General features: G+C 41.0%; 116 protein-coding genes, 1 rRNA gene and 20 pseudogenes (2 of these 137 cut by a window edge). 56 read left to right on the top strand and 81 right to left on the bottom strand.

From position 1 onward, the window contains the following. From QNH10_RS03360 to QNH10_RS03340, 5 genes and pseudogenes are all read left to right on the top strand, one after another. Positions 1-602: pseudogene (locus QNH10_RS03360) on the top strand (metal ABC transporter solute-binding protein, Zn/Mn family) (it extends 322 nt beyond the left edge of the window). Beyond that, positions 603-1,330, top strand: a pseudogene (locus QNH10_RS03355) (metal ABC transporter ATP-binding protein). Between the two features lie 5 nt (positions 1,331-1,335). Beyond that, positions 1,336-2,262, top strand: a complete 927-nt coding sequence (locus QNH10_RS03350) for a metal ABC transporter permease (protein ID WP_283733510.1) — start codon at positions 1,336-1,338, stop codon at positions 2,260-2,262. A 1-nt stretch (position 2,263) separates the two neighbouring features. Further along, positions 2,264-3,138: pseudogene (locus QNH10_RS03345) on the top strand (metal ABC transporter permease). A gap of 105 nt (positions 3,139-3,243) precedes the next feature. After that, entirely contained in the window at positions 3,244-3,618 is a 375-nt protein-coding gene (locus QNH10_RS03340; protein ID WP_283733509.1) for a VOC family protein, read from the top strand. Between the two features lie 65 nt (positions 3,619-3,683). Here the strand turns inward: QNH10_RS03340 and QNH10_RS03335 are convergent, their stop codons facing one another. Beyond that, the gene (locus QNH10_RS03335; protein ID WP_283733508.1) at positions 3,684-4,505 is read right to left on the bottom strand and encodes a GNAT family N-acetyltransferase; all 822 of its coding nucleotides are present in this window, start codon (positions 4,503-4,505) and stop codon (positions 3,684-3,686) included. Positions 4,506-4,904: 399 nt separating this feature from the next. On the opposite strand from QNH10_RS03335, the gene QNH10_RS03330 reads away from it, so the two are divergent. Next, positions 4,905-5,114 (top strand): nuclease-related domain-containing protein, encoded by a 210-nt coding sequence (locus QNH10_RS03330; RefSeq protein ID WP_347178039.1) that lies wholly within the window; start codon positions 4,905-4,907, stop codon positions 5,112-5,114. A 465-nt stretch (positions 5,115-5,579) separates the two neighbouring features. Here the strand turns inward: QNH10_RS03330 and QNH10_RS03325 are convergent, their stop codons facing one another. From QNH10_RS03325 to QNH10_RS03295, 9 genes are read right to left on the bottom strand one after another with little or no spacing between them, the layout of a single operon-like run. Beyond that, positions 5,580-5,756: a hypothetical protein gene (locus tag QNH10_RS03325; RefSeq protein WP_283733506.1), complete on the bottom strand. Its 177-nt coding sequence runs from the start codon at positions 5,754-5,756 to the stop codon at positions 5,580-5,582. Between the two features lie 41 nt (positions 5,757-5,797). Then, a complete protein-coding gene (locus QNH10_RS03320) occupies positions 5,798-6,223 on the bottom strand; it encodes a hypothetical protein (RefSeq protein WP_283733505.1) in 426 nt (141 codons plus the stop codon). A 54-nt stretch (positions 6,224-6,277) separates the two neighbouring features. Then, on the bottom strand, positions 6,278-6,928 hold the full coding sequence (locus QNH10_RS20410) for a DEAD/DEAH box helicase (protein ID WP_347177975.1): 651 nt from the start codon (positions 6,926-6,928) through the stop codon (positions 6,278-6,280). Next, positions 6,901-8,007 (bottom strand): SNF2-related protein, encoded by a 1,107-nt coding sequence (locus QNH10_RS20405; protein ID WP_347177974.1) that lies wholly within the window; start codon positions 8,005-8,007, stop codon positions 6,901-6,903. Before QNH10_RS20405 ends, QNH10_RS20410 begins: the two co-directional genes overlap by 28 nt. Then, positions 8,004-9,572, bottom strand: a complete 1,569-nt coding sequence (locus tag QNH10_RS20400) for an SNF2 helicase associated domain-containing protein (protein WP_347177973.1) — start codon at positions 9,570-9,572, stop codon at positions 8,004-8,006. Before QNH10_RS20400 ends, QNH10_RS20405 begins: the two co-directional genes overlap by 4 nt. A 36-nt stretch (positions 9,573-9,608) precedes the next feature. Further along, positions 9,609-11,054 carry a hypothetical protein gene (locus QNH10_RS03310; protein ID WP_283733504.1) on the bottom strand — a complete coding sequence of 482 codons (1,446 nt, stop codon included), beginning with the start codon at positions 11,052-11,054 and terminating at the stop codon, positions 9,609-9,611. Next, positions 11,051-11,308, bottom strand: coding sequence for a hypothetical protein (locus QNH10_RS03305; RefSeq protein ID WP_283733503.1), 258 nt, complete (start codon positions 11,306-11,308; stop codon positions 11,051-11,053). The genes QNH10_RS03310 and QNH10_RS03305 overlap by 4 nt, the downstream gene beginning before the upstream one ends. Then, complete coding sequence (locus tag QNH10_RS03300) at positions 11,301-12,098, bottom strand: ABC transporter ATP-binding protein (RefSeq protein ID WP_283733502.1); 798 nt, start codon at positions 12,096-12,098, stop codon at positions 11,301-11,303. Before QNH10_RS03300 ends, QNH10_RS03305 begins: the two co-directional genes overlap by 8 nt. Further along, the gene (locus QNH10_RS03295; RefSeq protein WP_283733501.1) at positions 12,085-12,330 is read right to left on the bottom strand and encodes a hypothetical protein; all 246 of its coding nucleotides are present in this window, start codon (positions 12,328-12,330) and stop codon (positions 12,085-12,087) included. The genes QNH10_RS03300 and QNH10_RS03295 overlap by 14 nt, the downstream gene beginning before the upstream one ends. A 141-nt stretch (positions 12,331-12,471) precedes the next feature. On the opposite strand from QNH10_RS03295, the gene QNH10_RS03290 reads away from it, so the two are divergent. The 5 genes from QNH10_RS03290 to QNH10_RS03270 all read left to right on the top strand — a co-directional run bounded on the left by QNH10_RS03290 (position 12,472) and on the right by QNH10_RS03270 (position 14,655). Then, positions 12,472-13,023, top strand: a complete 552-nt coding sequence (locus QNH10_RS03290; protein WP_283733500.1) for an RNA polymerase sigma factor — start codon at positions 12,472-12,474, stop codon at positions 13,021-13,023. Continuing rightward, positions 13,013-13,249, top strand: a complete 237-nt coding sequence (locus QNH10_RS03285) for a hypothetical protein (RefSeq protein WP_283733499.1) — start codon at positions 13,013-13,015, stop codon at positions 13,247-13,249. The genes QNH10_RS03290 and QNH10_RS03285 overlap by 11 nt, the downstream gene beginning before the upstream one ends. Positions 13,250-13,296: 47 nt before the next feature. Beyond that, a complete protein-coding gene (locus QNH10_RS03280; RefSeq protein WP_283733498.1) occupies positions 13,297-13,743 on the top strand; it encodes a LolA family protein in 447 nt (148 codons plus the stop codon). Continuing rightward, the gene (locus QNH10_RS03275) at positions 13,713-14,186 is read left to right on the top strand and encodes a hypothetical protein (protein ID WP_283733497.1); all 474 of its coding nucleotides are present in this window, start codon (positions 13,713-13,715) and stop codon (positions 14,184-14,186) included. Before QNH10_RS03280 ends, QNH10_RS03275 begins: the two co-directional genes overlap by 31 nt. A gap of 115 nt (positions 14,187-14,301) precedes the next feature. Beyond that, a complete protein-coding gene (locus QNH10_RS03270) occupies positions 14,302-14,655 on the top strand; it encodes a hypothetical protein (protein ID WP_283733496.1) in 354 nt (117 codons plus the stop codon). 34 nt (positions 14,656-14,689) lie between these two features. Here the strand turns inward: QNH10_RS03270 and QNH10_RS03265 are convergent, their stop codons facing one another. The 3 genes from QNH10_RS03265 to QNH10_RS03255 form a co-directional block, all read right to left on the bottom strand. Then, complete coding sequence (locus QNH10_RS03265) at positions 14,690-14,845, bottom strand: hypothetical protein (protein WP_283733495.1); 156 nt, start codon at positions 14,843-14,845, stop codon at positions 14,690-14,692. Then, positions 14,842-15,534 carry a methyltransferase domain-containing protein gene (locus QNH10_RS03260; RefSeq protein ID WP_283733494.1) on the bottom strand — a complete coding sequence of 231 codons (693 nt, stop codon included), beginning with the start codon at positions 15,532-15,534 and terminating at the stop codon, positions 14,842-14,844. Before QNH10_RS03260 ends, QNH10_RS03265 begins: the two co-directional genes overlap by 4 nt. Positions 15,535-15,629: 95 nt before the next feature. Further along, on the bottom strand, positions 15,630-15,806 hold the full coding sequence (locus QNH10_RS03255; RefSeq protein ID WP_283733493.1) for a hypothetical protein: 177 nt from the start codon (positions 15,804-15,806) through the stop codon (positions 15,630-15,632). A gap of 249 nt (positions 15,807-16,055) precedes the next feature. Here QNH10_RS03255 and guaC point away from each other — a divergent pair, with 249 nt between their 5' ends. The 3 genes from guaC (at position 16,056) to QNH10_RS03240 (ending at position 18,854) form a co-directional block, all read left to right on the top strand. Further along, on the top strand, positions 16,056-17,039 hold the full coding sequence (gene guaC / locus QNH10_RS03250) for a GMP reductase (protein WP_283734559.1): 984 nt from the start codon (positions 16,056-16,058) through the stop codon (positions 17,037-17,039). Positions 17,040-17,172: 133 nt separating this feature from the next. Next, complete coding sequence (locus tag QNH10_RS03245) at positions 17,173-18,480, top strand: ABC1 kinase family protein (RefSeq protein WP_283734558.1); 1,308 nt, start codon at positions 17,173-17,175, stop codon at positions 18,478-18,480. Then, the gene (locus QNH10_RS03240; protein ID WP_283733492.1) at positions 18,447-18,854 is read left to right on the top strand and encodes a hypothetical protein; all 408 of its coding nucleotides are present in this window, start codon (positions 18,447-18,449) and stop codon (positions 18,852-18,854) included. The genes QNH10_RS03245 and QNH10_RS03240 overlap by 34 nt, the downstream gene beginning before the upstream one ends. Positions 18,855-18,870: 16 nt before the next feature. Here QNH10_RS03240 and QNH10_RS03235 read toward each other — a convergent pair whose 3' ends face one another. The 4 genes from QNH10_RS03235 to QNH10_RS03225 are packed head-to-tail and all read right to left on the bottom strand — an operon-like array spanning position 18,871 to position 20,572. Continuing rightward, the gene (locus QNH10_RS03235; RefSeq protein WP_283733491.1) at positions 18,871-19,662 is read right to left on the bottom strand and encodes an NHL repeat-containing protein; all 792 of its coding nucleotides are present in this window, start codon (positions 19,660-19,662) and stop codon (positions 18,871-18,873) included. Further along, positions 19,644-20,057: a hypothetical protein gene (locus QNH10_RS03230; protein ID WP_283733490.1), complete on the bottom strand. Its 414-nt coding sequence runs from the start codon at positions 20,055-20,057 to the stop codon at positions 19,644-19,646. The genes QNH10_RS03235 and QNH10_RS03230 overlap by 19 nt, the downstream gene beginning before the upstream one ends. After that, positions 20,050-20,310: an RNA polymerase sigma factor gene (locus QNH10_RS21030; RefSeq protein ID WP_430541092.1), complete on the bottom strand. Its 261-nt coding sequence runs from the start codon at positions 20,308-20,310 to the stop codon at positions 20,050-20,052. The genes QNH10_RS03230 and QNH10_RS21030 overlap by 8 nt, the downstream gene beginning before the upstream one ends. Further along, positions 20,282-20,572: an RNA polymerase sigma factor gene (locus QNH10_RS03225; protein ID WP_283733489.1), complete on the bottom strand. Its 291-nt coding sequence runs from the start codon at positions 20,570-20,572 to the stop codon at positions 20,282-20,284. The genes QNH10_RS21030 and QNH10_RS03225 overlap by 29 nt, the downstream gene beginning before the upstream one ends. A 177-nt stretch (positions 20,573-20,749) precedes the next feature. Between QNH10_RS03225 and QNH10_RS03220 the strand changes: the two genes are divergently transcribed. Beyond that, positions 20,750-21,121 (top strand): cytochrome-c oxidase, encoded by a 372-nt coding sequence (locus QNH10_RS03220; RefSeq protein WP_283733488.1) that lies wholly within the window; start codon positions 20,750-20,752, stop codon positions 21,119-21,121. Here the strand turns inward: QNH10_RS03220 and QNH10_RS03215 are convergent. Further along, entirely contained in the window at positions 21,068-21,724 is a 657-nt protein-coding gene (locus tag QNH10_RS03215; protein ID WP_347177972.1) for a GNAT family N-acetyltransferase, read from the bottom strand. The two genes, QNH10_RS03220 and QNH10_RS03215, sit on opposite strands and share 54 nt — an antisense overlap. Positions 21,725-21,895: 171 nt before the next feature. Continuing rightward, positions 21,896-22,780, bottom strand: a complete 885-nt coding sequence (locus tag QNH10_RS03210) for a LysR family transcriptional regulator (protein ID WP_283733487.1) — start codon at positions 22,778-22,780, stop codon at positions 21,896-21,898. A gap of 112 nt (positions 22,781-22,892) precedes the next feature. On the opposite strand from QNH10_RS03210, the pseudogene QNH10_RS03205 reads away from it, so the two are divergent. The 4 genes and pseudogenes from QNH10_RS03205 to QNH10_RS03190 all read left to right on the top strand — a co-directional run bounded on the left by QNH10_RS03205 (position 22,893) and on the right by QNH10_RS03190 (position 26,029). Further along, positions 22,893-24,085 (top strand): annotated as a pseudogene (locus QNH10_RS03205) (coenzyme F420-0:L-glutamate ligase). A gap of 297 nt (positions 24,086-24,382) precedes the next feature. Next, positions 24,383-24,925 (top strand): sigma-70 family RNA polymerase sigma factor, encoded by a 543-nt coding sequence (locus tag QNH10_RS03200; protein WP_283733486.1) that lies wholly within the window; start codon positions 24,383-24,385, stop codon positions 24,923-24,925. Next, positions 24,909-25,307 (top strand): DUF4179 domain-containing protein, encoded by a 399-nt coding sequence (locus QNH10_RS03195; RefSeq protein ID WP_283733485.1) that lies wholly within the window; start codon positions 24,909-24,911, stop codon positions 25,305-25,307. The genes QNH10_RS03200 and QNH10_RS03195 overlap by 17 nt, the downstream gene beginning before the upstream one ends. A 74-nt stretch (positions 25,308-25,381) precedes the next feature. Next, the gene (locus tag QNH10_RS03190) at positions 25,382-26,029 is read left to right on the top strand and encodes a DUF5643 domain-containing protein (RefSeq protein ID WP_283733484.1); all 648 of its coding nucleotides are present in this window, start codon (positions 25,382-25,384) and stop codon (positions 26,027-26,029) included. Between the two features lie 21 nt (positions 26,030-26,050). On the opposite strand, the gene QNH10_RS03185 is transcribed toward QNH10_RS03190, so the two are convergent. The 5 genes from QNH10_RS03185 to QNH10_RS03165 all read right to left on the bottom strand — a co-directional run bounded on the left by QNH10_RS03185 (position 26,051) and on the right by QNH10_RS03165 (position 29,916). Further along, the gene (locus QNH10_RS03185) at positions 26,051-26,992 is read right to left on the bottom strand and encodes a Gfo/Idh/MocA family protein (RefSeq protein ID WP_283733483.1); all 942 of its coding nucleotides are present in this window, start codon (positions 26,990-26,992) and stop codon (positions 26,051-26,053) included. A 441-nt stretch (positions 26,993-27,433) separates the two neighbouring features. Then, a complete protein-coding gene (locus QNH10_RS03180; protein WP_283733482.1) occupies positions 27,434-27,622 on the bottom strand; it encodes a GNAT family N-acetyltransferase in 189 nt (62 codons plus the stop codon). Continuing rightward, complete coding sequence (locus QNH10_RS03175) at positions 27,559-28,143, bottom strand: hypothetical protein (RefSeq protein ID WP_283733481.1); 585 nt, start codon at positions 28,141-28,143, stop codon at positions 27,559-27,561. The genes QNH10_RS03180 and QNH10_RS03175 overlap by 64 nt, the downstream gene beginning before the upstream one ends. A gap of 98 nt (positions 28,144-28,241) precedes the next feature. Then, entirely contained in the window at positions 28,242-29,402 is a 1,161-nt protein-coding gene (locus QNH10_RS03170; RefSeq protein WP_283733480.1) for a hypothetical protein, read from the bottom strand. After that, positions 29,395-29,916 carry a sigma-70 family RNA polymerase sigma factor gene (locus QNH10_RS03165; RefSeq protein WP_283733479.1) on the bottom strand — a complete coding sequence of 174 codons (522 nt, stop codon included), beginning with the start codon at positions 29,914-29,916 and terminating at the stop codon, positions 29,395-29,397. Before QNH10_RS03165 ends, QNH10_RS03170 begins: the two co-directional genes overlap by 8 nt. Positions 29,917-30,188: 272 nt before the next feature. On the opposite strand from QNH10_RS03165, the gene QNH10_RS03160 reads away from it, so the two are divergent. Then, positions 30,189-31,589, top strand: a complete 1,401-nt coding sequence (locus QNH10_RS03160; RefSeq protein ID WP_283733478.1) for a purine-cytosine permease family protein — start codon at positions 30,189-30,191, stop codon at positions 31,587-31,589. A gap of 191 nt (positions 31,590-31,780) precedes the next feature. On the opposite strand, the gene QNH10_RS03155 is transcribed toward QNH10_RS03160, so the two are convergent. Further along, positions 31,781-32,002, bottom strand: coding sequence for a DUF378 domain-containing protein (locus QNH10_RS03155; RefSeq protein WP_283734557.1), 222 nt, complete (start codon positions 32,000-32,002; stop codon positions 31,781-31,783). A gap of 144 nt (positions 32,003-32,146) precedes the next feature. Between QNH10_RS03155 and QNH10_RS03150 the strand changes: the two genes are divergently transcribed. The 3 genes from QNH10_RS03150 to QNH10_RS03145 are packed head-to-tail and all read left to right on the top strand — an operon-like array spanning position 32,147 to position 33,402. After that, entirely contained in the window at positions 32,147-32,653 is a 507-nt protein-coding gene (locus QNH10_RS03150) for a DUF1648 domain-containing protein (RefSeq protein WP_283733477.1), read from the top strand. Positions 32,654-32,701: 48 nt separating this feature from the next. Beyond that, positions 32,702-32,986: a YjjG family noncanonical pyrimidine nucleotidase gene (locus QNH10_RS21025; RefSeq protein WP_430541091.1), complete on the top strand. Its 285-nt coding sequence runs from the start codon at positions 32,702-32,704 to the stop codon at positions 32,984-32,986. After that, a complete protein-coding gene (locus QNH10_RS03145; protein ID WP_430541090.1) occupies positions 32,944-33,402 on the top strand; it encodes an HAD-IA family hydrolase in 459 nt (152 codons plus the stop codon). Before QNH10_RS21025 ends, QNH10_RS03145 begins: the two co-directional genes overlap by 43 nt. 27 nt (positions 33,403-33,429) lie before the next feature. Here the strand turns inward: QNH10_RS03145 and QNH10_RS03140 are convergent, their stop codons facing one another. The 4 genes from QNH10_RS03140 to QNH10_RS03125 form a co-directional block, all read right to left on the bottom strand. After that, positions 33,430-33,927, bottom strand: a complete 498-nt coding sequence (locus QNH10_RS03140; RefSeq protein WP_283733476.1) for an SRPBCC family protein — start codon at positions 33,925-33,927, stop codon at positions 33,430-33,432. A 439-nt stretch (positions 33,928-34,366) separates the two neighbouring features. After that, positions 34,367-35,197 carry a MetQ/NlpA family ABC transporter substrate-binding protein gene (locus QNH10_RS03135; protein ID WP_283733475.1) on the bottom strand — a complete coding sequence of 277 codons (831 nt, stop codon included), beginning with the start codon at positions 35,195-35,197 and terminating at the stop codon, positions 34,367-34,369. Between the two features lie 16 nt (positions 35,198-35,213). After that, entirely contained in the window at positions 35,214-35,876 is a 663-nt protein-coding gene (locus QNH10_RS03130; RefSeq protein WP_283734556.1) for a methionine ABC transporter permease, read from the bottom strand. Then, on the bottom strand, positions 35,869-36,618 hold the full coding sequence (locus QNH10_RS03125; protein ID WP_283733474.1) for a methionine ABC transporter ATP-binding protein: 750 nt from the start codon (positions 36,616-36,618) through the stop codon (positions 35,869-35,871). Before QNH10_RS03125 ends, QNH10_RS03130 begins: the two co-directional genes overlap by 8 nt. Before the next feature lie 131 nt (positions 36,619-36,749). Between QNH10_RS03125 and QNH10_RS03120 the strand changes: the two genes are divergently transcribed. Continuing rightward, positions 36,750-37,193, top strand: coding sequence for a GNAT family N-acetyltransferase (locus tag QNH10_RS03120; RefSeq protein ID WP_283733473.1), 444 nt, complete (start codon positions 36,750-36,752; stop codon positions 37,191-37,193). A gap of 339 nt (positions 37,194-37,532) precedes the next feature. On the opposite strand, the pseudogene QNH10_RS03115 reads toward QNH10_RS03120, so the two are convergent. Together QNH10_RS03115 and QNH10_RS03110 are read right to left on the bottom strand one after the other, a co-directional pair. Then, a pseudogene (locus tag QNH10_RS03115) lies at positions 37,533-39,025 on the bottom strand (malate:quinone oxidoreductase); the annotation flags it as partial. A gap of 174 nt (positions 39,026-39,199) precedes the next feature. Next, complete coding sequence (locus tag QNH10_RS03110; protein ID WP_283733472.1) at positions 39,200-39,622, bottom strand: MarR family winged helix-turn-helix transcriptional regulator; 423 nt, start codon at positions 39,620-39,622, stop codon at positions 39,200-39,202. 138 nt (positions 39,623-39,760) lie between these two features. On the opposite strand from QNH10_RS03110, the gene QNH10_RS03105 reads away from it, so the two are divergent. Further along, positions 39,761-40,288 carry a CarD family transcriptional regulator gene (locus QNH10_RS03105; protein WP_283733471.1) on the top strand — a complete coding sequence of 176 codons (528 nt, stop codon included), beginning with the start codon at positions 39,761-39,763 and terminating at the stop codon, positions 40,286-40,288. 60 nt (positions 40,289-40,348) lie between these two features. Here QNH10_RS03105 and QNH10_RS03100 read toward each other — a convergent pair whose 3' ends face one another. Next, complete coding sequence (locus QNH10_RS03100) at positions 40,349-40,936, bottom strand: N-acetylmuramoyl-L-alanine amidase family protein (RefSeq protein WP_283733470.1); 588 nt, start codon at positions 40,934-40,936, stop codon at positions 40,349-40,351. A gap of 166 nt (positions 40,937-41,102) precedes the next feature. On the opposite strand from QNH10_RS03100, the gene QNH10_RS03095 reads away from it, so the two are divergent. The 7 genes and pseudogenes from QNH10_RS03095 (at position 41,103) to QNH10_RS03065 (ending at position 47,574) form a co-directional block, all read left to right on the top strand. Next, positions 41,103-42,002: a DMT family transporter gene (locus QNH10_RS03095; RefSeq protein ID WP_283733469.1), complete on the top strand. Its 900-nt coding sequence runs from the start codon at positions 41,103-41,105 to the stop codon at positions 42,000-42,002. Between the two features lie 123 nt (positions 42,003-42,125). Then, positions 42,126-43,373: a Spo0B domain-containing protein gene (locus QNH10_RS03090; RefSeq protein ID WP_283733468.1), complete on the top strand. Its 1,248-nt coding sequence runs from the start codon at positions 42,126-42,128 to the stop codon at positions 43,371-43,373. Between the two features lie 53 nt (positions 43,374-43,426). After that, positions 43,427-43,789, top strand: a complete 363-nt coding sequence (locus QNH10_RS03085; RefSeq protein WP_283733467.1) for a sensor histidine kinase — start codon at positions 43,427-43,429, stop codon at positions 43,787-43,789. Further along, the gene (locus tag QNH10_RS03080; RefSeq protein WP_283733466.1) at positions 43,782-44,492 is read left to right on the top strand and encodes a response regulator; all 711 of its coding nucleotides are present in this window, start codon (positions 43,782-43,784) and stop codon (positions 44,490-44,492) included. The genes QNH10_RS03085 and QNH10_RS03080 overlap by 8 nt, the downstream gene beginning before the upstream one ends. Before the next feature lie 210 nt (positions 44,493-44,702). After that, positions 44,703-46,034, top strand: a pseudogene (locus QNH10_RS03075) (CitMHS family transporter). A 113-nt stretch (positions 46,035-46,147) separates the two neighbouring features. Beyond that, on the top strand, positions 46,148-46,915 hold the full coding sequence (locus QNH10_RS03070; protein WP_283733465.1) for a MerR family transcriptional regulator: 768 nt from the start codon (positions 46,148-46,150) through the stop codon (positions 46,913-46,915). Beyond that, positions 46,912-47,574 carry a VC0807 family protein gene (locus tag QNH10_RS03065; protein WP_283733464.1) on the top strand — a complete coding sequence of 221 codons (663 nt, stop codon included), beginning with the start codon at positions 46,912-46,914 and terminating at the stop codon, positions 47,572-47,574. Before QNH10_RS03070 ends, QNH10_RS03065 begins: the two co-directional genes overlap by 4 nt. A gap of 253 nt (positions 47,575-47,827) precedes the next feature. Here QNH10_RS03065 and QNH10_RS03060 read toward each other — a convergent pair. Together QNH10_RS03060 and QNH10_RS03055 are read right to left on the bottom strand one after the other, a co-directional pair. Next, positions 47,828-50,194 (bottom strand): annotated as a pseudogene (locus tag QNH10_RS03060) (polyprenyl synthetase family protein). 104 nt (positions 50,195-50,298) lie between these two features. Then, positions 50,299-51,489: a DUF4317 domain-containing protein gene (locus tag QNH10_RS03055; RefSeq protein WP_283733463.1), complete on the bottom strand. Its 1,191-nt coding sequence runs from the start codon at positions 51,487-51,489 to the stop codon at positions 50,299-50,301. A gap of 154 nt (positions 51,490-51,643) precedes the next feature. On the opposite strand from QNH10_RS03055, the gene QNH10_RS03050 reads away from it, so the two are divergent. Next, positions 51,644-51,814 (top strand): hypothetical protein, encoded by a 171-nt coding sequence (locus QNH10_RS03050; RefSeq protein ID WP_283733462.1) that lies wholly within the window; start codon positions 51,644-51,646, stop codon positions 51,812-51,814. Positions 51,815-51,880: 66 nt separating this feature from the next. Here QNH10_RS03050 and QNH10_RS03045 read toward each other — a convergent pair whose 3' ends face one another. The 9 genes and pseudogenes from QNH10_RS03045 to rbsK form a co-directional block, all read right to left on the bottom strand. Beyond that, a complete protein-coding gene (locus QNH10_RS03045) occupies positions 51,881-52,141 on the bottom strand; it encodes a hypothetical protein (protein WP_283733461.1) in 261 nt (86 codons plus the stop codon). A gap of 113 nt (positions 52,142-52,254) precedes the next feature. Further along, positions 52,255-52,536: a DUF2564 family protein gene (locus tag QNH10_RS03040; RefSeq protein WP_283733460.1), complete on the bottom strand. Its 282-nt coding sequence runs from the start codon at positions 52,534-52,536 to the stop codon at positions 52,255-52,257. A gap of 108 nt (positions 52,537-52,644) precedes the next feature. Continuing rightward, positions 52,645-53,450: pseudogene (locus QNH10_RS21020) on the bottom strand (YitT family protein). A 217-nt stretch (positions 53,451-53,667) separates the two neighbouring features. Continuing rightward, positions 53,668-54,066, bottom strand: a complete 399-nt coding sequence (locus QNH10_RS03025; RefSeq protein WP_283733459.1) for a VOC family protein — start codon at positions 54,064-54,066, stop codon at positions 53,668-53,670. Between the two features lie 97 nt (positions 54,067-54,163). Next, a pseudogene (locus QNH10_RS03020) lies at positions 54,164-55,049 on the bottom strand (TIGR01777 family oxidoreductase). Between the two features lie 113 nt (positions 55,050-55,162). Beyond that, entirely contained in the window at positions 55,163-55,465 is a 303-nt protein-coding gene (locus QNH10_RS20395; RefSeq protein ID WP_488199565.1) for an EamA family transporter, read from the bottom strand. Next, complete coding sequence (locus QNH10_RS20390; protein ID WP_347177970.1) at positions 55,456-56,037, bottom strand: DMT family transporter; 582 nt, start codon at positions 56,035-56,037, stop codon at positions 55,456-55,458. Before QNH10_RS20390 ends, QNH10_RS20395 begins: the two co-directional genes overlap by 10 nt. A 121-nt stretch (positions 56,038-56,158) precedes the next feature. Continuing rightward, positions 56,159-57,067: a nucleoside hydrolase gene (locus QNH10_RS03010; RefSeq protein WP_430541089.1), complete on the bottom strand. Its 909-nt coding sequence runs from the start codon at positions 57,065-57,067 to the stop codon at positions 56,159-56,161. 21 nt (positions 57,068-57,088) lie between these two features. Then, positions 57,089-57,992 (bottom strand): annotated as a pseudogene (gene rbsK / locus QNH10_RS03005) (ribokinase). 101 nt (positions 57,993-58,093) lie between these two features. Here rbsK and QNH10_RS03000 point away from each other — a divergent pair. Together QNH10_RS03000 and QNH10_RS02995 are read left to right on the top strand one after the other, a co-directional pair. Beyond that, the gene (locus QNH10_RS03000; RefSeq protein WP_283733458.1) at positions 58,094-59,056 is read left to right on the top strand and encodes an aromatic acid exporter family protein; all 963 of its coding nucleotides are present in this window, start codon (positions 58,094-58,096) and stop codon (positions 59,054-59,056) included. A 74-nt stretch (positions 59,057-59,130) separates the two neighbouring features. Further along, positions 59,131-60,063 (top strand): GNAT family N-acetyltransferase, encoded by a 933-nt coding sequence (locus QNH10_RS02995; protein WP_283733457.1) that lies wholly within the window; start codon positions 59,131-59,133, stop codon positions 60,061-60,063. Between the two features lie 235 nt (positions 60,064-60,298). Here the strand turns inward: QNH10_RS02995 and QNH10_RS02990 are convergent, their stop codons facing one another. Then, on the bottom strand, positions 60,299-60,844 hold the full coding sequence (locus QNH10_RS02990; RefSeq protein ID WP_283733456.1) for a GNAT family N-acetyltransferase: 546 nt from the start codon (positions 60,842-60,844) through the stop codon (positions 60,299-60,301). 145 nt (positions 60,845-60,989) lie between these two features. Here QNH10_RS02990 and QNH10_RS02985 point away from each other — a divergent pair, with 145 nt between their 5' ends. Both QNH10_RS02985 and QNH10_RS20385 read left to right on the top strand, forming a co-directional pair. Continuing rightward, positions 60,990-61,769 (top strand): NAD(P)-dependent alcohol dehydrogenase, encoded by a 780-nt coding sequence (locus QNH10_RS02985; RefSeq protein WP_347177969.1) that lies wholly within the window; start codon positions 60,990-60,992, stop codon positions 61,767-61,769. A gap of 8 nt (positions 61,770-61,777) precedes the next feature. Next, positions 61,778-61,948 (top strand): zinc-binding dehydrogenase, encoded by a 171-nt coding sequence (locus QNH10_RS20385; protein ID WP_347177968.1) that lies wholly within the window; start codon positions 61,778-61,780, stop codon positions 61,946-61,948. Between the two features lie 185 nt (positions 61,949-62,133). On the opposite strand, the gene QNH10_RS02980 is transcribed toward QNH10_RS20385, so the two are convergent. Beyond that, on the bottom strand, positions 62,134-62,649 hold the full coding sequence (locus tag QNH10_RS02980) for a hypothetical protein (RefSeq protein ID WP_283733455.1): 516 nt from the start codon (positions 62,647-62,649) through the stop codon (positions 62,134-62,136). Then, positions 62,646-63,128: an RNA polymerase sigma factor gene (locus QNH10_RS02975; protein WP_283733454.1), complete on the bottom strand. Its 483-nt coding sequence runs from the start codon at positions 63,126-63,128 to the stop codon at positions 62,646-62,648. Before QNH10_RS02975 ends, QNH10_RS02980 begins: the two co-directional genes overlap by 4 nt. Before the next feature lie 113 nt (positions 63,129-63,241). On the opposite strand from QNH10_RS02975, the gene QNH10_RS02970 reads away from it, so the two are divergent. Further along, a complete protein-coding gene (locus tag QNH10_RS02970) occupies positions 63,242-63,700 on the top strand; it encodes a staygreen family protein (protein ID WP_283733453.1) in 459 nt (152 codons plus the stop codon). 175 nt (positions 63,701-63,875) lie between these two features. Here the strand turns inward: QNH10_RS02970 and QNH10_RS02965 are convergent, their stop codons facing one another. Beyond that, a complete protein-coding gene (locus tag QNH10_RS02965) occupies positions 63,876-64,514 on the bottom strand; it encodes an alpha/beta hydrolase (RefSeq protein WP_283733452.1) in 639 nt (212 codons plus the stop codon). Between the two features lie 506 nt (positions 64,515-65,020). Here QNH10_RS02965 and QNH10_RS02960 point away from each other — a divergent pair. Both QNH10_RS02960 and QNH10_RS02955 read left to right on the top strand, forming a co-directional pair. After that, positions 65,021-65,584 (top strand): sigma-70 family RNA polymerase sigma factor, encoded by a 564-nt coding sequence (locus QNH10_RS02960; RefSeq protein ID WP_283733451.1) that lies wholly within the window; start codon positions 65,021-65,023, stop codon positions 65,582-65,584. Next, on the top strand, positions 65,568-66,620 hold the full coding sequence (locus QNH10_RS02955) for a DUF4179 domain-containing protein (RefSeq protein WP_283733450.1): 1,053 nt from the start codon (positions 65,568-65,570) through the stop codon (positions 66,618-66,620). The genes QNH10_RS02960 and QNH10_RS02955 overlap by 17 nt, the downstream gene beginning before the upstream one ends. A gap of 176 nt (positions 66,621-66,796) precedes the next feature. Here the strand turns inward: QNH10_RS02955 and QNH10_RS02950 are convergent, their stop codons facing one another. Next, positions 66,797-67,342, bottom strand: a complete 546-nt coding sequence (locus QNH10_RS02950; RefSeq protein ID WP_283734554.1) for a histidine phosphatase family protein — start codon at positions 67,340-67,342, stop codon at positions 66,797-66,799. Between the two features lie 256 nt (positions 67,343-67,598). On the opposite strand from QNH10_RS02950, the gene QNH10_RS02945 reads away from it, so the two are divergent. The 5 genes from QNH10_RS02945 to QNH10_RS02925 all read left to right on the top strand — a co-directional run bounded on the left by QNH10_RS02945 (position 67,599) and on the right by QNH10_RS02925 (position 72,297). Continuing rightward, a complete protein-coding gene (locus tag QNH10_RS02945; protein WP_283733449.1) occupies positions 67,599-67,739 on the top strand; it encodes a hypothetical protein in 141 nt (46 codons plus the stop codon). A gap of 86 nt (positions 67,740-67,825) precedes the next feature. Continuing rightward, the gene (locus QNH10_RS02940; protein ID WP_283733448.1) at positions 67,826-69,028 is read left to right on the top strand and encodes an AAA family ATPase; all 1,203 of its coding nucleotides are present in this window, start codon (positions 67,826-67,828) and stop codon (positions 69,026-69,028) included. A 59-nt stretch (positions 69,029-69,087) separates the two neighbouring features. Beyond that, complete coding sequence (locus QNH10_RS02935) at positions 69,088-69,981, top strand: AAA family ATPase (protein WP_283733447.1); 894 nt, start codon at positions 69,088-69,090, stop codon at positions 69,979-69,981. A 60-nt stretch (positions 69,982-70,041) separates the two neighbouring features. Beyond that, the gene (locus tag QNH10_RS02930) at positions 70,042-71,313 is read left to right on the top strand and encodes a DUF4145 domain-containing protein (RefSeq protein WP_283733446.1); all 1,272 of its coding nucleotides are present in this window, start codon (positions 70,042-70,044) and stop codon (positions 71,311-71,313) included. Positions 71,314-71,337: 24 nt separating this feature from the next. Further along, positions 71,338-72,297, top strand: a complete 960-nt coding sequence (locus QNH10_RS02925; protein WP_283733445.1) for a hypothetical protein — start codon at positions 71,338-71,340, stop codon at positions 72,295-72,297. Positions 72,298-72,519: 222 nt separating this feature from the next. Here QNH10_RS02925 and rlmH read toward each other — a convergent pair whose 3' ends face one another. The 17 genes and pseudogenes from rlmH to rpsF form a co-directional block, all read right to left on the bottom strand. Then, positions 72,520-72,999, bottom strand: coding sequence for a 23S rRNA (pseudouridine(1915)-N(3))-methyltransferase RlmH (gene rlmH, locus QNH10_RS02920; protein WP_283733444.1), 480 nt, complete (start codon positions 72,997-72,999; stop codon positions 72,520-72,522). A gap of 79 nt (positions 73,000-73,078) precedes the next feature. Beyond that, positions 73,079-73,246, bottom strand: a complete 168-nt coding sequence (locus QNH10_RS02915; protein WP_381426361.1) for a CxxH/CxxC protein — start codon at positions 73,244-73,246, stop codon at positions 73,079-73,081. Positions 73,247-73,438: 192 nt separating this feature from the next. Beyond that, a complete protein-coding gene (locus QNH10_RS02910; protein WP_283733443.1) occupies positions 73,439-74,704 on the bottom strand; it encodes a S1C family serine protease in 1,266 nt (421 codons plus the stop codon). Between the two features lie 306 nt (positions 74,705-75,010). Next, entirely contained in the window at positions 75,011-75,799 is a 789-nt protein-coding gene (locus QNH10_RS02905) for an MBL fold metallo-hydrolase (RefSeq protein WP_283733442.1), read from the bottom strand. Between the two features lie 12 nt (positions 75,800-75,811). Further along, positions 75,812-76,537, bottom strand: coding sequence for a two-component system regulatory protein YycI (locus tag QNH10_RS02900; protein ID WP_283734552.1), 726 nt, complete (start codon positions 76,535-76,537; stop codon positions 75,812-75,814). Between the two features lie 87 nt (positions 76,538-76,624). Beyond that, positions 76,625-77,947, bottom strand: coding sequence for a YycH family regulatory protein (locus QNH10_RS02895; RefSeq protein ID WP_283733441.1), 1,323 nt, complete (start codon positions 77,945-77,947; stop codon positions 76,625-76,627). Next, positions 77,938-79,753, bottom strand: a pseudogene (gene walK / locus QNH10_RS02890) (cell wall metabolism sensor histidine kinase WalK). Before walK ends, QNH10_RS02895 begins: the two are co-directional and overlap by 10 nt. A 5-nt stretch (positions 79,754-79,758) precedes the next feature. Then, entirely contained in the window at positions 79,759-80,469 is a 711-nt protein-coding gene (gene yycF, locus QNH10_RS02885) for a response regulator YycF (protein ID WP_283733440.1), read from the bottom strand. A gap of 242 nt (positions 80,470-80,711) precedes the next feature. Beyond that, a pseudogene (locus tag QNH10_RS21015) lies at positions 80,712-81,421 on the bottom strand (M23 family metallopeptidase). 1,013 nt (positions 81,422-82,434) lie between these two features. Continuing rightward, positions 82,435-83,789: pseudogene (gene dnaB / locus QNH10_RS02875) on the bottom strand (replicative DNA helicase). Between the two features lie 16 nt (positions 83,790-83,805). Beyond that, positions 83,806-84,252: a 50S ribosomal protein L9 gene (rplI, locus tag QNH10_RS02870; protein ID WP_283733438.1), complete on the bottom strand. Its 447-nt coding sequence runs from the start codon at positions 84,250-84,252 to the stop codon at positions 83,806-83,808. Positions 84,253-84,254: 2 nt separating this feature from the next. Beyond that, the gene (locus QNH10_RS02865; protein WP_283733437.1) at positions 84,255-86,225 is read right to left on the bottom strand and encodes a DHH family phosphoesterase; all 1,971 of its coding nucleotides are present in this window, start codon (positions 86,223-86,225) and stop codon (positions 84,255-84,257) included. 12 nt (positions 86,226-86,237) lie between these two features. Continuing rightward, complete coding sequence (locus tag QNH10_RS02860) at positions 86,238-87,176, bottom strand: DUF2232 domain-containing protein (protein WP_283733436.1); 939 nt, start codon at positions 87,174-87,176, stop codon at positions 86,238-86,240. Then, positions 87,151-87,309 (bottom strand): hypothetical protein, encoded by a 159-nt coding sequence (locus QNH10_RS02855; RefSeq protein WP_283733435.1) that lies wholly within the window; start codon positions 87,307-87,309, stop codon positions 87,151-87,153. Before QNH10_RS02855 ends, QNH10_RS02860 begins: the two co-directional genes overlap by 26 nt. 56 nt (positions 87,310-87,365) lie before the next feature. After that, positions 87,366-87,602 (bottom strand): 30S ribosomal protein S18, encoded by a 237-nt coding sequence (rpsR, locus tag QNH10_RS02850; RefSeq protein ID WP_283733434.1) that lies wholly within the window; start codon positions 87,600-87,602, stop codon positions 87,366-87,368. Between the two features lie 44 nt (positions 87,603-87,646). Next, a pseudogene (gene ssb, locus QNH10_RS02845) lies at positions 87,647-88,155 on the bottom strand (single-stranded DNA-binding protein). A gap of 64 nt (positions 88,156-88,219) precedes the next feature. Beyond that, a complete protein-coding gene (gene rpsF, locus QNH10_RS02840; RefSeq protein WP_283733433.1) occupies positions 88,220-88,507 on the bottom strand; it encodes a 30S ribosomal protein S6 in 288 nt (95 codons plus the stop codon). A gap of 425 nt (positions 88,508-88,932) precedes the next feature. Between rpsF and QNH10_RS02835 the strand changes: the two genes are divergently transcribed. Continuing rightward, positions 88,933-89,493 carry a DUF3267 domain-containing protein gene (locus tag QNH10_RS02835; protein WP_283733432.1) on the top strand — a complete coding sequence of 187 codons (561 nt, stop codon included), beginning with the start codon at positions 88,933-88,935 and terminating at the stop codon, positions 89,491-89,493. 43 nt (positions 89,494-89,536) lie between these two features. Here QNH10_RS02835 and ychF read toward each other — a convergent pair whose 3' ends face one another. The 4 genes from ychF to QNH10_RS02815 all read right to left on the bottom strand — a co-directional run bounded on the left by ychF (position 89,537) and on the right by QNH10_RS02815 (position 91,644). Further along, on the bottom strand, positions 89,537-90,637 hold the full coding sequence (gene ychF, locus QNH10_RS02830) for a redox-regulated ATPase YchF (RefSeq protein ID WP_283733431.1): 1,101 nt from the start codon (positions 90,635-90,637) through the stop codon (positions 89,537-89,539). An 85-nt stretch (positions 90,638-90,722) separates the two neighbouring features. Continuing rightward, positions 90,723-90,926: a DUF951 domain-containing protein gene (locus QNH10_RS02825; RefSeq protein WP_283733430.1), complete on the bottom strand. Its 204-nt coding sequence runs from the start codon at positions 90,924-90,926 to the stop codon at positions 90,723-90,725. Positions 90,927-90,949: 23 nt separating this feature from the next. Further along, complete coding sequence (locus QNH10_RS02820) at positions 90,950-91,081, bottom strand: hypothetical protein (RefSeq protein ID WP_283733429.1); 132 nt, start codon at positions 91,079-91,081, stop codon at positions 90,950-90,952. Positions 91,082-91,233: 152 nt separating this feature from the next. Then, entirely contained in the window at positions 91,234-91,644 is a 411-nt protein-coding gene (locus tag QNH10_RS02815) for a mechanosensitive ion channel family protein (protein ID WP_283733428.1), read from the bottom strand. Between the two features lie 293 nt (positions 91,645-91,937). Between QNH10_RS02815 and yyaC the strand changes: the two genes are divergently transcribed. Continuing rightward, the gene (gene yyaC / locus QNH10_RS02810; protein ID WP_283733427.1) at positions 91,938-92,510 is read left to right on the top strand and encodes a spore protease YyaC; all 573 of its coding nucleotides are present in this window, start codon (positions 91,938-91,940) and stop codon (positions 92,508-92,510) included. Here yyaC and QNH10_RS02805 read toward each other — a convergent pair. The 12 genes and pseudogenes from QNH10_RS02805 to QNH10_RS02750 form a co-directional block, all read right to left on the bottom strand. After that, complete coding sequence (locus QNH10_RS02805) at positions 92,485-93,192, bottom strand: DUF554 domain-containing protein (protein ID WP_283733426.1); 708 nt, start codon at positions 93,190-93,192, stop codon at positions 92,485-92,487. The two genes, yyaC and QNH10_RS02805, sit on opposite strands and share 26 nt — an antisense overlap. 65 nt (positions 93,193-93,257) lie before the next feature. Beyond that, positions 93,258-94,094: a ParB/RepB/Spo0J family partition protein gene (locus tag QNH10_RS02800; protein WP_283733425.1), complete on the bottom strand. Its 837-nt coding sequence runs from the start codon at positions 94,092-94,094 to the stop codon at positions 93,258-93,260. Beyond that, positions 94,087-94,848 carry a ParA family protein gene (locus QNH10_RS02795; RefSeq protein WP_283733424.1) on the bottom strand — a complete coding sequence of 254 codons (762 nt, stop codon included), beginning with the start codon at positions 94,846-94,848 and terminating at the stop codon, positions 94,087-94,089. The genes QNH10_RS02800 and QNH10_RS02795 overlap by 8 nt, the downstream gene beginning before the upstream one ends. Positions 94,849-95,037: 189 nt before the next feature. Then, positions 95,038-95,897: pseudogene (noc, locus tag QNH10_RS02790) on the bottom strand (nucleoid occlusion protein). A gap of 159 nt (positions 95,898-96,056) precedes the next feature. Next, complete coding sequence (rsmG, locus tag QNH10_RS02785) at positions 96,057-96,773, bottom strand: 16S rRNA (guanine(527)-N(7))-methyltransferase RsmG (RefSeq protein WP_283733423.1); 717 nt, start codon at positions 96,771-96,773, stop codon at positions 96,057-96,059. 61 nt (positions 96,774-96,834) lie between these two features. Further along, a pseudogene (gene mnmG, locus QNH10_RS02780) lies at positions 96,835-98,721 on the bottom strand (tRNA uridine-5-carboxymethylaminomethyl(34) synthesis enzyme MnmG). Positions 98,722-99,008: 287 nt separating this feature from the next. Next, the gene (gene mnmE, locus QNH10_RS02775; RefSeq protein WP_283733422.1) at positions 99,009-100,394 is read right to left on the bottom strand and encodes a tRNA uridine-5-carboxymethylaminomethyl(34) synthesis GTPase MnmE; all 1,386 of its coding nucleotides are present in this window, start codon (positions 100,392-100,394) and stop codon (positions 99,009-99,011) included. Between the two features lie 230 nt (positions 100,395-100,624). Continuing rightward, the gene (gene jag / locus QNH10_RS02770) at positions 100,625-101,419 is read right to left on the bottom strand and encodes an RNA-binding cell elongation regulator Jag/EloR (protein ID WP_283733421.1); all 795 of its coding nucleotides are present in this window, start codon (positions 101,417-101,419) and stop codon (positions 100,625-100,627) included. Beyond that, on the bottom strand, positions 101,416-102,189 hold the full coding sequence (gene yidC, locus QNH10_RS02765) for a membrane protein insertase YidC (RefSeq protein WP_283733420.1): 774 nt from the start codon (positions 102,187-102,189) through the stop codon (positions 101,416-101,418). Before yidC ends, jag begins: the two co-directional genes overlap by 4 nt. Before the next feature lie 68 nt (positions 102,190-102,257). Continuing rightward, positions 102,258-102,602, bottom strand: a complete 345-nt coding sequence (gene rnpA / locus QNH10_RS02760; RefSeq protein WP_283733419.1) for a ribonuclease P protein component — start codon at positions 102,600-102,602, stop codon at positions 102,258-102,260. A gap of 827 nt (positions 102,603-103,429) precedes the next feature. Then, positions 103,430-103,564 carry a 50S ribosomal protein L34 gene (rpmH, locus tag QNH10_RS02755; protein WP_147060480.1) on the bottom strand — a complete coding sequence of 45 codons (135 nt, stop codon included), beginning with the start codon at positions 103,562-103,564 and terminating at the stop codon, positions 103,430-103,432. Between the two features lie 261 nt (positions 103,565-103,825). Further along, positions 103,826-104,032 carry a hypothetical protein gene (locus QNH10_RS02750; protein ID WP_283733418.1) on the bottom strand — a complete coding sequence of 69 codons (207 nt, stop codon included), beginning with the start codon at positions 104,030-104,032 and terminating at the stop codon, positions 103,826-103,828. Positions 104,033-104,100: 68 nt separating this feature from the next. Here QNH10_RS02750 and dnaA point away from each other — a divergent pair. From dnaA to QNH10_RS02705, 9 genes and pseudogenes are all read left to right on the top strand, one after another. Next, positions 104,101-105,449, top strand: a pseudogene (gene dnaA, locus QNH10_RS02745) (chromosomal replication initiator protein DnaA). A 172-nt stretch (positions 105,450-105,621) separates the two neighbouring features. Then, positions 105,622-106,757, top strand: a pseudogene (gene dnaN / locus QNH10_RS02740) (DNA polymerase III subunit beta). A 147-nt stretch (positions 106,758-106,904) separates the two neighbouring features. Next, positions 106,905-107,144 (top strand): S4 domain-containing protein YaaA, encoded by a 240-nt coding sequence (gene yaaA / locus QNH10_RS02735; protein ID WP_283733417.1) that lies wholly within the window; start codon positions 106,905-106,907, stop codon positions 107,142-107,144. Continuing rightward, entirely contained in the window at positions 107,134-108,264 is a 1,131-nt protein-coding gene (recF, locus tag QNH10_RS02730) for a DNA replication/repair protein RecF (RefSeq protein WP_283733416.1), read from the top strand. Before yaaA ends, recF begins: the two co-directional genes overlap by 11 nt. A gap of 93 nt (positions 108,265-108,357) precedes the next feature. Continuing rightward, positions 108,358-110,279, top strand: a pseudogene (gene gyrB / locus QNH10_RS02725) (DNA topoisomerase (ATP-hydrolyzing) subunit B). Positions 110,280-110,375: 96 nt separating this feature from the next. Continuing rightward, positions 110,376-112,903: pseudogene (gyrA, locus tag QNH10_RS02720) on the top strand (DNA gyrase subunit A). A gap of 126 nt (positions 112,904-113,029) precedes the next feature. Then, positions 113,030-113,242: a hypothetical protein gene (locus QNH10_RS02715; RefSeq protein WP_283733415.1), complete on the top strand. Its 213-nt coding sequence runs from the start codon at positions 113,030-113,032 to the stop codon at positions 113,240-113,242. Then, the gene (locus QNH10_RS02710) at positions 113,211-114,107 is read left to right on the top strand and encodes an HD-GYP domain-containing protein (protein WP_283734551.1); all 897 of its coding nucleotides are present in this window, start codon (positions 113,211-113,213) and stop codon (positions 114,105-114,107) included. Before QNH10_RS02715 ends, QNH10_RS02710 begins: the two co-directional genes overlap by 32 nt. 362 nt (positions 114,108-114,469) lie before the next feature. Next, positions 114,470-115,343: ribosomal RNA gene (locus QNH10_RS02705) — 16S ribosomal RNA — on the top strand (it continues 675 nt past the right edge of the window).

Raw genomic sequence — 115,343 nt, 5'->3', positions numbered from 1 at the left:
GGTATTGCTGATTCCATTGCACAAGAAAGTCTACTAAAAGACGAGAATGGAGCAGTTGACCCGCATGTCTGGTTTGACATTGATTTGTGGAAAATCGCTCTCGGGACTGCAACAGATGAATTAATGAAATTTGCTCCAGAACATGCAGATGAATTTAATGCGAACAAGGAATCCTATTTTAAAGAACTTGATGCACTTCTTGCGGAATCAAAAGATAAACTCAGCCAAATTCCTAAAGAAAAGCGTGTATTGGTTACAGCCCATGACGCATTCGGTTATTTCGGCGCGCTTTCGATATTGAAGTGGTCGGTTTACAAGGGTTAAGTACGGAAGATGAAATTGGAATTTCCGATATCGATGATACGATTGCCATACTGACGGAGTATAAGATTCCTGCAGTATTTGTGGAAAGCAGTATTAACCAAAGCTCGATAAAAGCTGTGATTGAAGGAGCTGGAAAACAAGGGCTGGATGTGAAGTTAGGCGGCGAACTGTTTTCTGACGCAATGGGAGATGCTGGTACTACAGAAGGAACGTATATCGGAATGTATAAGCATAACGTGAATACAATACACGATGCACTCTTAGGGGAGGGGAACTAAATGTCTGTACTTAAGGTTGAAAACCTTTCCGCATCTTATAGGAAAAACAAAGTGCTTTATGACGTGAATTTTGACGTTCAACCTGGGTCCTTGACGGGTATCGTTGGACCTAACGGCGCTGGGAAGTCCACTTTGATAAAAGTGATACTTGGATTACACCCATCATTGTCTGGAAACGTGTCGTTTTTCGATTCGACTCTTGCTAAGACAAAATCAAGAGTCGGGTACGTTCCCCAAAGAGGATCAGTTGATTGGGATTTTCCTACAAACGCTTTGGATGTCGTACTAATGGGGCTTTACGGTAAAGTCGGATGGTTTAAATGGCCATCCAAGCAGGACAAAGAACTCGCGATGGAATCGCTCGCTCAATGGGAATGGCGGATTATGCCGATCGACAAATCAGCCAATTATCAGGAGGTCAGCAACAGCGGGTATTCTTGGCACGAGCGCTTGTCCAAAATGCAGATCTCTATTTCATGGATGAGCCGCTCGTCGGCGTAGACGCAGCTACTGAAACGGCCATCATGACAACATTGAAGCATTTAAAATCCGCCGGCAAGACGGTAATGGTGGTCCATCATGATTTATTGACGGTGGAAGATTACTTCGACCATGTCATGCTTTTGAATAAAACCATTGTTGGATATGGGAAAACGAAGGATATCTTCACAAAGGAGAATGTACAAAGAACATACGGCGGGACATTACGCTGGATGAAGGAGGCCTGATCACTATGTTAGATGTATTTTTATCTCCTAACGCGCAGTGGGTTCTGCTCAGCACATTGATATTAGGGACAGCTTCCGGAATGATTGGCTGTCTGGCCTATTGGAAGCGACAAAGCCTGATGAGTGATGCATTATCACACGCTGCATTGCCGGGTGTCGTGATCGCTTTCTCCATTATCGGGTACAAAAATTTACCTTTTATGATTTTAGGAGCTGCTGTCAGTTCATTCCTTGGTGCATGTTTTATCCACTGGATCCGCTCGTCCAGCCGGGTGAAGGAAGATGCTGCGATGGGAATTATCCTATCCGTTTTCTTTGGGCTCGGCGTCATGCTTATGACGGTCGTCAGCCGCACTGGCGGTGGCAATCAAGCCGGTCTCGATAGTTTCATTTTCGGTCAGGCGGCATCAATGGTTCGAACAGATGTCTATACAATGCTGATTGTCGCTATTATCGTCATTTCGGTCATCATTATCGCATACAAGGAATGGAAGCTTTTCTTGTTCGACGCAAACTTTGCAAAGGGCCTCGGACTTTCAACTTCGCTTATGAATGGCGTCTATCTAACGATGCTCGTGCTTGTCATCGTCATTGGCATCCAAGCGGTTGGTGTTATTTTAATGGCGGCATTAATGATCATTCCAGCTGTCAGCGCTCATTACTGGACCCATTCATTCAAGCAGATGCTGTTCCTTTCAGCCATTTTCGGCGGGGGATCCGGCATGATTGGAACGCTAATCAGTACAATGGGCAAAGGGTTGCCGACTGGACCATTTATCGTCATCGCTTCCGCTACCATCTTCACCATTTCGCTTGTGTTCGGAGCACAACGCGGATTGTTGGTTCGTGCAATCCAACTAAGGATGCAACGGAAACATCATAATGTGGGGATTCATTCCATTTCTCGCCAAACTGTGAAGGAGGGCGAATAAATTGAGTTACGAAGGTTGGATTTTACTTACCGCCTCATTAGTCGGGCTCTCTTGTGGGATCATTGGCGTCTTCCTCATTCTTAGAAAGATGGCGATGATGGCCGATGCCATCAGTCATACAGTCCTGTTAGGAATCGTATCCGCTTATTTAATCACTCGAGAGTTAAACGGCATGCCTATGCTGATTGGCGCAATCATTGCAGGTTTGCTGACAGCCGTTTTAGTACAATGGCTCCATTCACTCGGCGTCCAGCAAGACGCCTCTATCGGTGTTGTGTTCACAACACTGTTTGCAATTGGCGTTATTTTAATTGCAACGAAGACAGGTAATGTCCATTTAGATGTGCAGCATGCTTTAATGGGAGAAATCACATTCGTTCCATGGCATACAATGGGTGTCCCGTTGCTTGGTGAAATTCCTCAAGCTACATTCATCTTGCTTATTGTATTTGCGATTGTGCTCATTATGATCTTTGCCTTCTATAAGGAGTGGAAAATTACAACATTCGATGCCGCATTAGCGGCAAGCCTCGGCATTCCTGTCCTGCTCATGCATTATGTATTCATGACACTTGTGTCAATTACGACCGTCGCTTCATTTGATGCAGTCGGCGCCATCATGGTGGTGGCTATGCTCATCACACCGGCATCAGCAGCCTATCTATGGACTGACCGACTGTCTGTCATGTTAGGTCTGAGTGCCCTGTTGGTATCACATCCGCAATAGGTGGGTATTATATCGCCGTCTGGATCGATACATCGATATCAGGGTCCATGGCATTTGCTACCGGGATTATCTTTTTAATCAGCTTTATCGGGTCACCAAAACACGGCTACATCTCACGGTTCATCCGTCCCGAAACATTGCCTGAATAAGCCTCAATTTGATAAAACTCTTCCCAATTGTCTAAAAAAGTGATGCAAAGCCCAATGGCAATCGTGTATGATGAAATAAACAGACAAAAGGGGAGAGGTTTTTTTATGGGAACAATTACGAAAATTGGGCAAATTGGGGTACCGGCAAAAGATATCGAACGGGCAACAGCATTTTATAAAGACCAATTAGGTTTGCAACTATTATTCAACACGGATACGATGGCATTCTTTGATTGCGACGGCGTACGCTTACTCGTCAGCCTACCTGAAAAAGAGGAATTCGCACACGCAAGCTCCGTCCTGTACTTTCACGTGGAGAACATTCAACAGGCGTATGAAAACTACAGGGAAAAAGGGGTTGTTTTCATCGATGAACCGCATATGGTCGCGAAGATAGGACAAACCGAAACGTGGATGGTGTTTTTTAGGGATACCGAGGATAATATGCATGGGTTGATGAGTGAGGTTGTGGTAGGGTAAATAAAGAATGGGGCTGTCTTGAAGGTCAGTAAAAACTGACTGTTCTTGACAGCCCATTTTTTTATTTATTCATCCCAAAGATAATAATCCTGACCTTGTACTGTTTGGAATCCGATTGACTCATAGAGGCGGAGGGCATTGCGATTTTTCGCTTCTACTTCAAGTCTAATCGGGTTGCCAGAAGGTTGTTCCAAATGGACGACCGCTTGCAGGGCTTTGCGACCGTATCCCTTTCCTTGAAAGTCGGGATGAATGACAAATCCATAAATATAGGATTCGCCATCATTTCTGCTCACTCGTATCTTGCCGAGCCTTTTGCCATCTGCTTCAATAATGAAATGCGCGTCATTCGGATAATTTTTCACTTCTTGTTGATGAATGGTGGCATCTTCCAACGACATGCCGAAGCCTAACACATCCAATTCGATTTCAAACGGGACATCTTCCTCGGTAGATTGCCTTAATAGGACGCCACTGCCTTCTTCCAAAGACTGCCGTTTCCACACCATTTGGTACTCAGAAAAGTCGTAGGTACATGGCTGTTTCTCAAGCCACTCTTTTGCAGACTGGGAAGTGGAAGGTGCATTCAAAAGGATCTTTTTATATCCTTTTTCTTTGATGACCAGCAGCGCTTGATGCCATAAATTTGTAAAGTGGTTCTGGTTTCGATGGGCGGGCTTCACCATACCGCAGATTTCAACGGTTGAGCCAAAGCCGTAAAGGGCCAAATACGCAACGAGCTCGCCATCCACGTAATGAAAGAAATCCATCGCTTGATCTTCACGTTGGCGAAGCATATCCCAGTTTAATTTCAATAAATTCCCGTCGTTTGTTTCGCATTCTTTTTGCAAGTTTGCAATTGATTGTAGTTGTTCAGTTGTTAACATTGTGTTCCTCCTCATATTCCTTAAGCTAATTATAAAGGGAGATGGATTAATTAACTATATGTTTCGAAATCAATGAAGTTATCTAATTAGTGTGATAGAGTGGTTTTAAAGGAGGAGAAGTTTGATTGATCATAAAGGAAAAAATAAGTTCATTAAAAGCGGTTGGGTTAGAAGCATTATTGCGACGGTTGCCAAAGAGTCATGCTGATATGCAGATATTGAGAATGAACTAAGGATAACCAGGGCTGGTGATAACGGTGAGAGAATACTGGCAGATGTTTTCAATAAATATCAGTTCCCTTTCGAGCATTACATCTTTCACGATTTGAATCTCCAATCTACTGGGAAATTCCAAATCGACACGCTTTTCCCTGTCAGCAAGGCGCCGTAATCTTGGAAATGAAAAATATTGCTGGCCAGATCAATTTCCGTGAAGAATATAATCAACTGACGCGTACCCTTGAGAATGGACAAGTCGACGCATTTGAATGTCCGTCCGTTCAACTGGAGCGAAATAAAATGCTCCTTGAAGATTGGTTTCATGCACATCAGCTTTCCATTTCCATTCATCATGCAGCGGTTTTCCCCGGCCGCAACAGCAATTTGTGAACCATCGTAAAGATTTGCAGCTTCTCTTCCCCTTTGAAATCCCTATTTTTCTTCGTAGACTTCATTCATTTCACAATGTTACCAGTTCGCTTCCTCTCAAGAAAATCGCGAATATGCTGCATAGTGCCCATCGCGAGTATGATCCTTTTCCTTTGGCATCAAGATATGGAATTCAGCCGTCTGAACTTATTTCGGGAGTTTGTTGTGTCCAATGTGGCTTTCAAGGAATGACTTCAATATACAACGGATGGGGCTGTCAACAATGCGGTCATGTTGATGAGATAGCCCATGTTCAAGCGATAGTGGATTACTTTATGTTGATTGGTTATCGTATTTCCAATAAAGAATGCCGGCATTTTTTACGTCTGGACAACATCCAAAAAGTGAAACGGCTATTAGGGCAACTCAGAATTCCCTTTGAAGGGGAAAAAAGGGGAAGATTCTATATAGCAAACCTTAAAGTGATTAGAGAGCTCCATGATTCGAAGGGGCCAAAGGTAACAAAATGACAATAACTCCTGGGAAATGATCGATAACTATCGGGAAATAATCGATAACTCGTCTGAAATGATCGATAACCCTTGGGAAATGATCGATATCTTCCGGGAAATGATCAATAAAATTATTGCAAGCAACTTTCACAGCGAAAAACCGCTCCAGTCACCTACGACTGAAGCGGTTTTTCATTTAAACAACTCTTTGTACGCCAACGCTTTCAATGCAAGCATCTCTTCTTCCGTCAGCTTGCTTTGAATCTTAGTCAACAGCTCTTGTTGCTCGGATGCCGACATGCCTTGACGCACTTTAACTTGAATATCATTGATTTCGGCAAGGTCGAATTTCTTGAGCAGGACGCGGGTGGCTTCCTCTTTCGTTTTGAAAGGCAACTTAGAGCTATCCGCGTTCTTCCCCTCTTCAATGAACGTACGCAACTCCGGATTATTTTGGATTTCCTTTTTCAAATTGTCCAACTGACCACTCGTCTCTAACTCCGCGGCAACTTGACCCATCACTTCATCTGCAATGAATTTCGTGCCAAAATGATAGACGCCAAATGCAATAAGGGCAAGGACCGCGACTGTTCCTATCAAAAATTTAAATGCTTTCAACTAATTCACCTCAACTTCAGTATCTTCGTTTCCGGCAACACTTAAACAGCGGCACTAAATCTCCAACAAATCCTTTATATCTTCCTCCGTCAGTAACGAACCCATTTCCGCGTCAATGACTTCACCTATTAAATCCCTTTTCCTATCTTGCAACTCATTCATTTTATCCTCAACTGTTCCACGTGCAACAAGTTTGATGACGTGGACGACGTTCTGCTGGCCGATCCGATGTGCACGGTCCGCCGCTTGTTCCTCGACCGCCGGGTTCCACCATAGGTCGTATAATATGACGGTGTCCGCCCCCGTAAGGTTCAATCCCGTTCCGCCTGCTTTCAATGAAATCAAGAACAGATCACGCTCACCCGCGTTGAATCGGTCGCATAGTTCAAGTCGTTCCTCTGAAGGCGTTGAGCCATCTAAATAAAAGAATGGCGTCCCTTCCATTGCCAAATCCCTGCCGATGATTCCAAGCATTTTCGTGAACTGCGAGAAGATCAACACCCGCCTTCCCGCACGCTTCGATTCTTCGATCAATTGCTTTAACTGCTCGTATTTCGAGGAGGTTCCTTCATAACCATCGACGAAAAGACCGGGATGACAACAGATTTGACGCAACCTTGTTAGTCCTGCTAATATCCTAATTTTATTCTTCCGCAAGGTATCCTTATCTAAATGCCTTAATGTATCATGTCGCAGCTTTGCCAAATAAGCAGCGTAGAGCTCCTTTGTTCCGGCAGCAATTCCGACGACTCGATTGACTCAACCTTATCAGGCAACTCCTCAAGGACATCCTCTTTCATCCGCCGGAGTAAAAATGGACGGATGCGTCGTGCGACCGTTTTCCGCGAAAGCTCACTGAATTCCCGCAAGCCCATGAACAGTTCGGGAAAAACGACATGGAAGATTGACCATAACTCTTCCAATGAATTTTCGATAGGCGTTCCCGTCAACGCAAACCGATGGGTCGCCTGTAACTTCTTAACCGCTCTTGCAGTCTGGGTGAACGGATTTTTAAACGCTTGCGCTTCGTCAAAAAACACCGTATGGAATTTCTGCTTTTCGTACCATACAATATCCCGTCGTATTAACGGATAGGAGGTGATCAGGACATCTTTGTCATGAGCATTAGCTTGTCGCTCAGCCCTCTCCTTTTTATTCCCATCCAACACGATTGCGTCAATTTCCGGCGCAAACTTCTTTAGCTCACTCAACCAGTTATAGACAAGCGAAGACGGGCAAATGATAAGTACCTGCCGCTTTTCATCCCGGATTTTAGGCAATTCGGACTCGATGAACGCAATGCTTTGCAATGTTTTTCCGAGCCCCATGTCATCCGCAAGCACACCACCGACCCCGAATTCAGCGACCGTTTTCATCCATTTAAAACCGTTTTTTTGATAATCGCGTAAGATAGTTTCCAATGACGATGGTATGTCCCACGCGGAATTTTCCGGATGCAAAAGCTGACCAAGAAACTGACGGGCTGATTCCTCAACAGCAAGTATTTCATTGTTGCCGACAGAGTCCAGAAAACGAAGCCCCCTGGTAATCGGCATATTCAAACCCTTTTCCAGTTCATCTAACTCGCCGGGTACTTCATTCATAAAGCGACGAATCTCTTCAAACTCCCTCGTTTCAAGTGAAAGAAGGGCACCGCTACGTAATCGGTAGTATTTCCGCTTTTCCTCAAGTGCTTCAAGAATCCCGCGAATCTGCTTGTCCGGAATGCCATCCATGCTGAATTTGAATTCAAGCCAGTTAGTTTTTTCTTCAAATGCTTTCACGCGAATACGTGGTTTGGCGCTTCCCTGAAAATCCGGATCCGAATTGCAGTAGTCGCATAGACGCGTACAAGCTTCTCTAGCTTCGGAAGGACATTGTATAGGAACTCATATTCCAATTCCTCGTTATGCAATAAATAACCCTCATCTGTCTGAGCGAATGAGCTTTCCTCCATTATCCGTAGGATCTCCTCTTCCTTTTCCAAGTCGCGGACTAAAACGGAGCTTGCTGGCAATTCCCTTTCAATTAAAGGGTTGATGGCCATATGATCGTATTGGAATTCAAGGCTCGCAAGCAATCGGTTGTTCACTCGGTCAAGATACAGTTTTGCATTCAATGGGGATTTCACAAGCTGGTCCAAAACTGTTTCATCGAGTTGGACTTCGCCAATCCTACGCAAACCAGGAACTACTTTTTCGATGAAAAAGCCAATTTGTTCATTGGAAATCGGGAGACGATGCGTTCCCGACGTTTCCACCATCTGTTTCAAATCTGCAAGCCGCTTGCAATCCTCGCCTGATAATCGAAACAATTGCATATCACTAAGGACAAGATTATAAGGTTGTAGCATAAGAACATGATCCAACCCGTCAATTTTCAAGAAATGTCCCTTCTCCGGTCTTTTCCCGAAGTGAAATTTGACTGGTAAGCCCGTTTCACGGATACGTAAACGTGTTGCCGGCTTGCCGTAGATTTCCAAGTCAACTTCCTGTGCTTCATTCAAATCCGGAAGAAGCTTTTCCCAAGCGGGTGGGGGTATGACCAACGTTCGCGGAGTACCTCCACGGTAATTGTATGCCCCATTGTTAATCTCAATCAGCCTCTGTAAGACCGCGTCCGCTTCCCGTTTGAAACAATGGAGATTAACGTCAAACGTGAAGGTAGAATTCAATGAACTTGCCCGTCCTTCATTCACATCCTCCAAAAACTGCCGAATATCTTCTACTGGTACTCCTTCCACTTGCAAATTAATGCCTAACATAAAGGCTTTTTTAGTCGGAACCGGTGACAAAGTAAAGGTTAGGTCCAACACTTCCCTATCTTCAAAATGAAGCTGATGCCCGCTGGACCTCGGCTTGCTATCGAAAATGGAAAGTAAGCCTTCCGTTAATGAACTTTCAGTTGGTACTTCACGTTCATTCATGGTAATCAAAACAGCCGCCACATGCTGGCATTTGTATCTATAAAAAGGTAAAGTCGGACAACTACATTCCGTCCGAATTTCACCATCGTTCTCAACGTTGATTGTCACATGGAAATTTTCCTTCCCCTCCACAACCGCTTTGCAATAATCATCATGACATTGTTCAATAACCACTTTCCCTGCACGAGAATACATTTCGCCCCGTTTGAACGAAACAGAGCCACATAAATCCATAATTTTGTTTTGAGTTAAATGAATCCCCATTTGTTCATCTCCTTCCGAGACAATCACCCGTACAGGCGCTTGCTTATATATTACCATTTGAAGAGGCAGTTCAGAAATCTTTAACGGCCGCCTAAAATCGCCTTCATCAATCCAAAAACGCAAAAACTCCCCAATAAGCTCATAAATCCCCGCAATCACGCATATAACGCCCCAAAACCTTATAAACTCTATCAATCACGCATAAATCACTAAAAAGACGCATAAACGCAAAAAGGATGCACCCCACATGCATCCTTTTTGCATTCTATCTAACTTCCCCACTCTCCATAGGAAACACCTTACGCCAACCGAAAACACCGCAATCAGCAATAACACGATATACACATAAATCCCGCCAACCACTGCATTCGCAATTAAATGCGCGATAACGAAAAGCCCTGCTCCGAGGCTGATCAAAAACATCTTTGCGGACCCTTGTGATTGTGCAAACTCAAATGTTTGCGTGAATGGAAATTCATCAGCATTCATCCATTTATATGTTAGCAATGTATGGAGGATTGCACCTAATAATACCGCGAACAAGTCCGGTAAAATTCTTATCGAGAAAATGGAAATAAACGCAATTGACAGCATCAGGAAAACCGGTACATACAACTTTATGAAAAATGCTTTCAACGTCCCACTATATGCTGCCGTTGGTTGCTGGATCGGCGATGCCTTAAATAGCCAACTTCCTTTATAATTATCGGAAAACTGAAGCGTGTGAATGATTGTCGGAATCATCATGTTCCCGAAATAGATGAGCAAAAACATGCTACCGGTTGAGATTTCTGCAAGAGTTCTCATCTGCAATTCCGTAAAAATGAAAATGAATGGGAAGATGAAGGCGAATCCAAGGGATGGATACACTCTAAGCTTAAAATTCCTTTCCTGTTTCATCATCAACGACGCAAAACGGAAGAACATCCTCTCTTCCCGATTTCGGCAACAGACCCTTGCCCAGAAATCCGTCATGCGCCCGGACCTTTTCCTGCTTTTCGACTCACTCATTAACTTATCCATGTTTTTTTCGAATGAAGGCATTAGCTTCACATAAATATAAATGGAAATGATCGGGATTATCAAAGCAAGCACCGATAGTAGAATGAGTGTAGTTGAAAAGTCTTGATTCAACAACAATTCGAAGGCAGCTCCGAACCACATCGGCGGTAAAAACACATGCCACCAGTTGAATGTATACATCAATTCTAAGTCTGCGAAATTGAATGCACGAATGACGACTTGATACCCAATGATAACACCTACGGACAGTATGATTTGCACATAATTAATAATATCCTTCAGTCTTTCGCCGTCGAAAAAGCGTAGGACTACAAAATACATAAGAGAAGTGAAAACAACTATGAAAAGCATCGTTAATATCAATGCTGCAAGAAAGACAAGTGTGAATGCAATCCCGTTTTTGAACAACCCTATAATAAGCGGTATTGCGATGAAAGCTCCTGTTATGAAAAACATGTAGATCAATATATGGATAATCTTCGCCGTATTAATCGTCCTGCTGCTTACGGGTTTCGTCTGCAATACCGTTTTATCCCGAATATCAAGCAACACGGTGGAGAAATCGGATACCATCGTCGTTGCCAAAATGAACATCATGATACCGAATACGATACTCATCTGGAAGATATAATGGCCGTCCCGAATAACATGAACGGGATAATCATTAATCCGTATAGCCCATAGATCCATAAAGACTTCAGGAATTGATTGCCTTCCTTCTTCTTTTGTCCATTGAAAATAGTCGGCGTCCGTCTGCCATCCATTGTCAGTTTCATGCGCAATATCGTTTCCATCGCGCGATAGTCAATTCCTATCTTCACAAAAATCCATTTGAATTTTGAAAGGAGTGCAAGCGCACGGAACTCATTCATTGTTAGCTCCGCCTTCTACAATCGAGATGAACCGCTCCGCCCTGCTTGCATGATCCGTGAAACCAGTCAGCTGATTGAAGATGCCCGACAGTGATCCTTCTTCACTTCTCTCCTGCAATTCCTCGAAGCTGCCATCCGCCACGACAACTCCATTGACAAGCAGCACAATTCGATTGCTGATCTTCTCGACGATATCCATGATATGTGAGGAATAAAATATCGTCTTTCCTTGAGCTGCCAATTGTGAAAGCATCTCTCGGATGACCATCATGCTATTCGCATCAAGTCCGCTCAATGGTTCATCAAAAAACAATAGATCCGGATTATGGAGCAGGCTCGAAATGATAAGCACTTTCTGTTTCATCCCTTTTGAGAAGGAAGAAATCCTCGAATGCATCACATGACCTAACTCAAATTCCTCCATAAGCTTCTGCGCTTTCTCCTCGGCGAATTTTCTATCAAGCCCGTATAACTCCCCAGTGAATGCCAAATATTCCATAGCCGTCAAATTATCGTACAGTTCCGCCTGCTCCGGCACGTAACCAATCCGCTTCTTGTAAGATGGGTCCCCAGAAGCAATATCCTGCCCAAAGATTTCCACATGACCTTTATAATCTTCTATTAAACCAAGCATGATTTTCACAGTTGTACTTTTCCCGGCACCGTTAGGACCGATATAGCCTATGATCTGTCCCCGTTCCACTTCCAAGTTCACGCCATTCAATACGGTCTTTATCCCATATGTCATTGTGACGTCACGTAAAGATAACACCTTATTAGATGAATTCATCACAACACCCCATTTTTATCAGTTTACTACATTTACCCAATAGAAGTTTGAAAATATCATCTTTTTGAGACCATTCTTGACGAGTCAAAGGTCCTGAAGTGACCATATATCCCGGGAAATAATCGATATATGACGGGAAATGAATAATAACTTCTTCGAATTGATCGATATATGTTAGGAAATGATTGATATACTTCGGGAAATGATCAATAAATTTTCCGGAAGAGAACATTCAACTTTTTTCCGCTGAATTACATATGTATGCCACTAAACTTGTATGATTCGTTTTCTCTTCGCACAATCAAATTAACTTGTAACGATTCAACCACAAAAGTCGTTTTAGTATATAGAGCAACTTGGAAGAGGTGAACGTATGCCGATGAAACACGATGAGTTAGGTCCAAACAATACCCCAATTGAGGAGATTTGCCGCACTACATGGGAGCCGCTCTACCGATTCATCTACTATAAAGTGCAAAATCGGGAGGAGGCCCAAGAAATTACGCAAGAAACGTACATCAAAGCGATTCCCTATTTTCGAAAGGGACGGATAGAATCCGCTAAGTATCTGAGTTTCTTAAAAACCATCGCCCTTAACCTGATTCGTGATTCATGGCGAAAGAAGCAACGACGGGGCACAACAATTGAACTTGATGCCATTCAACCTTTAGAAGCGGCGGTTGATGATGAAACCAGTTTGAGTGACCAACGTTTTCTTATTGAAAAAGCACTCGGTCAATTGAATGAAGAACAAAGGACCGTCATCGAACTACGAATATTGAAAGGCTATTCGACTGCGGAAACCGCAAAAATCATGGATAAAAACGATGGTAATATCCGTGTCATGCAACACCGTGCATTACAGGCGCTTGCATCAATTTTAAAAAAGATGAATGAGAATGGAGGTATGAGGAATGAAAGATGAAGAACAAAGATTATCCGAGTTCATCGACCGACTGAATGAAGAAAAGAAGCCGGATGATGTTCATGGGGACAGTGGGGAATTAAAGGAACTTTATTCAACAGTCAAGCTTGTCCGTGCTCTTAAGGAACCTGAAATGCCCGCGTCTGACTTCTGGGAGAAGTTAGCCAACTCCCTGGGCACATCAACGAAAAGGAAATCAAGAAACGAAATTTATTTACCGGTTTAATTGGTATCGCCGCCGCTTGCCTTCTTGTATTTGCAGTGTTAATCCCGTTGACCCGCACTTCAATTGTAGCGGCAATGGAAAAGGCATTCAGCGAAGTGCAGGCGTATCATGGATCGATTGAAATACAATCGACAAATGAAGAAGGAGAGACGACCATCCAAGCAAAAATGGAAGTTTGGGCGGATCAAAAAGGGCGTTATTACGTGAAAGGAAACGAGGGCTTCAATAGTGGAGTCATTACGGTCAATAATGGGGATAAAAAGTGGCAGTTGAACCCCGAGAGTCAGCAAATCCACATACTTCCTACTTTCCCGGATACCTATCCTTTCACCTTTGAACTTGGCAATGAAATCAATGACATAACAGCTGCCCTATCGACTGAAATCATTGGAGAAGACATGATTGCAGGTAGATCGGCGACTATCCTTGAAGTTTCACCAAAGGGCGGCGAACCGTACAAGGTTTGGATAGATATGAAACGAATTTGCCGTTAAAAAAACAGACGGCATGGCAAAACGCCTTACAATACACTGTCCAATACTCCGAAATTGAAATGATGGATGTAATACCGGAAGAAGTACTATCCTTCATTACGCCAGAAGGTTATGAAGTAATTCAAACAAACCCTGAAAAAATCGTAAGCGATTTGCAGGAGGCTAAAGCTATTGCCGGATTCATCCCAACCCTACCAAATGAGGAAACCACAGGCTCTTCTTTAAAGCATATTGCAGTCGGTTTGGAAGAAATTAATGTGAAGAGCTATTACCGTTTTGCCGATGACGGTGAAATTGTCCTTTCTCAAAAGAAAGCAGACGAGGCATTAAAGCCTGATTATAAGTCGATTATCGGATTGGTAAATGGCCAACCTGCGGAAATACAACAATCCGTACAGGAAGATGCAGGATTATTTGGAACCAGGGAAAATCTGCCGGAATGAAAGCAATCCACTCTGTCCGTTGGCAAGAAGATGGCTATGAGTTCAGTATTGTCGGGAATACCCATGGAAAGATATTGAATCATTTGCGAAGGAGCTAACGGGTGGGGCAATTGAATTGCCGGAATCAAATAAAATTAGCGATACCTCTCCCGAAATCGATGTGCCTTATGATCTTACCGTTGTAGAAAACACGCAAAAGAGCGTCGATGCTGGGCATTCGCCATGGAATTTGGATCCTGTCTTCGTTGCACAAGTTTTCGCGAGCCTGCAACTTTCACCGGGAGGAATCGTTGGTGATTATCCAATTGCATACGAAGAGTTGAGAGTGTTGCAACAAACTAATTCGGATGCAGTTGTTGAAGTGAATAGTGACAAATCATCCATTTCCAAAATCTATTTGAAACGATTGGTTCGCCAAGATAACACGGGGATTTGGACGGTCGTTGGGTATGATTTGAAGCATGAATGAGAAATACCGGAAGCTTTTGTCTTCCGGTATTTTTTTATTCAGCGACAAACGCAAACACCGATAATGGTTCAATGACTACTTTTTCCTTCGCAGCCTTCAACAACTCCACTTCCGAATGAAGCAGTGATCTTAATTTATCCGGTACTACTTCAAGACGATTGATTTCCCCTTCATATTCCTTTAAAGTCATTGCAACTTCCCATTGTCCATCCTGCAAATCCGGCGATTGAATGATTTGCTCCCGTGCAACCGTCCAACCCGCGTCCTTTGCAATGCGCAGACAATCGGCAGGTGTGAACAATGTCCGCACATTTGCGAGACTGCTTTCCTTGAAGCATTCATAATGTGCTTGAATGAGAACAGCTTGGAGATGTGGATATTGCTCGAGCCTTTGAATCCGCGTATCCCATTCCGCAAAGCAAAGCTGCTTCCCCATTTTTGTACCTTGCTTAAAATGACGGTAAGCTCTTCCTCCGACCTTAAATAAAATGCACAATGTGAAAAGACAATATAGTCAAAGGACATTGGGGGAAAATCAATTTCATCCGATAAAACGTCCACACCGAATTCAATCTTCATTCTATCGCCCATATCGGAATCCAATAATTGATTGCGTGCTTCTCCCAACGTAATTGGCCCGCCATAGTCGGCTTGCGCAATATCGATGCCATGGACGAATCCTTGATTTCCAACCTTGTACGCTAATGCCGCAGTCGTATCACCTTGGCCACAGCCGATTTCAAGCACGCGATCGCCTTTTCGTATATTCCAAAATTCAACAAGCTTGAGCCGATGCCCCGTTTGAATACGTTGAATTTCTTTTTCTCCGTTATAGGTCGCCATGCAACCTACTATATATTCTATTGAGCCTCGATCCATAATCCATCTCCTCGCTTTTTAACTATCGTATCACTTTTAAGCTTCAAAAAAATAGAACGGCAACGCATTTTCTGCGCTGCCGTTCTCTATATTTATCACAACTCCTGATAATCCTTCATGAACCTTCCGCTTTCCTTCACTTCAGCATGATACAACGCCTTCAATGCGAAACTCTTCTCTAATTCGTGCTCCTTCATAATATCTTTGAGCCTCTTCGTCAATTCCGCATTGTTTTTCACAAGCAGTTCCATCTTCGACTTCGAATATTGCATGATTTTATCCTCCTTGTGCTTTTATTTAACCAGTGTAGCATATTCATCTTCTATTTCGCTTCCTATAAAAATAAAGCAAGTATAATTTAATTTCAAGAAGCAAAGCCTATTACAACGAGAATGGTTCTGACTTTTAAGCCTACTACTAATAGTAAGCAGTTGACGAATGGAATAAAATGATGTAAATTACAAAAGTACGAACGATGAACTAAATAATATAAATAATATTCGTATTTGGGAGTGTATATGATGGATACAGTATTTGATTATGAAGATATTCAATTAGTTCCTAATAAATGTATAGTAAATAGCCGTTCAGAGTGTGATACTTCGGTCACATTAGGTAAACATAAATTCGTCTTGCCGGTCGTTCCTGCAAATATGCAGACAATCATTGATGAAAAGATTGCTGTCCAGTTAGCTGAAGGTGGTTATTTTTATATCATGCACCGTTTCAATCCGGAAACACGTGCAGAATTCATTAAGGATATGCATGCCCGAGGATTGATTGCTTCCATTAGTGTCGGCGTTAAGGAAGATGAGTATGGATTCGTGGAGCAACTATCTGCAGATGGACTCGTTCCGGATTATGTGACGATTGATATCGCGCATGGCCATTCGAATGCAGTCATCCGTATGATTCAACATTTGAAAAAGCATTTGCCCGAGACTTTTGTCATCGCTGGTAATGTTGGTACTCCGGAAGCTGTCCGCGAGCTTGAAAATGCGGGCGCTGACGCTACTAAGGTCGGTATTGGACCAGGGAAAGTTTGTATCACGAAAATCAAGACAGGTTTCGGAACAGGCGGCTGGCAATTGGCGGCACTTCGCTGGTGTGCAAAAGCTGCGACGAAGCCGATTATCGCGGATGGCGGCATCCGTACACACGGTGATATCGCGAAATCCGTACGTTTCGGTGCGTCCATGGTTATGATAGGGTCACTTTTCGCAGGTCACGAAGAATCCCCTGGGGAAACAATTGAAGTGGATGGCAAGCTGTATAAGGAATACTTCGGTTCTGCGTCGGAATTCCAAAAAGGCGAAAAGAAGAACGTTGAAGGAAAGAAAATGCATGTTGAGTATAGAGGGAAGTTGCAGGACACGTTGACGGAAATGCAGCAGGATCTCCAGTCTTCTATCTCTTATGCTGGCGGAAATAAATTGGATGCAATTCGCACAGTTGACTATGTTATTGTGAAGAATTCTATTTTTAATGGCGACAAGGTTTATTGATTAACGGAAGGGTTGGCTAAATGCCAGCCCTTTTTTCATTTTAAAACCGACCTCTAAAACAAATGGATAACCCGACCCCCAAACGGGTATATCTGTCATACAGCCATAAAAAACTGGAGGAGTTTTTTTGAAAATGAAAATTCGCCATACGAAACGCTTTAAAGAAATTATCCATGCCTTTTTACGGAATGGACTTAGCCGTTTCCTACTCCGTTTAGGCCTAATAACTCGTAATGAATCAAAGCATGACACGTCCGATATGAATATGCAGGAAATCGGTGAAAAACTCCGGCAGGCATTACAGGAGCTTGGACCGACTTTCATTAAGCTTGGGCAAATTGCAAGTTCGAGGCGTGATCTTGTTCCTCCGATGATTGCGTTTGAGCTTGAGAAGCTGTTAGATCATGTTACGCCCGTTCCTTTTGAACAAATTCAAGAAATTGTCCAGTTTGAATTGGATGGACCGCTTGAGGAGTTTTTTAGCGAGTTTTCAGAGGAGCCCTTGGCGACTGCTTCAATTGGCCAAGTCCATGTATCAAGATTGCATTCGGGTGAACAAGTAGCAGTTAAGGTGCAGCGCCCCGACATAAGGCCAACGATGGAGACTGACCTTGCCATACTTGACGATTTTGCCAAGTTTTTAGTGAAAAGGGCGGATTGGGCAAAAACCTACCGCCTTCGCGATATGATCGTTGAATTCTCAAAGTCATTGCATAACGAGCTTGATTACCGTTTGGAAGGGCGGAACTGTGAACGCATTGCGAAACAATTTGAAAAGCAGCCAAACGTCTCCATCCCAAAGGTTCATTGGAATTTTTCAACGGATAAAGTATTGACGATGGACAAGATTGAAGGGATTAAAGCGAATGATTTGGAAAAACTCGACCAATACGGGTACGATCGCAAATTGATCGCTCGGAGGATTTTCGATTCGATGCTCCACCAAATTTTAGATGAAGGGTTTTTCCACGGGGATCCACATCCGGGGAATATTTTCATATTGCCTGATAACGTCGTGTCTTACTTAGACTTCGGAATGGTCGGACGGCTTGACAATAAACTAAAAGAGCAATTCGCCCCCCTTATCCTCCATATGCGTAATCGAAACACGGAAGGAATGGTAAGTCTTTTTTACGAAATGGGCATCATTTCCGATGAAACGGATTTACGGGCATTTACAAGGGACGTCGATGAACTACAAAACAAATACTATGATATCTCGTTAGATGAAATAAGCCTGGGTACTATTTTCATTGAGCTGTTCCAAGTCGCTTACCGACATAATATTATGATACCTACGGAAATCGCTGTGCTGGGGAAATCCATTCTAACATTGGAAGGTGTAATTTCAAAGTTGGATCCATCGTTGAACATGATGACGGCTGTTGAACCTTTCGGAAGAAGCTCATGTGGAAACGCTATAATCCAAAGAAGGTTTTAGAAAACTCATGGGTTGAGATTATCGGAAGTTTGGGTATCCTTTACCGTTTCCCGAAGGAATTAAAAGCGATTGCAACGACTATCCGTAAGGGAAAACTCAGTTTGGATGTTAATCCCCAACAACTAAAAATGATTTTAGGTAAACTTGATCAAATCAGCAATCGTCTGTCATTTAGCATCATGCTGTTTTCCCTTAGTATTCTCTTGGCAGGCTTGTTCATCGGTTCAGCCATCGTTGGACGCTCAAGTTTCCTTTGGCAATATCCGACAATCGAGGCTCTCTTCGTCATATTTTTGCTAATGTTCGTCTACCTAATCCATACCATCGGCCATCCCGACGGAAATAAAAGGTGCCTGCCACTGGTGAAATCTTAGCGGGCAGGCATCTTTTTTATTCATTCAAAAACTCATCAATCCGGTCCTGCAGTTTTTTCTCAAACCGTTCCCCAGGGATCAATTCATAGATAGCTACTGAATCAGCACCTGCTGATAGATAAAAGATCTTATCCCCTTGCATTCGCAATGAATGGGTTGAATAATAGGCCGATTGCTCATGGGGCTCTCTAACTGCACCTAAAACATTCCCCTCCTTATTGATGACATACACATGAAATTCCGCCATTATTTTATGCGTATCGGCCACTTCCGTTTTTTCGAAGATGAGTTGATTGGATCGGATGTCTAAAATACGGATGCCGCCAGTTGTATGATCGAATGGAACGGTAATCTTTTGTTCAATATCAGCCTCTTTGATATTGATGATTTCTGTTTGCTCGTCTTTACGGATTATTTGGGCGGTGACGGAATCATGTTCATAGGTTTTTAGGGGTCTTGAGATTTCCCCTGTCATCAGATTTTCCATGAGCGGTCGTACATCGTGGACAATTATTTCATTTTGCTCATTTACAACAACTGCATTTGGATCCATCATGTCCGCCTTGATTGGAAATACTTCCAACAGCTCACCCTCCGGACTGAATTTACTAACTCCCTTATAATAAGATGAATCAAGTACATATATATTGTTGTCTTCATCCACAAAGATATCTCGATACCATTTACCATCCTCCGAATCATCCAATTGGATGGTGAAAAGATGACCTTCCAGCGTTGTAACCATCACCTTCCGGGCTGCATTGTCCAATAGATAAAAGACGCCATCTTTTACAAAAAAGCTCTCCACTGCACGATCACTGCCTCCTGGCCGTTTTGCGGCATTCCCGGTTGATTAATTCCTTCACCATAAGGCAATTCCAGAATCACTTTGGCTTGTTCCTTTTCGGCAATCAGCATCCCATCTTGAGGAGTATTTTCAATGGCTTCCTTTTTGTCTATAGGTTCCTCCAATACAAGTGGAACCCCGTTTGGAGGTTGATTGAGAAAGAGGAAAGTCACTGCAAGAAAAGTTATGAATGCCAGTGAAGTGACTGCAATCGGGATGAATTTAGGCCCATTTTTAGTTGAAGGTTGAATAAGTTGTCTTTGTAGACGGCTAACGAATTCTTTATCCGGATCCTTATCCGGTCGATTTCGAAGACTTTGTAAGAACTCTATCTCTTTTTCAGTAGGTTCATTCATAGCTCTCCCACCCTTCTTTGAGGTTAGTGTCCTTCTTCAATTCTTGAAGTGCTCGGTGAAAATCCACCCGCACCTTCCCCTCACTGCATCGCAACGCCTCGGCAGTTTCTTTTATACTAAGCTCGTTCAATCCCCTTAAAATTATGACACTACGATAATGCGGTTTCAGTTTAACGAGCGCACGTTGAAGGTCTTGCCAGTTTTCTTCCCCAATTATATGTCGGCTATTTACGTTCTTCTTCGTAAGTAACATCAGATATTGTTCTCGGAAACAGGCTTCTTAACTTTTGCTTTCGAATCCAATCGACTGCCGTAAATCGCGTAATAGATAATATCCATGTCTTCACTTTTTGTGGGTCCTTCAATTGATGCAGGTTTTTCATCGCCTTAAGAAACGTTTCCTGCGTTATATCCTCAGCATCCTGTTTATTGTTCGTGAAATACAGAGCGAAATGATACACATCCTTATGAAACTGGTTAAACAGTTCCGAGATATGCAGTGATTTTTCATTCAAAAAGGCCGGCCCCCTTTCAGCTGTACCAATAAGTCGATTCAGATTATGTTTTGTTACAAGAGTTTGTATAATCGGAAAAATATCTTTTGAATTTCATTCAAACACCCTCATTCCTATGTTGATACAAATCATAGAATACTATGAACGATTTAAATGTAGGAAGGAGGTGTAATGAAGATGGCGAAAACTTTGATGAAGATTTCAGTGGTGTATTTCATGATTGGTATTTCTTTCGGTTTATACATGTCTTTCACGCATGTCTTTAACTTAACGTCTGTGCATGTCCACTTGAACTTGGTCGGATGGGTGTCTTTGGCCTTGGTCGGGCTATTTTATCATCTGTATCCAAACCTGGAGCAATCCGGGTTGGCAAAAGCGCATTTCTGGCTTCATAATATCGGATTGCCAATTATGATGATCAGCATCGCAACTGCTATTTTAGGAGGACCGGAGATATTCTTCCTGTTCGCAACATTAGGCGGAGTAATGACCGTTTTAGGTGTACTTTGCTTTGGATTCAACGTACTGACTCGTTTGGAAAAGAATTAGATGGTAGACGAACAGGCGAAGGAATGTATTTTTCATTCCTTCGCCTGTTACATTTTTTCTTACCGATTCCTCCAGTCCTCTTTCACCATTCCAAAGACAAAATGATCGAAACTTGTTATAAAGCCACTCTGCTTGTTTTATATGACCTTCCTGCTGGAATCCAAGTCTGTTCGGGATCGCCATACTCTTTTTATTTTCAGTCGCAGTTCGTATTTCAATCCGATTCAATCCCAATTCTGTGAAGCAATATTCGATAATCGCCTCACATGCTTGTGTCATCAATCCATGCCCCTCGTGGTCTTTCCCGAGCCAATAGCCGATGGATGTCGATTTGTTTGACCAATTGATGCCGTGCAAACCGATGACACCAGCAAGTTCCCCTTTATGCCAGATCCCCGCTTGAAACCCATCGTTGCGGCTAAACTGCTGCATCGTTCCAAGGATAAAGCCCCTTGAATCTTCCACCGTCTTTGTGAAGTCGATCCACGGAAGCCATTCACGCAAACTATCACGTGATTTGTCGGTTAGATTGAATAATTGTTCCGCATGTCGCACTTCCAATAGACGCAATTCAATTTCATCGTTAATTTGATACGTAAACATTTTAGTCGTCCCCCTTTTATTATCTCTGTTGCTAAAAAAGCATAAACCCCGATATACACGCATAAATCCGCTTATTTACGCATAATATCGGCTAAAAACGCATAAATGTTATTAAAAGTCCATAAACGCCACCAAAAAAGCATAAACCGAAATAATCCCGCATAACTGACTTCACTCCGGTACTAATAACTCCAAAAACCTCGTCGAAGCCGGTGATAGCGGCACACTTTTCAAAGAACAAACCCCGATACTGCGATGCGGAATCTGCTCCTTCAACTGCACTTCCTGAAGCATGCCACTTTCGAGATAATCCTCCGTGAATTCTCTTGTCACACATGCAATCCCCATATTGATCCGTGCAAATTCAACGACAAGATCATGAGATCCCAATTCGAACTCCGGTGAAATCTTCACGCCCTTTGACAATAGAAAGTCTTCGACGTACTTTCTTGAATTCGAACTCGGCTCAAGGAAAATTAGAGGTAGTTTCACAAGCTCCTGAAATCCGATTGGCCTTGCAAGCAGTTTCCGATATTTGTCTCCATATACAAATGTATCATGGATATCCATGCACGATCTCACGTTCAATGCATCATCGTCAACAGGCAAATTGCATACGACAATATCGACTTCCCCGGACTTCAGCAATGAAATGAGCGTATCCGTCGTTCCATTTTCGATTTTTAATTTAAGACTTGGGTATCGATTACGGAAGGCCTCAAGTTGCGGAAGGAGAAAGTATTTGGAAATCGTATCGCCAACGCCGATCCGCAGTTCTCCGATTGTGAGATTTTTGAACTCTGCAATCTTTTCTTCCCCGATCTCGATTAAATTGATAGCAGAATTAACATACTCCAACAGAAGGCTTCCCTCATTTGTCGGCGTGACACCTTTAGGAGTTCGATTGAAAAGGCGTGTATCTAACTCCTTCTCCAGCTGCATGATGGATTGGCTGATGGCTGGCTGGGTCATGAAAAGTTCCTTCGCGGCCCCGGAAAAGCTTTCATTTCTACCTACAACACAAAAAATACGATACAAATCTAATTTACTAACCATATAACCACCCCTTATATCCATTATTAGATATATTAATTTTACTTATACCACCAATTGGTAGTATCATACAAGTAGATCGTCAGTTAAGTTACACCGATAAGGAGCGATAACATTGGAAAGAGTAGTTGGAACGGTTGTCAGAGGACTTCGATGCCCAATCATTAATAAAGGGGACAATATCGAGGAAATCGTTGTAGATAGCGTATTGAAAGCGGCGGAAGTAGAAAAATTAACGATCAATGACAGAGATATCGTTACAATCACGGAATCCATCGTAGCTCGCGCGCAAGACAATTACGCGACAGTCGATCATATTGCGAAAGACGTTCAATCGAAATTCGGCGACGACACAATCGGCGTCATCTTCCCAATTCTGAGCCGTAACCGCTTTGCCATCTGTCTAAGAGGGATTGCAAAAGGTGCTGCGAAGAAAATCGTCTTGATGCTAGCTATCCATCTGATGAAGTCGGCAATCACCTTGTCGATCTTGACACACTTGATGAAAAGGGCGTCAACCCTTGGACGGACGTTTTGAATGAAGAAGAATTCCGTGGCCATTTCGGCTACAATAAACATACATTTACAGGTATTGATTATATTGATTACTATAAATCGATCGTTGAAGAATACGGCGTAGAATGCGAAGTCATCTTCTCGAATAATGCGAAGACGATTCTTGATTACACAAAAAACGTACTTACTTGCGACATCCATTCACGTTTCAGAACAAAACGCATCTTGAACGCGAACGGCGTTGAAAAGGTTTATAGCCTGGACGATATTCTTTCTGAATCCGTTGACGGCAGCGGCTATAACGAAACATACGGGCTTTTAGGTTCCAATAAAGCGACAGAAGACAGCGTCAAGCTCTTCCCACGCAACTGCCAACCAGTTGTTGACACGATTCAGGCTATGCTGAAAGAGAAAACAGGTAAAACGGTTGAAGTCATGGTGTACGGCGACGGCGCGTTCAAAGACCCGGTCGGTAAGATTTGGGAACTTGCAGACCCAGTCGTTTCCCCTGCATATACAGCAGGCCTCGACGGAACACCGAATGAAATTAAATTGAAATACCTCGCAGACAACAACTTCGCCGATCTGCGCGGCGATGAATTGAAAAAAGCAATCAATGAATTCATTGAGAATAAAGATGACGATCTCGTCGGCTCAATGGAATCCCAAGGGACAACCCCTCGTAAGCTGACTGACCTGATCGGGTCTTTGTCCGATTTGACTTCAGGTAGCGGGGATAAAGGGACACCGATTGTGTTCATTCAAGGATATTTTGATAACTTTACGAAGTAAGATACTGCCCTCGGTCTTTGACTGAGGGTTTTTTCATGTTGTTTTATGGTGGGCGCGGAGTCTGTGGTAGTTTTTTGGATATCGATCACTTGTGGTGAGTTATCGGTCACTTACGTAGAGTTATCGGTCAATTGCGAGGAGTTATCGTCGTTTAAGGACTTAGGAACTGTACGTTTACTTGCTTCATTATAAACAGACCGCCATCATTTAAAAGAAATTAACAACCTCGCGAGATTCATCAGCTAACTTTCGTTATATAGGGTGTAAAGGCCTTTACCAAAAACAAAGGAGAAAACTATGAGGACACATGAAAACAATTTCATCAAACGTCTGCAGTCCGGGAAGGAAGATGCTTTGGACTTCATCGTTGACCGTTATTTACCGCTTATTAAAAGTGTTGTTCGACAAGTTCTTGGACCCGTCAGACAAGAGGAATTGATTGGTGAATGCGTCAATGATATTTTCCATGCGATTTGGCAGAACGCAAAGAAGTTTCGCGGTCGAAACCCGGATGAATTTAAAAACTGGATTTGTGCCGTGGCGAAATATAAAGCAATCGATTATTACCGAAAAGAAGCAAAGAACATTGAAGTAGCCTCTGAATTTATTGAAATCCCTGTAGAAGTCTCAAAGGTTGCGGAAGATCGAGTGAAAGAGTTGCTGAACGAACTGGAGCCGATGGACCAGAAGATTTTTATCATGCGGTATTTGCTTGGTTTTTCATCCGAAGAGACCGCCGAAAAGTTAGGATTGAGTATATCGGCAATCGACAACCGGGTGTACAGGGGTAAAAAAAGATTACGGCAAAACGGGAGGTTTTCGTATGAAGGACATATATGATCACTTGAACGATATTAATATGGACGCCAGCCAATTTGAAGAAGAGGAAGTTAGTGCAGCGGAAAAAGCAAAAGTGATGATGGATTTGAAAAGAAAAATTATCAAAAGGCCGAAGCCTGTTAGATGGAGAAAGATGGCCGTAGCAGCATCAATCTCAATTGGATTATCTTCAGCTGCACTATTCGGACTGTCGTTCACTTCATTCGCGCAAGAAATACCGATCATCGGGCAAGTTTTCAAGTGGTTTAACGACGATGGTTTTTTTGAAAACTATAGTGAACATGCCAATACGCTCTCGATGACTCAGGAGGATAATGGCATTAGCATCACTTTGAATGAGGCAGTGTTTGATGGAAAACGCTTTACGTCACATATGAACTGACATCGGAGATAGATTTAGGAGACGATCTATCACTCAAAGGCACGCTTAACATTCTCAATCACGTCGGAGGTCATATGGGAACGGGTAGCGGCGACATAAAAAAGGTGGATGATTTCCGTTATGTAGGTGTTTCAACAGCCAAAATGTATCCGGAAAATCGAGTGGAGGAAGGTAGTTTTGAATTCGACATCACTGGGATTTTTCTCGAAACGTCAAAATTCGATATAAGTAGGATGATATCCGATCCGACATACAGCGAGAAAGAAATCGCAGGGAATTGGAAATTCCAATTCGATCTGCATGCGACAGACAATGTGGAGCAATCTGTTGGATTGTCCTCTGCGGGGAATGATGTGACGGTATCGGTCAATAAAGTCGCTTATACCCCGATGTCGTTCATCCTCTTCTATCAGGAATTCATCACACAAGAGCTATATGCGAAATGGGATTTCATTTCTGTTGGAGTGGTCGTTAAGGATGATTTGGGTCATACGTACGCAACTGGAGGTAGTAGCGGTGGGGGCCTTATTTTACGTCTTTCCCATACAGAAACATTTGAAAAACTTAATCCCAAAGCAAAAAAGTTAATTGTCACCCCAAGAGTTGTGCTTTCACAAAGGGATGGCACATATGAAAACGGGGCCTATTACCGCAATGAAAGCAGTACTGCACCGATGGAAACGTTTGAGTTGGATGAAATAATTATTGATATAGAGAAGTAGAGGGGGCACACCCCTCTATCTTTATTTTCTTAATGCCTCTAATATATTCTGTGCTTGGTAGCCGACTTCAAAGTCATAAAGATCCGCTTCTTGCCCATTCACTGCTTTTACAATCTCATCAATCAACCTGCGCGATTCCACTCCTTCGAGGGAAATCAGTTGTAGGCCATGGCCTGTTTTTCCGCCACTTAATTGGCCCCAATTTTCCAATGTCAGAACACCTTCTGATCCAAATGCGGTAAATCCAATATGCTCTTTCCCAGCTTGTCCGCTCATCCCTTCAATCAAGACAGGCGTGCCGTCAGCAAGTTCTGCGGTGGCGATGATGCCAGTCTCGCATAGCACCCTGTCTTCAGGGAATTCCAAACGAGTTTTGATATTGTGAAGCTCGCCGAATACTTTCAATGTCTGTTGGATGAAATGAACGCCGACTTCAAGAACAAAGCCTCCCTGCTCTCGCTCGCCAACCCAGTCATTTTTCTGCCAAGCACGCGGCCATTCCGGGAAGTGCATTGAGAGCTGGAGACGGCGCAACTTGCCAACGTAGTTTTCTTGGATTAACTCAGCAAATTTCGTTGCCGCTTGGCCATAATTGAGCGGGAAGTTCATGGCATGCACAATGTTAGCATCTTTCGCAGCATCCGCCATTTCCCTTGCCTCTTCCAATGAGTTCGCCAACGGTTTTTCACATAGGACATGCTTCTTCGCCAGAATGGCATCCATCACGATGGCGTGGTGAAATTTTGGTGGTACTGCCACATAGACAAGATCCACCTGCTTGTTAGATAGCAACTGCTTATGATCGGTATAAGCTTGAACGTCACCAAGTTTGTCAGCCGTTTCGTGTGCCAGCGCTTCCGCTCTGTCGCACACAGCCGTTATTGTGACCTCATCGTTTTGTTTGAATTGGTTGATCAACCGCTGACCAATGGCTCCGAGGCCAATGATTCCAATATGTATCATGAAAATTCCCCCTTTCCCTATCGTACAATAGGCGGGGCGTGCTGTCATTTGTTTATTGCGGGGAGGAGAATTGACCTTTGTGAGAAAGAATGGACCTTGCCGCGTAAAGAATGGACCCTGGTGTGAAAGAATGGACCTTGACATGAAAAGAATGGGCCCTTGCGTGAAAGAATGGACCTTGACATGAAAAGAATGGACCCTTGTGAAAAAGATTGGACCTTGACATGAAATGAATGGACCCTGACGTGTAAACCATGGATCTTCGCCTTATGGAATGTGGAGATAGAGAACTCCTGAAACTTTAACGAGAAGTTCGTACGGTTTAATGAGAACTTCCAAGGAATAAACGAGAACTCTTGTCGCCGTAATGAGAACTTCCAAGGAATAAACGAGAACTCCCGATGCCTGAACGAGAAGTTCCAATGAGTAAACGAGAACTTATCAACTATCTATCCGGTAAATCCCTTTCCGATCCCTCAACACACAGCCATTTCGCTCGAATATGCCGATCATATGTCGATTTGCTTCATCCGTACTGCCAACGTATGTCGTTGCACCAATTCCCTTCAGCAAATGAAGTGAACTCCAATGAAGCGCAGCCCCATATCCTTTTCCTCGCCATTTCGGCATGACGCCGAAATAAACAGGCGCCCCTCATCGACAGTTCCTTGTTCGATAACCGGTATACTCAAGCCGATTGGCTCGCCCAGTTTCGTGAAGATGAAACAAGATGCTCTCCATTCGGGACCAATTTCATTTTCAAGCGATTCCATGACTTGTTCGATTGTAAACAACTTGTTTTTATTTGCAGACCCGCTGCGGCATTGTTCATACAGCTCCGCAAATTCCAAGTCTGCCATTTCACTATCTTCAAGCGCCTCCACTGCGATCTCGGGATCTACCGTAAAAAGTTCATCCAACGCTCTAGTATACTCCACAATCGTTGAAACCTTACGAAAACCCTGATCCAACAACCATTGCTCATACCTTGCATCCATTAATAGAGACAAATACCCGATTTGTTTTTCCCGCCATTCATCTAACAAACTACTAAAAGCTTCTATATATTCCTGATCGAGCACACTTTCATCTTTCACTTGGTCAACAAGCCAATACTCCCGGTCCTTCTTTATCGTATTAAATAAATCCACATTATCAGTCCTTTCAATTGAATCCAGTACTTAATTCAACAAAAACAGAGTGATTCCTTCTTTTATTAAAGGACGGCTGCCTTCCCGGCTGCCATCCCTCAATCCAACTTATTTGCGTCCACCACATACATCGAATAAAAACCGGCATTCTCCACGTTAACGACCAGTATTCCTTCAGGTGTAAACCGTGGTCTGACAAGGCGTTCCTGTATATGTGCTAACACCGGTAGTGCATGCGTTTTATTATTTTTGATTTTAAAAAGCTCAACGGTATTAGAGCTCGTTTCAGGTGTACTTAGCGCCAGCACATCCCGATACACTGCATACGTCACAAAATCCGGCGTCTCCACTGTGTAGAGCTTTCCATCAGTTAAATCTACATAACCGAGGGTGGCCATCTCATCCCCTTCATTATAAAGTTCCGCAAACACCCTGTTTTCGGAAACAGTAAGGTTATACACACTCTCATATGGAAAGACAAAGGAACCGATTTTTTGATTTGTTTGGAGATCATATACAGAAAACGGTACTTGGTTAGGGTCGTTTTCAGTATAAGGATCCCCAAGAACAAGTTTTCCTTCGCCAAAAGCGTATTGCCCATACATTTTTTGCAACTTGTCGTAGAGTCGGGTCTGTTCAAGCGTCGTCAAATCAAGCCGAGTGAGCCATACATCACCCCAACTCACAGACGTATAGATTAGCTGATCCCCTTCAATCCGCATTCCATGCAATTCATCAGGAATGTTTCGAATTTCTCCGTTTAAACGATTCAAAACGAAATAGCCCTCAACATCTTCCTGCTTCCAAACAATCCAACTCTCATTTGCCGCGACTTCATATCCCGATATATTCTCGTCGCCATCAACGAGAATCTCTTTTGTACTTGATTCGGTGTCAAAAGCGTAAATTCTCTTCCCGTCCGAATAAATCATTTCCTTCGTTTCATCCACATAAATCGCGTTAATTAACGTCGTAAGATTCTCGCCAGGTATGGAAACCTTTTGCAAGGCATCAGCATGGGCCAATTCTTCAATAGCTTGTTCACCTATTTCATTCTGAATGTACGGTACACCTAAAAACACGGCAAGACCGACAACAGCAACTGTGGCAATTAGCGGTTTCAATGTAGGCTTCCTTGAAGGCGATTCATTTTCCAACCGACGATGGGCTTCCGCAACAATCGCTCGTTTTTGCTCGTCCTTTAACCTAACTTGTTCAGGAATCGATTGATCCAAGCTTTTTCGCAAATGCTCATGCATAATCATTCCCCTCCTCCAGTGCTATTCGTGCCAGTTTTCTTCCCCTTGCAAGCCGTGTTTTGACAGTGTTTACGGGACAATTCAGCACATCTGAAATCTCCGTGACGGTCAACTCTGAAAAATAATGCAGCCAAATTACTTCCCGATACTTGAGCGGTAGTCCTTCTATCATTTTCGCAACATTATCATCCGACTCTTTTTGGAGTATCTCTATTTCAGGCGTATCCTTGTTAACTAACAAATGACCAAATAGATTGGAAATCTCCATTTTCCTAAACGCCCAGCTTTTATAATAGTTATGGCACTCATTAACGGCAATCCTGTATAAATACGTTTTAACGGACGAGCGGCCTTCGAATTTTTCAAGGCTTAAATAATATCGAATGAATACTTCCTGTACGATATCTTCGGCTTTCTTTTCATCTTTGACAATTGCATATATGAGCCGCAATAAATAATCCCCGTAGGAATCCATCGCAGTTAAAAGTAATCGATCTCGTTCAAGCTTTTCCACCCCTCCGCCTCCCTTCCTTATATGTTAGACAAAGCAAATGATGAAACGGTTTCACGTTAAATAATTATTATGTTTTAGTAGTTTTTTAACAAAGTCCATGCCGATTTTAAATTGATACTTATCTATTAACACAGATCTCTTCCAATCTAATTTATAAGACTTTTTCATTACTTTTTGGTAAAATAGTGGAGTGCGCATTTTTACAAGAAGTTTGAGCAAAATACTATTTAGGGCAGAAGGAGTGAGCGATTCACAATAAGGAGCTGAAATATATGTCAACAGAACATACTAATTTACAACAAGACACAGAAGAAGAGGTCGTCCGAGATTATTCATTGGACCGGGTACCTCGTGAGGAACGAAAGGCTGGATGGCTTAGCATTACGAATATTACGTTTGGTATCGCTACAGCTATTTTTTACTTCCAGATGGGAAGTGTGATGGCTCTTCAATTCGGGGCTCCTAATGCACTTATTTCTGCAGGCTATGCAATCATCGTAGCAGGCTTGCTTGGTACAGTCATCGTCTATTTATCAGCTAAATCGGGAATGAACGTAAACCTATTATCCCGGGGCGGCGGTTTTGGCTATATTGGAGCATCTTTGACTTCACTCATTTACGCATCGAATTTTATTATGTATTGTGCATTTGAAGGCTTGATTCTCATATCGGCCGTTCATCATTTTCTCCCTTCCTTTCCGAGATGGGTTTTAATTCTCGTATTCGGACTCATTGTTATTCCTCTAAATTGGTTTGGAATTAAACAATTAGATAAGCTGCAAAAATGGTCATTACCGATTTTCGTCTTCTTTTTGATCACTGCAATTGTCGTTTCATTTATCAAACCTGCCGTTTATACGGGTCCTGTTTTCTCTTATATGCCGGAAGGGGTTCAACTTGGCGGAACCGCCCTGCTGCTCTGTATCGGTATGCATAATGGGATTATGGGCTTAACTGCTCTTCTCGCTTCAGATTATGCCCGTTTTTTACGCCCTAAAGATATTAAAGTAGGATCTTTAGCAATCGGGTTCATTCCTCAAATTTTTTGTTATGGCGTTATGGGAGGATTAGGTATCTGGTTCGGCGTCCGTTATTTGGAGTCGGATCCAGGCGTTTATATTGTACTGCTGCTTGGAATTGGCGGTGCGTTATTTACGATGTTGACACAATTGCGTATTAATGTCACAAATATTTATAGTAGTTCACTCTCCTTATCAAACTTCTTTGAAAATATCTTCCGTTTCACCCCAGGTCGGCGATTTTGGGTTGTCGTCTCCGCATTGACAGCGATTGCTTTAATGTTAGGCAACATTGTAGATCATCTCGCTACGGTCATGACATTCCAGGGTGTATTCCTGTTCTCATGGGCGTCTATCTTGGTTACGGATGCACTGGTCATTAAAAAATGGTTGAAAATCGGACCCAATTATTATGTTGCCACACAAGATTATTTATATAAATGGAATCCTGTCGGCGTAGTGTCACTTCTTGTCGCAAGCGTACTTGGAACTATTGCAGCACTTGGCTATTTGGGAGTGTTCCTCCAATCGACAGCAGCATTTTTTGCAGCAGTGTTAGCTGCAATTTTGACGGTCATCATTGCAATTTTGACGAAAGGCGCATTTTATTTGCAACACGAACCTTCTCATTCAGTAGAAGAGGATAGATTGTAACGATGAATGATAAAAAAACCATGCCTGCTTGATAATAGCGGGCATGGTTTTTCAATATAGAAACATTAAAGCTGACAAGCAACCCAAGCAATTTTAAGTGCCCGTCACCGTATTATTTCTTCCGTTCATCCTTGAAGTCTGGTTCTTCTCCGAATTCGGTGTTCAGGTCTGGGTTTTTAAAGTGTTGTCGTCTAAGTGTGATCCACTCTCTCTATTTCCTCATCTGGTTTGAATAAAATCCCTAAACAAATCAACCCTCCAATTGCTACAAGAGCATAAACTACTCTCGAAAGAAATGCATTCTGTCCACCGAATATAGAAGCTACCAAGTCAAATTGAAAAAATGCGATCAATCCCCAATTCAATGCTCCTATAATGACTAAAGCCAAAGCAATGCGCCGAACTGCTCCCATCATGAATTCCTCCTTCATTATACTTTCCATATTATCTTTTGCTAAAAACGATTTTTAATACATTCGTGCAAGTGTCAAAATCGCATGAAACTTTTTCCAAGTTTGCTACGTAAAGAAGGCAGCAGAGGAGTGTTTAAAAGCAAAATGGATAAGTACAGTTACAATAAACCGAAATTGGATATTCCGAAGTCTGCATTGCAGAGGCTTTTTGACGTCGTTTCGATCATCGCGTTTATGGCAGGAACCGTTTATTTAATTTCTGTATGGAATCAACTGCCTGACCAAGTTCCAGCACATTATAACGCTGCCGGCGAGGTCAATCGTTGGGGTTCCAAATGGGAGCTCGTCATTCTTCCCATCATCGCTGTTCTAATGGCCGTCTTCTTTACGTTTTTAGAGAAACACCCGGAATGGCATAATTATATGAACCTAAATAGAAATAATATTGAATTCCAGTACAAAAATTCAATATTATTTCTAAACGTAATTAAAAATGAATGTGTCTTACTGTTTGTTTATTTGAGTTTTAATATTGCACAAGTAGCGTTGGGAAAAGCCGAATCCCTTGGAATTCTATTCTTGCCTATTTTCCTTGTCATCATGTTCGGCTCTATAGCCTTCTTCATTATCCGATCGATAAAACATAAATAATGGTGATATACTAAATACACAGCTTTAAGTCAGTCAGGAGATGTAGGAATGAAATACGATGTGTTTTTATTCGACTTGGATGATACATTAATGGATTTCGGAGAGACCGAAAAAAATGCGTTTACAAATGTGTTCACAACACATGGATTTCCGAATGCACTAGGAGATTACAGAGGGACATATCGGGCGGTCAGCACGGTGCTTTGGGAGGATTTGGAGCAAGGCAGGACGACATTGGCCGATTTGAAAACGGAGCGTTTCAGAAGGGTATTCCTCGAGCACGGCCTTAAATGGATGCCGAAACGTTCGGCCAAATGTACCTCGATTATTTAGGGAAAGAAGTCCATTTAATAGATGGAGTGACGACGATGCTTCAGTCCCTTAAAGGCAAAAGGATAGCAGTTTTGACCAATGGTTTTAAAGATGTTCAGTTGGCAAGAATCGCTGCTTCCGGCCTTACCGAGACATTCGAAGCAATCTTCACATCTGAGGAGATCGGTTTCCAGAAACCACAACCGGAGATTTTCGAGCATGTATTCAAGCAATTGGCTATTAAAGACAAATCACGCGTCCTAATGGTAGGGGACTCGCTTTCGTCGGACATCCGCGGCGGCAACAATTTTGGCATTGATACATGTTGGTATAATCCGAAACGAAAAGAGAATAGTGGCTTAGCAAAGCCTACATATGAAATTCATGATTGGGAAGAGTTTCAGTCGATAATCACACAAACAACCGCGTCCAGTTAATGAATGCGGTTGTTTTTACAAATTATCTTAAAGCGCCGGATACGTAATTTTCCCAGTCTCCATCAATTGTTTCAGACCTTCGAACATATAACCCCAGCCTTGTTCAGTTTGATCATGAAATTCCTTCATCGCTTTTTCAATGTCCTCTTCGGTCCATTCCGGTTCATGCGGAACGACAATCCCCTGTACAAAAGTCATTTCGCAGCCTTTTTCCAAGTCCTTTATCTCCACTGAAATTTCGTCTTGCAAATCGTTGAATTGAGGCATTTTGAATGTAAAGACAAGCTTGTTAGGCCGATCAATTATAAGGTACTCGCCGATTGCCCGATAATCCTTGCCACCCCTGTGGTCGACAATTTCCCATGATCCGCCTACACGGAGATCATTCGTTGCAACTTTATTCGTCGGCTCCATTGTAAAGAACCATTTTTTCATCAATTCAGGTGTTGTCCATGCTTCAAAAACATTTTCTGCTGTGCAATTAAATGTACGGTGCATTGTCAATGTAGTGGTTGATGTGCTCATTTTTCAATATCCTCCTTATGTTTCGTAGTTAATGAGAGTCTTATAGGTAACTTGAATTCCTGTTTATCATACACCAGTAATTATCGAAAAAGCTATTCCAGTTGCGCGGAGTTTTGGGAGGTTATCACCGACTCTCTGGGTGTTACCACCGACTTGAAGCACTTTACCACCGACTCACCAGATTTAAGGATGTCTTGCCGAGAAAAAGGATAAAACACGGAGGGTCCAAAGTCCCGAAATGACAATATATCCTGGGAAATGATCGATATATGTTGGGAAATAATCGATAACTGCTCTAAATTAATCGATATATGTCGGGAAATGATTGATAATCCCCGGGAAATAACCAATATTTTTTTGCCGACACACTCGGTAAGGAATTTCACATAAAAAAGCCATTCAAGTTGAACAAAACAACTTGAATGGCGATCATACTATTTTATTCAAACGCTGGAATTGCAGTTTCGTCGTAGTTCTCTTGCAAGAACTTTTTGACTTCTGGGCTTGTCATTGCTTTTGCCAATTTTCGAATCGGCTCCCAGTCTTTATTGTCTTCACGAGCGATTAATGTAATCGCGAATTCATTGTCAATGCCTTCCGTTAACAGTGCATCGCTTTTCGGAGTCAAGCCAAGCGGTGCTGCGTAAGCAGGTGTCATAACGACCGCATCCGCGTCATCATACATACGCGCAAGCATCAGTAAATCGACTTCTTCGAACTTGAAGTTTTTCGGATTGTCGACAATATTTGCTTTTGTATAGTACGTATCTGTTTTTTCACCTAACTCGATGACTCCATGTTGTGCCAGTAATGACAATGAGCGGTCGATGTTGGATACATCATTTGCCATTGCAATTACAGCACCTTCAGGCATTTCATCGATTGATTTATAGTCTTTCGAGTATACTCCGTAGTTTGCGAAATAGATTGGAGTGATCGGAACTAAATTTGCATTGTTATTCGCATTGAATTGCTCCATGTATGGAACGTGTTGGAAGAAGTTCGCGTCCACTTCTTTTGCGGCAAGCGCAGTATTCGGCTGTACGTTATCGCCTAATACAACCATTTCCAGTTCGATCCCTTCTTCAGCAAGCTTCGGTTTTACAAGCTCAAGAATTTCCGTCATCGGTGGAATTAGGGAAGCGACTTTCAACGTCACTTTTTCCTCTTCTTTTTGTACATTTGCAGGTTTTTCTGCTTCCTTATCCTTGCTGCCACAACCCGCTAATAGGACAAGTAACATTGCCGTTAGCACAAGTAGTTTCTTCATGTTGTTCCTCCCACTATTATCTTTTATCTATCATTCTTGATACAGTTGTCCCCGTAAATTGGATGAGCTGTACCAGTATGACCATAATGATTATCATGTACATCATTAAATCATCTTTGAATTGTTGGTAACCGTACCGAATGGCAAAGTCCCCAATACCACCGCCTCCGACAACACCCATGATTGTCGAATAGGATATAAAACTGATAATCGACGTTGTCAATCCAAGGACGAGGCCAGATCTGGCTTCGACGTACAAGAATTTAAAAATGATTTGCCTTACTGAAGCACCCATTGAAACAGCCGCCTCCATGACGCCTCTCGGTACATCCAATAAGGATTGTTCGACTAAGCGCGAATAATGAGCGATGGCGATGATGGATAGTGGCACCGTCGCAGCGGCTGTACCAATAGCTGTCCCGATGACCATTCTCGTAAACGGGAGTAAAAAAACAACCAACAATAAAAACGGAAATGAACGGGTGACGTTCACCAATAAATTCAATATAGAAAAGATGAACCGATTCTCATAAAGTTGTCCCTTCCTACAAAGGTAAAGCAACGTACCTACAGGAAGACCAACAAGGATTGCAGCTAAGATTGAAACCCCTACCATAATAAAGGTTTCCCCAATGGACTGCCATATTTCAGCTTCATATTGAATCAAAATCTCAGGCATGGCCAATTTCACCATCCTTCGTCAATTGCTCCACAAAATTCTGAGGATTGCTGTCTATGACACGAATCCCTTTTGGCTCTATCGAAACAGTGTTGTAAACTTCACCATCAGACATGACGGTTACGCGATTGCAAATGCTTTTGATCACGTCCATCTCATGACTGACAATTACAATTGTGACACCAAGACTTTTATTCACATTTTCCAAGACACTCAGGACTTCAGCAGTCGTATTTGGATCAAGTGACGACGTTGGTTCATCACATAATAATACTTGAGGGTTATTCGCGAGTGCCCTTGCGATTGCTACACGCTGTTTTTGTCCCCCACTCAGTTGTGCGGGATACTTGTCCATGAAACGTTCCAGCCCAACAAACTGCAGACACTCCATCACACGATTCTTACGTTCTCGCCTTGGAAACTTCGACAACTTCAACGGCATCGCTACATTTTCATATACCGTTTTATTTGCGACCAAATTAAAATGTTGAAAGATCATCCCAATCGACTTTCGTGCTTGCCGAAGATCCTTACCACGCATTCTTGTTAATTTTTTACCGTTTATATCCACGTCGCCTGCATCCGGGATTTCCAGTAAATTCATGAGTCGTAGCAAAGTTGACTTCCCGGCTCCACTTGCTCCGATGATGCCATGAATCTCACCATTTTTAACCGACAAAGAAACAGATTTAACGGCTTTAAACTGCCCAAAATTCTTGCTGACATTATGTAATATAATCATAAAAAAATCCCTTTCTATAATTTGAAGGGTGATTGCGACGTTAACTATTATAACATTAATAATTATTTTTTACAGGTCTATCCACGTCTATATTTCTCTTTGTATAATTTACCTCAAGGGAGAGATGAATTATGTTGCATCTACAGGCGATAACAAAAGAAAATTGGTATAAGGCTACTTCACTCCGTGTTCGGGAGGATCAAGTAAATTTCGTGGCGTCAAACGTTGTATCGTTGGCCCAGTTGAATTTTCTTGAAAATTTTACAGCGAAGGGAATTTATCATGGTGAGGAAATGGTCGGCTTTGCACTATATGGAATAGACGATGATGATCATGAATACTGGATTTATCGGATGATGATTGACCAAAACCACCAAGGCAGAGGGTACGGGAAAAAAGCGATTCAACTTGTTATTGATGATATTCAGGAAAGAAAAGAGGACTGTCACCAAACCATTACGCTATCGTACGAACCGGCTAATGAACATGCAAAACGGATTTATGAAAAAATGGGATTCCATGAAGTTGACGGGTTCATAATTGACGGAGAGCAAGTCGCCCGGTATACGTTTTAGAAACAAAAGCGCAGGGCGCCTGCTTAGCCCCGACAAGCGCTGGAAGACTTGAACAAAAGGTGCTTTTTGCCTTTTGCTTCAAGTCTGAAGCGTCTCGAGGGGCTAGCGCCCCCGTAGCCTAGACGAACAAAAAGCTGACGGAGCAAGAGCCCGTCAGCTTTTAACATTCATTTAATCTTCTTTCTTTGGATCTTCTTCCACTACCAAGTTGGCATCCACATTCGGAACTTCTCTATCTACTCCCAATGTCTCGTCGTTCTCCGTGTCTCCCGTATCAACAATTAGCGAATCCTCTTCAGCAGTCGCCTCTGGTTCAACAACGTCCACAGACTCTTCCTCTACCGGCTGTTCAGTTACTAGACCAAGCGCCTGTGCAGTTGAAGTATGGATTTCTTGGAGTAATTCAGGATTTTCCACAAGCGAAACGCCATAGGAAGGAATCATTTCTTTAACTTTCGGTTCCCATTCTTTCATTTGCTGCGGGAAACATCTATTCAAAATTTCAAGCATTACGTGAACGGCAGTTGAAGCTCCAGGCGAAGCACCTAATAGTGCAGCGATTGAACCACTGGCTCCAGTTACAACTTCCGTTCCGAATTGGAGTGTACCTTTGCCGCCAGCCTCAGTATCTTTAATAACTTGTACACGTTGACCGGCGACTACCATATCCCAATCTTCGCTCTTCGCTTCAGGAACAAAATCACGTAATTCTTCCATACGCTGTTCTTTCGATAACATCAGCTGCTGAATGAGGTATTTAGTCAATGACATTTCTTTTGCACCCGCGGCTAACATTGTGAATACGTTATACGGCTTAACGGATGTGATCAAATCCAAATTCGAACCCGTTTTTAGGAACTTCGGAGAGAAGCCTGCGAACGGACCAAAAAGCAATGATTTTTTATTGTCGATATATCTCGTATCCAAATGCGGAACTGACATAGGTGGTGCACCAACCGATGCTTTCCCGTATACTTTCGCATGATGCTGCTCAACCACTTCAGGGTTTTTACAGACCATGAATAATCCGCTAACCGGGAAGCCGCCAATATGTTTTCCTTCTGGAATACCGGATTTTTGCAATAAATGCAAACTACCGCCGCCAGCACCGATAAAGACAAATTTCGCTTTATGGACTTCCACTGCACCACTATTTAGATTCTTAATTTTTAATTCCCATAGACCATCGCTTGTACGTTTTATGGTAGTTACATTGTGTTGGTAATGAATTTCAACGTTGTTGCCCTTCAAATGGTCGATAGCATACGCGTTAAAGCACCAAAGTTGACGTCTGTTCCGGAATCGATTTTTGTTGCCGCAATCGGTTCCTTTACATTCCGCCCCTTCATCATTAACGGAAGCCACTCTTTAAGAGTCTCAGGGTCTTCAGAGTATTCCATCCCTTTGAATAAGGGGTTATTGGATAGTGCATCATGACGTTTTTTCAAGAATTTCACATTCTCTTCCCCACGTACATAACTCATATGGGGCAATGGCATGATGAATTCCTCAGGATTGTTTATCAAATTATTATTTACAAGATAAGACCAAAATTGTCTTGAAAGTTGAAACTGTTCATTGACCTTTATCGCCTTACTGATGTCAAGGGATCCATCGGATTTCTCAACGGTATAGTTCAGCTCACATAATGCAGCGTGGCCCGTGCCCGCGTTATTCCACTCGTTTGAGCTTTCCTCGCCTGCATTTGAGAGTTTCTCAAACACTTTAATCTTCCAATCTGGTGTTAGTTCTTTCAACAAAGTCCCCAAAGTTGCACTCATGATTCCGGCGCCAATTAAGATAACGTCTGTAGTATTTTGTCTGTTACTCATATTTACCTTCCTTTATGCCTTGAGATTTGAGAAAGGATGTACGCGCTCCCATAATGCATCGGCAAGCCAAGGCGAGACCTAGGAACACACCTTTTCCGATTCAATCTTAACCCTGTATATTGTAACACAACTAAGAATAAATCAAAACGACTATAGATTCATATTTGGATAGCATCATATCCACTCTCTGTCCAATAGATCTATTAGTCGTTGGAAATTATCCTTGCCTAACCTCTCAGATATTTGTAGATCTATCTTATTTTTCAAAACAACTGTCTCCGTATAGCAATCTATACCTAACTCAGTTAAGCTAATAACCTTCTTTCCCTTACGCTCTGTACTTAATGTTGATGATACAATGCCCTTCCCCTCTAACCCTTTAATAAACTTGTGAGCAGCTTGTCTCGACATATCATATTTTGAACAGATCTTTGTAATTGTGTCGTTTCCGTCCTGTATGGAAGATAATATATACCACTCCGAAATCGTGATAGGAATGTCTTTTTCATCCCCCCAGAGTTGCTCCGCTAATGATCGTAATGCCGTGTAATGCACTCTCATCAGATCCAAGACATTCTTAGTTGAATTATTACTCATTTCATTACCTCCGTGAAATATATACCCGTACTATAATAAATGTTTACCTAAACGTCAACTAAGTTGACAATTTTAATGATTTGGCATATACTTATTGTAAACCTGGTTGACAATTACCTTAGACAGGAGGAAATACTATTGTATGAAGTCGGTGATTTAGTCACATATGGCCCGCATGGTGTTTGTAAGATAAAGGACATGTCTGAAGAGACATTCGGTGAAATAACGAAATCCTATTATATTTTGCATCCTGTTAATCAGCCTACATTAACAATTTATTGCCCAGTAGACAGCGATCTTTCCACTTTGAAGGACATTGTCTCTAAGGAACAAGCAAAGATCATATTGGAGTGTTTCACAAAACCAACTGGAGATTGGATAGAACGTCCAACAACAAGATACCAGGCCTTCAACTCAATTTTAAAAACAAGTAACCCCTTGAAGATTGCCGCTATGGCAAACACATTGACCCGTAAAGAAATGGAATTAGAAAGTGAAGGGAAAAAGTTAGGCTCAAGGGACATAGAAATATTAATGGATATACGGCAAGTCTTGTTTAAAGAGTTGGCATTGGCATTGGATACAACACCCGATGAGGTTTCCAAGCATGTTGAACAACTCATTTCCGGCACGATTGGCGATTCAACTATGCCGATAGCAGAGTAGAACATTTATAAAATATATTAAAAATAAAGGAGGCGCATATTTAGTGCGCCTCCTTCCTTTTTAAATGAACTTTTTCTCTAACTTCGGTTGGAGTTTGAGATAAACCGCAAGTACCTCAGCCAACGTCTCTCCTTGTTTCTTCAGTTTCTCTTTTGAACGCAGTGCTTTGATATCGATTAGAGAATCCATGAATCCGCCCTCCGTCAGTATGGCAGGCATTTTCGTTTCGCGTAGCACATGAAAGTTTGCCCTTTTCACCCCACGATCCTTCAATCCCATCGCTTTTGCAATCTGCGGACCAACAAGCCGCGCAAGTTTTAAAGATGTAGATCCAACTGTTGGTGAATCCATTACATATGTTTCCACGCCTGTCCAACTTCCCCACTTACCCGTATTTGCATTATGATGTACTGCGACATAGATATCGGCATTCCATCTATTAGCCAGATCCGTTCGTTTCCTAAGTGACACATCTGTTTTTCCGGTCGGATCATCTACGCGCATCACTTGTACATTTTCATATGTAGCAAGCTTCTCAGTACATGCATTGATCACTTCGTTGTTGAAGCACCATTCCCTTTCCCCGTCAGGTGACCGCTTCCCCGGCGTATTTAGCCCATGTCCCGCATCCAATACAATTTTCACCATACTTATGCCCCTTTCAAAATGTCTTCCTCACTATATATATAGGTTGGATTTTGGTTAAGGGATAGAAGGGTCTATAAATTTATAGATTTTTGTGATATACGTAATAGAGTATCATGTATATAATGAATTTGTATAAAGCCGTTTCACTGAACATAAGGAGTAGAATATGAAATCCAAATTCCAGTTTATATTATCAATGATCATCTTCGGTACGATTGGTGTATTTGTAAAGTATATAGATTTATCTTCAAGTGAAATAGCCTTAGTACGCGGTTTAATTGGCAGCTTATTCTTAACAACGGTCATAATCATAATGAAAAAGAAAATTCCATGGGCATTCGTGAAAGTGAATGCTGTTCTTTTGATAGCTTCAAGTATTGCATTAAGTGTAAACTGGATTTTCTTTTTTGAAGCATTCAAGCATACAACTATATCGAACGCTGTCCTTAGCTACTACTTTGCGCCAGTATTTGTCACGATCCTATCTCCGATTGTTCTGAAGGAAAAACTGTCGGCAAAGAAAATAATCTGCATTGCGATTGCCATGCTTGGGATGTTATTTATCGTTGGAAACGGGAAAGTTAGTGCATCTGGAGTAGAGGATCTTATTGGCATTGGGTATGGTTTGGTCGCTGCGGCATTTTACGCCTCATTAATGCTTATAAATAAGTTCATCAAAAACATGGATGGGCTTGAAACGACATTAATACAACTTGGAATCGCAACGACACTTCTCATGCCATATGTATTTTTCACTGAGGGATTTGGTGTTTTGGATGTCTCCGGTTCTTCAATTCCGTTTATCATCATCATAGGGGTTGTACATACAGGTTTTGCTTACTTGTTTTTCTTTTCCGGCATAAGAAAGTTAAAAGGCCAAAGTATCGCCGCCTTAAGTTATGCAGATCCCATTACATCATTAGTGATTTCCGCCGTCATCCTGCATGAACAAACGACAGTTGTTCAATTGCTTGGAGGCGCTTTGCTATTAGGCTCCACATTTGTCAGCGAGAACAATTCAATGAAATTATCAAGACGTAAAAAAATTGGATATATGCAAGAATAAGTGGGAGGCATTCGCTTCTCATTTTTTTATGTACATATATTTTGAATTTCTTTTTCCAGCAAATGTGTTGTATAGTCGGAATAGTTCGGTGCGCAGGCACCTGAAATATAAGGAGCCGACGAAATGATGAATAGACAGAAAAGAAGGGTCGAAAACCCACATCTTCAACCAACTTTCATTATTAACTTCAAAATGAGAATGATCTTATTAGTAGGTGTCCTTGTCATTGCGATAATTACAGGAATCGGAATTTATATCGGCCATTTCATATCCAACACGATGGAAGAGCAGGTTGGCAATCGTGCACTTGGTGTAGCGGAAAGTGTGGCACTTATCCCGGAATTAGCTGAAGCGTTTAAGCATAATGACCCCGCATCCATTATTAATCCCCTTGTATCGCCTATTCAAAAAGCAACAAAGGCTGAGTTTATAGTCGTCGGTAATACCTCGGAAATTCGGTACGCACATCCGCTTCCCGAAAAAATCGGAAAGAAAATGGTAGGGGAAGATAATGAGAGGGCGCTGATTTTTGGTGAATCGTATGTCTCAAAAGCTGTTGGATCATTAGGCAGCTCAGTACGCGCAAAAGTCCCTGTGTACTTGGATGGGCAAATTGTGGGCGTCGTATCGGTCGGATTTTTAGTGAATGATATCCAATCAATTATAAAGTCTTATAATATCCATCTATGGATTGTCTTATTAAACACCGCCATTGTTGCTATAATTGGTGCCATTCTTATAGCATCGTATATTAAAAAAGTATTATTCGGCCTGGAACCTGAAGAAATTGCACATTTGCTAATTCAAAAAGACGCGATTCTTCAATCCACTCATGAAGGCATTATCGCTGTAAATCAAAACGGCATGATTACGATGATCAATTTTGCTGCCCAACGGTTACTTTTCAATCAGGTCATTCATTCAAAAAACTACGAAGGTATGTCGATCAACGACCTATCAGCTGCAAAGCATTTACTTAATTTCCTTCGAGATAATAATGATCAAATCGATCAGGAAATATTGATTGGCAACACAATTGTTTTTGCCAATAAAATGCCCATCTATGACAATAACTCATTGTCCGGGACAGTATTCACATTCCGCAATAAGACTGAAATTGATTTATTAACAAAGGAATTACGGTCGATTAAACAATATACAAATGCATTACGGGCACAAACACATGAATTCTCAAACAAACTCTATACGATTCTTGGTCTATTGCAACTTGATAAAAAAGAAGAAGCAATTTCCTATATTCAGCAGGAAAGCATGGTTCAAAAAAACTGGATCCGCTTAGTCATTCAAAAAGTGTCAGACCCGAAGGTGAGCGGGCTATTACTTGGAAAATCAATCAGGCAAGCGAATTAGGGATAGAACTTACAATTCAAGAAGATAGTATACTGGAAACTTATTTAAATGAAATGCAGAGTGAAGCATTACTGACTGCTATCGGAAATTTAATCGATAATGCGATGGATGCTGTAAAAAAGGTTCCACCGACTCAACGTAAAATAGCTATTTTTTTTACGGATATCGGAAATGATATTATTTTTGAAATCGACGATTCCGGTGCAGGTGTTCCTCCACAGTATATGAACAGGATTTTTGAACAAGGCTTTACCTCAAAAGAAGGCGAACATGGTGGTTTTGGGTTATCACTAACAAAACAACTTGTAGAAAGATTAGATGGGGAACTATATTTGGAAGAAGGGGACCTCGGTGGTGCAAGCTTCGTGCTTTCAATGCCGAAAGAAGTGGATGAAAGGAGGAAACAAGATGCTTGAGTCGATTCAGGTTTTAATTATTGAAGATGACTTTCGAATTGCGGAGATTAACCGTGAATTCGTCAATCGTGTGGAAGGATTCATTGTAGAGCATGTTGTAAAGACAGGTGAAGAAGCACTTACTTATTTGCGCAGCACAAGAAGATTGCCACAACTGATTCTGTTGGATGTCTATATACCAGACGTTCAAGGATTGAATTTATTCTGGACATTGCGGAATGAGTTTACTGAGATTGATGTCATTATGATCACTGCAGCAAAAGAAGTAGAGACAATCGCCGAAGCGCTTCGTGGTGGGATTTTTGATTATATTGTAAAACCGGTCGATTTTGACCGCTTTGAACGTACATTATTGAGCTTCCGAAACCAAAAGTTTATTTTTACGACAAAGTCGGAGTTGCAGCAAGAGGAGATAGACCGCTTGACGGGCCACCAAGTAACTACAACATCAAAAATCGAAGATGTTGAGGAAGGATTACCGAAAGGAATCGATCAACTAACGTTGGAAAAGGTAAAAAAGATCTTACAAGAAAGCGATGAATCCGGCATCACTGCGTTGGATGCCGGAAGCAAAGTAGGTGTAAGTCGCTCGACCGCACGACGCTATTTAGAATACTTAGTGTCCGTAAAAGAAGCGGATGCCAAGTTAAAATACGGAGACATCGGCCGTCCTGAACGAAAATACACACCGTGGACAAAATGAACAAAACAATCAAAACATCCTTTAGTGATTTTAGTTACATAAACTTATACATTTAACCTCTTTATGATAAATTTCTAACTATAGAATATTTTGAAATAGAGATGGTTATTTTTTTGTGCGGATACTTGTTTTTTTAGTTAAGTATGTATCCGCTTACACAAACCTTTCTTTTTCATGAGTGGACTTCGGTTTGCTAGGAAGGAGACATATATGCTAAGTATTATTGGTTTAATTACTATTGTCATCATTGTTGCGTTGCTAATTAGCGGGAAAGTTTCTCCTATCGTTGGACTTGTATTAGTTCCAGTTGCCGGGGCATTTGCTGCCGGTTTTGGTTTCGATGAAATTGGTGTGTTTTTCACAGAAGGTACAACCAAAGTTGCAAGCGTTGCCATTATGTTCATCTTTGCCATTCTATTTTTTGGAATCATGCAAGACGTTGGGTTATTCGATCCACTTATTAACAAAATGATTGCAATTTCTCGCGGAAATGTCATCGCAGTTGCAGTTGCAACCGTAATCATTGCTGCAATCGCTCACTTGGACGGTTCTGGTGCATCGACTTTCCTAATTACAATCCCTGCACTACTTCCATTATACAAACGGTTGAAGATGAATCCGTATTTACTATTAATGCTTGTTGGAACTGCTGCTTCGATTATGAATATGGTTCCCTGGGCTGGTCCGCTTGGAAGAACGGCTTCTGTGTTGGATATAGATGTAACGGAGCTTTGGAGACCACTTATTCAAATTCAGGTTATTGGTATAATTTTATTAATCATTATTGCTGTTACTTTAGGTTATCGTGAAAAACGGTTGATCGCGAAAAAAGGCTGCCGGAGAAACGTATGGAGATAATATTTCCGACTCAACGATTGCTGAAGCACAATTGGCGGCTACTGTTGCTGAAGAAGATGACTTAAAGCGTCCAAAACTTCTGTGGATCAACGCCATTCTTGCAGTTGCTGTGATTGGTGTCCTTGTATGGGGAGTTATCCCGGCAGGTTTTGCATTTATGATTGGTGTAAGTCTCGCTTTGCCAATCAACTTCCCGAAAGTTAAAGACCAAATGGAGCGTATTAAAGAGCATGCTCCGGCGGAATTATGATGGCAACAATTATTTTGGCAGCTGGATCTTTCTTAGGTATCTTAAACGGTACAAATATGCTCACTTCGATTGCGACAGATCTTGTAACCATTTTACCAGAATTCGTCGCTCCGTATTTACATATCATTATCGGTGTGTTTGGAGTACCTTTCGATTTGCTCCTAAGCACAGATGCTTATTATTTTGCCCTGTTGCCAATTATTGACCAGGTTGCCCTTACTTTCGGCATCCCATCACTCTCTACTGCATACGCAATGATCATCGGTAACATTATCGGTACATTTGTTAGCCCATTGTCGCCAGCACTTTGGTTGGCACTCGGACTTGCAGGACTTGAAATGGGTAAGCATATTCGTTATTCATTTATGATGATGTGGGGACTAAGTATTCTTCTATTAATCATTGCAGTTTTACTTGGTGTAATTATTATTTGATGACTTAAAGATATTACCGCTATCGGAAGTTCTCCGGTGTGGTAATGTCTTTTTATTTTTCAAAAAACACTTGCCCCTTACGTAACGGAAGGTCCTATAATGAAGGTAACGTGATGGGGGTGGAGAAAACTTTGTATTCAATTGGGAAACTTGCAGAGCTTAGCAATATATCAGTGCGCACATTGCGCTATTATGATGAAATTGGATTATTGCTTCCAACTAAAAGGACTGTGCACGGTCATCGGTTTTATTCCGAAGAGGACGTGTCGAAGCTTCATTATATATTAACGTTACGGAACATAGGCTTGCCGCTTGAGACTATCCAAGATGCAATGAACGACAAACAATTGAATAGTAAAGACCTGTTGGAAATGCGGTTGAAGATAATCCAGGAGGAACAGGAGCAACTAAAAAGAATGGAAAGCTCCATTAAGTCTTTATTATATTTAGCAGAATTTGAAGGAACTACAGACTGGAAATCAATATTTGAGACGTTCTACTCTTCTCCAAACAATAAAAAGGCTTTGAAAAAAATTTGGAATCAATATTTTTCTGAGGAGGAGCAAGCCCTTTTAAAACAATTTCCGAGTCTTGGTGCCGACGGTGAATTGGCGAGTGAAGCTACGGCATTATTCCGGGAGGTCAAAGCCAATGTCAGTGAAAGTCCGACCAGTGAAATTGCCCAGCAATTGGCGAAACGTTGGATCTCTCTTGTGCATGTCATGTACAAAGGAAATCTTGAGCTTGCGAATAAAGTATGGCATTTGAGCAAGCAGCAGGAGGTCACCGGATTTTTGTATTTTCACGATGACCTTGTCACATTTATTGAACAAGCCATTCAATATTATAATGAAACGAATGGCGAGGAAACATCGTCATGAAGAAGCTGATGGCGCTCGATCTCGTTTTTTACATGGCTCTTCCTTTTATAGTGTGGAATTATGGGCGCGAACCATTCGGCGATTACTACGCGTTGTTGCTATCAACTGTCCCGGGATTAATTTATACGATTTATCGCTTCGTTCGTGAAAAGCAATTTAATATTAGTGGTCTCTTTATCATTCTCTCCCTATTCTTAGGTACGGCCGTAAATCTGCTGTCGGGGAATGCGGAAAACCTATTGTGGAATCAAGTCTATCTCGGTTACATGTATTCGAGCGTTTACTTGTTGTCTGTTTTATTCCGAAGACCGCTTGCGCTCTATTTCGCGGTAGATTTCGCCTACTTGCAGGGCCACCCGCGTGAAGAGAGCAAAGCGTTGTTTTCAACCAAAGGCATTTTCAAATGGTACCAGATGGTGACTGGATTATTTGTCTTCAAAGGCCTATTTCAATCGTCTTTAAAAGCCTATCTTATTTATTCTTACGGAGTCGACGGGTATGGGCAGGTGCTAATTTACAGGCAGATCAGTGGCTGGATTTTCAGTGGTTTGATTGCAATCGGGTATTTCTATATCGTTTCGCAAGTAAGGCGGTATATTAAGGAGCAGTACGGCGAAGATTCGATCTCCCCGGCAGAACAAGCCGATGGCGCATCTTGATGCATCATCGGCTTGCTGTAAATTCAGCGAGCGAGTCAAAGGTCCCGAATTGACCATATATCCCGGGAAATGATCGATATAAGCCGGAAATAATCGATATCAATCTCCAATTGATCGATAAATGCTGGGAAATGATCAATAAACCCTGGGAAATGATCGATAACCTATAATCAGGGTAGTATCCAATCCTCATTGCGACTTGTATTGCACAACAAACGTCCAAAGCTCAAAGCTTTGGACGTTTAATGGCATCTTAATAATCCCGGTTTATAGTGTAGTCCAGTATTTGTTTCAAATAGGTTGTTTTATAATGGAGCTCTTGAAGTGCTTCCATAGCGTGGCAGTAATGGTTCCACATTGCCTTTCGTGCACCTTCACTACCGAGGATGGATACGAAATTCGAATTATTGTTTTCAACGTCTTGACCGACTGGCTTTCCAAGCAATTCGAGATCACCTTCGACATCAAGTAAATCATCCTTGATCTGAAAAGCGATGCCTGCGTGGTAAGCAAATGTTTTCAATGCCTCTATTTCCTCTTCCTGCCTTCCCGCTAAAATTGCAGGCATGACAAGAGAAGCCTCGAAGGCAATACCTGTTTTATAAAAGCAAATCGTATTTAATTGGTCTAACGTCAATTCTTTGCCTTTAGAATTCAAATCCATCGCCTGACCTCTGCACATCTCCGTTGTCTTTCCTGCTGAATACCGGATCAGACGGAGGACAACCTGCGGATCAAAGCGAAGAGAGGCTTGTTCAACAACTGCTTCCTGGGTTAGATAGAGGCCGGTTAATTCCGCCACGGCTGTATTATACGCCTTGTGTACGGTAGGACGCCCCCGTCGGAATGACGAGTCGTCCTGAGCTGGTAGATCATCAAAGATTAAGGACGCCGTATGCATATACTCCAATGATTTAAGAAGCGGTTCAATAGTTGACTCATCCAATCCGTATTCATGGACACCCATAACCCAAGTCATGATTGGTCGAAGCCGCTTTCCATCGCCCAACAGACTGTAATTTGCGGCATCAATGATTGACTCATCCATTGAAGAAGCAATTCCGTTTTTAGGGATATGTAGTATGGTGTTTATCTGATTCCGCACAGTCTTGGCCATGTTTACAAAGTCTTCACGCTCTTTGCTTTCATTTTTAAAGTTTGCAATGATTTGATCCCTAACTAACTTATCAAGGAAGTCTACATCATTAGATTTCCTTACCATCTTTTGTATAAGTCCATCGAATTTCGGATTTCCTGTAGCGAATATCCCCATCAATTCTTTGTATTTCTTGTCTCCTACTTTTTCTTTGAATCGCTTCTGGCCATTCAGCGCACGGCTCAACATAACATTACGTGTCTTCGTGTCCGAGTGATACACGTTATGGATCAAATTGAAAATGACCGTCCAGTATAATTCAAAAGGGTTGATCAAATCCTGGCGAACCCTATGATATTTCAAATAATACGTGTAGGGAGTAACCGCACCGGCCTCTATATCATCAAACATGTCAGCGAAATCATCGGCAAGTTGGTTGTAAATCCCATAGAAGAAAGTCCGATTGTCGAATTCCTTATCCTCTTTAACAGTAAGCACCGAACGGGCAATCAAACGTGAAGAAGCGGATTTCAAAATAACCGGTATATAAAGTTCTTCATTGGTGTAATTTGCATTTGATAAGTCCTTTTCACGATCCACTTCCTGAGAGTGAAAAAACACAAAGGATTGTTCGAAGAAATCTTCTTTTCCCTTGCGCTCTAACTGCGACTGAATATATGTAAAGGCTTCACGGAGCTCTGAATGAATATATTGAATTAGTTCCCGGTTGGTTCGTCCATGATTTTAAATCAGGCACGGATCCTGTGATGAGGGTCGATCTTATCAAACGTGAATATTGTTTTTTCTCTGCATCGGTCAGGACTTCTGAATCCAAAAGATCATCGATAAACGGATAGGTTAGGCCATAGGAATAGCCTAACCTAATTGCTTCATCCAATTTCCCGACGCGCTCTTCGGGCGAAAGATGATCGCCCATCTCCTCAATCTGGTGAATGACGACCCAGCAATGATTTTAATCAGTTTTCGCTTAGCCTCTTCACGATTCATCCCTTCCGGAAGATTAGAGGACACCGTTTTTAGTTTGTCTAAGACCCAAATCATTGACGATTCAATGCCTTCCTTCTGGGCCCAACGGTATAACGTATGCATGCTGAACATTTCCCCGCGGTCAGTTGCAGTTGAATGAAGTAGATCTATTTTTAAATCGTCAACGACATGTTGAATTCTGTATAGTGTATCGGGTGAGCTCAAGTCTTTCCCCAAATCCCGCATAAAAATATATGAAATGCTTCGATCCAAGTAACTATCCAGTTTTCCGGCATTATCCAACCATTGGATGTATTGATGGTACTTATGGGAATCCGGTTTTCCTTTCCCACGTGTAAAACTTTGTAGTAGCGAATGGCCCAAATAATCCTGTTTCCATAGTTGTATGTCTCTTGTCAATGTAGCGACGTAGGTATTATTTTCGAGTTGAACTGACAGCGATTTAAAGTAATCTACAGCCTTCTCCTCAGCCCGTCGATAACAATCTTCCGCATCTTTTCGTAACTCTTCATTCATACTGCATACCTCGACTTCTCAATTTTTGTTTGCTAACTATAACATAAAAAGTCCTTTTAAAATGATCTTGTCTACTATATGCAGTCGTCATGCATTTTCTGAATCTATTTCAATAACTCTTCCGAAATTATTGTAAATCCTTCAATGACCGTGTCTTCCTCTACCTCTATCAATATACAACGTTTACCATCGACCTCTACTTGCCTTACATACCTTAAGTCTTGCGGGCTGATAGCAATATTCGCAACCTTTGTTTCAATCTTGATCGATTTCGATGTATAGCTTGGAACGATATGGCTCGCTTTCAGCTCATATGTTTCGTCGTCAATTACACTTCGGAAGGCCCGTTCCACCTTTTCCGTGTCCACATCTTCCACGCCACTTGCCTTCAGAACGCGGGTCACCTCTTTTGTGTCCAAGGTTGGAACGCTTTCTTCTTCATCTTGCTCTTCGTCGACTTCCATCATGCGCTGGATTTCATCATAAACACTTGCAAGAGTTCTTGTATTTATTTCATTTCCGGTGACCGATCTAACAATTTCTTCAAAAACAATTTTATCTTCATCGGCAGTCATGATTTCCTCGCCGTCAAGAACGTTTTCGATGAAATGGTAGTTGGGCTTATTCGCTTTCCCTGCAGAATAAAGAATATGGTTAACATCTGCAGCATTGTCAGTGAACGTTGGGAATAAAAACCCACCGATCGGAGATGTAAGGTTAATGATAGGATCCGCTACAAAACTGGACTTGAACTCCTTTTCATTGAAATCGAACACAAGTGATCGCTTCGGTTCAACTGTCTGGTTCATGCTGCAAAGTATAAATGGATTCTTATACACTTCATCCCGGGCCGCAATTTCCGCTTCTTCACTTCCCCGTTTCGTCGGTTTGTAGTAGTTCCCGCGAATGAAAGTGATGACAATGTCCTTTTCATATTGAACATCCTGCACCATTTTTTGCGCAATGCGTTGCATACCTTCCTTCCAATCCGCCACTTCGTCCGCATGAAGAGCATCATATAAGAGCTTTTGCGTATGATCTTCTTGCTCCTCAGCTTGAGGGCGAAATTTCACTTCAAACAGTTTCGCGTCCAATTTCCCGCCTAACACTTTTTTAAAGTTATCCAAAAATAGCTCCTGTTGTTCCCGATCTAACATGGCAAACGGCTGGCTTACTTCGTGATAAATTTCATTGCCTTCTTGTCTAATGTAGACATTATAAATATTAGTAATCTTCAATAGGTCTGTATCCAATTTAAAACGCTTGCGGATGTCCGCAATTGCCTTTTTGTTCATCTATTCATCCAACTCCCTTGAAAATATGAAAAGAGAGTCCGAAACTTGGCTCGGACACTCTTAATTATAGCAATAATTATTAGGTTAACAGGAATAATACGCGTAAAGTAAATTTATCCTATAATGAAAGTAAAGAAATATGGGAGTGAGTTACATGATGTGCGGGTCCAAATGCTTTATCGTAACAATGGAGCAGAATGGGACAAAAGAAATCAAGCAAGTTAATGCAAGAACTCCCATCGGCGCAAGGAAGGTGATTCGAGGTGAATATGGAGCCAAAGTGGAGATCTTATCTGTGAAGGAAAAGAAATGGAATCAAAAATAATTGCCCCATTCATAACAAAAAAGAAATGAATTAAAACCTAAAGTTCATACTAACGAAAAGTGGTGTTTATTGTTTTTGTTGTGAAAGCTCAAGAAATTTTTCTTCATGGTGCGCTACTTTACCCAATAAGAAATTAGTGGTTTTCTGTGTATCCGTTAAATCTAAACGTATTCCGTCAACCTTCATTTCCAATCGATCAAATCGCTTATCAATTTGTTCAAACCGCTGTTCAAAACGCTTGTCCATCTCTTCAAATCGCTTGTCTATGTGTTCGGCATGAAGTTTGAAGGCACTTAATATTTCTTTCAGCATAGTTTCCTGTTCCATGTTTTCCACCTCCTTATCTATATTATAAAGGACTATCAATATATCACAAGTGAATTAAGCGTATAGTGAATCACCCCTATAAGCTCCGCAAAGCCCATGGGGTGATTCTTTTCTTATTCTTCTTCCAATATCTCTTGCACTTCATCCAATTGTCGCTTCATCATGTCTAACTGTTCTTTGTTTTGCTGAACTGTATCCATATGCTCGTTGTGCTCCTCTGCATTCATGTATGCATTTTCAGCAGTTTCAATGGAATTAAAAGCGTGCTCAACAGCCATTTCCTCAGGATGCGACATTGCCTGTTTAACAGAACGATCTGCCTTTTGCACAGAGTTACCTAACTTGGTACTTGGATGGTTCTTTTTCCAACTCGGACCCGAATCTTTAGTAGCCATTTTATCTTCCCTCCTGCAAATTAGATATTTTACGGCGTGCTTAGTATTGTAAAATATCCTAAAACTATGCGCGGATTGGGATTAACGGGGCATACTAACTAGGTAAATCTAATTTTTTGCAAACTGACCATCGACTTCAATCGTTTCAAATATATTAATGAAGGCATTTTTATCATACTTGCGGACAATTTTTTTAATCTGCATCGTCTCGTAACGTGTCACCACCATCATTAGGATATGTTTTGTTTCCTGTGTATACCCGCCATAACCTTCAGTGATCGTAATGCCCCGATAGACGGAATCCAGCAATTCTTTCCGTATGGACTCTCCTTTTGTCGTCACAATCTGCATCGTTAATTTAATGTGATCAGTATGGAGTGTATCAATCATTTTACCTGTCAAATAAATGGACAGTAGTGTATATAAAGCAATATTCCAATCGAAGAAAGCTCCGGAAATAAGGACGATGACACCATTCATCCCAGTAAGGAGAAGACCAACGCTTACATTACTTGTTCGGGAAAGGATGATTGCAATAATATCCAATCCGCCAGACGTGCCTGAGTACTTTAAAATCAGCCCGACACCAATACCGCCTATGATACCCCCAAAAATAGCTGAGAGAAGGATATTATCTGTAATAGGAACAGCAGGTAAAAGATATAAAAAAGCTGAAAGGGAAGCTACGCAAACAGTGTGTTAATCGTTATTGTTCGGCCAAGTTTAATGTATCCTAAAATGAGTAACGGTAAATTGAGCAAGAGATTCATTAGCCCAATATCAAATGGAGTAACAAGGCCAATTAAAATGGCAAGCCCGCTTATTCCGCTGCTTAAAATTCCATACGGCACCAAAAAGAAATTGAATCCAAATGCAACAATGAGCGAACCAACAATGACAACCAAGTTTTTCAATTTAGTAAACCTCCCTTTCCTGAAAGAAGACAACTTATGAAACTAAAAATAAAAAACCCGTCCCGCAACAGGGACGAGTTCTTACTCGCGATACCACCCAAATTACTTTTTCACGTCTTAGATTTTCTTATATTAGAAGTAATCTACCAGAAGGAAAACAGGGTTGTCAACATGCTTTATTGATATAACATTATTGATAATATTTACAATTTTTATTTCAAAAAGGAAGATCCATTTGCCACGAAACTCCGAAGCGATCGTTTACCCAACCAAACTTCTTACTGAACCCGTAATTATCTATTGGCATCAGTGCCTGACCGCCTTCAAGCAGTTTCTCGTATAGTTCAGTGAGTTCTTCTTCAGAATCACAAGTGATATAGATAGAGAAAGAAGGTGTAAATGTAAACTGATGCTTCACATTACTGTCAATACACATGAATTCCTGCCCTTTTAAAGAGAATCTGGCTTGCATCACTGTGCCTTCATCTCCTGGTCCTTCTGCTCCGTAACGGACAATGCTCAGTATCTCTGAATCCTTAACGAGTGAAGTGTAAAAGTTCATCGCTTCTTCTGCATTACCCTCTTGGAACATTAAAAAAGGTAAAACTTTTCCCATGGTAAATCGTCTCCTTGTCTAATTGCAAATTTTGCTATCCTTATTAAAGTATATCTATCCTTTAATAAATAAACCAATTTATTATAGGCTTTTTCCACTACTTCAAAATCTGCTGAAGTGCCTTTTCAATCGTTTCAAATTTGAAATGAAAACCCTCATTCTTTAGGCGTTCAGGCACAACCCACCGGCTCTTCAATATCAATTCGGTTTCCGTACCTATAAAAACGGCCCCCATTTCAAGCATCCATTTCGGAGAGGAGAGACCAAATTTCCGATTCATCCTTTTGCGAAACTGCGCCATTAGCTCCCGGTTTGTAATTGGAGTTGGCGCTGCACAATTGAACACACCTTCAAGCTGCTCATTCTCTTTTATAAAGAGGACTATACGATATAAGTCTTCAATATGGATCCAGCTAAACATTTGGTTGCCCGGACCCTGAACGCCACCAAGTCCGAAACGGACAAGATTCACGTAGGGTTCCATGACCCCGCCATCCTTGCCTAAGACAATGGCGATACGAAGGGCAACCTGTCTTGTTTTTGGGAGGTCAAATTCAAAAAGAGATGCTTCCCAGGCTTTTGCTACTTCAACGGAAAATCCGCTACCGATTTCCCCGTCCGCTTCAGTCATCGGTCGATCTTCCGCGTGACGATAAATGGTTGCAGTGCTTGAATTAATCCATAGCGGAGGAGGGTTGTCACAATTGGCGATTGTCTGCCCAAGAATTTCGGTTGTCTCTGTTCTTGATTGCATGATTTCTTTCTTGTTTTTATCGTTATAACGGCAATTGACAGTTTTTCCTGCAAGATTGATGAGCATTTCCGCTCCGTCCAACGCTTCCATAATACGTTTTTGATCCGTCCAAGAAATATGCTCAGGACGTCTCGAAATATGGACAACTTCATACCCCGATTCAATAAATTGCTTCTCAAGAAACTGCCGATGAATCCAGTGCCCCCGCCAGCACAACCTTCTTCTTCATCTCATCCACTCTTTCCATTTATTCATTACTTTGTAGGACGAAGATGTGCAAGAGATGTTACAGAATTTACCGTTTAATTAACTGTCCCTTTTCCTCTTTCACCTTTCCTCCCGCTATCGATAACCCTGTGACACCAATGAGCATGATAATTGCGCCAACAAGTTGCCATTTACCAAGTACACTACCGACCAGATGACGGATATGATCATCGCTGTCAGCGGTTCGAAGCTTGAAAGAAGACTTGTTTCGACGGGTGAAATGTACTTCATGCTACCTAAAAATAAAAGGAAGGCAACCGTACCGACGATGATGGCAAGTGAAAGAATCAAGGTAATTTTCCAATCACCGAGGGTTACAAAACCAGCCTGCATTTTCGTAACACTTGTGAGGAACAATGCCCCGCCGCCTATGAGCATCCCCAGCCTACAGATAAGAGGACACCCCATTCTTTCATTAACCTTGTGGGATAAAGCGTGTAAAATGTAAACGCGAAACCAACAGAAATTCCCCAGGCGACTGCCCCTGCACTAAGTGCAAATCCGGACAGCGAACCATTCGTCAAAAGATAAAAAAGGCCTACCATCGTCACAATCATTCCGACCACTTGCGCGGCAGGCGGCAATACCTTATGCCGAACTGAAACGAAAAGAATAATATAAATGGGTGCTAAAAACTGAAATAATGTCGCAATGACCGCATTACTTGCGTTAATGGACCCGACAAACGCAAGCTGTACACCAAGCATGCCGAACACCCCGAAAATGATCATTTGCTGTAGCCAGACTTTATGCCGCAACGGTTGGTAAATATCCCTACCATTCATTTTTAAAAACAGTAAAACAAAAAAGCCCGCAACTATCAAGCGGACAGTCAGCATGAAGGAGATGGTCATATCGCTCGTCGCAAGGATCCATTCCATCATCGGACCCGTTGCCCCCCACATCATTGCTCCCGTTATGATCATTAAAATACCTTTAAGTCGATTCATTCGCCACTCCCGCCGTTGTTGTGAAGTCTTTTACTAGTCGTTCAACTGTATCGTATCATAAAAAAAAAACAGTGTCACACCCAATAAAAACCGGGAGTGACACTGTTTCTTATTTTAGCGTTTATAAAATACGGCCAAGAAAATGGTCTAAAAACTGTTCCGCCTTCACTTCAGTGCAAACTTGAACTTTTGGTTCGCCTTCAGCGGATGCCACTGTTCTTCCGGTCTCTTCTCCATCCAGGACAACCTTTACATTCCATTCTTCCCTTTTAACAAAATCAGGATCTATAGCGACACCTACAGCTAATGGGTCATGCAGGGCGCATCCCCCAAATCCCGGTTCAAATGTTTCGTATGCCTGTATATAAAAGTCTGTCATATCTGCATAAAAACGGGACTCGTCTGTTCCTATAGCCCGCCATTCATCTGTCGTTGCCGCTGGTAAGATTGTCTTCATCGTAACGTCAAGACCGACAATAGTTACTGGAAGCCCTGAGGAAAACACATAATCCGCGGCTTCCGGATCTGCCAATATATTTGCCTCGCTATAAGGTGTTACATTACCAGGGGCAACACTGCACCACCCATAATGATCACTTCGTTGAAAAGAGGGATTATCTCCGGTGCTTTTATAATAGCCTGGGCAAGATTCGTTAACGGCCCGACTGGAATTAGTGTAATTTCGTGTGGACGCTTTTACTTGGCTGATAATGAAATCTACCGCACTTTCAGCCTCCGCTTCCCTGACAGGATTTTCTGAGAAGTTGTTACCCAAGCCATCCTCCCCGTGAACATTAAGTGGGAATTTAGTTATCCCACGTTTCAGCGGTTTATCTGCACCCATGTAGACGGGCACAGTCTTCCTAAGTCTCTCTAAAATCACGAGTGTACTACGGGTTGTATTCTCAAGTGAGTTATTTCCAAAGCATGTCGTTAAACCGATTACATCCAACTCAGGGGATTTTAAAGCATATGTAATTGCTAATGCATCATCAATGCCGGTATCCACATCTACTATTACTGGTTTCATTAGTGATCTCTCCGTTTCAGTTCAATTTAACTTATTGGCCTGTAAAAATTCATCAACTTCTTTTATAGACGGCATACCAGTTTGTGCGCCAAGTTTCGTGACTGAAATTGCCCCAACAACATTGGCAAACCGGCAGCCATCTTCAATTTTAGTACCTGCACATAAAAAAGGCCAACGCCCCATTAAACGAATCGCCTGCACCTGTTGTATCAACGGCTTCAACCTGAATGCTTGGAATCTCTAAACAATCGCCGTTATGGTAAAGCATAACCCCTTTGGAACCTTTCGTTACAATGCACTTTTCTTTTAACATCTCTACTTCTTTTTCAGTGCCACCCGTTGAACCGAACAGCAGCGTTTGCTCATGTTCATTAGGCGTTAAATAATCCACCATTTCCAGTAACTCCATAGGGAGCTTTCTAATGGGAGCAGGATTTAATATCGTGAGGGTGTTATGCTTTTTCGCTAACTGTACAGCCCTTATCACACTTTCAAGCGGAATTTCCAATTGTAATAATAGAATATCGCTATTTTTAATCTTATCTTCGTTTTGCTCAATGATATCTAAAGTTATATGGTCATTTGCACCAGGTACAACAATAATGCTATTATCCCTGTCCGATACTGTAATAGAGGCAATACCAGTTGAGCAATCCTTAATCCTAATAATATCTTCAGTGTTTATCCCATGACTTGTTAAATTATTCACTACCGTTTCACCAAAGGAGTCATCACCTACAGCTCCGATCATGGTCACTTCCGCACCAAGCCGAGCCGCAGCCACAGCCTGATTAGCGCCTTTTCCTCCGGGAATGGTATGAAACGAATCACCAAGCAATGTTTCGCCCACTTTAGGGATTCGGCTGGTGCTCGTCACTAAATCCATGTTAATACTTCCAATCACCGTTATTTTACTTTTAGCCATATGACCACCAACTCCTTTCTCTTTTCATGAAACAGTTACTACTATCAGTTTTTTCCTGAACTTGGGTATAATAAAATATAGAAAATAAGAGGGTGATACTTATGATCGGAATGGGTTATCGGACAATTAAAACTGCAATAGGTGCCGGGTTGGCAATTTGGATTGCAAGTTTATTCGACTTGGAGTTTGCGTCATTTGCAGCCATTATCGTCATAATGTGTATAGAGAAGACAAAGAAAAAGACGTTGCATTCCATTCAAAAGAAGTTTTTTGCATCGCTATTATCTCTAATTTTAGGTTCCATCTTTTTTGAGTTATTAGGGTACCATCCTATCACATTGACTCTTTTCATCTTATTTTTCGTCCCTGTACTTGTAAAAACGCGTACTCAAGAAGGATTTATTACAAGCATAGTTGTTGTTTTGCATATTTATACAGTTAAGGAAGCTAACCTCGAAAACTTATTGAATGAGCTCTATATTATTTTCATAGGTATAGGAATCGCCTTACTCGTAAACAGCATTATGCCAAGTTTCAAGAAAGAAATCGAACAATATAAAAAGGATATCGAAAATAAATTCAGCACAATTCTATATCAATTCTCTACATTTTTAAAGGATAGTGAGCAAGAGTGGGATGGAAAAGAGATAGTCGAAGTTGAAAATATCCTTAATCAGGCTAAAAACCTCACTATACAAGATGTAGAAAATCATTTGTTACGAAAAGAAAATAAAGATTATTATTATCTTGAAATGCGAGAGGATCAACTCGAAATCCTAAAACAAATGGTAGCCATCATAGGCATTGTTTCTTCATCGAAGTTGGAAGTCAAACAAAGAGGGATGCTTGCGAGTATCTTTCTGAATATCAGTCAGCATGTGGATTCAGGGGACACAACCATTGCATTAAAGCTATTAGAGGAATACGAAGAATCCATTCGTGAAACAGAATTGCCGAAGACGAGGGAAGAATTTGAAATAAGAGCAAATCTTTTTTATTTAAACTTTGAGATCAAGAACTACTTGATTATTAAGAAGAACATTTTTAACAGAACTAATGTTTAACTTACTTGGTGCGGCTAATAGTTTGGTGAAAGCCATAATAAAATTATTTATTAGCATTAGGGGGAGTACGATAAATGGATACAGGGGAACAGAAGGTTATTATTAAAAATCCAACAGTAGAAGATGCTCAAGTGATTACAGATTTGATATCAGCATGTGATATCGAGGAGATTGGTGAACCGGATATTACATTGTCAGATGTACTGGATATATGGAATTCCGTTCAAATTGAAACAGATGCATGGATTGCCCTTGCTTCAACTAATGAAATAATTGGGTATAGTTTTGTTGAGGTAACAGGAGCTAACAGAATGGATACTTGTGTATTTGTCCACCCGCAGTATAAAAATCAAGGGATTGGTTCACTTCTACTAAACAAAGTGGAGGAACGAGCCAATATTCTAGCTAAAGGGAAAGATGGAGTGCAAACTTTAATGAACCAAGTTCCTTTTAACAATATTGCTGCTCGAAATCTTGTTGAAAATCGTGGATATCAATTTAGTAGGTTGTATGAACGAATGAAAATCGAGTTAAAATCCCCACCAAACGTGCCTTATTTACATGAGGGAATGACGTTACGATCATTTCGGCCTAATCATGACGAAGACACTCTATTCTCGATATACGACGAAACATTCCGGGATGCATGGGGTTATACAAAAAAGGATGGTTCAACATGGATTTCTCAAAAAAAAGCTGACGACTATGATCCCAGCCTATGGTTTATTGTATGGAAGGATTCTGAACCAGTAGGATTCCTCATGAGTAGATTGCAAGATGATGGAGTATTTATTGATTTATTGGGTGTGAAACGGGAATATAGAAAACAAGGATTAGGCAAGGCAATGCTGCTTCATACATTTGGTTTAGCATATAAACGTAAACAAAAAACGATTCTTTTGTATGTAGACAGCGATAGCCTAACAAATGCAAACCGTTTATATCAACAAGTGGGAATGAGCCCCCATTCACAAACAACCGTTTATTCGAAGCAACTAACAATTTGAATAATCCTGAATATCAGCCTGCATGTGGATTCAGGGGACACATCCATTGCATTAAAGCTATTGGAGGAATACGAGGAGTCCATTCGATATTTTTAACAGATGTAAACGTTAACTCCACAATGCCCACGGGGACAGGTTCCTTGGCTTGTTAGGCCAAGGAACCTGTCCTCGTTGCTATTCGATGTTTGTCATATACCGTCTAACGTTTATTTATAAAAGCGCTTGAAATCATCCTCTAAAGATCTTTTAGTCTATAGCCCATTTCAATACGCACTTCATTTTTCTTTACATCTTCATTCGAATAAGATATTGAATTAAATCCAATCAATTCAAAACCATTTTTCAAATAAAACTGGATAGCTGGATAATTAGATGTTTGTGTTTCCAATATGATAGATCTGACGCATAATTCAGTTGCTCTTTTCTTAGCCACTTCCATTAAAATTCTCCCAATACCATTCTTCTTATATCGATCGTCAACATATAAATCATGAATTAATAATGTATTATTCCACTCCATTTGTTGGACTACCATAATAGCAACCTCTTCATCATGAAGCTTTGCCAAATAATATTCCGAACCCTCTTTATACGGTTCGAAAATTTCTTCTTGAATTTCTTTTACAAAAGGGCATGCAAATCTTTCTTCTGTTAAAGAGAAGTTCCAACCATTATCGTTTCTATCTATATGGATATTATAATATTTCTCCGACGTATATTTATAAAATACTTTTTTCCCGTTTGGATAATCTTTTTGATAGATTTGTCGAACAGTTAGCATTCTAATTTCTCCTTGATCAATATTTGAAAATCTGTATTCTATTCAATTAAAACATTATATATTTGCGGAAGTAAATATAGGAGTTAAAGTTTGTCATCTTGAATAGACTGTAAGGACCTGAAATATGTTAATAGGAGGATAGATTTTGAAAGCTTACGTTACAAACAAGTATGGCTCACCCGATGTTTTAGAACTGTTAGATATTGAAAAACCGATTTGTAATGACAATCAAGTCCTAGTAAAAGTACACGCAACATCTATAAACTATGGTAACATTGTGCTTTTGCGTGGAAAGCCTTTTGTTGCGCGTTTTGCATTTGGCATTACGAAGCCTAAATTTAGGATTCCTGGCGGGGATATTGCAGGTACCATTGAAGCTGTCGGGAAAAATGTCAAACACTTTATAGTTGGGGATGAAGTTTTCGGAGATTTATCGAGTAGTGGCTGGAGTGGATATGCAGAATATGTTGCTGTACCAGAAAATTCAATTGCCATGAAACCTAAAAACATTTCCTTTGAAGAGGCAGCTGCATTACCAATGGCTGCATCCACAGCCCTTCAAGCACTTCGAAATAAGGGAAATATCCAAGAAGGACAAGACGTTTTAATTTATGGTGCTTCTGGTGGTGTTGGCACCTTCGCAGTTCAAATTGCAAAAGCATTAGGTGCGAACGTGACAGCTGTTTGTAGTACACGAAATGTTGACATCATAAAATCTTTAGATATAGATCATGTAATAGATTACAAGAAAGAGACTATTTTCGATAAAAATAATACTTATGACTTAATTCTTGGGGTAAATGGGTATCAACCAATATCAGAATACTTAAAAGCACTGAAATCGAGTGGAAAGTTTATACTTGTTGGTGGTTCTCCAAAACAAATGCCTCAAGCAATGTTTGTTCCATTGGAAACAAAAAGATAAACATTTTCATGCAAACTCATAAACAAGAAGATTTAAATTTCATTAAGGAACTCGCAGAAAATAATCAATTAACTGCTGTTATTGATCGACGATTTTCATTTAACGAATTACCTAATGCCTTTAAGTATTTCGAAGAGGGTCATGCACAAGGTAAAGTTGTTGTTACGATTTCTTCATAAAAAGCCCATTGTGTCCCTAATTTGAGACCCGAAGATGGTGGCACTTTTTGAATGACAACCGCATATGTACAAATTTTCACAGAGATTTGCGATAAAAAGTAGGGGTGTCATGAAAGCTTGACTTTTCAAGATACCCCTTTATTAATTGAGTATATTAAACCCTATTACTTATGATACCGGGCACCTTATCCAATAGGATCTTCGAAGTTCCAGTTAGTATAAATTACTGCTGCAGTAACTGGATCTGTCGACGTGTCTTCCGTAAAACCGCCTATTAGATTGCCCACTCTAAATGTAGGTTCAAATAACTGTTCTTCCTTAGGTGCTGCTGTTGGACCATCTATTCCCAATTCTGTATTATCTGTTACCACTACTTGCATACCGTTATCCAACGTGAAGCTCAGACCATCTTCGCCGACTTCTGTTATCACTCCATCAATATTAACCACTGCACTTGCAGCAGGACCTAAATGATCCACTACAATTCTCTCCGTCAAATCTAACGCTACACCGTTGTTTATATTTGTTAAAGCAACCACAGCGATTACAGCACAAGCAACTAAACTACCAACTACAAGCTTCGTATTTTTCATATAGGCCCTCTTTTCTTTTTTCCCATATTCCATCATCTCTTCTTGCATTTTACTCTTAAATTCTTCGGAAGCCTGAATCTGTTTCATTACTTTCTTATAAGCGCTCATCGCACTTTACTCCCTTCTTCTAAAAAAGTTTTTAGCTTCATTCGTCCCCTTCTCAGCTTCGAGCCTACTGTGTTTACATTCATATCCAATATGTCGGCAATTTCCGCAGTTGTGTAGCCCTCGTAATAATGTAAATAAACAATGACTCTCTCTTTTTGATCAAGTTCGAAAATTTCAGGAAGAACATTCTGTTCTTCTTTTGCAGTAAATGTCATCTCTTCTGTTATCGGTAACGTTTTCCTGACACGGGAAGACTTAAAGTAATCGTTGCATTTATTAAAAGTTACTTTGATGAGCCAAGCCTTTAAATGTGTTTCATTTTCAAAGGTTTTTTTCTGTCTCATGAGTGTCAAATAGACCTCTTGAACAATATCCTCAGCCTCAGACATAATTTTTGTCTGCTGTACAGCAATTCGTATTAAGGTGTCACTATAAGTTTGAACAATTTCATGAACACGTAAGCCGGCGAACGTTTTCATTACTCAACCTCCTTCACTTTATAATACGATTCATTTTCGTTTATTCGTGCAACAGATAGTTTTTAAACGTTTATATTGGCATATGGATACAAAAACGAAATGGAGATGATTGCTTGAGCAAGTTCAATCCAGAAAAGCTATCCGTTCAATATAGAAATGGGTTCAATGCGATGCAACCTGTTATTCCAAGGCGATACACACTTACTCACTCAGATGAGACTGGAGATTTATTTTTAACGATTGGAAATGAATATGCTTGGGATAAAGTTAACCCTCAGATGAGAGATGAAGTGTTAGGTGAATGGTGGATGAATAGGGGCTGTTTATATTTCTATGTTTCTTTATATATAGACCAAGGAGAATACAATCAAAATACATCTGCAAAACGCTTTGAAATATTTAAACGTGAGTTACCACTTGCACTAAGAGCTATACGATACGGTGATAACCTTTTATTCAGTAATTACCCTAACCTAGATAATGCAATTATTGTAGTAAATTTTATTTCTACTTATCCTCAGTTCGCTATTCAAGAGAATTGGGGCACTTTCAGCAGTTTGTCCACAACATGATCTTCTTTATTAATGAGTAAAGTACAAATTTAATATCTAATAGGAAGTTTTAAAGCATAACACGATTAAAGAGTACCATCCTTAAGCAGTTTTCCCAAAATAGAGCACTTCAGTAATCTTTACTGAAGTGCTCTATTTTTAAATCAATAAATAAAACTCCTAAAAGTTATTTTGTTTATAGCTGCTGATCGAGCCATTCCCGGAAATCATTGTAGTTTTCTAACGAAATTGTGTGTCCTGCTGGATAAGCATGATAGGTTACAGCAGCACCTAATTTATTGAAATAATCCCGATTCGCTTCGCCCCATGCAAGTGGAAAAACTGGATCCTTTTCACCATGAGAAATAAATATCTGTAGATTGCTTGTTTGCTGTTTCGAGTACTCTTCTCTTACAAAGAGTGGAATGTAACCGCTAAAGGCCATCACTCCCTTTATTCTTCCCCTCATCGTTAAACCGAGAGTCATCGAGAGAATGGCTCCTTGGCTAAAACCGCCTAAGAATACCTTTTCCGGGTCTATTGCATATGTATTTAAGGCATTTTCAATAAATTCCTCCAACTTCCGAACCGTATCAGCAAATACTGAACGATGAGGTTTTCCAAATCCTTCAATCGTGAAGTACGCAAATCCAGGTGGCTGTTCAATCGGACCTCGAATACCAAATATGTAGGCATCCTTTTCAAGCCCACTTACTAAAGTCAAAATATCCTGTTCATTACTTCCCATTCCATGCATTAGGAATATTGCAGGATAAGTTCTTCCTAATTCTTCTGTTGCCGGCTTACGCATTTCGTAAATAAAAGTATTACCCATTGGTATCATCCTTATCTGTAAGCTTTAATGGTACGGTTCTCCGTACTATCTCTATATGCAGTTTTTATTTATCCTTAATTCCACATATTCTACCATATATCCCTACGTTTTATTTAACTCTTCTAATGTTGAACTATATAGCTTTCATCTAGTTGAAAAGAAAAATTTAACCGGTTTTCTATACTAGAATATTCTTGAAAATATCCATTCATATTAATTTAGCCAACACGCATAAAAATCATTCCAAAAGAAACATCTTGTTTTCTCAACTATTTAAGCATCATAAAAATTCATCAAACTGCCCCTGCTACAACTCTTCTAAATTCTTTAATTTTGAGGTACTCGATTACATTAGTATATGAAGGGGATTTTCATCATAACGAGAATGAATGAAGTAATCGATCTCTATTTTAAAAACATTTTTTTATTTGCGAAAACTGTCTGCCACTTAACGTTATATATAGTGTAAAAGCTTTTACAAAATCGTTTTAGGAAAGGAGATTCGGATGAAAATTAACGAGCAAAATTTTATAGCCCTTCTTCAAGCCGGCGAAGAAGAAGCTCTTGATTATGTGATTGATCATTATTTACCGCTTATTAAAGGGGTGGTCGTAAAAACATTAGGACCACTTAATAAAAATGATCTGTCTAAGGAATGCTGTAACGAAATTTTATTGTCGATTTGGAAAAATGCCAAAAAGTTTATGGGTGAGCCTACGGATTTTCAAAAATGGGTTTGTGTCATTGCAAAATATAAGGCAGTCGATTATATCCGTACCGAAATGCGAAAAAAAGAGAGCCTTTCTCTTAATTTAGACTTCACAGCAGACGAATTAACGTACCAAAAAAATATGCTACTCGAAGAGCAGCAAAATATTTACGTCATTATCTCAAAATTAAAACCAGTTAATCAAAAAATATTTATTATGAAATACTTACTAGACTATGACACAGAGGAAATCGCACGTCAGCTTCAAATGACAAAGTCTGCTATCGATAATCGACTTTATCACGGAAAAAAGAAGCTTAAAAAATCATTAGGAGGTATTCAAATTGAAGAAACAATTTAATCATTTTAATGAAATTGATATAAATGTCCATGAATTTGAAGAGGTGGAGGTACCAGAGTTTGAAAAGGCACAATTTAAAAAGGATTTGCGAAAACAAATCAAAAAAAATAGCTCTCAAAAATGGACGAAAGGAATTGCAGCTGCATGCCTAGCTATTGGTATTGGTGCCACTTCATTGGTTGGACTTTCATACACAACATTTGCACAGGAAATTCCGTTCGTAAATAGTATTTTTAAGCTGTTCTCTGAAAAAGATCATGGCACAACATTAGTTGGCTATGACAAATTTGCAGAAGCTGAAAATATGACGGTTGAAAGTAATGGCACGACAATTACAATTACCGAAACATTATTAGACAGTAAAAAGCTTTTCGTTAGCTACTCAATTGAAACAGACAAAGATTTAGGTCCAATTGCCTTAATCGATGGTAGTTTCACATTAAATGGTGGGCAAAACTCCTTGTTCCATGCAGAGCATGACATTTATAAAATCGCTCACAAAAAATATGCAGGTATGACAACCGTTATTTTACCTTTATCACATTCTATTGATGAAGGTACGTTCCAATTCAATATCCGTGAATTATCTAATCCTGAAAACGGTGACATCGTTCAAGGCGAATGGGATTTCGAAATTTATGCAGTGGCCTCTGATACAATTGTTCAAACAGTTGAAGTTCCTAAATCAGAAAAGAACGATCTAAACGTAGAAATCAACAAAATTACGTATACACCATACTCATCCATCGTTAATTACAAAGAAGGCATACACAATGAAATGCTAAATAATAAATATAACGTAATTTATTCAGAATTACTGTTAAAGGATGACTTAGGAAATACGTATAAATCCAAGTTTAACGGTGGATATGGGAATTCTGGTGTAACAGATTATATGATTACATTTGGACAGCTGCACCCAGATGCTAAAACGTTAATATTCACACCTATATTCCACTTTAAAAACTTAGATAACATTTATGAGTCGGTTGAAACAATGCAACTAGACGATATCATTTTAGATGTTGAGCGATAAAAAATACAAATGCTTAATGATGAAATGAGCACAAAATCGACCATAGTATAATATTCGTTCAAAAGAGGATACGATAAAACCACTCAAAGCATAAAAATACTTTGAGTGGTTTATTAATTATTCTTTATTACTTATGGTACGGTTCGCCTATGCTTTTCTGATAAAGCAACTTTCCTCTAACTACATAAAGCACTCAAATCTGCTAAAGATAATTGACTAACTACATCATAACCATTTCCTTCCCCTTTAGGCTTAACAATAACTGTCCCCATATAAGGTATTTGACCTAAACCTATCCCTTCTGGGAAACTGTGAGCAACAATCACTTTATTTCTTCCCTCTGCTGGTACCATTTCCAAAACAGACTTAAAATTATTTAAAATTCGTTGTCTATCACTGCTAGCTAAATTTCCATCCAACCTATATATCTCAAACCAAAAGGGATTGACTTGAACATTGCAACTTCCAAATGCTAACTGTGCTGTTTCAATCGTCCTGCAAAAAGGACTTGCGGAAATAGGATATTGAAACGGTATTTGTAAGTATCGGAGAATTTCTCCATAGTAAATAGCCTGACGACGTCCCGTCTCAGAAAGATTTCTTTGGGTTAAACAATTTCGAAAGTTTATATTGGCTAAATCACTTCCAACAGTTGCTTCCCCATGCCTTGCATAAAATATAAATCCCCCAGTTCTAAGGGCGTTAAGTAACAATTTATTCAGTGCATTTTTCTCCTTTCATATAAACATTCTTTTACTGTTAGTGTATGACATGGGTTATTAATCAGTTAAAAAAACAAACAGGAATTATTAATACCTTATATCTCATTCCATTCCACTGTTTCTCAATTTCACAATGTGGTAATATTTATCTATGTTTATGGATGAGTAGAAAATATCTGTTCGGGAGGGTCTATTTTTAGTGAAGGCTCTGAGAATGATAGGCGAATAGTTTCACAGAGAAAGAGAGGTACTGTCAGTGGGGATTTTTAGTCGAAAAATAAAGACGATGGAAGAAGTAGAGGAAGAGCCAAAAGAAATCGAAGTAGGCTTAGAGTTCGACAAACCGACCAAGGTTTTTTCGGTGTTTATCAAGCGCAAACAGGGGACGAACTTTTAATCACGGAAACAAAAGAAAAGGCTGAAAGGGCACAAGGTCGACTTGAAAATTTAATTAACTGGAATAGACCGGAAGACATTTATTTAATGATTCTCAGCGGTGAAACGGATTATGAAATATTTACGGAAATGAACAAAATCGTTGATTATTATGACATGAGAACGGAAGAAGACAGCATGAATGAGTGGCTTACTTACTCTAAAAGAAACGATGGTATTTACTATAATGTCGAGGATGATAATGACCGACAATATACAGTTTCAGGAGAATTGATTATTGACGGTTTAGCCATTCATCAGGAGAAAAGTGGAATTTGGACGATTGACCACATCCCTACAGCCGTTATGATGACAAATATGCCCAGCTATGAAACAGCAAGAAATCTTGCAGAATACATGTCCAAATTAATTCGTTGGGGAGAAAGAGAAGTTGTTGATTTATTCTGTGAAACAACGGATTTCAAAGAACATTTAAGCATGGCAAAGAAGGCAGTATTGAATAAGCAGACTATTCCAGAAGTTCCAGAAAGGCTTTCTTACAAGTTGGAATTTTTCTATATCCAAAATGAAAAAACAGACTTTCATCGATTCAATAAGGCCATTGACCAATTAATGGGGATGACCGGTTTGGATGTTTTTAAAAGACAAGTGTTAAAAATGATCTATTCATTGGTGGGTAGGGAGAAAAATTCAGATAATATTAGACAAAATAAACCCAATATTCATATGGCATTTATGGGTCCCGCTGGAACAGGAAAGACGGAGATGGCTCGCATTATGAGTGATATCTTTGCCTCATTGGGGTATTTGGATAAAGGGCATTTAGTAGAAGTTGATCGATCTCAGCTTGTTGCAGAACATATTGGGAAAACAGCTCCCAAAGTTAAAAAAGCTGTGAGTAAAGCACTGGGCGGAACATTATTCATCGATGAAGCCTATTCACTAGTAGGGGATGAACAGGATTTTGGACCTGAGGCGATCGCTACATTGATCAAAGAAATGGAAGATCATAAAGGAGAATTTATGGTCATTCTAGCGGGTTATCAAGCAGACATGGAGAAATTAATTAATTCTAATGAAGGATTTCGTTCCCGGATTAAACAACATTTTCACTTCTATGATTATACACCGGAACAAGTAGCGGTCATTATCCAAAATATCTTAGTAGATAAGGGATATATCTGTCCTGACGATGTAAAAAAGGAAATTACACGAGCAATCAAAGGACAAGCAAAACAAGGGAAAGTGGACGGAAATGCAAGAATGGCCCAAATATTGCAGAAGAGATAGAAGAGGAATTAAATATCCGCGTAGGAAAAGATCGTGAACAGAAGATCAAAAATACACGAATGATTACCGTTGAAGATGTAAAACGTGCGACAGATAAGCAAGCAAATAATCAAAATCGCCAAGAATTAGAGTCGATCAAACAATCAGCAATAAATAAATTGCAGAGCTTAATCGGATTACAGGATATAAAAACGGAAGCACAGAGAATTTTGAACACGATTGTGATTGATAACTTGCGCTTTCAAAATGGGTTAAGTCCGGAGAAAACGAAAATGCACATGGTTTTTTACGGCCCTCCAGGTACTGGTAAAACAACGGTAGCAAGAGTAATGGGTGAATTTTTAAAAGGGGCAGGCATTCTGTCGAATGGGCATTTTATTGAAGCATCAAGAAGTGACCTTGTGGCCGGATATGTCGGTCAGACCGCTTTAAAAACAAAAGACATTATTTCAAAAGCAATGGGCGGCATTTTATTTATTGATGAAGCCTATTCTTTGGCCTCTGATGATACATCTGGATTTGGAAAAGAAGCCTTAGATACACTCATTAAAGAAATGGAAGATCATGCGGATAATTTAGTGGTTATTTTGGCTGGGTACCGCAAAGATATGGAGAAACTGATGGACCTCAATGAAGGTCTGCGTTCACGGATTCCTTACCATTTTGATTTCCCTCATTATTCAGCGGAGGAATTATACCAAATGGCGCTTCTTCAATTAAAACAAAAGGATGGCTTGATTCTTAGTGAGGAAGCCAGCAAGTGGCTACAGGTTTATATTAACCAAAAAGTAAAGGAAAACAACGGATTTATTGATGGCGATGGCCGCTGGATCAGAAACTTGACGCAAGAGATAAGGAACAATCAAGCAGATCGGTTAACTTTATTAGATCAAGAGGCAATCACCTTTGAATTATTACAGGAAATTGAAATAACAGATATCCCAAAGGACTAAACATTTCTTTTGTCTGATTGGTCATTTTATCGTATTTGTTTGAAAAGGCGGAGAGAGAATATGGAAAATAACATTGATGAATGGAGCCCCATGCGTTCTTTAGATAAAATACTGTTTTGGATGGGGATGCCTTTTATATTAGTGATGTTGATGGCTCTGTTTGTAGATTGGGATCAATTTGCACAGAATACTTTGTTTCTATTTTTAGGGCACTCCTTTCTTTTATTGTTCATGATAGGCGAAAAAAAATTGAGACTTGAAAATGAGAGAAGTCAAACGTTAATTTTCTTTGCTTGGCTCCTATTCGGATTTGGATTAGCCTGTTTCTTATGGAACGTGGTTATTGGTGCGATTGCCGGATTGATTGTAGCCATTTTAGCAATTAAGTGGAAATTAACGACAAATTCCATATCATTCCTACTATGGATTGGATGGATTTTGAATATGTACGCCAGTTTTACCTCTCCGGTTGGATTTATGGATAAATTGATTTTCTTATTTTCTCCAAACGTTTGGCAAGCGAATGTGTTGAAACTTGGACTTGTCACTTTAGTTAGTATTTTGATTTTGGCTGTTGCTTCAATTACAGGGGCAAAGAACCAACAAGAACAAAAGAAAACAAGTTCAAACAACATGATAGATCCGGAATTAAAGGAGAATCCACATCGGGTATCCCTTATTTCTGATCGAGAGGCGATTAAAAAAATTCATAAAGGGTTAGAGGAGGTTGCACAAAGATTAAATATGAATTTAACCTCAGATGCTACCACCAGGCTTCGCCTTGTCTCAGAAGAGTTTACGAAGCAAATATCTATTCACAATAACTTATCATTAGAAAAAATTGAACAATATAGACGCATAAAATATTTATATGATAAGGAATATATTTCCAATGAATTGTATCATCTTCTATCTACGATTAGAACACTTGGAAATAAAGCCGCCCATGAACTTGGCGATGATGATCGTTTTAATAAAAATGGATTGCTTAAACTGCGCCACCAGTTTTTAGAACATCTGAATGAATGGGTAATACACGATCAAAACGAAGTGGCTGCAGCCCCAGAGGATGACTTTGCTTCGGACAGTGAATTTGAACAAATGTTTGATTATGAAGCTGATAAGTATGAATCCCTATATGATGAGGTTAAGTATAAGAAAGGAGATGAAGTAATTGATGAGGATGAGGATGATGAAGATGATGAGTGTAGAGATGATTATTTTGACCAGGATGACTACGCTGGGATAAAAGAAGAAGATGAAAAAATCCCACAGCGATCTTCGAACCCTATAGTACTTCCAAAAGAAATAAGAGAAAAAATGAAGTTCTAAAACGAGACTAAAGGGGGAGCATCTTTGGGAAATCTACTAAAATTCTTTATTATCGTGGGGATCCTTTTTATTTTTATTGGTTATGGTACAGATAAACTATTGCAAACATTCACTGGTGTGACCTATTTGCAGGGAGATACCATTGATAATGACGTTGTTTCCTTAAGAACCGGGATTACTGTGATTGAATATGACGATCATCTCTTAGTTAAGCAAAGCCCAGGCTATATTCGATTGTTCACAGCATTTAGTTACATAGATGATAAAGTGTCTGGTGGTCTTATTCTGGATTTCTTATCAAAGTTTCTTGAAATAGATATAAATTCGGATATTAGCACTTTTGATTTCTTGGCAATGTTATTAATCGCTTTAGTTCTCCCAGTTTTACTCGGTGCTATTTTCATATGGATATTAAAGTTAGTCGGGAAAAAAGTATTTAGAAGCTGGTTCTTTATCAGCACTTCTTTTGCCCTTCTGGCGTTATTTTTTGTTACATACAAGCCTATTATTGATCATTTAGCGACTGGTCGGATGCTGTTTGCTTATAATCATGCCGCAAGCGAAGCAACAATGGAAATCGTACAGAGTGCCATTGATAAAAAAACGGAAAATGGAAAACAGGAATTTTCCCTCTTATCCACTATTTTTCCAGCTAAACAGGAACAGAATGAGATCCGCCTTTATTTAGGCGATCAACTGAAAGCAATTGACAGCAGCCCAGAAAATGCAGCACCACCTAATTTGGTAAACATCTACCAGTCAGAACAATACCAAAAGGCGGATAAACTAGAACAGAAAAAGCTAGCGAAAGAGCAAATAAAACAAAATGCAAACGAAATAAGGAAACTCCTATTTTGGGTCTATTCCGGCGTAGACATGGGAAAAGGCAACTCCAACACTGAATTTAGCGCTTATTCCCAGGAACTGGTAAACTTATACTACAACAGGGACGGTGGATCCGTTCCCAACTCTGATCTTAAGTAAAAAACAGATAATATAATGGCCTTGTCCCTAACACGCTGCTCATTTGCGACAACGGCTATGTGGGGCCTGTCCTCCCTATACAGGGGAGGGACCAGGCGTCGCAATCCTACGGCTATACCCTGTCAACATTATAGAGTTTCCAGATTGTTTTTTGAAACAAAGCTCCATAAACAATCCTCCCTGGCTTCATCACGAGCATATTTGCAAAGGAAAAAACCGCATTTACTTATGATACGGTTCTCCCCGCATAATTCGAAACCCTCGATAAACCTGCTCCAACAGTACTAATTTCATCAACTGATGCGGAAATGTCATTCTTGAAAATGATAATAACTCATCTGCCCGTTTCAGTACATCTTCATGTAGGCCAAGCGATCCGCCAATGACAAATACGACTTTACTACGGCCATATGTCATCAATGATTCCATCCCTGCAGCTAATTCCTCGCCAGTTTTCATCTTACCCTCGATTGCCAATGCAATTACGTAAGCGTCAGGACTGATCTTTGCAAGAATCCTATCGGCTTCCTTCTTCTTCACGATTTCCATATCTGCATCGCTCAGAGACTCAGGTGCTTTTTCATCTGCCACTTCGATGAGGTCGATTTTTGCATATGCACCGAGTCGTTTTGCATATTCATCGATTCCCATTTTTAAGTATTTTTCTTTTAGTTTACCAACTGACACAATTGTAATATTCACAGGGTTTTCCACCTTCTTTTAAATGTTATCCACATTACTTATGCACATATCCACACTTAAACCTATATGTTGTGCCCGATTATTCGTTCGCCACAATATACGTTGCGGGCGTGTCGCAGTAATCGCATTTTGTGGATAACTTTTCTTCTTCTTCGATTTTCTCCATTATCGGAAACGTTTCCTCTTGAGCAACAAACACATCAAGTGCATGGTTTATATGGGTTTCACAGCTATTTATTTTCATCATATACACTTCCTTCTTTCAATATTTTACAGACAAAGTTATGCACGGTTTTCTTTTCTTATCCACATGTGCAAAAACCATGCAGAAAAAAAAGGCAGTATAGCCGCTATTCAGCTATGCTGCCTGTTGTGGATAAGAAATATTACATCCCTGTCAAAATTGTAACATTCTCTGTCCGCTTTTTCGACATCTTAATCAGAATGTGTTACCATCTTTTAATTCCATTTCAATTTCTATTAGGTTTCCGGCACGGTACACTTTCATCTTCATCAGATCGCCAACTTCCTTGTCATTGTAAAGATGCTTCCTTAGCCCGACCATGTCATCTATTTTCTTTCCATCCATTTCAACAATCACATCATACTGCTTGACGCCTGCAACCTCAGCTGGTGTATTCCGCAATACTTGAGTAACGATCACACCATCCGTAACATCCTTAGGCAACTTCAAAACTTGTTCTTGCTGTGATGAAGGGACGTCCCTCAAATTCATGAGGCTGACACCCATTGTTGGTCGGTTGACTGTTCCTGTCATTTCAAGGTCCTTAATGATCGGAACAGCGATATTAATCGGGATTGCGAGGCCGATGCCTTCCACTGTTTCTTGGGTGATTTTCATCGAGTTAATGCCTACGAGCTGACCCGCCAGGTTGATAAGCGCACCGCCAGAGTTTCCGGGGTTGATGGCTGCGTCTGTTTGAAGGACATCAGCCTGCCAGTCAACAGTTCCGTTTTTATCAAAATCAATCGGAATTGATCTATCCTTTCCGGACACAATTCCCATCGTAACAGATCCCGCAAAACCGAGGCCGAGCGGATTTCCGATGGCAATGACTGTTTCGCCACGTTTCAATGCGTCCGAATCACCAAATTGAATGACCGTGTTCACTTGTGAACCGTCGATTTCAACTACTGCCAAATCTGTCCACATATCACTTCCGATCAGCCTTCCTTCCACTTTTGTTCCGTTATCAAATGTAATTTCAAGCCCTTCTGCATTTTCAACGACATGATGGTTCGTGACGATATATGCTTTGCCGCCTTCTTTTTTATAGATGACACCAGATCCACTGCCGGTCTCCCTTCTCGTTTCAGTGGAAGACCAGAAATTACGTACGGTTTGCAGGTTTGTAATTCCTACGACCGTGTCGGCCATTTGCCCGACGATATCCGTGACATCCGTATTGATGTCGACAGAGACCCTTTCACTTGTCAGATTGTCCACACCCGATTGCTCACGTTCGACTAATGGCGTGCCTTTGTCGTTCCCAGTTGTTGTATTCATTAAAAACCAGACAAGGAGTCCCCCGAGAATGGCTCCAAAAAGGGCGGGAAGAAATCCACCTCGTTGTTTCGGTTTTGGTGAACGGTTAGTGTAGCGCAATGGCTCCTCGCGCTCTTCAGGTTCATGAATAATCGGTTTTTCCTCTTCATTACGAGGACCTTGATTGAATTCGTCCATTCTCCTCTCCCTTTCTATATACAGTTACACTCACTCTACCCCATTATTTGTATTTAGAATCAAATGTATGAAGAACTTTTATTGAATTTGCGGGCTTTTTGGACGTGGGACCCGCATACTTGAGCGCGGGACCTGCTTACTTGAGCGCAACGCCCGCATACTTGAGCGCAGCATCTGCTTACTTGAGCGCGGAACCCGCTTACATGAGTGCGGAACCTGCTTACTTGAGCGCGACGACTGCTTACTTGAGCACGGTATCACCGTTAACAAAAAAACCTCACCCGAAGGCGAGGTTTTCAACATTTATTAAACAGTGACAAGCTCTGTCGGTTTTTCCGCATCGGTATCATACAAATGCACGAATTCACCTGTGCGGATCCCGCATGCTTCCAATGTTTGCGAAACACTCATCCTTGCGAGATCTTTCATATTATTATCCTTGCTAAGATGTGACAAGTAGATTCTTGTCTCTTTCTCAGCTACAACTTCACTCATCGCAATCGCGGCATCTTCATTGGAAACATGCCCGACGTCACTCAATATACGACGTTTAATGGACCATGGATATCTGCCCATTTGCAGCATGCTGACGTCATGATTACTTTCAAAAACGTATGCATCCGATGCTGCGATATGCCCTTTCATCCGTTCACTGACATATCCCGTATCCGTAATGACTGCAAGCTTCCGATTATTTTCATGAAATACATAGAACATCGGATCCGTTGCATCATGTGAAACGGCGAATGACTGAATATCAAGTGTCCCAAAGGTCATGGAGGTTTCCATATTGAAATGGAAACGTTGCTCCAACGGAATCTCGCCAACGAGACCATTCATGGCATTCCATGTTTTTTCATTGGCATAGATAGGAACCTTATGCCTTCGTGCCAACACGCCAATCCCTTTAATATGGTCGCTATGCTCATGGGTAACGAATATCCCGTCAACATTGGACATCGAACGACCGATGCTTTCAAGCTGTTGCTCCATCCTCTTTGCACTCAATCCAGCATCTACTAAAAATGCATGTTTATCAGTTTCAACATATATAGAATTGCCCGTACTACCACTACAGAGCACACTAAAACGCATGATAAAAACTCCTTATTCTTCTTCTTCCATAGGTTCTTTCGCTTCGGTTTTATCCAATTGGAACTCTATCACTTTACCTTCAATTGCATTGATAAAATAATCCTCAATTTTACCGTCCTTTAATTCTACACGAATATTCCAGGTTGGGGCAAATACTTGGGTTTCCGTTAACTGCATAAGTGATGAGTATCCTGCTGTCACACTTAACACTTTAGAATCCTGCTTCAAATACCCCCGCGTTGCCAAAGATCCGACTGCCTCGTCCTGTGTCAGTAAATCCTTCTTACGGTTATAGCTAATGAATTCCTTAAGCATTCGCTGTTCATACCGGGTAACCTCATAATCATCATCCCAATAAACGGTCAGCATGGCATTGGGGCTATAGAATATCGGTTCTCCGTCCACCTTTTGAAAGAAAATAGCCCTCTTTTCTTCCTTGTTCACTTCCCATAGTTCATAGTCCATTCCATTCAATACATATTTCGTAAGGAACTCCGGAAAATGATAATCCCCTTTTGAATTGCGGATGGATATCGGAGTGCTCATCTCGGAAGTGATCCGTGTATTATCAGTGATTACAATGGACTGGCTTTTCAATGATTCCAATTCCTCTATTGTAAACATTTTAATATTGGCAGAGACATAGTAGAAATCATTTTTTGTCTCTTGCGAGAGATTGTAAGTGATATTCTCCTGTTTCATTATCTCTTCAATCGATGTTTTCCCGACTACTTGCACATTCAATGCATCGGTGTGCTGTTTTAGATATAAGGAATAAAGGAAAACGTTTAATATCGAAAAGACGACAATGAAAATGGTTTTCGTTTATTCCAATCCAATCTGCTCACCTCCACTTTGATCAGGCAAATAGCGTATCCATTTCCCTTTCATCAAATAAAACCAGGCAGGCTCCATGATTAACGCCCGTTTTTCCAAGTCATGCCTCATCATATAGCCCAAAGTTATATCCTCAATTGATCCGAAGTCGTACTTATCGGACTTGCTCAGTGCATTAGCAATTTCCGTACCTGCAGGGAGAACCACTTCTTCATCCATTATTTTTACATCAAGGGTATAGTACGGCCTGATATAACGGAAAATCCGATTTTTACCATAATACTGAGCGATTTCCGTTGTCCCATTTTCGCTGTAAACTGGATAGCCATAATTGTACAGTTGGAACCTAACGATATGGGAAAAGGCATTGATGTATGAAAATCTGAATGTATCCGTCCACCCTCCATGCTCATTAATGGAATCGATAACGTCAAATAATAAGTCCGCGGGTGAAGTAGGTTCTCTACTCTCGGCAGCGGGATGGACGAAATTCAACATTTTCGACTCTGTATTAACAACTAACCGTGCATGATCATCCCCAAATTCCTCATGTGTCGCATCCACTTGGCTGCGTCTAACCGCATTCGGGTCGTTGAACAAGGCATCACGGAAGCGGGTAGGGCTAAGTTCTTCCTGGTAATACGTGCTTCGGTCCATATGAATCGGATCAACAGGAACGGCAATATAGGTCGGTTCCGGAACGTTCACTTCCGCGTACCTACTAAAATTCTCTCCTCCAAGGACAATTTCACGATAGGAATCCATCGGATCTCCAGGTGTAACTTTTCCTGAATAACGTAGTCCTGACGCACGGTTAATGAAATGAATTTCAAATGCAATCTCTTTTGGATTCCATTTCACGACCATTCGGTCAAAACTAAATGGAGGAATGTAACTATCCTCAATAGGTAAAATATCATCATATACTTGAAGGGGAACATCCCCTTGAAAATACATTGTAAATTGGTTCGTTTGCTGGAAAAAGGACTTCATCTGTTCCTTATTCATCTCGGTTGAATGATAGACCAACTGGGAAACTTTCCAACTGCTCATTTCATTCAACACGCCTTCAATATCGTCCGAGTCGGTTGTACCTCTGAGCATCTCATCATACTTTATCAAAAATTTATACGGCTTAATGAGATCCTTCACTTTCTTTCGCTCTCCAATGGAGATGTCCACTGTCGGGGAAGGTTCAATCGGATCTAACCTTGGTGTATACGTCCAAATTGAGAAGGTGAAGGTGGCACTCAATAGAACGAGCAATAGTAATATGATCGATTTAATCGGTTCAATATACTTCAATCCCATTCACCATCCTCTTGTTGTTCAAAAGGCAACGTAAAGAATATGGTTGTCCCTTTCCCTTCTTCACTTTCAGCCCATATTTCCCCGCCATGTGCAACAATCATTTCCCTGGCGATGGCAAGTCCCAAGCCTGTTCCGCCCATTGCCCGAGATCTTGCCCGGTCTGCACGGTAAAATCTTTCAAAGATGCGATTGACGTTTGCTTTCGGGATTCCCATTCCGTCATCAGAGACCATCACTTTAATAAATGTCCCCGAAGTTGTCACTCCGAAACGGACATCTCCTCCATCAGGGGAGTATTTAAGTGCATTGGAAATGATATTGTCGATGACTTGTGTCATTTTATCGGTATCAATTTCAACAAACATATCAGTCGTAGACAATAATCGCTTGAATTCCACCTTTTGCGACTTAGAGAATTCAAAACGCTCGATAATCGAGTTGAAGAAATGATTGAACTCTACCCATTCGGTGTTCAATTCGTATTCTTTACTATCCATTCTTGAAAGTTTCAATAGGTCATTGACAAGTCGGATCATTCGCTCCGTTTCGGTTTGTGTCACTCGAAGGAATGATGGAGCAATCTCTTCATTCTTCCAAGCACCTTCTGCAAGAGCATCCAAATAGCTGCGCATCGTAGTTAATGGGGTACGAAGTTCATGGGAAACATTCGATACGAATTCCCGTCTTTCCATATCAATTTTTTCCTGTTCCGTATTATCATGAAGGACTACGATGAGGCCATTTACGAAACCGGTTTCCCGCTGTGTCACTGAAAATGTTGCCGAAGTATATAGGGTGTTTTTTCAGTACTGAAATCGAGCGCAATGGAATCTTTCATCTGAATGAGATCTTCAAATGTGTAGTCTTGCTCCAAGCCTAAAATGGTTGCAATAGGACGGTTCAATACGAGATCACGTGTCATGCGCAACATCAATAGGGCTGAGTCGTTTATAAGGCTGACACGGCCTTTTCGATCCGTAGAAATGACACCATCAGTCATATTTTCAAGCACCGATGCCAATTTCCTCTGTTCACTTTCGGTTGTCGATTGCGACTCTTGAAGTTGGTTCGTCAAATGGTTAAAGGCAATTGCCAGTTGCCCCATTTCATCATTTCCATAAACATGTACCTTCCTCGAGAAATTCCCCTGTGCCATCGCTTGTGCTTGGCGTCTCATATCTGAAATGGGTCTTGTGAAGGTCTGCGCTATGAAAATACCAACGATGATTGTGATGGTTAGCGAAACCGCTACCCCACCCGCAAGTATTTGGTTAATCTCATCAATTTGCTTAAACACTTTTTCAATATTAGCCGTTACATAGAGTGCCCCAACCACTTCTTTATTGTTCATGATTGGAGTTACACGCACCATGACACGTTTTCCCATGTCGAGATTAATCATATCCGAGATAGATTCAGAGGAAATTGACCGTCTTACACTATCCTCCATAGAACGCTGGCCGACTAATGATTGATTGTCCAGCACTGATGTTGCACGAATCCGGTACTTTGAATCGATGACGCGGATTTCGTTTATATCTTCCGAGTTGAATCCCGAAAGGACAGCACGGAGACTTTGTTCAATTGTTGGATCATCAGGTGAACGGTCCTTTATCAATTCCTCACGCACACTGAATTCAACAAGGTTCATCCTGTCGACAACGGAATTCGTAAAGTTTGCCTTTAATGTGGTTTCAAGTTCCCTCGCGAAATAAAGCCCGATAATCTGCATTGCTACAATAATCAGCATGATATAGATTAGTATGAATTTAACGTGGATGGATCGAAAAAACCGACTTTCTGCATTTCATTTACTCCTGTTCTGGGTCACGCAAATAATAACCGACACCACGTCTTGTTACAATCCAAGTTGGGTGACTTGGTGTGTCCTCAATCTTTTCGCGCAAGCGTCGTATCGTGACATCGACAGTTCGCACATCGCCGAAGTAATCGTAGCCCCATACTGTTTGCAATAGATGCTCTCTTGTCATCACTTGTCCGATATGCTTAGCCAAATAATGGAGTAATTCGAATTCGCGGTGCGTCAACTCAATCGACTCTCCACGCTTTTGTACTAAGTAAGCGTCAGGTTGAATGACAAGGCTACCAACTGTGATTTCATTAGTTGCCTCTTCCTGCTCCTCCGATATTGTTTTTGAATGTCTGCGCAGATTCGCCTTTACCCTTGCGATCAATTCACGTGTACCGAAAGGCTTTGTCACATAATCATCCGCACCTAATTCCAACCCCAATACCTTATCGATTTCCGAATCCTTTGCTGTCAGCATGATGATTGGAAAATCATACTTCTTCCTTACTTCTCTGCAGACCTCCATACCGTCTCGCTTCGGAAGCATAATATCCAAGAGCATAATATCGGGCTGCACTTCTTCCACCTTTTCAAGCGCCTCTTCCCCATCATAAGCACAATAAACGGTAAAGCCTTCTTTCTTTAAATTAAACTCTAATATATCTGCGATTGGCTTTTCATCATCTACTACAAGAATTGTTTTGTTTTGCATAATCCATTTCCTTTCTCGCCCGGTTGCGTCCTTTTTGTTCTATCACTTTATCATTTCTTATACAATTAAGCATTTAAATTGCTACAATACTACATTTGGCCCTCTATCTATATTCTATGCAAACCTTCATATTACCTTCTAAATATTTCCCGCCTTTTAATCATTATTTCCCGGGAAAACAAATGTTGATAAAAAGGAAAAAGAGACGGTACAGAATACTGTAGCGTCTCCATCCCTATTCATTATCTTAACACAGATAACGGATTGATATTGGAACCGTTCTTATACACTTCGAAATGAAGATGCATACCCGTTGAACGTCCTGTGGACCCCATAACACCAATTTTTGTTCCTTTAGGAACAGTTTGTCCACTTTTACATCCATTTTAGCCAAGTGGGCGTATAACGTCTTATACCCATTATTATGTGTAATGATAATCCTGTTTCCGTAGGTACCGTGTCTACCGACATTCGTAACTACTCCATTATCCGCTGCAAAAATTGAGCGAGAGGATGGGCGTGCAATATCGATGCCTTGATGAACCCTTCCCCATCTTTTACCCATCTGACTGGATACATATCCTCCGTCAGCAGGCCACATGAATTTCCCGGTTCCACGAGATGGAATAACTTTCGTTCCGACTAATGTTATTTCAGGGACCGATTCAACTAAAACATCCTCTTCAACAACAGATCTGCCGATTACATTCCCATTTCTCATTCGGGTTAATTGTGTGACCGATTTTTTACCGTCCGATCCCTTTTGTTTTAACTTTTTCTCACCTTTAAACTGGGATTCGTCCTTTTCGGTCAACTTACTAAATTTAATTGTTTCTACTTTCTTGGATTCATAATGTGCTTCAACTTCGACGAGAGGCTCAAGTACAGTTACATTAAGTTCCTGACCAATTTGTAATAATGAATTTTCAGTAACTCCTGGATTTTGCTCCATTAGTTTAGCGGTAGTCATATTATGAGCACTCGCTATTTTCCCCAATACGTCCCCTGCTTGAACTTCATACTTCTTATCTTCCAATGTTCCTTTGTTTAGAAGAGTTACAATCTCTTGTACACTTCTTACACTCTCAGGTTCCACTTGCCCTTTCACTGGTTGTAAGTCTGCACTGAAGTGGATTTTTACAAGTCGTGTTTCATCTTCTTTCAAAGGTGGTATAGGTTCAGTAGATTGGTTGCGGGCTTCGAATTCTGCAAGTTCCTCTTGAGAGACTGTTTGCAGTGTAAGCGTCTGGATCACTTCATCGTACTCGGCCATATCTTTGACGTAGAGTGATGTTTCTTCATCAATTTTAATGCCAATTGCTTCTGCTTCAACAGTTAGCATGTTTTGAAGTTTGCCAAGAACTTGTTTGTCATCTGTTTCCACTGTGAATACATTTTCTGGGACAACAGACAGCTCAGTCCCTATTGTTAAGGGAAGACCATCAAAATCTTCGGCCGCTTTCTGAAGCTTATTTTCCGTAAGTTGTTCTATTTGCTTCTCGTCAGATAGCATTCCAACATACTTGCCATCTGAATAGACATGATATACCGTATGTATGGATGCATCTTCAGCTTTTTCGAATGCAAACCCCGATCCAATTCCAATCGTTGCAAATAAAGTGGCTGTGATAATACCTACCTTTTGCAATCTTCTATATATGAAATTACTACTTTTATCTTCCTTCTTTTCTTTCCTGTTGAAAAACATCGTTTAAGACTCCTTCCGATTAGGTGTCAATAAAGCACCCATCATACTGAAAGTTTTCACGCTTCTCTAATTTAACACATTCGCAAGCTTGCTTGGCAAAATCCGACACTTTGTAATGAAACTGTGATATTGTATCCAAATATTCTTAGTATTTTCCAAATATTAGGTTGAAATATGTAATATTTTGCTTGATCATAAAGTCCCAAAATAATTAAAAGCCTTGATTTACCTGACACACAGGAAAATCAAGGCTTCTATCATTGATAGGACGACATTTCATGCTGACTCCAATCGATATTCAAGAATTTATTATATTCCTTCGCGAAAGCAAGAGTTACAGTACCTGTTGGGCCATTACGTTGTTTTGCAATGATGATTTCAATCATATTCTGATTCTCTGTTTCTTTATCATAGTAATCTTCCCGGTAAAGGAAAGATACAATATCCGCGTCCTGCTCAATACTTCCTGATTCCCGCAAGTCAGACATCATCGGGCGTTTATCCTGACGTTGTTCGACACCACGGGAAAGCTGGGAAAGTGCAATGACAGGTATTTTCAATTCCCGCGCTAACGCCTTCAAGGACCGTGAGATTTCAGATACTTCCTGCTGACGGTTCTCGCCCGAACGACCACTTCCCATAATAAGCTGAAGATAATCGATCATAATCATGCCAAGACCATGTTCCTGTTGAAGCCGTCTGCATTTCGAACGGATTTCATTAATACGGATACCGGGTGAATCATCTATAAAGATTCCAGCATTAGAAAGTGACCCCATCGCCATCGTCAATTTTCGCCAATCTTCGGCCTCCAAATTACCCGTACGCAACACCTGAGCATCAATATTCCCTTCGGCACAAAGCATACGCATGACGAGCTGTTCCGCACCCATCTCCAAACTGAAGATCGCAACGTTTTCATCCGTCTTTGTTGCCACGTTTTGTGCCACATTTAATGCGAATGCCGTTTTACCGACGGAAGGTCGGCAGCTACAATAATAAGGTCATTACGCTGGAAGCCAGCAGTAATCTTGTCCAAATCCCTGAAGCCCGTCGGAATACCTGTGACATCCCCTTTTCTTGTATGGAGAAGTTCGATATTATCGTATGTCTCTACAAGCACATCTTTTATATGTTTAAAGTCTCCGGCATTCTTTCGGTTGGAGACTTCCATGATCCTTTTCTCGGCTTCTGAAAGGACCGCTTCTACTTCATCCTCTTTCGTGAAGCCTTCTTCGACAATATTTGTTGCAACCCGTATAAGACGTCTTAAGATGGCTTTCTCTTCAACGATTTTCGCGTAATACTCAATATTTGCTGCTGTTGGCACCGCGTTAGCGATTTCAGTCAAATACGAGATCCCGCCGACGTCCTCCAATTCCTTCTTAGCAGAAAGTTCTTCAGTGACAGTAACTACATCAATCGCTTGTCCTTTATCACTTAAAACAAGCATTGTATTGAAGATTTTTTCATGCGCCGTCCGGTAAAAGTCATCTGGTTGAAGAAGTTCGGAGGCCGTAATTAGTGCCTCCGGTTGTAAAAAGATTGCACCTATGACTGACTGCTCTGCCTCATTGTTATGCGGGGGAACGCGATCATACATCTGATCCATCAATTATCGCTCCCTATCACTCTTCTGTTACATGGACCTTTAGCGTAGCTGTAACTTCTGAGTGCAATTTAATCGGCACATTTGTATACCCAAGTGACCGAATTGCATCAGGCAGTTCCATCTTACGACGATCCACCTTGATTTTATGATTTTTTTCTAAAGCATCAGCGATTTGTTTAGTTGTGATGGATCCGAAAAGACGACCGCCTTCTCCGGATTTTGCTTTCATTTCAACTGTTTTTTCATCAATAAGTTCTTTCAACTTTTTCGCTTCTGCCAATTCCTGTGCTGCATCTTTTTCAGCACGTTTTTTCTGGCCATCAAGCTGACTTAGATTTGCAGGTGTTGCTTCAATTGCCAACTTGTTTTTCAATAGAAAGTTTTGTGCATATCCTACTGAAACTTCTTTTACCTCACCTTTTTTACCTTGCCCTTTAACATCTTTCAATAAAATTACTTTCATCGTCATTTTCCCCTTTCCAATTTATCTTCTATAGCGGCTTTCAATATATCCTCCGCTTCTTTTACCGTTTCCACATCAAACTGGCAGGCCGCATTAGTCAAATGACCCCCACCGCCAAGTTCTTCCATAACGAGTTGGACGTTAAGTTCCCCAAGTGACCTTGCGCTGATGCCAATTTTCCCATCTGCACGTGGTGCAATCACGAAAGAGGCGACTACCCCTTTCATCGTCAAAAGAATATCAGCTGTCTGTGCAATTAGAACAGAACCATATGCCACTCCATCCTGGCCTTTGGCAATTGCAATACCTGACGGTGACAGCTCAACTGTTTCTATAATCTTGGAGCGCTCAATATACGTATCAATGTCCTCCTTCAGAAGACGTTGCACAAGTACCGTGTCAGCCCCATATGTCCGTAAATAAGATGCAGCCTCAAAGGTTCTGGATCCTGTCCGTAACGTGAAGCTCTTCGTATCGACTACAATCCCTGCGAGCAAGGTAGTTGCCTCTAACTTCGTTAACTTTTCATGTTTCGGCTGGTATTCAAGTAATTCTGTAACAAGCTCCGCAGTAGATGACGCGTAAGGTTCCATGTAAACTAGCATCGTGTTGTTGATGAATTCCTCTCCCCGTCTATGATGATCGATGACAACGACCTTTTCTGCCTTGCCGATCAACCGGTCATCAATGACCATGCTTGGCTTATGCGTGTCAACGATCACAAGAAGCGATTTTTCTGTCAACATCGATAATGCAGTTTCAGGGTCAATGAATTGTTCAAACAACTCATCATTCTCCTTTATCTCATCCATCAATCGAGTTACACTGCCATCTAACTCCTCGAAATTGAGGACGACATACCCTTTGACATTGTTCATCCGGGCCATCTTCTGTACACCGATTGACGCCCCTATTGCATCCATGTCCGGCATTTTATGACCCATGACTAATACCTTATCGCTGCCCTGGATCAAATCCCGCAATGCATGTGAGATGACCCTCGCACGTACACGAGTCCTTTTTTCCACCGGGTTGGTCTTGCCTCCGTAGAACTTCAGCTTTCCATCGGTGCGCTTGATCGCCACTTGATCTCCGCCACGGCCCAATACAAGATCCAGGCTGGACTGGGCAAGCTCTCCTAACTCGGTAAGTGAAGCGGATCCTGTCCCGACTCCAATACTTAACGTCAAGCCTGCATTCTGCTTTGCCGTCTTTTCCCTAATATCATCAAGTATCGTGAATTTTGCAGTTTCCAATTTAGATAAAATACCCTCGTTGAATACTGCCATAAAACGATCTGAAGCAATCCTTTTCACGAATATCCCGTTCTCGGTTGCCCAGTCATTCACAAGGGATGTAACGAGAGAATTCAGATGGCTCCTTGTGGAGTCATCCATCGTTTGGGAAAGTTCATCGTAATTGTCGATAAGCATAATTCCAAGTACTGTCCGATCTTTATAATAAAGAGATTCCATACTTACTTTATCAGTAATGTCAAACAGGTAGAGAAGTTTTTCTTCTGGCCTGTAGACGACCTTAAAGGTTGAATCACCAACCTTTAGTGGTGGTGTATCTTGTTCTTCATTCTTTAAGATTGAATGGAATGTTTCAGAGAGATGGAACAATTCATCCCCTATCAGTGTCTCTTTTTTGAAGATAGCAGCAGCGAAAGGGTTCGCCCACTCGACGAGATACTTTTCATTGAAAAGGATAATTGCAATCGGCAGTTCAAGGAGCGCTTCCTCCCCAACCTTCTTCATCCGATAGGAAAGTGATTCAATATGCTTTTCCGTCTCGATATAAGTTTGCTCCTCAAGCTTCCAAGCGAACCCTATTGCCAATATAAAAGGGATTGTAAATAAAAGGCCGGCCCAGAAGTTCAATAAGAATATAAGGACAGCGGCTATCAATCCAAGGAGAGAAATGATAATCAATGGATATCGGATAGCCCTTCTTCTAAAAAACGACTTCATTTTCTCATCCCCTTACTTCGAGTTGTCCTTCTTGATCCAAGCTCGGATATTCACGCCTATATCAAGTATGCCAAGAAGTATAGTAATTGGATTAAATAACAAGGCTAAAATTATTGAGAAAAACGTAACAATCCCCGGCAGCTTCATCCTGTACATAAAATAAAGGACCAATGATAGACCTTGTAATAATAACAATACCCTTAAAATTATCGTCGCATTAATATAAAGCAAATATGTCGAAGAGTCCGGTGTCATTTTCATCACAAAGGGTAAGAGAATAAACAACCCATAAATAAAAATGGTGATCACAGGTAATTTCATTTGATGAAATGGTGGGAACTTCGGTACGTTATGACCAAGTCTTCTGAGCAACATGAGATTAGGGATTACCATAATGAATGCGAATGCATACACGGATAATATAAAGACAGCCGGAATTGAGGATCGGTATAACATGAATGCCTCGGCAACAACATTTTCGTATCCTTCCGGTAATGCGCCGAATTCATTTAATGAAGCCTTGAATTGGTTCTCTGACTCCTTCAACACTGCCATCAAACTATCCATGATATTGACCTCAAAGAACAAAGCCAACATGAGATAGGTTAAAATTCCAACGATGATCAAAACAAGACCGGAACTCATAAAGATATATAATTTGGATTTCCCAAGTAATAGAGACTCAGCAATAAGAAAGCCAAGAATCCCAAAAACGAGGGCAAAAGGCAGCAGTATAGGGCCTCCTAAAAGTAAAGCAAGTAGACCTGCCGATAAAACAACATATGATGTCGTTTTTCTATCTTCCCGTAATCGATAAAGAATAATCGGTAGAGGAAGGAAAAACATGACTATCAGTCCAATTAACGGGATAAAAAAAACCCCCGCCAAAAGTATGGTGAATAATGCAAGCATCATTGCACCGTATTTAATTTTCTTTGAATGGTCTTGCATCAGTCTTTTCCTCCGTCCAACAACTGACTACTATCTCATCTTCGTCTGTCGTCTTATTGAATGTGAGTTCCTTTAATTGTATCATGATTGGAACCATTAAACCAAAGACTGTATATGCGCATCTTTTGGCCAATAAAAAACCGCCTTTGGACCGGGAAAACCCGTTTCACAAGGCGGTTAAAGTGTTTTTTATCTTTCTTCCGCTACGAACGGAAGAAGTGCCATAATACGAGCACGTTTAATAGCAGTCGTTAATTTACGTTGATATTTTGCGCTTGTACCAGTTACACGGCGAGGCAAGATTTTCCCACGTTCAGAAACGAATTTCTTAAGTAGATCAGTATCTTTATAATCGATACGTGTAATGTTATTTGATGTAAAATAGCAGACTTTACGGCGTCTTTTACCTCCACGGCGTGGTGCCATATCGCTTTCCCTCCTTACTTGATTACGTCAATGGCAATGCCTGATCAGAACGGCAAGTCGTCATCCGATACTTCTATCGGACCGCTGCCCGCTGCGAACGGGTCATTGTCAGTGCGTGTATAATTTTGTTGACTTGGTTGTTGATATTGTTGATTTGGCTGCTGGTTCTGATAATAAGGTTGTTCGTTTCGTGGTGCACTACCATAAGCAGCTCCAGATTTTTCAGAGTTCGCACTACGCGGCTCAAGGAACTGTACGCTATCTGCTACAACTTCCGTCATAAAGACACGTTTACCATCTTGTCCATCGAAACTACTCGTTTGAATACGACCTTCGATTCCGGCAAGACTTCCTTTGCGCAAAAAGTTTGCAGTGTTCTCTGCCTGTTTCCTCCATGTGACACAGTTGATGAAATCAGCTTCACGCTCTCCCTGTTGGTTCGAGAATGTTCGATTTACCGCAAGTGTGAAGCGTGTTACTGCTACACCGCCCTGTGTGTACTTGAGTTCAGGATCTTTGTCAATCGGCCAACTAAAACGACACGGTTAATCATCAGATTCCAACCTCCCTCATCAATTTCAAGTAATACTTTTTACAGCTTTTTCGTTCTTTATAGATTAGTTGTCAAGACGAACAGCCATATAACGAATGATATCTTCATTAATGTTCGCAAGACGATTGAATTCATCGATTGCTTCAGTACCTGCGTTAGCTGTTACCAATTGGTAGAAGCCTTCACGTAGGTCGTCGATTTCGTATGCAAGACGACGCTTGCCCCACTCTTTCGACTCGATGATTTCCGCTCCGTTTGAAGTTAGGATGTCATCGAAACGAGTGATCAACGCTTTTTTAGCTTCATCTTCTACTGTTGGACGGATGATGTACATGATTTCGTACTTTCTCATCTTTAGTCACCTCCTTATGGACTTTGGCCCACTTATGACGGCGGGCAAGGAGTAAGTAATGTTATTACTCACATCATCATATTTTAGCATGATATGTTTGGATATTCAACTATTAAATAAAAATGAAGTTTCTTTAATCACTGATTTCCGTTCCAGGCGGACGCTTTCCGTGGGGCGCGGGTGAGCCAATCGAACAGCGAAGGGTTCGATTTGCCGTATTTCTGCGTTCTTTGCAGAAATTAAGGCATCCGTTTCGGCATTCCTGCTCGTAACGCTTCGCTTTTACTCGCAAAAGCCGTTCTTCGTAACGGCTTTCGCTTAATCCCACAGGAGTCGCCGCCTTTCACTCCAATCCTCGGCGAGTACTGATTAATTTTAATTTCAACTTATCCGAATCGTGTATACTGAAAATACGAGGTGATTTTATGGGGAGTTTTGGTGAACCGGATAAGGTTATTGAGATAGATTTGCCTAAGGTGGCTAAGGGAGGGATGTGGATTTCTTTCTTTACACTTATTGGGCTACTTGTTATGAGAATGCTTATTGAGGGTGGGCTTTCTTATTCGATTACGATCTGGACTTTTTTGTATTTTGTAGGTGGTTATATACTTTTAATTGTTCTTCATGAACTTTTTCACTTGCTTGGTTTCAGGGTTTTCGGTGGGGTTCCTTGGAAGAAGATGGTTGTTGGCGTGAATCTTAAGTTAGGCATTGCCTATGCGACAACAGACGTCCCTATGACGAATAAGGCTATTCGTATGGCCTTACTGCTTCCTTTTTGGACGACCGGGGTATTGCCAGCAATCATTGGTCTTGTTATCGGAAATGGGGTTTTGATCACTCTTGCCGCCTTTCTGATTGGTGGAGCAGCCGGTGACTTTGCGATGCATAAAGAGTTGAAAAAACTTCCTGATGATTGGCTTGTTAAAGATGACCCCCAGTTGCCGAGGTTATACTTATTTGAACCAGGAAAACATATACAATGAAAACAACCGGCAAGGATAATTATCCTTTGCCGGTTGTTTTATATTACACGTTAAAACGGAACAACATTACATCGCCGTCTTGAACGATATACTCTTTTCCTTCCAAACGAACCTTACCTGCTTCTTTTGCAGCTGTCATTGACCCCGCATTAACAAGAGCATCGTATGCTACTGTTTCCGCACGGATGAAGCCACGTTCGAAGTCGGTATGAATAATGCCGGCACATTGTGGTGCTTTCATTCCTTTACGGAACGTCCATGCACGTACTTCCTGAACGCCTGCTGTGAAGTAAGTAGCCAATCCTAATAAGTGATAAGCCGCTTTGATCAGCTGATCGAGGCCTGATTCTTTAATGCCTAACTCTTCCAGGAACATTTCTTTCTCTTCCTCGTCTAATTCAGCCATTTCTTCCTCGATTTTCGCACAAACGACGATCACTTCTGCATTGTCCTGCTTCGCAAATTCACGAACCGTATTCACATACTCATTCGAATCTGCTTCAGCAATTTCATCTTCAGACACATTCGCAACATATAGCATTGGCTTGATTGTTAATAAATGCATTCCTTTAATCAGTTGGAACTCTTCAGGAGTCAATTCCACTGAGCGGGCAGGCTTTTCATTCTCAAAAGCCTCTTTCAGTTTTATCAACACAGGCTCTTCAGCCATTGAATCCTTGTCTTTCTGTTTCGCCATCTTGGATACACGTGTCAATCGCTTGTCCACGCTTTCCATATCAGCGAGGATTAGTTCAAGGTTGATGACCTCTATATCGTCAATTGGATTTACTTTACCCGACACATGGGTGATATTTTCATCATTGAAGCAACGGACTACCTGGCAAATCGCATCTACTTCACGAATATGAGATAGGAATTTGTTTCCTAACCCTTCCCCTTTACTTGCACCTTCAACGATTCCGGCAATATCCGTAAACTCAAAAGCGGTTGGTACTGTCTTTTTAGGTACAACTAACTCTGTCAATTTTTGAAGTCGCTCATCAGGTACTTCCACTATTCCAACGTTCGGATCGATTGTACAGAACGGGTAATTTGCAGCCTCTGCTCCAGCCTTCGTAATTGCGTTGAATAATGTCGATTTCCCGACGTTTGGTAAACCAACGATTCCTGCTGTTAACGCCATTTATTTCCCAACCTTTCATATAGGTCAATTTCATTATACTCATTACAACTCTTCTATTATAAGAATTGTTTGGGTCTCTGTCTAATTAATGTTCAACTTCGCCTTTAATAAGCACCTTTTTCATCTTTTTTGCAAACTCATTTCGAGGAATCATGACGCTATGTCCGCATCCTTCACATTTGATACGGATATCCGCGCCCATTCTAATGATTTTCCAAGCATTCTTACCACATGGATGCGGTTTTTTCATCTCAACCACGTCATTCAATTGAAAAATTTTATCCGCCATATGCTCAACCTCCCCTTTCATCCCTATTGGTTATCAAATGACTTTGTTACAAGTGTTGGATATGGGATTTCGATTCCTTGCTCTCCTAAATACTTCTTCAACCCAATTCCTATATTTCTTGCTGTATCAAAATGACGCATCGGTTTTGTTTCCACAATGATTCGTTCAATTACGGAGTTTTCAGTAAAATCATTCGCACCTATTAATTTAGGTTTTCCGAGTAAATCTGGATTATCCTTATTGAATGATTGTAGGAATTCATTAATGGATTTTTCAACTTTCTCTATGCCTAATTCAAATGGAATCGTTACATGACAATTGCCAATGAATTTTTCATGGAATAGTTGACTACTTGTGAAATTGTACCGTTTGGCAAAATGAAAATTTCACCCGTGAAGTTTTTCAATTTTGTAGTTCGTAGTCCAATCTCTTCTACCATACCTTCTGCCGTACCAATTTTCACATAATCCCCTACAGAAAACTGATCTTCAAATAAAATGAAAAAACCTGAAATAACATCTTTCACAAGGCTCTGGGCTCCAAATCCTACTGCGAGGCCCAACACCCCCGCCCCTGCAACAAGTCCTTTCACATCTATATTGAACTCTTGTAGGATGGCTAAAATCGCAGAAAAGTAGACGACGTAGCTAAGAGTATTCTCCAGTAACTTTAGTAAAGTCCTCTCACGTCTTTCTTCTCTACGTATCGGACCTCTCAACTTAATCCTGAATAACCGTCTAATGATGAATTTTCCGGCATGTACAACGATGAAGGCAATGGCGATGATAAAAGCAATCCTAACAGCAACTAAGAGAAGGCCAATCCAAACCTGTTCATTAAAAAAGAATTTACTTACTTTTTCAGTGTCATCACTAAAAAAAAAACTCGATTAACTTCTCCATATTCTCCTTCGTCACTTACAAACTTCCTTTCAGTATAAAACTCATCATAGTCGCGTATACTGCTAAACAATCAATCATTTTGACTACAATACAAGAATGGAGTTTTGTCATGCACTCAACACTTTCTACGGATTATGATTTCCGGATACATTATGATGCCACAGGCGCTGTTTGGAATCTTAGTTCATTTTTTCTCAAGCATATTCCCTTCCAAAACGATTCAATTTCATTCTTCTGCATTGGAACTGATCGATCTACGGGAGACGCACTGGGTCCCCTGACAGGTTCTCATTTATCAGAATCTTTACTGTTTCCGTTTTCCGTAATAGGAACACTGGAGAAACCCTTACATGCACTTAATCTACAAAAACATTTGGATGAAACATTCGAACAGGATCCTTCAACGTTCATTGTAGCGATCGACGCATGTTTAGGAAAAAACGACTCGATTGGACAACTATTATTGCATAATGGACCTCTTTACCCAGGAAAAGCTGTTGGAAAGGCTTTGCCGCCTGTCGGTAATTTATCCATTAAAGGGGTTGTTAACATATCTGGATTTATGGAGCAGGCAGTCCTTCAAAGCACTCGACTACACCTTCCCTTTGAAATGAGCAGAGTTATTTCCCGTGCGTTGCAACTTGCATACGGGAGATTCAAAACAGATAATGGACAATTGTAACGACGATTCCTACAACAAAGATTCCGGGTATAAAATTAGCAACGCGCATTTTTGTAATACCTATCAAATTCAATCCAATTCCAACAATCATTAGGCCGCCTGTTGCCGTCATTTCAGAAATGAAAAACTGCAATAATTCGTCCGGCACGTAGCGGCTTATTTGTGTTGAAAGTAATGTTATAATTGTTTGATAAATAAAAACAGGCACTGCCGAAAATGCCACACCTATTCCCAAGGTCGAACTTAAAATGATGGAAGTGAATCCATCAAGTACACCTTTCATGATTAATACATCATGATCGTTACGAAGTCCACTATCGATAGCCCCTATAATCGCCATTGAGCCTACAACAAAGATCAACGTTGCTGTTACAAATCCCTGCGCAATACCGGGACCTTCTTGTTTTGACGGTAATTTACTTTCGAGATACTGACCTAACTGATTTATCTTGCCGTCAAGATCCATCCATTCACCAATAATAGCCCCAATTACAATACTTATTATGACAATTAATATTTGTGTGCTTTCAAACGTCATTTGTATTCCGATTGCTGCTACAGCCAATCCAATTCCATACATCACAGTTTCTTTCATGCGTTCCGGAATATTGTTTAAAAAACGTCCAATTAACGCGCCCAAAATGATTAACACAACATTTACAATCGAACCAAACAATACCATGGTTTTTCACTTCCGCCTATTAAAAATAATACCTATTTTGCAGTATGAGCAAAATAGGTACATGCTTAATCATTCAATAAATCTAATATTCTTTCAAGGTCTTCTTCAGTGAAAAACTCAATTTCTATTTTACCTTTATTTTTCGACTTCTTAATGGTAACATTGGTGCCGAAATATTCCCGTAAGTTAGACTCTCGTTCTTCAAGGAAGATGTTTTTCTCTTTTGGCTTTGTTTCACGTGGAACATTTTCGTTCAATCTTTGAACTAATTTTTCCAACTGTCTGACGTTTAAACCTTCACTAATAGTTTTCTCTGCAGTCAATAAAATTTGCTCTTTTTTTCGAAGTCCAAGCAATGTCCTTCCGTGACCCATTGATAGCTTGCCAACTGTAATCAGGCTACGCACCTTCTCAGGTAGACTTAATAATCGAATATGATTGGCAATATGCGGACGACTTTTTCCAAGTCTAAAAGCAAGTTGTTCTTGCGTCAGGCTTAAATTATCCATTAGTTTTTGGTAAGCTTCAGCTTCTTCAATAGGCGTTAGGTCTTCACGCTGCAGATTTTCAAGAATAGCCAATTCCATAGATTCTTCGTCTGTCAATTGACGGACTACTGCTGGAATCTCTTTTAGCCCCGCAATCTTAGCTGCACGGAAGCGCCTTTCCCCTACTACTATTTCATACATAGTTCCGACTTTCCGGACGATAATCGGCTGTAAAATACCATGTTCTTTAATCGATTCACTTAATTCTTGAATTGCATTCTCATCAAATATTTTTCTTGGCTGATATGGATTCACTTTTATACTTTTCAATCGGATGTTCTCAATTGATTCGGCTTTCGTTAAAGACTCATCGGGAAACAAAGCGTTTAAACCTTTTCCAAGACCCTTAGCCATTGTGTACCACTTCCTTTGCCAGCTCTAGATATACTTCAGCGCCCCTCGATCTTGAATCATACATGATGATTGGTTCTCCATGACTTGGTGCTTCACTCAACCGAACATTCCTTGGAATAATTGTTCCGTAGACCTTATCCTGAAAGTATTTCTTCACTTCTTCAATGACTTGAATGCCTAAATTAGTTCTCGCATCAAACATCGTTAATAAAACACCATCTATCATTAGTGCTTCATTTAAATGCTTTTGTACAAGCCTAATTGTACTTAATAATTGGCTTAAACCTTCCAACGCATAATATTCGCATTGAACTGGAATGATGACTGAATCAGCAGCAGTCAATGAATTAATGGTTAATAACCCTAAAGAAGGCGGACAGTCGATGATAATATAATCATACGAGTTCTTCGCATTCTGAATCGCATGTTTCATCCTAACTTCCCTTGAAATCGTTGACACTAATTCAATTTCAGCACCCGCCAGGGAAATGGTTGCTGGAACGATATCTAAGTTTTCCATTTTAGTATGATGAATAACATCCTTGATATCAACATCATCTATTAACATATCATAAATGCATTGATGCACATCACCTTTGTTAACCCCTACCCCACTTGTTGCATTCCCTTGGGGATCGGAGTCAATTAATAAAACCTTTTTGCCAATATGTGCAAGGCAAGCACTTAAGTTAACTGAGGTGGTTGTCTTTCCAACTCCTCCTTTTTGATTAGCGATTGCAATAATTTTACCCACACTTGCACCTGCTTTCTCACTATCATACTAAAACTATAATACTTTTTTATATTGACTGACGACTTTTATTATATTTCTTTCAATCTATTATAGTTTATCAAAAAAACGATGTCTGTGGTAATGTATCGCATAAAAAAACTCCTGCTTTTAATAAGCAAGAGCAATTACTCTTATAATTTATTTGTTTTCTTATTTCTTTTTAGGAATTTTAACAGTTATTGTATAAAAATCATCCGTATCCTCTTCTTCAGTCTTTACATTTATGCCGCTTTTCGTTACAAGGGCCAGTGACTGTCTAATTGTATTTAGTGCAATTCGGACATCTTTACTTACGGATTTTCGTTTAACTGGTTTTTTCTTTACTTTCTCTTCTTCAACTGGATTCAATGCAAGATGGATTCTTTCCTCCAATTGCTTTACATTGAGTTGTTCATCAATTGCTTCGTTGAAAAGTTTATGTTGCAAATCGGCATCCTTAACAGAGATTAATGCTCTTGCATGCCTTTCGGATAATTCTTTTGTAAGAATTTTATCCTTTATTTCTTTTGGAAGTTTTAAAAGGCGAAGCTTATTGGCAATAGTGGACTGTCCTTTTCCCAATCGCTGTGCCAGTGCCTCCTGAGTTAAAGAATGCAACTCCAATAATTTCTCGTATGCGTATGCCTCTTCTATAGCTGTTAATTCTTCACGTTGTAAGTTTTCAATCAATGCAATGGAAGCTGTCTCTCTATCATCAAGATTTCGAATAATTGCAGGTACTTCTTCCCAACCTAATTTTTTCATTGCTCGGTATCTACGCTCACCTGCAATAATTTCATATCCATCATTACTTTTTCGGATAACAATGGGTTGGATAACGCCGTGCGTATGAATCGTCCTAGCTAACTCTTCATTTTCTCCTCGGAAAAAATTGTTCTTGGCTGATACTTATTTGGCTTAATCAAATCTATTTTCACTTGTTCAACTTTTTCGGATGGAGTGTTCTCGATTTGTTGAATCTCAGGTTCTTTTTCTACACTACCAAAAAACCGTGAAAACGTATTTTTCATCCCGGCACCACCTTTATAAACTGCTCATCTTTAATTGTATATTCGCTATATCTATTATATATCCTCTTTGGTACTTATTAAAGTGTAGATTGATAGATTGTAGTTAGAACCTACCAATCTACATAATAGGGTATAAAAGAAATGTTTCACGTGGAACAATTAAGCAATTGGTGTTTTATTTGGAACTCCTGGTTTACGAGGATATCTTTTAGGAGTTTTCTTAACCTTCTTGAAAATGAATATGTTTCTTTCGCTTTCCTCAACAGGTAAATTGAAAGAATGTTTATCAAGCATTTCAGCTCCAAGTAAAGTAAGTGCCTTCTTAGCATCCATCAATTCCTCCTCGGCTGCAGCACCTTTCATAGAAATAAACACTCCACCCTCTTTAACAAGGGGAACGCATAGTTCTGAAAGAACCGATAAACGTGCTACGGCACGAGCAGTTACGATGTCAAATTGTTCACGGTATTTTGGATTTTGACCAAAGTCTTCAGCCCGGGAATGGACAAATTCAACATTACTCAATTTTAGCTCTTTAGCAAGCTCATGAAGGAATGTAATTCTTTTATTCAATGAATCAACAATTGTTACCGATAGATCAGGGTAACAGATCTTCAATGGAATACTTGGAAACCCTGCCCCTGCCCCTACATCACAAATGGACTTACTTCCTGATAAATCCATATGAAATGCCGCCGTTATAGAATCATAAAAGTGTTTAAGATAAACGGATGGTGCGTCTGTTATAGCTGTTAAATTCATTTTTTCATTCCACTCAACCAACAAACGGAAATACGTATTAAATTGTTGCATTTGAACTTCTGTTAAACTGATGCCCTGACTTTTCAATGCATCTAAAAATTGTTCTTCGTTCACTCGGATCCTCCTTTTAAAAAAGGACTGATGCGGACTTATACTCCACATCAGTCTCATGATGTTAACCTGATATTTTTGCGATTTTGCCTTGCTCAATATATACAAGAAGAATAGAAATATCGGCGGGATTTACGCCTGAAATCCTTGATGCTTGCGCAATCGACAGGGGTCTTACTGCTGTAAGATTTGCTTTCGCCTCTTTGCAATTCCATTGATTGCATAGTAATCAATGTTTTCGGGGATTCTCTTGTTCTCCATTTTCTTCATTCGTTCAACTTGTTGCATCGATTTTTCAATATAGCCTTCGTATTTGATGAAAATCTCAACTTGTTCGGCTACTTCAGGAGTTATTTCTTCCTCAGGTGGAACAACCGTTATGATTTGTTCATACTTCATTTCTGGTCGTTTTAACAGGTCAGCTGCTTTCATTGGCTCACGAAGCTCTGTTCCCCTGATTGATGGATAATTCTTGAACAGCCTCGCTCGGTTTAATCGTTACTTTACGAAGTCTTTCAATTTCCTCTTCGATTTGTTGCTTTTTCTCAAGGAATTTCTCATGACGTTCTTCACTTATCATTCCAAGTTGGTATCCAATTTCTGTAAGACGTATGTCTGCGTTGTCATGACGAAGCAAAAGTCTGTATTCGGCTCTTGATGTAAGAAGACGGTATGGTTCACTTGTTCCTTTAGTCACAAGATCGTCGATAAGTACACCGATATAGGCATCTGATCTTCCGAGGATGACTTCCTCTTTACCAAGTGCTTTTCTTGCAGCATTGATTCCAGCCATGATGCCTTGTGCAGCTGCTTCTTCGTAACCGGAAGTTCCGTTAATTTGGCCAGCTGTGTATAAGTTTTTGATTTTCTTCGTTTCAAGTGTCGGCCATAGCTGTGTTGCGATAATGGAATCATACTCAATCGCATAGCCTGCGCGCATCATTTCCGCCTTTTCCAATCCCGGTACACTTTCGATCAACCTACGTTGGACATGTTCAGGCAAACTTGTTGAAAGACCTTGTACGTAATACTCCTTTGTATTTCGACCTTCCGGCTCAAGGAAAATCTGATGACGAGATTTATCCGCAAAACGGACGATTTTGTCTTCGATTGAAGGGCAATAGCTTGGCCCCTTCCCTTTTATCATCCCTGAATACATCGGGGAAAGATGAAGGTTTTCATTGATAATTTCATGTGTTCTCGGCGTTGTATACGTTAACCAGCAAGGCAATTGATCCATTATGAATTCCGTTGTTTCATAGCTGAATGAACGCGGAACTTCATCACCTGGTTGAATTTCCGTTTTGCTGTAATCAATTGTATTGCCGTTAATACGCGGAGGTGTTCCGGTTTTGAAACGTACTGTTTCCAATCCGAGTTCCTGCAGATTTTCAGCAAGCTTGATCGCAGGCATTTGGTTATTCGGGCCACTTGAATATTTCAAATCGCCGATAATGACTTCCCCGCGAAGGAAAGTTCCTGTTGTGATAATTATTGTTTTTGCCCGATAAACTGCACCAATTTGAGTGATGAGTCCTTTCACTTCGTTGTCTTCGACAATTAATTCTTCGACGACTCCTTGGTGAAGTGTTAGGTTTTCTTGTTCTTCAAGAACGCGTTTCATTTCTTGTTGGTATAGGACTTTGTCTGCTTGCGCACGAAGTGCACGTACGGCAGGTCCCTTACCTGTGTTTAACATGCGCATTTGGATATGCGTTTTATCAATAACTTTCCCCATTGCTCCGCCTAGTGCATCAATCTCTCTTACGACGATCCCTTTTGCGGGACCTCCGAGTGATGGATTGCATGGCATGAAAGCAATCATGTCAAGGTTCATGGTAAGCACCAATGTCGATGCACCCATCTTCGCTGAGGCTAATGCTGCTTCGACGCCGGCATGCCCTGCTCCGATGACTATACAATCGAACGTGCCTGCTTCAAATTGTGGCATGTTCGTTCATCCTTCCTATTTATAAATTGTATTGCTGTATATATTAGTAATCACAAAATCGGATTTCCGCTACAGGCGGACGCTTTCCAAGCGAACCACGAAGAGTTCGATTTGCCGTATTTCTGCGCCTTTTGCAGAAATAAAGGCAGTGGCTAACTACTCCCTTAGGTTCGCAATAAACATTGCTCGTAACGCTGCGCTTTTACTCGCAAAAGTCGTTCTACGTAACGACTTTCGCTGGAGTCGCCGCCTTTCGCTTCAATCCTTGGTGTCTAATGTTAAAATAACTATTTCCCTAAACAAAACTGGGAGAACAATTGGTTGATGAGGCTGTCTTGGACTGTGTCGCCGACGATTTCGCCTAAGAGCTCCCACGTACGTGTTACATCGATTTGAATCATGTCGACCGGTACGTTTGCCTCTGCTGCGGAAATAGCGTCCTGGATTGTCTTATGTGCTTTGTGGAGCAATGCAATGTGTCGGGCGTTGGATACATAGGTGAGGTCGCTGGCTTCAAGTGCTCCTTCAAAGAAGAGTTTTGCAATTGCTTCTTCAAGTTCATCAATGCCCTCTTCCTTAAGGATCGATGTCGTGACTACAGTTCCTTTTCCGGCTAATTCATATACTTTTTGCATATCTATTTTCTGAGGGAGATCTGTTTTATTAATGACGACGATTAGATCCATCTCAGCTGTAGCTTCAAACAGACGGATATCTTCTTCCGATAACTCCTCGGAACTATTTAGGACAAGTAGAATAAGATCTGCTTCCTTTAGTACTTGGCGAGACCGTTCTACACCAATCCGTTCGACGATATCTTCAGTTTCGCGAATGCCTGCTGTATCGACGAGTCGAAGCGGTACTCCGCGGACATTGACATATTCCTCGATTATATCACGGGTTGTTCCTGCAATTTCGGTGACAATCGCCTTGTTCTCCTGGACGAGGCTATTCAATAAAGAAGATTTACCGACGTTCGGCCTTCCTATGATGACGGTAGATAATCCTTCACGCAGGATTTTACCTTGTGAAGATGTTCGGAGTAGTTTCTCAATCTCCTGTTTTACCCATGTCCCCTTCTCAATCATTAGTGGAATGGTCACTTCTTCAACGTCATCGTATTCCGGATAGTCGATATTCACCTCTACCTGCGCCAGCGTTTCAAGGAGAGCTTGTCTTAATTCTCCGATCAATTTGGAAAGCTTCCCTTCCATTTGGTTCAAGGCAACATTCATCGCACGATCAGTTTTTGCACGGATCAAGTCCATGACAGCCTCTGCTTGGGATAAATCGATCCGTCCATTTAGAAATGCACGCTTTGAAAACTCGCCTGGTTCTGCAAGGCGAGCTCCTTCTTTCAACACGAGGTTGAGGACTCGGTTCACTGCCACTACACCGCCATGGCAATTTACTTCGACGACATCTTCACGGGTGAAAGTTTTTGGTGCCCTCATAATGGATACCATCACTTCCTCGACAACTTCACTTGTAGATGGGTCTACCAAGTGTCCATAATGAATTGTATGTGATTGTTCTTCCGCCAGTTTTTTACCGGACGGAGAACGGAAAATTTTATCTGAAATGTCGATAGCTTCGTCTCCACTAAGCCGGACGATGGCGATAGCCCCTTCCCCCATTGGAGTAGATATGGCAGCTATTGTATCAAATTGCATATTCATCACCTTCCTGACTCGTTACCCACATGTGGATAACTGTTTTGACATGACTATCTGACATAATATACTATCACAAATTCACACTTTCTCATAGTCAGTGAACCAAAAAAATGTGGATAAGTTTGAACGAGAACCCTTCTTGTATTTTTTTAAGGAGTGAATGATTATGACTAACAATATTTCGTCATTAAAAAACCCCGTGAAGTTCACGGGGTTTTGATTAATATTCAATTAATTGGTTCAATTACAAGGTAACGATGCGGATCTGTTCCTTCCGAATAGGTTTCGATATCCAAGCGATTCGATAAAGCATTATGGATGACTTTTCTTTCATAAGAAGGCATTGGTTCCAACTTTACTTTCCTTCCGTTGCGAACGGCTTGATCAGCCATACGCTCTGCAAATTGTTCCAAAGATTGTTCGCGTCTATCACGATAGTCACCTACATCTAAACGTACAACTTTGAATTGGCCAGCATATTTATTTGTAACGAGCTGGGCCAATTGCTGTAATGCATTCAACGTTTGTCCTCTTTTACCAATTAGGAATGCAGCCTTTTTACTTTCCAATTGGAATGTAATGTACTTTCCATCCATTTCATGATTGATAATAAGGTCATCAATTCCCATTGCTTCGGCAATTGCCTTCACATACGCAGTCGTTTCACTAATTGCTTGTTGATCGGATGCATTAGAATCCTCGATTTTCACCTCTACAATTTCCTTCGTCGGTTCAATCGGCTGTACAACGGTTTCTTCTTCTCGTACCGGCCCGGAAGTCATTTTCAAGGTAGGTTCTTGGATTTTTTCAACCTTTTCTTCTATAGAGGAGGTGGTTTGTTGAACTTCTGTCTTTCTGATGCTAACAATGACTTCCGCTTCTCTAACTCCAAATCCCAAAAATCCTTTTTTCCCAGGGTCGACTATTTCAACATCCACTTCATCACGCGTCATATTGAGCTGTTGCAATGCTGCTGAAACCGCAGCCTCCACTGTCGCTCCCTTTCGCGTTATCCTATTCATTTCTTTTTCCCTCCCGCTTTTACAGGTGCCACTTCTTCTTTTTTCTTGAATGGTTTGTAAATGAAGATATTCTGGATAATTGAAATGATATTACCGATAACCCAATATAATGCAAGTGCTGCTGGTAGGAATGTACCGAAAATCATGATCATGAAAGGCATGATATACATCATTACCTTCATTTGCGGGTTGTCCATCGCTGGACCTGTACGCAATACGGCAAATTGCATTAACCCTGCAATAATTGCGAGCGTTACGCTTGGTGCACCAAGTTCAAACCAAAGGAATTTACCGATCTCGATTTCCGGCGTCGCATTCATCCTGCTGATTGCATGATAGAGCCCAATGACGATTGGCATTTGGATAAGTACAGGTAGACACCCTGCTGCCGGGTTGATCTTCTGCTCTGCCATTACCCGTTGCATTTCTTCACGATATTTCTGTTGCGTTACAGCGTCTTTTGATTTGTATTTCTCTTTCAATCCGTTTAGGATCGGTTGCATTGCCTGCATACGCTTTGAACTTTGCGCTTGTTTAATCATAAGCGGCAATAAAATCAGGCGGATGATGATGGTTACGGCAATGATTCCAAAACCATACGTACCTAATAGTTCTTTAAAGGTTACGATTAAAGATACAATCGGCCAGACGATGTATTTATTCCAAAATCCTTCGCTCGTTTCATATATCGGCTGATTGAATTCCGAACAACCTGCAAGGAATACCGATAAAACGGTGAGCATAAGTATTAACGCGGTTCTTTTTTTCAACTTGTTTCCCCAAATCTATTCCTAAAATCTATTGTTGATTTCAGTTTATCATGAACATTTATAACGTTCTACTTCTTATTGAATGCCTTGGCAATCTTCAGTACGTGTTGAAGGCTTTTTTTTGTTTCATGGAAGTCTAAATTGGCCGCCTGGTGTCTGGCGATAATAACATAATCCCTGTCATTTTTCAGTTCTTCTTTCATTTCAAGGAAGGCTTGACGGATGTATCGCTTTATACGGTTACGGGTTACTGCATTTCCTAATTTTTTTCCGACGGAGAGGCCAATCCTGAATTCTGGCTGCTCTTCCTTTATATAAGAATAGATGACGAATTGCCGATTCGCGACGGATTTACCTTTTTTAAATACTTTTTGAAAGTCTTCGTTTTTTTTGACGCGTTGACGTTTTTTCAAGCCTTTCACCTCCCTCATACTATTTACATACTATTTCTTTTTCAGACGGACGCTTTTTCAATCCAGCTTTGGCGGCCAGATGCTCGGGGTCATAAGTCAAAGCTACTGCGTGGCAAAGAACGCCACTCCGTATCTTCGCCTTATGCCTGTCGCATCTATGCTGGCCGCCTCCGCTTTTTATTCAATCCAGCTTTGGCGGCCAGATGCTCGGGGTCATAAGTCAAAGCTACTGCGTGGCAAAGAACGCCACTCCGTATCTTCGCCTTATGCCTGTCGCATCTATGCTGGCCGCCTCCGCTTTTTATTCAATCCAGCTTTGGCGGCCAGATGCTCGGGTCATAAGTCAAAGCTACTGCGTGGCAAAGAACGCCACTCCGTATCTTCGTCTTATGCCTGTCGCATCTATGCAGGCCGCCTCCGCTTTTTATTCAATCCAGCTTTGGCGGCCAGATGCTCGGGGTCATAAGTCAAAGCTACTGCGTGGCAAAGAACGCCACTCCGTATCTTCGTCTTATGCCTGTCGCATCTATGCAGGCCGCCTCCGCTTTTTATTCAATCCAGCTTTGGCGGCCAGATGCTCGGGTCATAAGTCAAAGCTACTGCGTGGCAAAGAACGCCACTCCGTATCTTCGTCTTATGCCTGTCGCATCTATGCTGGCCGCCTCCGCTTTTTATTCAATCCAGCTTCCGGCGCTAACTGCTCGGGTCATAAGACAAAACTGCTACGTGGCAAAGTGCGCCACTACGCATTTTTTTCTTATGCCTGTCGCAGCTGAGCAAGCGCCCTCCGCTTTTTATACAAAAAAAAGACCACTTTTAGAGTGGTCTTATGCTGAAAGCACTTTTCTTCCTTTGCGACGACGAGCAGCGAGGATGTTACGACCGCTTTTTGAGCTCATTCTTGCACGGAAGCCGTGAACTTTACTACGTTTACGTTTATTTGGTTGGAATGTACGTTTCATTTCAAAGACACCTCCTGCATTGTCCCTTTACTTTCTGAGAGTCTTGAATAGTATAAGGCGCATTTCCCACAATGTCAATTATTTTTTAGTAACTCTTATTTAAGCCAATTACAATTCTTCATAATTTCCATCTTTACTTTACATCGTTCGACACCAATCGATTTAATAAAAAGTTATCCACATCAAAAAATGTAGATTGCTGACAAATATGTTCATAGAAATTTTTATCATTTTTTTATGCACAGCCCTTATCTACACCTTTTACACATACAAAAGCCTGTGGATAAAGTAATTCTCCACAATTGCTGTTAGTGTTAATAACTCATAGAATGCCTTGTCATTCTTATAGTTTCTTGGTACAATGTAAAAGATTTTGCTGTTAACAAATTTAAAAGCCCATTCAATTATCCACAATTGTTGATAGGTTGTGGATAATTTTTTCAACACTTCGGGATATTTATTATCCACACGATTGAATTCTGTGTATAATACATATTCCTGTGTTTTTTTATTTCTATGTAAAGGAGGCCCAACGAGTGGATCAGCTTGAAAAATTATGGAACGAAGTTTTGTCGAAAGTTGAAGATAAAGTTTCGCGACCAAGTTTCGAAACCTGGCTTAAATCGACAAAATTGATGACATATGGCGATGAAAACGTGACAATTGCTGTTCCTAATTCATTTGCAAAGGACTGGTTAGAAACTCATTACGTTCATCTAATAACCGGCATCATGTCAGAATTGACGGGTGAAGACCGACTTATCCATTTTGTAGTTCCAAAAGAAATGGAAGAAAGTGATTTTAAAATACCGAAAACAGTTGTTAAACAGGCTGACAAAACGCCTGTCGCATCGGCTTCTGTCATGTTGAATCCCAAATATACATTTGATACATTCGTAATCGGATCAGGAAACCGATTTGCGCACGCTGCCTCGTTAGCTGTAGCTGAAGCCCCTGCTAAATCGTATAATCCCCTATTCATCTATGGTGGTGTCGGGCTTGGGAAGACCCATCTTATGCATGCTATTGGGCATTATATTATGGAACAGGACCCTTCTGCTAAGGTCGTTTATTTATCTTCAGAGAAGTTTACGAATGAATTCATTAATTCCATCATGAATAATAAAGCGGGCGATTTCAGAAATCAGTATCGAAAAGTAGATGTCCTTCTAATTGACGATATTCAATTCATCGCTGGAAAAGAACAGACACAAGAGGAATTCTTTCATACTTTTAATACGTTACATGAAGAAGCAAAGCAGATTATCATTTCGAGTGACCGTCCGCCAAAAGAGATACCTACCTTGGAGGATCGCCTAAGATCGCGGTTTGAATGGGGATTAATCACTGATATTGCACCGCCAGATTTAGAAACTCGAATTGCAATTCTACGCAAAAAGGCAAAGGCTGATGGACTACTTGATATTTCGGATGATGTAATGCTTTACATTGCCAACCAGATTGATACAAACATACGGGAATTAGAAGGTGCACTAATTCGGGTTGTCGCTTATTCATCCCTTGTCAATATGGACATCACGACCGATCTTGCTGCAGAAGCATTAAAGGATATTATTCCAAATTCCCGTCCACGTACAGTTAGTATTTTAGACATTCAAAAAACAGTCGGAGAACATTTCAATATCCGGCTTGAAGACTTTACTGCTAAAAAAGAACAAGAGCAATCGCATTCCCACGTCAAATCGCTATGTATCTTTCACGCGAATTGACGGATTCTTCGCTGCCTAAAATTGGTTCGGAATTTGGTGGTCGAGACCACTCAACTGTCATCCATGCACATGAAAAGATTGCTAAGCAATTGAAGGATGATAAAATTCTACAACAAGATATTCAAGATATTAAAACAATTCTTGGCCGAGGATGAAGAATCCACATGTGAATAACCTTTAAATTACGGTACAAACTGTGCACAGGTTATACACATGTGTTTATCTTTCTAACATATAGGTTTTTAGGGCTTACTAACATATCCACAGCCCCTATTACTATTACTATCTTTATTACTTAACTAATTAATATATAAGCGAGGGTGCAAAATGAAATTTGAAATTATGAGAGATTGGTTGCTCGAGGGATTAAATGACGTCATGAAAGCAATCAGTCAAAAAGTGGCGAATCCCATTTTGACCGGAGTTAAAATCGATGTTTCTGAAAAAGGTTTAACGATGACTGGTAGCGATTCGGATATTACGATTTGCACATTTATCCCGATTGAAGAAGATGGTGAACAGATAATTCGTGTCATTGAACCAGGTTCCATCATCCTTCAGGCAAAAGTTTTCAGCGAAATCGTTAGAAAACTACCAACGAATAGTGTTACGATTGAAATTGAGAATGGAATGCAAACTCATATCAAATCCGGAAAATCAGAGTTTCACCTCATCGGATCCAATTCAGATGACTACCCTGTGCTACCGAATGTGAAAGATGAGTATCGTTTTTCCTTGCCGGCTGATTTGATGAAATCGCTCATTAAGGAAACTGTATTTGCGGTATCGCAACAAGAAACACGCCCGATTCTTACCGGTGTTCATTGGGAAACGGTGAATGAAAAGCTTGTATGTGTTGCTACAGACAGCCACCGACTTGCAAGAAGAGAACTTACGCCGGAACTTATGCCTGAAAGCCCATTTAGTGTCGTCATTCCGGAAAAAGTCTTCAAGAGTTGAATAAAATCCTTCCGGATAACTCAGATCTTGTTGAAATTGTCATTGCTGACCAGCAGGTACTTTTCAAGTCAAGAAATGTACTTTTCTATTCGAGGCTTCTTGAAGGGAATTATCCGGATACTTCGAGGTTAATCCCGTCTGAATATAAGACAACAGTTACAGTAAATGGTCGCCAGTTATTACAAGCAATCGATCGTGCATCTTTATTGGCTCGTGAAGAGCGGAATAATATTGTCCGTTTTTTTGCTGATGAAGGAAAAATGCTTGAAGTTTCCTCAAATTCACCTGAAATAGGTAAGGTTGAAGAATTGATCGAAGCTATCGATGTAACGGGAGAAGACCTAAAAATCTCCTTTAGTGCGAAATACATGATGGATGCTTTGAAAGCCATTGATGGCCAGGATATCGCTATTCATTTCACAGGTGCAATGAGGCCATTCATCTTAAAATCAATTGATAGCGACTCGATCCTGCAATTGATATTGCCGGTCAGGACGTTTTAAATTCAAGCATTATCCACATGTTGATAATTAATCGTTTTAATAGCAATGGAAAAGAAGGGATAGTCAAATTTTTGGCTATCCTTTTTACTTACAGCGAAAAGTTCGGTAAAATAGAGAGACAGACTAATTTGAGAAGGATTGAAGCGGATGGAAGTCATGCAAATTGATACGGAGTTTGTTACACTAGGCCAATTGCTGAAAATGACCAATGCAATCAGCTCTGGTGGAATGGCCAAATGGTTTTTGGAAGAAAATGCAGTTTACGTGAACGGTGAAGAAGAGCGTCGTAGGGGTAAGAAAATTTACGATGGCGATGTCGTTAATATTCCTAATGCAGGTAGGTTCAAGATATCCTCATCTGTGAATGGTCAATCGGATGTTCATTGAACGCCTATCCCTGACAGATTATCGAAATTACAATTCCCTTGAATTGTCTTTTTCCCCTCAAATCAACGTTTTAATCGGTGAAAACGCACAAGGCAAGACGAATATCATGGAAGCGATATACGTCTTGTCGATGGCGAAATCACATCGTACATCAAATGATCGTGAACTTATACGTTGGGAACAAGAGTATGGTAAAATAGAAGGGGACATCCAACGCAAGTATGGACGTCTCCCACTTGAATTGACAATATCGAAAAAAGGCAAGAAGGCGCGGGTAAATCATTTGGAACAGAACCGCTTAAGCCTTTATATCGGTCAACTCAATGTTGTCATGTTTGCTCCGGAGGACTTAAATCTTGTAAAAGGAAGCCCACAGGTCCGAAGAAGATTTTTAGATATGGAAATCGGACAAATATCCCCAGTCTATCTTCATGATCTGCTTACCTTCCAAAAGATAATAAAGCAACGGAATGCAATACTTAAAGAGAATCGTGGAAAATTGGATTTTTCGAACGTCATGTTTGATATTTATACAGAACAATATGTCCAAGTGGCAGTACAAATCATTCGGAAACGATATTATTTTATTGAATTACTCCAAAAATGGGCTGAACCCATCCATAAAGGGATTTCCCGAGGAATTGAGCAGCTTAAAGTGACATATGGGACATTAAAAGAGTTCGATTCTGGGCAGACTGTTGAACAGATGGAAGAAATACTTATTAAAAAACTGCAAGAAGTGAGACGTCGAGAGTTGGAACGTGGAATGACACTGATTGGACCACACCGTGACGATCTCCATTTTTTTGTGAATGGATATGATATCCAGACCTATGGGTCGCAAGGGCAGCAACGTACGACGGCGTTATCACTTAAACTTGCCGAAATCGACCTTGTTAAACAGGAAGTTGGAGAAACACCTGTTCTGTTATTGGATGATGTCCTGTCAGAGCTTGATGATTATCGTCAATCCCACTTGTTGAATACGATGCAAGGGCAAGTCCAGACATTCGTAACTACGACGAATATTGCTGGACTCGATCATGAGACGATTCGTAAAGCCGAATTGTATGAAGTATCAGCAGGTCGTGTTTCAGATAAGGGAAATCAGTTGAATTGACAACCTGTTAATATCGTTCCCGAAGGAAACTAAAAAAATGTCTAAAGAAACTTAACGATTGATGTTCGGAAAGGAAAGGTGAACATATTGGCAATGGAAGAAAAAGAATTGCAGACAGCCTATGATGCGAATCAGATTCAAGTCCTTGAAGGTCTGGAAGCAGTTCGTAAACGTCCGGGCATGTATATCGGTACAACGAGTTCACGTGGTCTCCACCATCTTGTATGGGAAATTGTCGATAATAGTATCGATGAAGCTTTGGCTGGCTATTGTGATCACATTGAAGTGACAATTGAAAAGGATAATTGGATCCGTGTGGATGATAACGGGCGGGAATTCCTGTCGGTACTCAAGAATCAACAGGTAGACCTGCAGTAGAAGTCATCATGACGGTACTCCACGCTGGTGGTAAGTTCGGCGGCGGAGGTTATAAAGTTTCAGGTGGTTTGCATGGCGTTGGGGCGTCAGTTGTGAATGCACTCTCTGAAGTAACCGAAGTGTATGTTCGACGGGACGGGAAAGTCTATTTCATCAGGTTTGAACGAGGGAATCTCGTGAATGAGCTGGAAGTTATAGGCGAAACTGAAGAAACCGGTACCCGTACAAGATTTAAAGCGGATCCCGAGATCTTCAAGGAAACGACCGAATATGAATACGATATTTTGTCCCACCGTATCCGTGAGCTTGCCTATTTGAATAGAGGCCTGCGCATAACGATTTCAGACGAGCGAGGCGAAGAGAATCGTACCGACACGTTCTACTACGAGGGCGGTATTAAGTCGTATGTTGAACATTTAAATCAAAACAAAGAACCGATTCATGAGGAACCGATTTTCATAGAGGGCGAGAAAGATGGAATCTCAATTGAAATTGCCATGCAATATAACGGCGGCTTCGCAGAAAATCTATTATCATTCGCCAACAATATTAATACGTATGAAGGCGGTACGCATGAATCAGGTTACAAAACAGCATTGACACGTGTTGTAAATGATTATGCAAGGAAGAATGGGATGTTGAAGGAATCTGACCCGAATTTGTCGGGAGAAGATGTCCGTGAAGGATTGACGGCAATCATTTCAATCAAACACCCAGATCCCCAGTTTGAAGGTCAAACGAAAACGAAGTTAGGGAACTCAGAGGTCAGTACGATTACAAATGCTTTGTTTTCAGAAGGCTTCCAACGTTTTTTGCTGGAAAATCCAATTACAGCTCGGTTAATCATTGATAAAAGTCTAATGGCTGCACGAGCAAGACTTGCCGCAAAAAATGCACGGGAACTGACAAGACGTAAATCGGCATTGGAAGTATCCAGTCTTCCTGGTAAGCTTGCAGACTGTTCTTCTCGTGATCCGGCGATTAGTGAATTGTACATCGTTGAGGGTGACTCGGCGGGCGGTTCAGCGAAAAGCGGACGCGATCGTCATTTCCAAGCAATTTTGCCATTGCGCGGTAAAATACTGAACGTAGAAAAAGCCAGATTGGACCGTATTTTAGGAAATGCCGAAATTCGTACAATGATTACAGCCCTTGGCACCGGTATTGGTGACGAATTCAATCTTTCGAAAGCACGTTATCATAAAATTGTCATCATGACGGATGCCGACGTAGATGGAGCGCATATTAGAACATTATTATTAACATTCTTCTTCCGTTTCATGCGTCCTCTTATTGAGGCAGGCTATGTGTATATTGCTCAACCACCGCTTTACAGAGTTAAACAAGGGAAACACGAGGAATATTGTTTTGACGAAGTGGAATTGCAAGAAATACTCAATCGTCTTCCGGCAGCTCCTAAACCAGTCATTACTCGCTATAAAGGTCTTGGTGAAATGGATGCCACTCAATTATGGGAGACGACGATGGATCCGGATCAGCGGACTTTACTTCAAGTTCATCTTGATGATGCTTTTGATGCAGATGCCACATTTGAACAATTGATGGGCGACGAAGTGGAACCAAGACGTAGATTCATCGAGGAAAATGCGATGTATGTAAAGAACTTGGATACTTGATTAATTAAATTTAACCATTGCCCTTCAAGCGAGGGGCTTTGTTCGGTTAACAGGTTGTTCAGAAAAAGACGCCTGAGTTGAAAGGAGTTTGACATTATGGCAGATATGCCTAAACGTGGTGTTCAAGGGATCAACATCAGTACTGAGATGAGAACGTCCTTTCTTGACTATGCAATGAGCGTTATCGTCTCCAGGGCATTGCCGGATGTACGGGATGGACTGAAGCCAGTTCACCGCCGAATCCTTTATGCAATGCAAGACCTTGGAAATACTGCGGATAAACCACATAAGAAATCAGCCCGTATTGTCGGTGACGTTATCGGTAAGTACCACCCTCATGGTGATAGTGCTGTTTATGACACGATGGTAAGGATGGCCCAGGATTTCAATTACCGTTATATGCTCGTCGATGGTCACGGGAACTTTGGTTCTGTAGATGGTGACTCGGCGGCAGCGATGCGTTATACGGAATCCAGAATGTCACGCATAGCAATGGAATTACTCCGGGACATCAACAAGGACACAATTGACTACCAAGATAACTATGATGGCCAGGAAAAGGAGCCGATTGTACTTCCGAGCCGTTTTCCGAATTTGCTTGTTAACGGTACTTCAGGGATTGCGGTTGGTATGGCGACCAATATCCCCCTCACAACTTAGGTGAGACGATTGATGGAGTACTTGCTATGGCAGATAATCCGGCAATCACGACTGAGGAATTGATGGAGATTATTCCAGGCCCGGATTTTCCTACCGGGGGTATAATCCTTGGAAGAAGCGGGATCAGAAGAGCCTATGAAACTGGACGTGGATCCATTGTCATCCGAGGTAAAGTCGAAATTGAACAGCAGTCAAACGGTAAGGAAACGATTATCGTTACGGAATTGCCTTACCAAGTCAACAAGGCCCGCCTTGTTGAAAAGATTGCTGAACTTGTCCGTGATAAGCGTATAGACGGCATTACCCATTTGGCGGATGAATCCGATAGAACGGGGATGCGAGTCGTTATCGAAGTGCGCAGGGATGCTAATGCTCATGTATTACTTAATAATTTATACAAACATACAGCCCTTCAATCGAGCTTCGGTATTAATATGTTAGCGCTTGTCGATGGACAGCCGAAGATATTAGCACTGAAAGAAATACTGTATCACTATTTAGAACATCAAAAAGTTGTAATTCGTAGAAGAACTCAATATGAGTTAAGAAAAGCTGAAGACCGAGCGCACATATTGGAAGGCTTGCGAATTGCTCTTGATCATATCGACGAAATTATCGCGTTGATCCGCGGTTCTAAAACAACGGAAGAAGCTAAAACCGGCTTGATGGAGCGTTTTAATTTAACTGAACGCCAATCACAGGCAATTCTTGATATGCGTCTCCAACGCTTAACTGGTTTAGAACGTGATAAAATTGAGAACGAGTACCAAGAACTCCTTGTATTAATATCCGAATTACGTGCAATTCTTGCGGATGAACAAAAAGTGGTAGAGATCATCCGTGAGGAACTGCTTGAAGTGAAACAGCGTTTTGCGGATGACCGTAGAACTGAAATTACATCTGGCGGAGCCGAGATGCTTGAGGATGAAGATTTGATCCCAGTGGAGAACTCTGTATTGACATTGACGCATAATGGCTATATTAAGCGTCTTCCAGCAAATACCTACAGGAGCCAACGTCGTGGAGGCAGGGGTATACAAGGGATGGGTACAAATGATGACGACTTCGTCGAGCATTTGTTGAACACATCTACACATGATACAATCCTGTTCTTTACGAGTAAGGGAAGAGTATTCCGTAAAAAAGGATATGAGGTACCTGAATATAGCCGTACGGCAAAAGGCTTACCGATTATCAATCTATTGGATTTCGCTAAGGAAGAAAAAGTTACGGCGATGATTCCGGTCGAAAAGTTTGAGGCGGAGAAATATTTATTCTTTGCTACACGCGAAGGAATAGTGAAGCGTACTTCCGTTGCCGATTTTGCCAATATCCGTTCCAATGGTTTGATAGCTTTGACATTGCGTGGCGATGATGAATTGATCGGCGTGAAAATGACAAATGGCAATCAAAACATTGCAATCGGTACACGAGATGGAATGCTTATCAAGTTCAGTGAGCAAGACATCCGTTCGATGGGACGTGTTGCAAGTGGTGTGCGCGGAATCCGTTTACGTGAAGGTGATATAGCTGTAGGCATGGATACCGTTGCTGAAGGTGATGAAATTCTTGTAGTCACGGAAAAAGGTTTTGGAAAGCGTACACCTGAAGACGAGTATCGAATCCAATCCCGTGGCGGTTATGGCTTGAAGACATTGAATGTCACTGATAGAAACGGCCCACTTGTGGCAATGAAAACAGTTGATGGAACTGAAGACCTTATGTTGATCACCATTCATGGCATACTTATCCGAATGGATATTGAGGATATTTCTTCTATTGGCAGAAGCACCCAAGGCGTTCGTCTAATCCGATTAGGTGAGGATGAACTTGTTGCAACGGTTGCTAAAGTCGAGAAGGAGCATGAAGATGAACATGATGAACATGAAGAGACCAACGAAGAGGTCGAGGAATTAGCTGATTCTAGCGAAAACAATGAAACAACAGAACCAAATGAAGATTAAAATTTATTGAATGTAAAAGTTATTGAAATGGCTCCAGTCATTTCAATAACTTTTTTTGTCGTCTAACTCTGTTAGTTTCAGTATAATAGTCTATAGGAGAAAATCGTAAGGCGGTGAAACTTAAGTATGGAATCATATAAAGATGTTAGCGAACTGCAGGCTGGAACTTTACTGAAGGAAGACGTGTACTGCAAGACTAAATATCCGATTATGCGAAAAGGTACAGAGCTTACACTTGAACATATAGAAGTTCTTCGAGTATTCGGTGTGAACCAGGTCAAGGTGGAGGAGAAATTAAACAATAGTGATGAAACAAACCCTGATACATCGGTCTACTGATAATACATCAGATAACTTGTACTGGTTAAAGAATCCCTATGACAAAGCAGTTCAGGATTATAAGAGGGAATTCAACAATTGGCGATTTGGGCAACTTCCTGAAGTTGCAAAGATCCGATCTTTCATCATCCCATTATTGGAAAAGTTCATAGCACAAAAAAGTATGTTAGCGATGATAAATGAGTTTTCAACTCCGGAAGAATATCTATATCATCATCCAATCGCTATGGGAATCCTTTCAGCAGCTATTGGTAAGAAAATGGGTTACGAAAAGGGCGATATCATTCAACTCGGTCTTGCCGGAACTTTAGCCGATAGCGGCATGGCAAAAATTGCACCATCAATATTGGAAAAGACAACATCCCTTTCCCAAGAGGAATTCAATGAAGTAAAAAAACATACTTTGTTCAGCGTAAAAATGATTCAAACCACGCCTCTAATTAGGCAGGAGATGAAATTGGCAATTCTTCAGCATCATGAGCGACTTGACGGAAGCGGTTACCCAAGAGGGGAGAAAATGGAGACCATTTTAGTATTTTCTCAAATCCTCGCCGTGGCGGATGTATTCCACGCAATGACGTCAGATAGATTGTACAGACCAAAACATTCTCCATTTAAAGTAATTGAGATGATTAAGGAAGATGAGTTTGGTAAATTTGATATTAAAGTGGTGGATGCTCTTCAAAATCTCGTCGGAAATCTTTCTATAGGAACACGGGTGAAGTTAACTAACGGTGAACTTGGTGAGGTCATGTTCTTGCATCGCGATGCTCCGTTGAGACCGATGATAAGGAAAGACTCGGACGGTCTTATTATTGACCTGTCAACGAATCGTGATTTGGTAATTGAAATGATTATAGAATGAATATGGATTAGCCGCTGTAAAGATTACACGGCTAATCTATTTTTTTGTAATAAGTGTTGCATTCAAAGAGACAAGATGTTATAGTAAATAACGTTGCACTTCCGGTAACTCAATAACCACTTCGAAACAGCTTAAATTTTTTTGAGAAAAGTTGTTGACATCGAAAACGCAGCATGGTATTATATAAGAGTTGCTTCTAACGGAGCGGCAATCAAATGAACCTTGAAAACTGAACAGCAAAACGTCAACAAAAAAAGTTCTGGAGCCGACCCTGTCGGTGAAAAGAACAAAACGAATCTTCGGATTCGAAATTGACATCTTAAATGATGCCAGCAAGAAACTCGAGCTATTCGAATTTCTCTTTTATGGAGAGTTTGATCCTGGCTCAGGACGAACGCTGGCGGCGTGCCTAATACATGCAAGTCGAGCGGATTGAAGGGAGCTTGCTCCCTGATATTAGCGGCGGACGGGTGAGTAACACGTGGGCAACCTGCCCTGCAGATGGGGATAACTCCGGGAAACCGGGGCTAATACCGAATAATCGGTTCTTCCGCATGGAAGAACTCTGAAAGACGGTTTCGGCTGTCACTGCAGGATGGGCCCGCGGCGCATTAGCTTGTTGGTGGTAATGGCCTACCAAGGCGACGATGCGTAGCCGACCTGAGAGGGTGATCGGCCACACTGGGACTGAGACACGGCCCAGACTCCTACGGGAGGCAGCAGTAGGGAATCTTCCACAATGGACGAAAGTCTGATGGAGCAACGCCGCGTGAGCGAAGAAGGTTTTCGGATCGTAAAGCTCTGTTGCGAGGGAAGAACAAGTACGGGAGTAACTGCCCGTACCTTGACGGTACCTCGTTAGAAAGCCACGGCTAACTACGTGCCAGCAGCCGCGGTAATACGTAGGTGGCAAGCGTTGTCCGGAATTATTGGGCGTAAAGCGCGCGCAGACGGTCCTTTAAGTCTGATGTGAAAGCCCACGGCTCAACCGTGGAGGGTCATTGGAAACTGGAGGACTTGAGTACAGAAGAGGAAAGTGGAATTCCACGTGTAGCGGTGAAATGCGTAGAGATGTGGAGGAACACCAGTGGCGAAGGCGACTTTCTGGTCTGTAACTGACGTTGAGGCGCGAAAGCGTGGGGAGCAACAGGATTAGATACCCTGGTAGTCCACGCCGTAAACGATGAGTGCTAAGTGTTAGGGGGTTTCCGCCCCTTAGTGCTGCAGCTAACGCAT

Source organism: Sporosarcina thermotolerans (assembly GCF_030067815.1).
GTDB lineage: Bacteria > Bacillota > Bacilli > Bacillales_A > Planococcaceae > Sporosarcina > Sporosarcina thermotolerans.
Note: the sequence above shows the minus strand (reverse complement) of the source record. Positions and strands in the feature narration are given on the sequence as shown.

Coding starts and splice junctions, on each gene's coding strand:
- QNH10_RS03350 (WP_283733510.1), top strand. CDS start 1,336: ATGTTAGATGTATTTTTATCTCCTAACGCGCAGTGGGTTCTGCTCAGC.
- QNH10_RS03340 (WP_283733509.1), top strand. CDS start 3,244: ATGGGAACAATTACGAAAATTGGGCAAATTGGGGTACCGGCAAAAGAT.
- QNH10_RS03335 (WP_283733508.1), bottom strand. CDS start 4,505: ATGTTAACAACTGAACAACTACAATCAATTGCAAACTTGCAAAAAGAA.
- QNH10_RS03330 (WP_347178039.1), top strand. CDS start 4,905: ATGAAAAATATTGCTGGCCAGATCAATTTCCGTGAAGAATATAATCAA.
- QNH10_RS03310 (WP_283733504.1), bottom strand. CDS start 11,054: ATGAGTATCGTATTCGGTATCATGATGTTCATTTTGGCAACGACGATG.
- QNH10_RS03305 (WP_283733503.1), bottom strand. CDS start 11,308: ATGAATGAGTTCCGTGCGCTTGCACTCCTTTCAAAATTCAAATGGATT.
- QNH10_RS03300 (WP_283733502.1), bottom strand. CDS start 12,098: ATGAATTCATCTAATAAGGTGTTATCTTTACGTGACGTCACAATGACA.
- QNH10_RS03295 (WP_283733501.1), bottom strand. CDS start 12,330: ATGTTCTCTTCCGGAAAATTTATTGATCATTTCCCGAAGTATATCAAT.
- QNH10_RS03290 (WP_283733500.1), top strand. CDS start 12,472: ATGCCGATGAAACACGATGAGTTAGGTCCAAACAATACCCCAATTGAG.
- QNH10_RS03285 (WP_283733499.1), top strand. CDS start 13,013: ATGAAAGATGAAGAACAAAGATTATCCGAGTTCATCGACCGACTGAAT.
- QNH10_RS03265 (WP_283733495.1), bottom strand. CDS start 14,845: ATGACTTTAAAGGAATATGAAGGGGAAATCAATCGTCTTGAAGTAGTA.
- QNH10_RS03260 (WP_283733494.1), bottom strand. CDS start 15,534: ATGGATCGAGGCTCAATAGAATATATAGTAGGTTGCATGGCGACCTAT.
- QNH10_RS03255 (WP_283733493.1), bottom strand. CDS start 15,806: ATGCAATATTCGAAGTCGAAGATGGAACTGCTTGTGAAAAACAATGCG.
- guaC (WP_283734559.1), top strand. CDS start 16,056: ATGGATACAGTATTTGATTATGAAGATATTCAATTAGTTCCTAATAAA.
- QNH10_RS03245 (WP_283734558.1), top strand. CDS start 17,173: ATGAAAATTCGCCATACGAAACGCTTTAAAGAAATTATCCATGCCTTT.
- QNH10_RS03240 (WP_283733492.1), top strand. CDS start 18,447: ATGTGGAAACGCTATAATCCAAAGAAGGTTTTAGAAAACTCATGGGTT.
- QNH10_RS03230 (WP_283733490.1), bottom strand. CDS start 20,057: ATGAATGAACCTACTGAAAAAGAGATAGAGTTCTTACAAAGTCTTCGA.
- QNH10_RS21030 (WP_430541092.1), bottom strand. CDS start 20,310: ATGTTACTTACGAAGAAGAACGTAAATAGCCGACATATAATTGGGGAA.
- QNH10_RS03220 (WP_283733488.1), top strand. CDS start 20,750: ATGGCGAAAACTTTGATGAAGATTTCAGTGGTGTATTTCATGATTGGT.
- QNH10_RS03215 (WP_347177972.1), bottom strand. CDS start 21,724: ATGTTTACGTATCAAATTAACGATGAAATTGAATTGCGTCTATTGGAA.
- QNH10_RS03210 (WP_283733487.1), bottom strand. CDS start 22,780: ATGGTTAGTAAATTAGATTTGTATCGTATTTTTTGTGTTGTAGGTAGA.
- QNH10_RS03200 (WP_283733486.1), top strand. CDS start 24,383: ATGAGGACACATGAAAACAATTTCATCAAACGTCTGCAGTCCGGGAAG.
- QNH10_RS03195 (WP_283733485.1), top strand. CDS start 24,909: ATGAAGGACATATATGATCACTTGAACGATATTAATATGGACGCCAGC.
- QNH10_RS03190 (WP_283733484.1), top strand. CDS start 25,382: ATGGGAACGGGTAGCGGCGACATAAAAAAGGTGGATGATTTCCGTTAT.
- QNH10_RS03185 (WP_283733483.1), bottom strand. CDS start 26,992: ATGATACATATTGGAATCATTGGCCTCGGAGCCATTGGTCAGCGGTTG.
- QNH10_RS03180 (WP_283733482.1), bottom strand. CDS start 27,622: ATGCCGAAATGGCGAGGAAAAGGATATGGGGCTGCGCTTCATTGGAGT.
- QNH10_RS03170 (WP_283733480.1), bottom strand. CDS start 29,402: ATGCATGAGCATTTGCGAAAAAGCTTGGATCAATCGATTCCTGAACAA.
- QNH10_RS03160 (WP_283733478.1), top strand. CDS start 30,189: ATGTCAACAGAACATACTAATTTACAACAAGACACAGAAGAAGAGGTC.
- QNH10_RS03155 (WP_283734557.1), bottom strand. CDS start 32,002: ATGGGAGCAGTTCGGCGCATTGCTTTGGCTTTAGTCATTATAGGAGCA.
- QNH10_RS03150 (WP_283733477.1), top strand. CDS start 32,147: ATGGATAAGTACAGTTACAATAAACCGAAATTGGATATTCCGAAGTCT.
- QNH10_RS21025 (WP_430541091.1), top strand. CDS start 32,702: ATGAAATACGATGTGTTTTTATTCGACTTGGATGATACATTAATGGAT.
- QNH10_RS03145 (WP_430541090.1), top strand. CDS start 32,944: ATGGATGCCGAAACGTTCGGCCAAATGTACCTCGATTATTTAGGGAAA.
- QNH10_RS03140 (WP_283733476.1), bottom strand. CDS start 33,927: ATGAGCACATCAACCACTACATTGACAATGCACCGTACATTTAATTGC.
- QNH10_RS03135 (WP_283733475.1), bottom strand. CDS start 35,197: ATGAAGAAACTACTTGTGCTAACGGCAATGTTACTTGTCCTATTAGCG.
- QNH10_RS03130 (WP_283734556.1), bottom strand. CDS start 35,876: ATGCCTGAGATTTTGATTCAATATGAAGCTGAAATATGGCAGTCCATT.
- QNH10_RS03125 (WP_283733474.1), bottom strand. CDS start 36,618: ATGATTATATTACATAATGTCAGCAAGAATTTTGGGCAGTTTAAAGCC.
- QNH10_RS03120 (WP_283733473.1), top strand. CDS start 36,750: ATGTTGCATCTACAGGCGATAACAAAAGAAAATTGGTATAAGGCTACT.
- QNH10_RS03110 (WP_283733472.1), bottom strand. CDS start 39,622: ATGAGTAATAATTCAACTAAGAATGTCTTGGATCTGATGAGAGTGCAT.
- QNH10_RS03100 (WP_283733470.1), bottom strand. CDS start 40,936: ATGGTGAAAATTGTATTGGATGCGGGACATGGGCTAAATACGCCGGGG.
- QNH10_RS03095 (WP_283733469.1), top strand. CDS start 41,103: ATGAAATCCAAATTCCAGTTTATATTATCAATGATCATCTTCGGTACG.
- QNH10_RS03090 (WP_283733468.1), top strand. CDS start 42,126: ATGATGAATAGACAGAAAAGAAGGGTCGAAAACCCACATCTTCAACCA.
- QNH10_RS03085 (WP_283733467.1), top strand. CDS start 43,427: ATGCAGAGTGAAGCATTACTGACTGCTATCGGAAATTTAATCGATAAT.
- QNH10_RS03080 (WP_283733466.1), top strand. CDS start 43,782: ATGCTTGAGTCGATTCAGGTTTTAATTATTGAAGATGACTTTCGAATT.
- QNH10_RS03070 (WP_283733465.1), top strand. CDS start 46,148: ATGGGGGTGGAGAAAACTTTGTATTCAATTGGGAAACTTGCAGAGCTT.
- QNH10_RS03065 (WP_283733464.1), top strand. CDS start 46,912: ATGAAGAAGCTGATGGCGCTCGATCTCGTTTTTTACATGGCTCTTCCT.
- QNH10_RS03055 (WP_283733463.1), bottom strand. CDS start 51,489: ATGAACAAAAAGGCAATTGCGGACATCCGCAAGCGTTTTAAATTGGAT.
- QNH10_RS03050 (WP_283733462.1), top strand. CDS start 51,644: ATGATGTGCGGGTCCAAATGCTTTATCGTAACAATGGAGCAGAATGGG.
- QNH10_RS03045 (WP_283733461.1), bottom strand. CDS start 52,141: ATGGAACAGGAAACTATGCTGAAAGAAATATTAAGTGCCTTCAAACTT.
- QNH10_RS03040 (WP_283733460.1), bottom strand. CDS start 52,536: ATGGCTACTAAAGATTCGGGTCCGAGTTGGAAAAAGAACCATCCAAGT.
- QNH10_RS03025 (WP_283733459.1), bottom strand. CDS start 54,066: ATGGGAAAAGTTTTACCTTTTTTAATGTTCCAAGAGGGTAATGCAGAA.
- QNH10_RS20395 (WP_488199565.1), bottom strand. CDS start 55,465: ATGCTCATAGGCGGCGGGGCATTGTTCCTCACAAGTGTTACGAAAATG.
- QNH10_RS20390 (WP_347177970.1), bottom strand. CDS start 56,037: ATGAATCGACTTAAAGGTATTTTAATGATCATAACGGGAGCAATGATG.
- QNH10_RS03010 (WP_430541089.1), bottom strand. CDS start 57,067: ATGAAACCAGTAATAGTAGATGTGGATACCGGCATTGATGATGCATTA.
- QNH10_RS03000 (WP_283733458.1), top strand. CDS start 58,094: ATGATCGGAATGGGTTATCGGACAATTAAAACTGCAATAGGTGCCGGG.
- QNH10_RS02995 (WP_283733457.1), top strand. CDS start 59,131: ATGGATACAGGGGAACAGAAGGTTATTATTAAAAATCCAACAGTAGAA.
- QNH10_RS02990 (WP_283733456.1), bottom strand. CDS start 60,844: ATGCTAACTGTTCGACAAATCTATCAAAAAGATTATCCAAACGGGAAA.
- QNH10_RS20385 (WP_347177968.1), top strand. CDS start 61,778: ATGCAAACTCATAAACAAGAAGATTTAAATTTCATTAAGGAACTCGCA.
- QNH10_RS02980 (WP_283733455.1), bottom strand. CDS start 62,649: ATGAGCGCTTATAAGAAAGTAATGAAACAGATTCAGGCTTCCGAAGAA.
- QNH10_RS02975 (WP_283733454.1), bottom strand. CDS start 63,128: ATGAAAACGTTCGCCGGCTTACGTGTTCATGAAATTGTTCAAACTTAT.
- QNH10_RS02965 (WP_283733452.1), bottom strand. CDS start 64,514: ATGGGTAATACTTTTATTTACGAAATGCGTAAGCCGGCAACAGAAGAA.
- QNH10_RS02960 (WP_283733451.1), top strand. CDS start 65,021: ATGAAAATTAACGAGCAAAATTTTATAGCCCTTCTTCAAGCCGGCGAA.
- QNH10_RS02940 (WP_283733448.1), top strand. CDS start 67,826: ATGATTCTCAGCGGTGAAACGGATTATGAAATATTTACGGAAATGAAC.
- QNH10_RS02935 (WP_283733447.1), top strand. CDS start 69,088: ATGATTACCGTTGAAGATGTAAAACGTGCGACAGATAAGCAAGCAAAT.
- QNH10_RS02930 (WP_283733446.1), top strand. CDS start 70,042: ATGGAAAATAACATTGATGAATGGAGCCCCATGCGTTCTTTAGATAAA.
- QNH10_RS02915 (WP_381426361.1), bottom strand. CDS start 73,246: ATGATGAAAATAAATAGCTGTGAAACCCATATAAACCATGCACTTGAT.
- QNH10_RS02910 (WP_283733443.1), bottom strand. CDS start 74,704: ATGGACGAATTCAATCAAGGTCCTCGTAATGAAGAGGAAAAACCGATT.
- QNH10_RS02905 (WP_283733442.1), bottom strand. CDS start 75,799: ATGCGTTTTAGTGTGCTCTGTAGTGGTAGTACGGGCAATTCTATATAT.
- QNH10_RS02895 (WP_283733441.1), bottom strand. CDS start 77,947: ATGGGATTGAAGTATATTGAACCGATTAAATCGATCATATTACTATTG.
- yycF (WP_283733440.1), bottom strand. CDS start 80,469: ATGCAAAACAAAACAATTCTTGTAGTAGATGATGAAAAGCCAATCGCA.
- rplI (WP_283733438.1), bottom strand. CDS start 84,252: ATGAAAGTAATTTTATTGAAAGATGTTAAAGGGCAAGGTAAAAAAGGT.
- QNH10_RS02865 (WP_283733437.1), bottom strand. CDS start 86,225: ATGAAGTCGTTTTTTAGAAGAAGGGCTATCCGATATCCATTGATTATC.
- QNH10_RS02860 (WP_283733436.1), bottom strand. CDS start 87,176: ATGCAAGACCATTCAAAGAAAATTAAATACGGTGCAATGATGCTTGCA.
- rpsR (WP_283733434.1), bottom strand. CDS start 87,602: ATGGCACCACGCCGTGGAGGTAAAAGACGCCGTAAAGTCTGCTATTTT.
- rpsF (WP_283733433.1), bottom strand. CDS start 88,507: ATGAGAAAGTACGAAATCATGTACATCATCCGTCCAACAGTAGAAGAT.
- QNH10_RS02835 (WP_283733432.1), top strand. CDS start 88,933: ATGGGGAGTTTTGGTGAACCGGATAAGGTTATTGAGATAGATTTGCCT.
- ychF (WP_283733431.1), bottom strand. CDS start 90,637: ATGGCGTTAACAGCAGGAATCGTTGGTTTACCAAACGTCGGGAAATCG.
- QNH10_RS02825 (WP_283733430.1), bottom strand. CDS start 90,926: ATGGCGGATAAAATTTTTCAATTGAATGACGTGGTTGAGATGAAAAAA.
- yyaC (WP_283733427.1), top strand. CDS start 91,938: ATGCACTCAACACTTTCTACGGATTATGATTTCCGGATACATTATGAT.
- QNH10_RS02805 (WP_283733426.1), bottom strand. CDS start 93,192: ATGGTATTGTTTGGTTCGATTGTAAATGTTGTGTTAATCATTTTGGGC.
- QNH10_RS02800 (WP_283733425.1), bottom strand. CDS start 94,094: ATGGCTAAGGGTCTTGGAAAAGGTTTAAACGCTTTGTTTCCCGATGAG.
- mnmE (WP_283733422.1), bottom strand. CDS start 100,394: ATGCAATTTGATACAATAGCTGCCATATCTACTCCAATGGGGGAAGGG.
- jag (WP_283733421.1), bottom strand. CDS start 101,419: ATGAATAGGATAACGCGAAAGGGAGCGACAGTGGAGGCTGCGGTTTCA.
- rpmH (WP_147060480.1), bottom strand. CDS start 103,564: ATGAAACGTACATTCCAACCAAATAAACGTAAACGTAGTAAAGTTCAC.
- yaaA (WP_283733417.1), top strand. CDS start 106,905: ATGGAAGTCATGCAAATTGATACGGAGTTTGTTACACTAGGCCAATTG.
- recF (WP_283733416.1), top strand. CDS start 107,134: ATGTTCATTGAACGCCTATCCCTGACAGATTATCGAAATTACAATTCC.
- QNH10_RS02715 (WP_283733415.1), top strand. CDS start 113,030: ATGGAATCATATAAAGATGTTAGCGAACTGCAGGCTGGAACTTTACTG.
- QNH10_RS02710 (WP_283734551.1), top strand. CDS start 113,211: ATGAAACAAACCCTGATACATCGGTCTACTGATAATACATCAGATAAC.